We start from the raw sequence: 115,343 nt of genomic DNA, 5'->3' as shown, positions 1-115,343 counted from the left end.
TTGCGATTTTTCTCGAACACAACCGATTAAGCGGTTGTTTCGTGGGGTCGGACCGAGGTATATTCAATTTTAGTTGAGACTATCGATCCTGAATTTATGGTGTGACTTTGGAATGCAACTGGTAATAATTTGGCCGCTATCCGAAGCAATCACGTAAGTAATCGAATCCAACTAGAGTATACCTCGCAATAATGATTATCACCTTAACGAGGGCTTTCCTCGGGTATGGTACGACTAACCGATGGAGACGACGACGAATCTGCGGCGGATTCGGACTCCATCCTCGAATCGCAACTCAACAGGCGGAACTACCTCAAACTCGGTGCGATGGCCGCATCGACTGCCCTCTCTGCCGGCGTCGCGTCGGCTGCGTCTGGACCAGAGGAGCGCTTCGGTATCCAATGGGACCGCGTCGTCAACGCGGTGGACGACCTTGGAATGGACCCCAACGGAAACGAACCGATAGACAGCCAACTCGATTCCGCGTACGAAAGCGGGACGCTCATCGAATTCCCTCCGGGTGAGTACCTCGCCACCGAGACGCAGTACTGGAACGACGACGTGTCCCGCTTCGGGATGGTCGGCACCGGAAGCTCTCACAAGGACGTGCAGTTCGTCTTCCCGTCGGGCAACAACGGCGAGAAGTACCGGTTCCTCGAAATCACCAGCGGGGACCACCACGTCCTGAAGAACTTCTCCATCCAGCAGACCGACGACGCCACCACCACGGCGGACATCTGGATGATAAACGACGACGGCGGCCTCATCGAGGACGTCGAGTGGCTCGGTCGCACCCCCACCGACAACGACGCTCGCCGCCAGCTCCTCGCGTACGACTGTTCGTCCGTCGACGGCGTCAACGTCGCCCGTCGCGTCTACATGCGCGAGGGTGCCGAGCTTCCGGGCTACCCCGACGGCGTCGCGGGCATCCGCGTGCAGGGCGGCTCCGTCGGCGAGATTCGCCTCGTCGACTGCCACATCGAACAGCGCGGTTCGTCGTCGTTCCGCGCGACCCACACCCGCGGCGTCCTCCGCGTCGAGGGCGGGCTGTTCAAGAACAACGACAACACGAACATGCGCATCTCCGCGGGCGACCACCCCGAAAAGACCTCGTGGATCAAGGGCGCGACCGTCATCATGGACGCGGACAACCTCAACGAGCACGCCCACGACGGCGACAGCCTCGACAGCCCCGAGGGCCTCCGCATCGACTCCACCGGCAACGGGTACGCGGGCGTCCTCATCGAGGACTGTGACTTCATCTTCAAGTCCTGTCCCACCTCGCGCGGCGTCGTCTCGTCGCCGACGTGGGGCGGCCACGGCGGCTTCACCCTGCGCAACTGCCGCATCCAGAACGACACGTCGGTCCAGACGATTCACGCCGACTCCGTCGACACCGACACCGCGGACAAGCCGTGGGGCGTGAACCTCGAAAACGTCTCCATCACGGGCAGCGCGCGGTCCCAGCCGTCCGGCGCGGCGGTCTGCATCGACAACGACCGCAACGGCTCGACCGTCCAGAACAGCTGTATCCACTTCCCGAACGGCGACGTGGACGGCGTCCTCGTCAACGACGCCACGAGCTGTGAGATTGTGGACTCGAACATCAACGTCTCCGGGCAGGCGACGGTGTTCAGCGGGGCCGACGTGGACACGAGCAACGTCACGAGCGGCGACTCCTGTCCGCTCCCGAGCGCCGACAGCAGTACCGGCGGCGACTCGTCGAGCACGGACTCGACGACCGACTCCACGACGGATTCGACGACGGATTCGACGACCGACTCCACGACAGACTCGACGACGGACTCGACGACCGAACCCCTCCCGAACGAGATTCGCCTCGTCGGTTCGGGCACGACGACGCAGTACGAGTTCACGGTGACGGACTCGCTGCAGGCGTCGGACGGAACCATCGAGGAGTGGGACGACATCGAAAGCGGCACCGCGACCGGCTGGATTACGACCGAGGGCGTCGAGGACGCGTACACGTTCTCCGGCGACGTCGACTCGTTCTCGTTCCTCGAAGGCGAGTCCGAGGTTTACGTCAACGGCGAGCAGGTATCCGAGAGCACGGTCACGGACGCGACGACCGATTCGAGCACGGACGGCTCGACGGACTCGACGACCGACTCTCCCGACCTCTCGCACGAGCTGCGCCTCGTCGGCACGGGTACCCAGACGCAGTACGAGTTCACCGTCAGCGACGCGCTCGAAGCCTCGGGTGACACCATCGAGTCGTGGGACACCATCGACGGCACCTCCGCGGCGGGCTGGATCACGACCGAGGGCGTCGAGGACGTGTTCAACTTCGCGGGGAGCGTCACCTCCTTCGGCTTCGTCGAGGGCGAGGCCGAGATCTACGTCGACGGCGAGCAGGTGACCGAGAACACGGTCACCGATGCCGCGACGGACTCGACGACCGATTCGACCGACGACGCCACCGACAGCCAGAACGAACTGCGCCTCGTCGGCACCGGCGTCGAGACGCAGTACGAAGTCGCCGTCAGCGGTACGCTCGAAGCCTCGGGCGACACCATCGAGGAGTGGGACGACGTGTCCGAAAGCTCCGCGGCGGGCTGGGTGACCACCGAGGGCGTCGAGGACGTGTACGCCTTCACGGGCACGATCACGTCGCTGTCGTTCCTCCAGGGCGAGGCCGAGGTCTACGTCAACGGCACGCGGGTCGACCCCGCCGTGTTCTCCCTGCCGAACACCCTCGTCGTCGAGGGCGACGGCTCGGAGACGACGTACGACTTCATGGTCTCCGGCGACATCCTGAACGACCCGCTCGTCGGGCCGACCGAGAGCGCCGACAGCGTCACCAGCGGCAAGGCGAAGGGTTCGGTCACCGACGACGTCGACGCCTTCCGGTTCTCGGGCGACATCACGAAGATGAACCTGACCGGCGACGCGGCGCTGACGTTCGAGGACAACGACGGCTGAGGCGACGGCGGGAAAACGACACGACAGCACAGCACGCGGCGCGCCGCCCGCGCGGTGACGCCGCAGACGACAGAGGCACCCACGTTCGCATTTCGACGCGGCTTTTTCGTTCTCCACCCGACAGCCGAGCGACCGCCACACTTCGTGACGGAGCACTCAGCGACGAAGCGACGCCCGCGTGCCCCCGAGTTACGCCGCGTCGTCGCCGGCGTCCGCGCCGTCGGTCGACTCCTCGGTCACGGTGACCCAGACGTACGCCGAGCGGTACGCCGTGTCGGTGCTCGGCTCCGACGGCGCGTCGCCCTCGTACAGGTAGTACGTGAGTCGGAGGTCCTCGCCGGTCAGCGTCGGGGCGAAGCCGTGGCGGGTCCGCCACGTCTCGCCGTCTTCGACGGTCTCCGTCCGCGAGCCGAGCGCCTGTCGCTCGACGACCGTCGTCTCGCCGTTCGCCCGCTCGACGCGCTGGAGTTCGGCCACGAGCGTGTAGCTCGTCGCCTCCCCCTCGACGTTTTCGACGGAGACGAACAGGGCGGTCTGTTCGCCGACCGTCAGCGCCTCGGGGTAGTCGGCGGCGACGAACTCGCCGCCGGCGTCCTGCGTGAGAAGCGACAGGCTCGAATACGACTCGCCCGTTCCCGGCGCGACGAGCGCGTAACTCAGGCTCGCGACGGCCAAGAGGACGGCGGCGGCGAGCGCGACGTTCAGGAGCGAATCGACCCGCGAGGGCCGGTCGAACGACCGGACCACGTCGGCCCACCAGCGTCGAATCGGAACGTGGAACCGCTCCGTCTCGGGGAGTCGCCGCCGCCGGACTTCGCCGACGGCGAGGCCGACGACGACGACCGCCGACAGCGCGGCGATGACGGGCGCGGCGTCCAGACCGACGCCGGTCCAGAGGAGCGCCAGTCCGACGATCGGCAGCAGCGCGACGCTCATCCCGAAGGCGAGCGCGAAACGCTCTCCGAGGCCGAGGTCGGGTTGCCACTCGAACCGACCGAACGACGGGCCCTCGGCGGTCGCGCCCGCCGACCCTGCGGGGAACAGCGCGAGCAACAGCGCGTAGCCGGGCAGAAACAGCAGTACGGGGAGTCCGACGAGGGCTTGGGCGATCGGAACCACGTCGAGAATCGCGACGAGACTACTCGAAACGACGACGGCCAGCGCGAGGGGCACGTCGAGCGAGAGTTCGCCGAGTGCCCGATTCAACCGCCCGTTGCTGTGTGATGTTGACCCCATTACTGGATAGATGACGCGTCTAGGGTGTTGTTATTGAGCGCCTCACACCTCCGTTTTCGCGGGTACAAGGTGACTAACTCCCGGGTATCTCGCGCTCTGTGACCTCGTCGGACGCATGTTCGTCTCTCTCGTCGTTCTCGTCGGCACCGCCGCCGCCGCGAGCCGGCCGCGGGTCGGTCCGTGCGCCCCGCTCGAACGACGCCGACGGCTCCGCCGCGACCCGTAACCGTTCGTTTTCGCGGCTGTCGAGGAGCATCGCACCCCCGAGCGACCCCAGACCGCCGAGGATTCCGGCGAGGGACCGCCGGTTCGCGCGGTTCCTCGACGCGACCCCGGTCGCCAGCCGGAACGCACCGGCGAGGAGGCTCACGACGCCGAGCGCGTAGAGGGCGGCCACCGGATGGACGCCGCCGCCGAGGTACCGCACGCGGAGCCGCCAGAGGAAGTCCCTGAGCAGGAGGAACGACAGCCCGGGGACGAACGTCGAGTACCTGATGCCGCTTTCCTCGTCGCCGTAGCGCGCGCGCATCGGCACGGTCGCCACCCGCTTTTCGGCGACGTTCAGGTTCACGAGCAGGTCGTTCAGGAACCCGTACTGGTCGTACAGCCGGTCGAACTCCAGCTCCGCGAGCGCGTCCGCCGAGACGGCCGTGTAGCCGTTCTGCGGGTCGCGGATGTGCCAGTAGCCGCTGGCGATGCGCGTCAGCCCTGACAACAGGAGGTTGCCGAACAGCCGCCACGGCGGCATCCCCCGGCGGGTGTCCCGCGCGGCGAGTCGGTCGCCGACGGCGTAGTCGGCGTCGCCGTCGACGACGGGGTCGATGATGGCGGGCATGATGTCCGGGTCCATCTGGCCGTCGCCGTCCATCACGACGACCACGTCCATTCCGTCGGCGAGCGCGCGCTCGTAGCCGGTCTTGACGGCCGCGCCGCGCCCGCGGTTGACCGGGTGTCGAATCGGAACGACGCGCCTGTCGAGCGACGCGCCGCCGTCGGCCGCGGCGACGACGGGCGCGGCCACTCGCTCGTTCGCGCGGGCGGCGTGCCGTCGAATCACCTCCCACGTCCCGTCTGTCGAGCAGTCGTCGACGACGTACGCGCGGTCGACGAACGCGGGGAGCGTGTCGATGACGCCGCCGACGAACCGCGCCTCGTCGTACGCGGGCACGACGACGCCCACGGCGTTACCGCGATACATCGCCCCTCGCGTGCGACCCCTGTGTTGCCCGCCGAGCGCCGGCCGGTCCGCCGCCGTGAGACGGCGCTCCCGGCGGCGACGAATCGAGTCGGAGAGTGCGTAGGAACATTGATACTTCGACCCGCTGATTGGGCCGTTCGGGTCTTTGTTAGTCGTCAGCAACACGTACGAAAACACGAATTTCAGGCGTTTCGGACGGTTGGAACGGGTGTCTAACGTTCTCGGACACGTGACTGACAGTCTCCGAATCACGTTCGGAACGACTGTCCGGAAAATCAGTATATCGGCGCGCTCGGGTCGGCGTGCCGACCGCGTTTCTGTGCGACCGCGTTTCTGTGCGACCGCGTTTCTGTGCGACCGCGTTTCTGTGCGACCGCGTTTCTGTGCGACCGCGTTTCCGTTCCGAGCGAGTCGCCGCCTCAGACGGAATCTCGAATCGAGTCCCAGTAGCTCGACGCCGTGACCACGTCCAACCCGAGTTCGTCTACGTAGTCCATCGTCTCGGCGAACGCCGCCGGGCTGATGGAGCGTCCCTTCCCGGTCACGTCGTGGTACATGAGCACCGCGAGCTGGTTGTACTGCGCGGCGAAATCGAGCGCCCGCTTCGCCTTCTGCACGTCGTCGCCGTCGGTTCGGCCGACGATTTGCGGGTCGGACACCGGGCCCGTCGGCCCCCCGACCGTCACGAATCCGAGGTAGTGGTAGTCGCTCGCGGCGTCGAGCGCCGATTCGTCGTACCGGCCGTACGGCCAGATGATGAAGTCGGCCCCGCGTTCGAACCCGTTTTCGACGAGCCACGCCTTCGACTCCCTGATACTCGCGCGTTGGTCGGCCGGCGAGAGGTCGCGGAACGAGTCCGACCGCTGGGGGTGGCTCACCATGTCCCAGCCGGCGTCGACCATCTCGTCCATCCCCGACCGCGGGATGCGGTGGCTCGACCCCACGGTCCACGGGATGACGCCGACGACGCCGGGGAAGCCGTGCGACTCCAGTATCGGATACGCCGTGTCGTACTGGCTCCGGGTGTTGTCGTCGAACGTAATCATCACCTCGCCCGCGTCGGCGCGCGGTTTGGCCCGGAGGGAGTCGACGTAGAACCGCGCCGTCGTGCCGCCGCCGGTGTACAGTTGGATGCTTATCTCGGTGACGTTGGACAGGTCCGGCGACCCGGTGACGCGCCGCGGCCCGAGGTCGAGGCGCTGCCAGCCGGCCGCCCAGACGTGGCGGCCGAGAAGCAGCGTGTTGTCGTAGTCGGGCGCGGCGAGGCGAACGGTGATGCCCTCGGTGTCGGGCGTTACGAGATTGACGGCCAGCGAGAGGTCCGCATCGGAGAGGTCGATGCCGCCGTCGAACGTCCGGTAAATCCACACCCGTTCGTCGGCGGGCGTCGCGTCGAGGCGGAGCGACTGCGACCCGCAGTAGACGACGTCTTCTTCGACGGCGTACCGCCCCGCGAACGTCCCCCAGAGGCGCTCGTCTTCGAAGTCGTCGACGAGCCACCCCACGTCTCTGAACCGCTCTCGGCTGTTGAACGCGACCGCCAGCGGGTCGCCCGCCGCGTCGACGCTGGGGTCGTCGTAGCTGAATCGCGGGGTCGGAGTCGGCGTCGGCGTCGGCGGCTCGGTCGTCGCGGTCGGCTCGGTCGCGCCGGCCGGTTCCCCGCCCCTCGCGACGCACCCGCTGAGCACGGCGGCGCTCAGTCCAAGATATGAACGCCGTGACAGATTCATACGGATAACTGTCGTCACGAGTGGATAGTAATGCGACTCGTAATTTCAGTAGTCTCGGACTGAAACGTCGAGAACGGCGGATACGCCGATTTTGACCGGCCTTTTCGAACGTCTCCTCCCTCTCGTTTCGCCGCCGCCAGCGAGCCTCGATTCCGCGTCCCTCGCGCCGTCAGCCGCGGTTACACACCGTTTACCAATCACCTTCCCCGTCCAACTGACTGGAAACATGTTCAACCGACGTTGGTCCCTCTCTCTCCCGCTTTCATCTCGCCCTTTGCGGCGACTCGATGCCGCCGCGCGACGGACGCTGGACAGCCACCCGGAACGCCCCGAGCGCGCGGAGGTCTCCCGCCGGTGAAGCGCAGAACCTACCTGAAGACGCTCGGCGCGGTCGGCGTCGGTACCGCGCTCGCCGGGTGCAACACGCCGGACGAGGAATCGCCGACCGAGACGGCGACCGGGACGCCGCCAACCGAGTCGACGCCCACGCCCGAACCGGACCTCACCGTCCTCGACGCGGTCGAAGACCTCGGGATGGACCCGACGGGACAAGAGCCGGTCGACGACATCCTCGACGGGACGTACGGCGACGACACGGCCATCGAGTTCCCGCCGGGCGACTACCTCATCACCCGCGAGCACGACTGGGACCGCGGCGTCTCGAACTTCCGGCTCGTCGGCCTCGGGGACTCGCACACGGACGTACAGTTCGTCTTCCCCCCGGCGGACCCCGGCGAGCGGTTCCGGATGCTCCGCATCACGAGCGGGACAGACCACGTCCTGCGGAACTTCTCTATCCAGCAGACCGACGACGACACCACGAGCGCCGACATCTGGCTCGCCAACGACGACGGCGCGCTCATCGAGGACGTCGAGTGGCTCGGTCGCACCCCCACCGACAGCCACGCGCGCGACCAACTGCTGTTGTTCGACTGTACCTCGGTCGAGGGGGTCAACGTCATCCGCCGCGTCTACATGCGCGAGGGCGCGGCGCTCCCCGGCTATCCGAACGGCGTCGCCGGGATTCGCATCACCGAGCGGTCCGTCGGCGAGGTCAGGATGATAGACTGCCACATCGAACAGCTCGGGTCGTCGTCGTTCCGCGCGACCCACACCCGCGGCGTCCTCCGCGTCGAGGGCGGGCTGTTCAAGAACAACGACAACACGAACATGCGCATCTCCGCGGGCGACCACCCCACGAAGACCTCGTGGATCAAGGGTGCGACCGTCATCGTCGACGCGGACAACCTCAACGAGCACGCGCGCGAGGGGGACCGACTCGACAGCCCCGAGGGCCTCCGCATCGACTCGACGGGCCACGGGTACACGGGCGTCCTCATCGAGAACTGCGACTTCATCTTCCGGTCGAGTCCCTCCTCGCCGGGCATCATCACCGTTCCGACCTACGGGAGCCACGGCGGCTTCACGATGCGTAACTGCCGCATCGTCAACGACACCGGCGTCCAGACCATCCACGCGGGGCCGGTCGACACCGACATCGCGCGCGAGCCGTGGGGGATGGTCCTCGAAAACGTCACCATCTCGGGGGCGTGCGAGAGTCAGCCCTACGGCTCTGCGGTCGTCGTCGACAAGAACCGAAACGGCTCCCGCATCGTCGATAGCTGCATCTACCTGCCGAACGGTCGAGTCGGCGGCGTGCTCGTCGACCGCGCGTCGGGCTGCTCCATCGAAAACACCAGCATCAACGTCAGCGGCCCGCCGACCCGGACCCGCGGCGTCGAACTCGCCCTCGACGACGTGTCCTACACCGCGACCTGTGCGTTCCGCGACGTGAGCCCGCGCGTCGGCGAAGGGCCTCTCGGAACTCCCACTCGTCGGTAGTTCGCCGCGGCCGGGTGTCCCAGCTCTCGCCGAGGGTGCGTGCAAGACGTAGCGGACGCGTTCAGCAACTCCCCGTCTCACCGGTCAGAACAGTAGCAAACCTTACCCAGTAGTATGTTCTACCAGCGAACATGGCCACGTCGGTAAAGATGGACGACGACACGAAATCCCGTCTCGAACGGTTACAGGCCGAGATTCGGCTCAAGACCGGGACGCGAGTGACGCAGCAGGAAGTCTTGGCACGGCTCGTCGAGAACGCCGTCGAGTCCAAGGCTGACCTCATCGACTCGTTCCGCGAGAAGCGCGTCCCGCTTTCGGAATCCGAGCGCGAGCGGTTCCACGACGGGATGGTCTCGTCCGGCGTCACGACGACGGAAGAGGACATCGACGACGTGCTGTACGGATGAGCGTCTTCGTCGACACCGGCGTGTTCTTTGCGCACCACGATACGGATGCCGACCGGCACGACCAGGCGGTTAGCGCATTCGACGAACTGTTCGACGGGGAGTTCGGACAACCGTACACGAACGACTACGTCCTCGACGAGACGGTGACGCTCACGCGCGCTCGAACGGGTTCGTTCGAGGCAGCGGATACCGTCGCCGGTCGTATTCTCGGCGAGGAACCGTTTCCGAACGTGTTCGAGATGGTTCACGTCGAACCGGACGACGTCCGGGCGTCGCTGGAGACGCTCCGTCGATACGAGGACCACGACCTCAGCTTCACCGATGCGACCATCGTCTCTCTGTGTGAGTCGCGTGGCATCGACGCCGTGTTGAGTTTCGACACGGATTTCGATGGGCTCGTCGACCGCATCGAACCGGGGTACCGGTAGGTTTCAACAGCGCCACGACGAGCGCCGACCGAAAAAAGAGCGGTCCGCTCAGCGACCCCTGAAGTTGAGTCCCGGCGTCAGCGTGATACCGGTCCTCGGCTCTTCCGATTCGTCGCCGCCGCGGTCGTGGTCGTCGGTCGATTCCTCGGCCTCGTCGCCGCGGTTGAACAGCGCGTGGTGCACGTAGCGGGCGAAGGGGACCGGGTCGTCGAGGCGCGCGAGGTCGAATCTCGGCTCGCGGTAGATGGACGACGCGACCTCCCAGACGGTCTTGACGAGCGACGGGCGCTCGACGAGCGGCGAGTCGTCGCGGCGGACGCTCATCACGTAACCGAGTTCGCCCCAGAGGTAGTGGGTGCCGACGCCGAGTTCGTACCCCGGTTCGATGCGGTGTTTCTGCCCGGTCGCCTGCAGCCAGTAGTAGTACGGGAAGTCGGCCCCGGCGCGGACGGTCGAGGGCAGCGACTGCCACATCCGGGGGTTGATTTCGATGAGTTTGAACTCGCCCGTCTCGGCGTCCTTGAGGTACTCGATGCACGCGAGGCCGTGCCACTCGATGTGGCCGAGGAGCGTCCGCGCGACGGATTCGAGTTCCGGGTCGTACACCGAGGTCCGGTAGACGCCGCCGCCGCCGGTGTAGGAGTTCCCGCGAATCTGGAGGTGCTGGAACGTCGCGAGGGGTTCGCCGTGGTCGTACAGCGCCGCGAACATGAACTTGTCCTCGGTCGGGACGTAGTCCTGGACGATGGGGTCGTGTTTCATCTCGGCGAATATCTCGTCTCTGTCCGGGCGGTCGCCGGGCCGGACGTGGTGGACGCTCTTGACGATGTCGTACTCGTGGGGGTCGTAGCCGTCGACGTACTCGCCGGCGACGACGTTGTACCGCGGCTTGATAATCGAGGGCTCGTCGAACGACTCGACCTCGCTGAACAGACGGGTCCGCGGCATGGGGACGCCGGCCTCGACGGCGGCCTCGTAGAGGAGCTTTCGGTCGTGGACCCGGCGGAGCGTCTCGAAGTCGGGGACGACGAGGTCGACGTACCGCTCGAACTCGTCGCGGTACTTCGAGAAGACGTAGCCGTCTTCGGGCCGCGTCGGGATGACGGTCTTCACGTCCGGTCGGGCGGCGATGCCGACGAGGGCGTCCTTGTAGGCCACGAGGTCGTCTTTCGGGGCGGGGATGCGGACGAGTTCGTCGCAGAATCGGGACGAGGCCGCCGGCGTGTCGTCGTGTTCGGAGGCCATGACCGTGTGGATGCCCCGTTCGCCGAGCGACCGGACGCAGGTGTAGTTGCCCGACGGAACGAGTACCGAACCCCGGGCGTGCGCGCGCTTGGACATGCTTGAACCGTCGCGCGATGACCGAATTAGTATGGGTCCGCTAACGGATTCGGGGTCGAAGACGGGGACGGGTTCGTCACGCTCGACTCGGTGGCCGGCGCGCCGGCGTCCGCCCGAGACGGGGCCGGACCGCGCCGCCGCGTGAACGTCGCGCCGGTGACCGACCTGTGGGTTCGAACGCGACGGACCGGATTCGATTCCTGATAGTCGAGGAATTCGACGGTTTCGAGTCGGTTATCCACAGCATACCGGGGTGTTGGCGAGACCGCCGCTCCGGTCGACGGACCTGCCGAGTCGGCGAGGCGGACGCTCTCGACAGAAGAACAGTTCGGCGCGGTGCCGAGCGAGGCGACGCCTCAGGCGGCGGGCGGCCTCAGAGCACGTCGTCGTCGAGGCCGCCGGGGTCGCCCGCGGTGTCGAAGAGGTTGTTCTGGGCGCTCTGGACGAAGTCCGACTGGACGCCGCCCTCGTCGTCGACGGGGGCACCGTAGGCGTCCATTCCCATCGAGAGGAGCTCCTCGACGGCCTGTTCTTCGCTGATGAACTCTTCGTCGACGAGCTGTTCGAACTCGACGAGCAGTTCGTCCGGGAGATTGACTTCTACGACGGGCATAGAATCGCGTTCGTGCTCGACATACTTGAGCAACCGGGTGTGAGTAATCGCGTGTTGTGGCCGCAATCGGTCGCCGCGGCTGACACTCCGGGTCGAACGGCAGTCGCAACCGCGTGAATTATCAGCGCCCGCTCGGACCCTCCACGCGACGACCGGCGTCGATTCCGCGACGCCGGTGACCGAGAACATCGACGTGACCCGCGACACAGACCCGGCGACCGACGACGACGCCCCCTCAGAGAGCGACGAGCTCGGCTGGCTTCCGGAGCGCGTCGAGCTGCCGAGCGACGAGTGGGTCATCTACCCGCCCGGCGAGCCGCGGCCGGCGAACTTCGCGCTCCGCTTCGAGAAGGCCGTCCCCGCGGTGCTCGTCGGCATCGACCCCGGCGACTCGCTGGGCGTGCACGTCCTCCCGCATCCGGGTGGCCTCTCCGTCTCCGCCCGGTTCGGCGGCCTCGTCGACGACTCGCTCCGCGAGTTCGAGCCGCCGGCGTCGGACGACGAGCGCGAGGCGGTCGCCGCGTGGGCCCAGACGTGGGTCGAGCGCGTGGACGACCGGGCCGAGCGGGCGCGCATCCGGGCGGCCTGCGCGCCGGTCCCGAACGCCGGCGACCGCGTCTCGCGGGCGCTGTTCGACCACTTCGGGAGCGCGGACGCCGTCGCGGCCGCGGTGCTCGAACGCGACACCGCCGCGCTCAGGCGCGCGTCGGGCGTCGCCGAGCAGACGGCGACCGACTTGGTCGTCCACTACGGCACCGACGCGGAGTGGGAGCACTACCGCCGCCACCGCGACGCCGCCCCGTGACTCAAATCGCGATTTGACTCTCGCGTAGGGTTATTCCCGTCCGCGACGATTACCGAGTATGTCCCTGACACGACGCACCGTCCTCGGTTCGACCGCCCTCCTCTCGTTCGGCCTCCTCGCAGGCTGTGTCGGCGACGGTGGGTCGGACGACGGAACGACGACCGACGACGAGACGACGACTGACGACGAGACGACGACCGACGACGAGACGACGACCGACGAGCCGACGGACACGACGGACGACCTCCCGGACGGAAACGGCACCGACGACGGGACCGGCGGCACCCGCCCGTCCGGCGGCCCCGGAATCTCGCTGGTCGGCGTCGACGACGCGCCCGACGTGCCCGTCGAACACGACGTCGAGATAACGGAGGACCTCGCGACCGACGAGCACCCGCCGCAGGTCCGCATCACGCTGACGAACACCGGCGACGAGACGGTCGAGGTCGGCGAGGGGAGAACCGTCTTCTTCCAGTACGTCTCGGACACGACGAACGACCTCATCTTCCTCCCCGCGGACGGCGAGTACCCCGCCGAGGCGGGCTGTTGGCGGCTCGAAGACCACATCGCCGTGACCGATGAGTACCGGGTTCTCTCGCTCGAACCCGGCGAGTCCCGGTCGGAACTGGTGGACCTCTACGGCGTCGCCCAATCCGAAGACGAAGAAGCGAGCTGTCTCCCGGTCGGCGAGTTCCGCTTCGAGGCGGACTTCGCCACCGGCGGGCTCTCGGGGTCTGACGACGAGCGGCAAGAAGCGACGTGGGGGTTCTCGCTCGCGCTGGAGTGAGGACCGCGGGTACCGAACACGCCCCAACGCCGTCGAATCGGGGGCTACTCGGCTCCCTTTGCGGCGGCCGAGTCCGAGACGACCGACCAGTCCGAGGGGTCGATGTCGCGGCCCTCGACGGCGCTGTGTTCGGGATACGCCGTCATGACGAGATACGTCGCTCTCCCGGAGAGGTAGTCGGTCAGTCGCCCGAGGTTCTCGTCGGCGATGCCGCCGAGGCGGTCCACGAGCATGACCGGCACGCGCTCCCCCACGTCGAACGCCTCGTAGCCCGCGAGCGCCGTCGCCAGTCCGAGGAGTTCGACCTCGCCCTCGCTGAGCGCACCGAGCGACGCCTCACGGCCGTCGCGGGCGACGACCAGTTCGAACTCGCTCGTCAGTCGCGCGCTCTCGAACCCCGTCTCGAACAGCGGGACGATATCCCGAATCGCGGCGTCGAACGCGTCTCGTGTCTCTTTCTTTACCTCTTGTTTCCGCCGCCGGAGACGGGTTATCTCCTCGGTCAGCGACTGTCGCTGCGAACGCAGTGATTCGAGCTTTTCGGCCTCTGATTCGGAAGATTCGAGTTCAGACCTCGCGTCGTCGAGCCGCGCTTTCGCGTACTTCAGGTCGCTTTCGATATCGGTCACCTGTCCGACGTCTGATTCGATTCGCTCGCGGAGGTCGTCGATGCGCTCGGCGAGTTCGGCGTCGCGTTCGCGCGCGTCGTCGAGGCGGCGTTCGAGGTCCGACCGGCGCTCGCGTAGCTCCCGAACTTCGGTCCGAAGCTCCCGTTCGCGCCGGCGTCGCTTCTCGCGCGTCTCGACGCGCTCGGTGAGTTCCTCGACGCGCTCTCGGCTGGCTTCGGCCGCCGTGGTTCGGCGTTCGATACGCTCGGCGAGTTCGTCGAGCCGCTCGGTCACCGACGAGGCGTCCGTCTCGGCACCGCAGACCCAACACGCGAGTTCGTCGTCGACGAGGCCGTGTGTCACGTCGGTCAGCAGTTCGGTCCGGTCTTCGGCCACGACGCGGCGGTTCGCGTCGTAGACGCCACGCAGGAGTTCGATATCGCGTTCCTGCCGGTGGAGTTCCCGCTTCGCCGCGTCGAGTTCGCGCGCCAGTTCCTCGTCGTCTTCCACGTCGAGTCCGTCGAGTTCCTCGCGGCTCGATTCGAGTTGTTCTCGCACCCGCTCGGCGGTCGATTCGAGCCGGTCGATGCGGCTCTGGACGCGGGAGCGCTCCGCGCGGGCGTCGCTGAGCGCCTCGCGCGTCTCGTCCCCGCCGGCGGCGTCCGCGGACGCCGCGCGCTTCGCCTCCAACTCCTCGACCTCGGCTTCGAGTTCCGACACCCGAGCGGCCAGCGTCGGCAGGCGGTCGGCGGCGTCTTCGGCCTCGGCGAGCGCCTCGTCGACCCGGTCGCGCTCGCGGCGCGCCGCGGCGATGTTCGCGTCGATGTCCTCGAAGTCGAGCGGTCGCGTCAGGAGGGGTTCGAGGTCGTCGCCCTCGCGGACGGCCCGCCGAATCTCGTTTTCCTCGCCGAGGAACGCGAACAGATCGGCGCAGACGCGGTCGGCCTCGTCTGACAGATACGGCTTCCCGGTCGTCCGGACGCGCCCCCCGTCTCGGGTCAACTCGACCGCGTACTCCCGTTCGTCGGTCGAAAGCGAGACGCGCCCCTCGGTCGCGCCCTCGGTCAGCGGCGAGGCCGTCCCGAGGGCGGTCGCTACCGCGGCGAGGAAGCTCGATTTCCCCTGCCAGTTGCTCGCGCGGACGGCGTTCAACCCCGGTTCGAGCGTCGCGCTCCCGCGCCGAATCCCGGCGACGTTCTCCACGTCGAGCCGCCAGCTCATGCCATTCCGACAGCCGCGACGAGTTCGAGCGCCGCCCCGGAGAACTCGCCGAGCGCGAGGCCGGCGCTGGAGAGCGCGCCGATGGGGAGCACCGCCCGGAGCCGCCCGCCCGAGTCGGCCCCGCCGTCGGGCGCGACGCCGGTCTCGCGGACGGCCTCCTCGGCCATCTCGTCGGCACCGACGTGGTGCTCCTGACAGACGAACCCGCGGTCGAGCGCGTCTTCGAGCGGGACCCGCGTCGGGCACTCCGCGCAGGACACCTTCACCTGCACGTCGACGCCGGCGTCTCCGGCTCCGGCGAGTCGCCCTTTCTTTCCCAGGGACGCGAGCGCCGACTCGGCCTTCTGTCTGACCGTCTCGCGCGCGATGTCGACGCTGTTTCGCTCCCAGTCCGAGGACGCCTCGACGGTCGGCTTCTCGCCGTCGAGACAGTCGTTGAGGTGGCGTCGCATCGTGCTCCACGACGCCATCGCGCCCGTCAGCTCGTCGGCGTCGATGCCGTCGGTGGCGAGGTCGGCGGCCACGTCGCCGTAGTCGAGGTCGTCGTCGCCGACGAGGGCCTCGTACTCCGCGTCGAGGCGCACGTCGGTCACGTCGCGACCGTTCCGCTCGTAGACGCGCGCGAGCAGTCGCTTGTTGAACCACGTCGTGAGCGACTTGTACCCCTCGCTTTCGCCGCCGTCAGCCCCGGTCCACCGCGCCAGCAGATAGTCGTCGATGGAGTCGTACCTGCCGGTCGGCGCGGCGAGCCCGTACCGTTCGATTGCCACGTCGACTTTGCACATTGTCTCGTTGCACGAAACTGGTGGCGCGACGGTAATAAGACTACGCTTGGCGGACGGATGGCCCCGTTTCAGTCATCGCGGCCGCGTTCGTCTCGTCGTCGCGTCTCCGGTCCTCGCTCGTCTCCCTGCCGCTCCGCCTCTCGCCGTTCTGCTTCCCGTCGCTCGTTGCGCCGTTTGGTCCGGAACTGTCGGAAGCGCTCTTCCTGTTCGCGCTCGTCGAGATACTGCCGGATGTACTTCCGTTCGGCCTCCAACTCCGGGATGAGCCGCTGGGTGAGGTAGTTGACGCGGAGCCGAAGCCGCCGAATCTCCGCGAGGAGCCGCAGGAGGACCGCCCGCATCTCGGCCAGTCTGACGACGTCCTCCACGACCGACTCGTAGGACCCGACGAGTTCGTCGTCGAGCGCGCTCGTGCCGAGGACGCCGTACCCCCGCCCGTCGAGCGACCGCCGCGCCGACGTGCTCATGAAAAACGGGACGGTCAGCCCGACGAGCTTCGTCTCGGAGACGATGAGCTCCGTGTGGGAGTCCCGCGCCTCCGACAGCGCGCGAAGCGCGATTTCGCCCTCCCGCTCAGCGCCCTGCACGTGGAGTTCCGCCGCGTCCCGGAACGCCTCGTCGGTCTCGCGGCGCAGTTCGGTCCACCGGTCCAAGAGGTCGAGGAGGACGAAGACGAGACTGTCGCGTCGGCGTTCGAGGATGTGTTCCCCCTTCCGCGCGAGCGCTAACTCGTCGGTCACCGAGAGTAACTCCCGGCGCGTCGGGGCCGTCCGTCGGTGTCGCCGATTTGGCATTGTCTACGCTATGGTCGTTCTGACGGTTGATATACTTGTGTCACCGACACGTACCCGGCCGATTTGGCAAGGACTAAGCCTTTGTCACGACCGACTCGAACACGAGTATGTCCAGACACGCGGCCGCCGAGTCGACGCGCCCGGCGGTCACGGCGACGGCCGTGAGGAAACAGTACGGCGACACCGTCGCGGTTCGGGACGTGTCGCTCGACGTTCGCAAGGGGGAGGTGTTCGGTCTCATCGGCCCGAACGGGGCCGGGAAATCGACGCTTATCGGCCTGCTGACGGGGACGCGAGTCCCGACCGAGGGCTCGGTTCGGGTGTTCGGCGAGTCGCCGACCGCGGTCGACCGTTCGCGGATGAGCGTGCTCCCCCAGGAGTTCTCGCCCCACCGGCGACTCACGGGCCGCGAACTCGTCTCCTACTACGCCGGGCTCTACCCGGACCCGCGACCGGTCGACGAGGTGCTCGACCGCGTCGGCCTCGACGCCGGGGACGCGGCGACCGCCTACACCGACCTCTCGGGGGGCCAACAGCGTCGCGTCTGCGTCGGCGCGGCGCTCGTCAACGACCCCGAACTCCTGTTTCTCGACGAGCCGACCACCGGCATCGACCCCGCGGGCCGCCGCGACGTGTGGGACCTCGTCGACTCGCTGGCCGACGGCGGGACCGCCGTCGTGCTCACCACGCACTACATGGCCGAAGCCGAACACCTCGCCGACCGCGTCGGACTCCTCACGGACGGCGAACTCGTCCGCGTCGGTTCGCCCCGGGACCTCGTCCAGCGCTTCGGCGGCGAGACCCGACTCGCGGTCCGGACCGAGCGCCCGCGAGCGCTCGACCTCGACGCGACGCCCCTCGACGGCCGCCGGTACGGCGACTACGAGTACCGCTTTTTCGACGCCGGTCCCGACGACCTGACCGCGATGCTCGACCACCTCGACGCGGCCGACATCGCCTACGAGGAGGTGAGTCTCGTCCGCCCGACGCTGGAGGACGTGTACCTCAACCTCGCCAGCGAGCGCGGCCACGACTGCATCGCCAGCGCCGGTCCGGCGGGCCTCGCCGGGAACGCCGAGGTGACGCGATGACGGCGACCGAGACGGGCGGAACGGACGAGACGGCCGCGGCGGCCGAGACGAGAGAGGCGGCCGACGGCAGTCAGGCTCGCGGGTTCGCCGAGGCGACCCGCCGGGTCCGCGCGGAGGCCGTCGCCGAGACGCGCGCGTTCCTCCGGCGGCGGACGGCCGTCTTCTTCACGTTCTTCTTTCCCGTCTTCATCGTCCTCATCTTCGGCGTCCTCGTCAAGACCGGCGCGACCGGCGGCCTGTTCTCCCGCCCGGACGCGTACTACCTGCCCGCGTACCTCGGTGTCGTCGTCGTGTTGACGCCCCTGTCGCGGGTCGGGAGCACCGTCGCGCGAAACCGGGCGTCCCGCCGCTTCGAGAAGTTGGCGACGACGCCGCTGTCGCGTCTGGAGTGGCTCACCGCCCACGCGGCCGTGAACGTCGCGCTCATCGGGCTCGCGGGCGTCCTGCTCGTCGGCGTCCTCGCCGCCGTCGGCGACCTCGGCGCGGCCCCCTCGCTCGGCGGCGACGCGCTGGTCGTCGCCTTCCTCGTCGTCGGCATCGCCCTGTTCTGCGGGCTCGGCTCGCTCATCGGCTCGCTCGCGGACTCCGAGGACGGCGTCATCGCCGCCAGCAACGCCGTCGGCATCCCGATGGTCCTCCTCGCGGACACGTTCGTCCCCGCGTCCAGACTCCCGGCGGCGCTCCGCCCCGTAGTCGACGCGCTCCCGCTCACCTACTTCGCACGCGGCGTGCGCGCCGCCGTCGCCGGCGGCGAGCTCCCGACCGCGCTCTCCGACCTCGCTATCCTCTGCGGCTTCGCCGTCGCGCTGTTCGCGCTCTCGGCGCGACTGCTCCCGTGGCGCGAGTGAGACCGCTCACTCGCCGTCACCGTTCCGGACGTGGTAGTCGTCGCGGCGGCGCTTGAACCACCGCGTCGCCCACGAGATGACGCCGAGGTCGCGCTTCGCCATGATGACCGTGCTCGCGGCGTCGCGGCCGACCGTCTCCGGAATCGCGCCGAAGACGAGCTGCTGGAGCAGTCCCTCTCTCGTCGCCCCGATGACAGTCAGGTCGAACTCCTCGGTCGCGGCGACGATGGTCGCCGCCACGTCGTCGCCCTCGCGGACCGAGGTCGTCACCCTGACCTCGTCGTCGCCGACCGCCGCGGCCGTCGAGTCCACCCGGCGCTGGGCGTCCTCGCGGTCGCTCTCGTCGGCGTCGGGTGCGACGACGTTCATGACGTGTATCTCGGCGTCGTTGGTCCGCGCGATAGCGCGGCACACCTCCGCGGCGAGTTCGGCGTGCGGGCCGCCCGCGGTCGGCAGGAGAATCGAGTCCACCTCGCCGTCCGTCGGACCGATGCGCTCGACGAGCACGTCGCAGGGGGCCTTGGTCACGACCTCGTCGACGTTGCTCCCGAGGATGTAGTCGCGGCGGCGACCCCGGCCGCGCCAGCCCATCAACACCGCGTCGCTGTCGTGTTCCTCGATGGTGTTGAGAATGGCCGTCCCGGCGTCGTGGCCCAGTCTGACCGTCCCGCTGACGGGCACGTCGGCGTCGGTCGCTAGCTCCATGACCGACGAGATGGTCTCGCGCTTCTCGTCGACGAACCGCCGCCCCTCAGAAATCGGCGTCTGCGACGGCACCTCGACGGCGCTCATCACGAGAATCTCTGCGTCGCGGTCGCGGGCCACGTCGATGGCGGTCCGCATCAACTGCGCCGCGTTGTCGGGGTTGGCAATCGGGACGAGCACCTGCGACTCGCGCCGCTCGGGGGCGCGTTCGGTCACGACGGTCGGGGTCTCTTCTTCGAGCTTCTCGGCCTCCTTGCCCTCGGAGTAGCCGTAGTACACGACGAGCCCGAGCGCCATCCAGACGGCCGTGGTCACGAGCGCGACGAAGCCCTCAGACCCCGCGCCGAGCCCCGGCGTCAGCCCGAGTTCGAGGAGCAAAAACGGCGTCAGGATGAACTGGAGGACGATGCCGATGAGCGGGGGCCACGGCATGTACGGAATCTCGTACGTCCGCGGGAGGTCGGGGTGGGTCGCCCGCATCTTGACGACGGTCCAGTTCACCTGAATGAACAGGAAGATGAACATGATGTCGGCGGCGGCCGCGACGCTCTCGATGGGGAGCAACACGGCCATGAGACCGATGAGGACCGCCGAGAGACCGATTGCCCAGTGGGGCGTCCGCTTGTCGCCGTGGATGCGCCCGAAGAAGCCCGGGAGGACGCGGTCGCGGCCCATGGCGAACGACACCCGCGACGAGGAGTAGATGGTCGCGTTGAGCGCGCTCATCGTCGCCGCGAGCCCGGCGAACAGGAGCAGCGGGACGCCGTACGGGACGAACTGCCCGGCGGCCTCGATGATGCCGAGTTCGCCGAGGTTCCCGAGGACCTGCCACGTCGGCGCGGCGGTCGTGAGTCCCGCGCGACTCGCCAGTTCGGCGGTCACGTCGATGCCGCCGATGGCCGCGAAGGCGACGAGGACGTAGATGGGGACCACGATTGCCATCGAGTAGAACACCGCCTTCGGGACGTTGGTGCCGGGGTCGACGACCTCCTCGCCCGACTGGACGATAATCTCGTAGCCCTCGAAGGCGATGTACGTGAAGCCCATCGCGCCGATGACGCCGACGAGGCCGTTCGGCGCGAACGACGGACTGTCGAGGAACGTCGCCGTCCAGTTCGGCTCGCGTACCGTCGCCAGGATGCCGAACGCCACGAAGACGCCGAGGATGAGAATCTTGATAGTCGTGACGACGACGCCCGCCTTGCCCGTCTCCTCGGCCCCGCGGTAGTTGATGTACGCGAACGCGAGCACCATCACGACCGCGAGCAGTTTTTCGACGAGCAGGCGGTCGAGCAATCCGAACAGGGCGAACCCGTCGGGCAGGCCGGCGAACACCACGAAGAACTCGGTCAGGAAGACGCCGAAGGTGACCGCGTAGAGCGCACAGGCGACGGCGTGGGCGAACCAGCTCATCCACCCGGCGTAGAAGCCGTTGGGGTCGGCCAGCGCCTCTTTCACCCAGAGGTAGCCGCCGCCCGCCTCGGGGAACGCCGCCCCGAGCTCGGCGTAGGAGACGGCGGTGAACATCGCCACCAGCCCGTTGAGTATGAACGCCACCGTGAGCGCCGGGCCGGCCAGCCCCGCCGCGAATCCGGTCAGCGCGAAGACGCCCGCGCCGATCATCGCGCCGACGCCGATGAACGTGATGTCGGCGAGGCTCATGTCGCGCGAGAGTTCCGTTTCCACCGACTCCTCTCCGGGGGCGTCGCCGCCCCCTGCGGTCGATTGCGTGTCGGCCATCAGGTGGACTCTCGAAGGGCGGACAGAAAAACCCCGATGGGTGACGGCTCGGATTCGAGCCGTCGTCGCCGGGTTCTCACCTGCAGAATACGGGTCTCTTTCGACCGGGTGCGACTCGGCGCGCTAGCCGCCGAACATCGTCCGCATCATCGGGTGCATCTCCATGAGCTGTTCCTCGGCGATTTCCTCGTACAGCTTGTACGTGATAGAGACCGTGAGGAGGAGCGAGGTCCCCGAGACGCCGCCGATGGTGCCGAGCATGTTCGCCATGACGGCGAGCAGGCCGACGAGGACGCCGCCGACGACCGTCACCTGCGGGATGTACCGCTCCATGACCCGCTCTATCACCTGCGGGTTGCGGCGGAAGCCGGGAATCTGCATCCCGGAGTTCTGAATCTGCCGCGCGGTCGCCTCCGGCCCCATGTCGGCGGTCTCGACCCAGAAGATGGAGAAGATGGCCCCGCCGACGAGCATCAGCGTCAGGTCGATGGCGACGCGGACGAGAATCTGCCACGGCTCTTGGGACGCCGACCCGAGCCACCACATCCACTGGCTGGGCGCGTGAATCGGGTTCAGGTAGTAGAACAGGCCGCCGGTGACCTGCCCGCTCGTGTACTGGCCGAGCCACGCCGGCATGCCGGCCCACTGGCTGTTGAGGATGCGCCCGAGGAACTGGACGTTCGCCTGCAGCGCGCGGACGAAAATCATCGGCAGGACGCTCGCGTAGATGAGCTTCACGGGGAAGCGGCCGCGAGCGCCCTTCACGCGGGCGTGAGAGAGGGGAATCTCGACGCGGACGCTCTCGGCGTAGACGACGATGCCGAAGATGAGAAGCGTCGTGAGGAGCGGGACGATGCCCCCCACGCCGAACAAGAGCGCCTGTATCCCGCCCGCCGTCGCGAGCGACGGGACCGTCTCGGTCCCGGCGAGCACGTGGACCCACTCGGAGACGATGCCGGTCGTCGACGCGCCGATGGCGGGGTCGGCGAAGAGGCCGCCGACGAGACGCTGGCTGACGCCGGCGATGATAAAGAGGCCGACGCCGGAGCCGACGCCCCACTTGCTGACGACCTCGTCCATGAACAACACGAGCGCGCCGCCGGCGAATATCTGCGCGAAGATGAGCCACTTCACGCCGACCGCTCCGACGCCGAGGGCGCTCGCGACCGCCGGGTCGGCCGGGAGGTAGCCCCCGGCGAAGACGATGGGGAGGCCTTGGAGGGCGATCATCCCGAAGACGAGCAGTTTCTGGAGGCCCTGATAGAGGATCTGGTCGCCCGGGTCGTCCGTGTCGAGGCCGAGCAAGTCCCCGCCCTGTAGCAGTTGGAGGACGATGCTCGCGGTGACGATGGGACCGATACCCAACTGGAGGATGGTCCCCTGTCCCCCGCCGAGGATGGAGCGGAACTGCCCGAAGATGTCCTGACTCCCCGTCCCGACGCCGAAGAGCGTGACGTTCGTCAGGAAGAAGTACAGGACGAGAATGCCGGCGGTCCAGCCGAGCTTTCGGCGGAACGGGACGTGGCCGTCCGGGCGGGCCACGGCGGGCATCCGACTCAGAACCGGTGCTGCGGTGTCTTTCCAACTCATGGTCGAGTGCGAGTGGCTGTTGGCGATTGCATGGTCTGTCGCGCCGACCGGCGTCGTCACTACGCGAGCGGCGTCCGCACGGGACGCCGTCGCTGTGCTCGCGAATCGGCGGTTCAATCAGTCGTGGCCAGTCGTCGCGTATAATTGTATCGATGCGGTGACTATCCGTCCGCCGACGTCGGTGTCGACGGGGACGCCGCGGAACCGGCCGTCGGAACCGACTCGTCGAACGACTCCCGCGGTTCGGCGTCGACGACGCGGAGGGGACGCCGCCGCCCCGCCCGGTCGAACGCGGCCACGCAGTCGTCGTCCCACGGCGGGACCGCGACGAGGACGACCTCGCGGAGCGTGTCGCGCTTCGTCGCCGCCAGCGGCCCCCACGGGTGCGAGACGAACTGCCCCGGCGTCCGCCCCGGCGCGGTCGCGAGGTCGACGCCGAAGACCCCCCGGACCGCCGCGCCGGCGCTCGGGTGGACGAAGTGGCTGAACACCGGTCGGGTCGCGTCGAGCGACTCCGCCCCGTCTAACTCGCCCGCGGCGGTCGTGCCGAGCGAGAGCGATTCGCGGCTCGGTTCGGCGCGCGCCGCGCGGTCCAACAGCGCGTCGAGCAGTCCGCGAGTGACGTAGACCGCGCGGCGCGTCGGGTCGCGTTCCGGGCCGACGCGTCGCCGAGCGCGACGCGGCCCGACGAGTCGGGTGGCGACGGCGACCCACCAGAGGCCGACGCCCAGCACCTCGGCGTCGCTCGCGGCCTGTAGCTCCCACGGGGGATGCGGCAGTCCGAGTCGAAGCGTCGTGACCTGCACGGCGAGTCCGAGGAGGACGAGGACGGCTCCGAGCGCGGTGACGAGGCGAGTGAGGCGGGCGACGGAATCGCGGTTCATCGGTGTGCTGTGGTCGGGCAGTCGCGGTGTCGTTTTCGGTTTGGCAATCGCTTAGTGGTTGTCGGCTGTTTCAGAGTGTCACTCCTTGAAAAAGACTATAAGCGTCCACGCGAAACCCCCGATTGCCGTGTTCCACGGCCACGAAGCGGCCAACCGCTACCCATCGTCTTCGATCCGATAGCACCCCTCGGTGGTTTAGCCTGCCCGGTGTCGCCACCGTTGACCGCTTCGACACGCGACACCCCATCCGACGCAGTCCCCTTGTTTCGGCATCGCGTCGGCGGGTGCGCGCTCGACACCCATGACGAGTACACAGCCCCGATTGCCGGTCGAACGCTCGCTCGCGCGAACGACGCTCGGCGTCGACCTCGCGTCGGCGGCGGCGCTCGCCGCCGCGGCCGTCGTGTTCCGCGGCCCCCCGGCGGAGGTCGGCGACGACGCCGTCGTCAGCGTCCTCCTGTTGGGCGTCGCCTGTACCGGCCTGCTGCAGCTCGCGGCGCGTGGCGGCCTCTCCTACCCCACCAACTCCGCGGGCGTCCTCATCGGTCTGTGGCTCGTCGGCGTGTCGTTCGACCTCGGCGCGGGTCATCTCCTGATGTGGGTCGGCGTCGCCGCGGGCGGCTGCGTCGTCGCGACGCACGCCGCGCTCGCGCGTGCCACCCCCTGACCCGCTTCGCGGCCGCTCGCCAGTCGGTGTTCGAAACGAAACTGACAAACACCCTATCGCGCAAGATTGACTCGGATGCCCCAAGACGTGAGCGACGAGTCTACCCTGCGCGCGCGGGCTCGCAGGGCGATACAGACGGCGGAGGTCGAACCGCGGTACGAAGATATCGCGATGAACGTGCTAGCGGTCGCCATCGGCGTCGTCGCCGGGCTCGGAGCCGTCGTCTTCCGGGTCGGCATCTGGGTCGTTCAGGAACTGCTCTACGGAACCTCGCTCAACCCGGGGAACGTCTCGTTCGCGCTCGTGCCCGTGACCAACGCCTTCGACCTCCTGTCCCCGCTCGGGCCGCTCCGCTACGCGGTCATCCCCGCGCTGGGCGGCCTCCTCGTCGGCGTCGTCGTCCTGCTCACGACCGACGCGGTCAAGGGCCACGGCGTGCCGAGCGTCCTTGACGCGATGCTGAACCGCGGCGGCCGCATCAGCCCGAAAATCGCCCTCTACAAGACGCTCGCGTCGAGCGTCGCCATCGGGAGCGGGGCGTCGCTCGGCCGCGAGGGACCAATCATCCAGATCGGGAGCGCCGCCGGGTCGTTCTTCGGCCGGTTCGTCCGGTCGCGGCACACGCGGACGCTCGTCGCCGCGGGGGCGGCCGCCGGCATCGCGGGCACGTTCAACACGCCCATCGGGGGCATCATGTTCGCGCTCGAAATCCTCCTCGCGGAGTACTACCTCGGCCACGTCATCACGGTCGTTCTCGCCGCGCTGACGGCGACGGCGGTCGCCCGCCCGATTCTGGAGTTCTCGCCGACCCCCGGCATCCGCGAGTTCCTCGTGCCCGCGTCGTACCAGCTGGTGACGCCGGCGGTCGAACTCCCCATCTACCTGCTTTTGGGCGTCGTCGTCGGCCTCGTCGGCGCGGGCCTCGTGAAACTGCTCTACGGCGTCGAGCACTTCTTCGAGCGCCTCGACGCGCCGGGCTATCTCAAGCCCGCGCTGGGCGGACTCCTGCTCGGCGTGAGCGTCCTCGTCGGGACCGTCGTCCTCGGCGTCGCGCCGGGGGAGGCCGCCGGACTCCTCCTCGGGGTCGGCTACGGCGTCGTCCACCGGAGCATCGACGGCGGCTTCCTCTTCGGCGCGCTCGTCGCGCTGGCGGTGCTCAAGGCGGTCGGCTTCTCGCTGTCGGTCGGCAGCGGGAGTTCGGGCGGCGTGTTCTCGCCGTCGCTGTTCGTGGGTGCCACCGTCGGCGGCGCGTTCGGCCTCGCGGTCCACGCGCTCGTCCCCGGGACGGCCCCCTCGGGCGCGTACGCGCTGGTCGGGATGGGCGGCATCTTCGCCGCCACCGCGGGCGCGCCGCTCACCGCCATCATCATCATCTTCGAACTCACCGGCCAGTACACCATCATCCTCCCGCTTCTCATGGTCAGCGTCGTCGGGAGCGAAATCGCGAGCTACCTCCTCAACGGCAGTACCATCTACACGCAGAAGCTCCGCGACCTCGGCTACACGGTCCAAGAGCGCCGCATCGGGAGCATCGAAGACGTGCACGTCGCCGACGTGATGACGACCGCCGTCGACACCGTCCAAGTCGGAACGCCGCTTTCGGAGGCCGTCAACCGGCTCCGCGACACCGACCACGGCGGGCTTCCCATCGTCGAGGCGGACGAGTCGCTCGCCGGTATCGTCGTCCAGAGCGACGCACAGGAGTTCCTGACCGAGAACATCGAGGCCCTCGACGGCGACGACGACCCGGCGGCGGACCCGCCGGTCGAGGACGTCGGCACGCGGACCGTCGTCACGACGACGCCGAACAGCAACCTCCTCCACGTCGTGGACGCGATGGAGGCCGCCGACGTGGGTCGCGTCCCGGTCGTCGACGGCGCGACGGTCGTCGGCATCGTCACCCGGAGCGACGTGCTCGACGCCTACGACGACATCCCCATCGAGTCGGCGGTCGAACCGACGCGCTGTCGCCGAGGCGACGAGGGGACGCAGTCGGAGTCGCGGGCGGCTCCCCCCACCGCGGCGGGCGACCGCTGAGCCGACGGAAAATCAGTTCGCGCCGACCTCGGGACCGATGAGGACCCAGTGGAGCCGGTCCTCTCCACCGGGGTGGCGCTCCCACCGGACGTGGTAGACGGCGGGTCCGTGCGGGCACGACGCGCAGCCCTCGGCGCACGGCGTCCGCTTGTGGATTTCGAGGTAGCCCGCGTGCGGCACGACTCGCGTGAGCACCTCGTCCGGACCGCGGAAGCGCTCTACCGCCGCTTTGCGACCGTCACGGCCGTCGCGCCCGCCCCGCCCGTTTCGGTCCTCGCCGCCGTGTTCCACTCGCTGTCCGCGCGCCCTTCCGCTTTCGACGTACTCGACGAGCGCTTCGATCTCGCTTTCGTCGAGTTCGGGCGTCGCCGCGGGCGAGTCGCTGGGCTCTCGCCGCTCGGGTTCGTCGCGGTCCATGCCGAACTCTCGTCGCGGCGTCGGTTTATACGAACCGGTTTGAAAATCACTAAGGGGTTGTCACAGCCCCCGCGACGCACGCTTCGAGGGGCAGTTCGCGTCGCTCAAGAAGAGGTCGTGGACTCCGAGTCCGACCGAGAGGTCCCGGAGGGGTCGATTCCGAGGAACTTCTGACAGAGCTGTCTGGCGGCGAACGAACAGAGGAAGTACCAGACGATCCACGCCGGCATGGGGCCGAAGACGGCGTCCTGCCAGCCGACCCGACCGACGAGGGGGAGAATCACGTGCGCGGAACCGGCGGCGACGTGGCCGCCGCGGACCTTCCAGCGCATCCAGAGGAACGCCGGGATGGTGACGAGCATTATCCAGACCATCGGCTTGAACTGGGCTTTCATGACGCTCCACTGGTCGCCCATCGCCTCCATCTGCTCCGCCTCGATGCGTTCGAGCGCGTCGTCGTCGCCGCGCTCTTTCGCCGCCTCCCGGCGCGACTTCAGGTCGTCCATCCGGGCTTGGTGGCGTTCGAGGAGTTCCGCGTCCTTCAGCCGGTCCTGCATCACGGTCGAGTAGAGGCCGGTCGCCGCGGCGAGGACGATGACCACGGCGTAGAACGGTATCGAGTGCGCCAGCGCCCCGAGCACGACGTTGTCGATGCCGGCGACCGCGTTCCGGACGCCGGCGTTCCAGTAGCCGGCGAACAGGACGACGACGCCGAGCGCGCCGAACTTGTCCCACCGAGACCACGACGAGTCGGCGTCGTCGCTCCCGTCCTCGGCGCCGGGGTCGCGCGACTGCAGTTTCGAGGCGATTCGGTCCGGGTCGGACAGGACGAAGCCGCCGGCCGCGGCGTCGCTCAGGACGCCCTGTTCGATGAGGCGACCCCACTGACCGCTCGACAGCGCGTCGTTCACGTCGCGCCAGCGGAGTTCTTCGGTTCCCTCCTTCGACCGTTCGACGACGACCGAGAGCGCCTCCCGCATCGCCGGATTGTCCAGTAACGTCTCTAGGGAGTCTGCGGGCATTCACTCGTCCCTATTCGAGCGGTCGTTATCAACGCTTCCCTCCGCCGGAACCCGCCGCGGTGACAGTCGCCGACTCGGCGTCGATTTAGCGGGCCGTGGTCGCGTCAATCAGTCTGTTCTCGGATTTGATACGCGATTTTCCCCCGAAACCGCCGGGCAACCGGGGACTTCTGTCGACGGCGCGGCCTCCCATGGTCGGTTGGATATATACGGAACGGGGTGGTAAGCGTCTCGTATGTCGAACGTTACCGCACCGACTTGCGAACTCACGGGTCCGACCAGACTCACGCTCAAACTCCGGCATCCAGACTGCTGGACGCTGGAGGTGACAGAGAGCGTCGACGCCGGTCTCACCGCTCACACCGTGTACAACACGCCCGAAGACACCGTGAAGGGGCATTTCACGGTCTACGCGGACCGGGTCGAAGATATCGACGACTTCGTCCGCGCGACCGAGCAGTCGCGGCTCACCGACTCCGTCTCCGAGTTGAGCCCCCGACACGAGTTCGACAACGACGCGTCGAACGTCGGCAACGCGACACGGGAGATGATGGTCGAGTACGACCCCGAAAACAGCATGACCGACTCGCTTCTGTCACACGGCTTCGTCCACGACGCCCCCGTCCGCGTCGACGACGGGTGGGAGTACTGGCCGGTCATCGACACCGACGACAGGGCTGACCTCCGCGAACGCCTCGACTCGCTAGAGGAGACGAAGGAGGCCGAAATCATCGTCACCAAGGTCACGTCCGTCGCCGGCGCGAAAAACCACGTCTCGCACCAATTGGACAAGCTCTCGAACCGCCAGCGCGAGGTGTTCGAACTGGCCTGCCGGCGCGACTACTACACGTGGCCGCGGAGGACGACCACGCGGGAACTGGCCGACGAACTCGACATCTCGAAGACGACGCTCCTCGAACACCTTCGGAAGGCGGAGGCGAAACTCCTCAACCAGTACGCGGACGCCAATTCACAGCTGTAGTCATCGCCGCTCGTTATTCGGTTCGATAATCGACGCCCCGATTTACTCCGGACATGGTGGTGTTCGTTCACCGGGCGGCGGCCGTGGCCGCGGCCGTTCGCCTCGCGCGCTAGTCGGCCCCCTGCGGAGCGCGCCAGTCGCAGTCCGAACAGCGTTCGATTCCGTGTCTCATCTGCGTCGCTGAATCGCACTTCGGACACCGTCGGGTCGATAGTCGTTCCGCGGTCGTGTTCGCCATGTCGTGGTTTTCGGCAGCGGGTGAGTTAGACTAGTATCTGTCTATGGGAGGGGGGTCCTCGTCAGGGGGCGGTCCTCCACGCGAATCGTCACTGGCGGTGCTCACCCCGGTCGTGCCCGTCTCGTGCGTATATTCACATCATCGACGATGACGCGGTTTCACCGGGGATTCAGCCCAGAACTATCTCTCTTGGTGATAGTTTCCACCGACCGTTCGGGGTCGCCGAGACCGCTTGAAGCGGGCCGTTTTTCAGTATCCGTCAGCAAATTCGGGCCATCGAACCAGTATCCATACACATCTGGCGTTGACGACACCCGACCATAGTAGCACATCCGTATAACTACCTTCTATTCAAGGAACTGAGTAAGATTATCATGACAGACTCTGAGGCGAGAACGGCGAGAGAAGAGTGGGGAAGCCGGTTCGGCTTCCTCATGGCGATGCTCGGCGCGATGGTGGGCGCGGGCAACATCTGGCGGATGCCGTTTACGACGGGCGAAAACGGCGGCGGTGCCTTCCTCGTGGCGTACATCTTTCTGTTGTATCTCATTGCGGTCCCCGGTCTGATGGCGGAGACGATGATCGGCCGCTACACGAACAACGGGGTCATCGGGGCGTTCAAGCAGGTCCTCGGGAGCAAGCGGGCGCGGGGTCTCGGCCTCGTGGTTCTCATCGTCAACGTGGCGCTGATGTCGTACTACGCGCCCATCATCGGCTGGGCGCTCTACTACGCCGGCCACTCGGTGCTCATGACGTTCACCCAGCCGGGGTTCCAGCCGCAGGCGTTCTGGGAGGGTTTCATCAACAACCCGGCGCTCGTCGTCGGGATGCACACGGTGACGATGGCCGGGTTGGCCGGCGTCCTCGTGTTCGGTATCCGCCGTGGCATCGAGCGCGTCGTGAAGTGGATGATTCCGCTGCTCGTCGTCGCGCTCGTGGCGGTCTCGATTCGCGGCATCACGCTCCCCGGCGGCATGGAGGGCGTCGCGTTCGTCTTCACGCCCGATTGGGGGTACCTCACCCGCGGCAGTACGTGGGTCGCGGCGCTCAGTCAGGCGCTGTTCTCGACGGGCCTCGGGTGGGGCATCGCGCTGACCTACGGGAGCTACCTCAGCCGGTACGACGACGTGCCGCTCGGCGGCGGCCTGTTCACCGCCATCGGGAACACGAGCATCGGCCTGCTCGCGGTGTTCGCCACGTTCCCCGTCGTCTTCGCGTTCGGACTCGAACCGAGCGCCGGGTCGAACCTGCTTTTCATCTCGATGGCGCAGGTGTTCCCCGAACTCCCCGGCGGGAGTCTGTGGGCCATCGTGTTCTTCGTCTCGTTCTTCTTCGCGACGTTCACCTCCGGACTCGGCATCACTGAGGTCGCCGTCACCACCGTCTCGGAGGAGACGCGGCTCTCTCGGACGGGTGCCGTGCTCGCGTCCTGCGGTGCCATTTGGCTGTTCGGTCTCCCGAGCGCCTACTCGTCGGCGTTCCTCGGGCGGATGGACTTCATGTTCGGGAGCTTCGGCCTCCCGCTCGCGACGCTTTCCATCATCGCGCTCGTCGCGTGGAAGTTCGGTCCCGAGCGCGCCCGCGTCCTCGACCTCAACCGTAACGCCGGCATCTACGTCGGCGCGTGGTGGAATCCGGTCGTGAAGTACGTCATCCCCGTCGTGATGGTGTTCATCCTCGGGTACGGCGTCTACTCCAGCATCGGTACGTCGAACCAGCGGTTGATGTTGCTCGGCGTCGCGTTCATGGCCGGACTCGTCGTCGTGAGCACGCTCGTGATGAGCGTCATCGGCGACGAGCCGCCGTCCGGTTCCGCGGCCGTTCCGGGAGGTGACGACTGAGATGGCCCTCTCGACGCTCACGTGGGTCTCGATGCTCGTCTCGCTCCTCCTGTTGCCCGGCGTCGCGGCCGCGGTCCTCGTCAAGTCGCTCCGAACCGAGGAGCGCAAACTCGCGCTCTTACGGGAACAGGACGACGTCGACAGCTACTCGTCGCGGGCGCTTTCCGACCTGCGTGAGTGGATTCGCGCGAACCCCGACGACCCCTACGCGCCGATTGCCCGCCGCCGCTACAACGAGTGCGTGCGGTCGCTCCGAGCGATTGACGAGCCGCACTACGACTGGTCCGACGAGCAAATCGAACGGCTCGAACTGGTGGACGAATGAACCGGGACGCCGCCGACGTCGACGCCGCCGAACTCGCTGACCAGAGTGGGTTCGAGTTCGAGGAACTGACCACGGACGCGTCGTTCACGACCATCGACACGCACACCGAGGGCGAGCCGACCCGCATCGTCGTCGACGGCATCGACCGCACCGCGCTCGCGGGCGACTCGGTCCGGGGGCGCCGCGACTCGTTCGCCGAGACCCACGACTGGGTGCGCGACCTGCTGATGCGGGAGCCCCGCGGCCACGACGGCATGTTCGGGGCCGTCGTCGTCGAGTCTACCCGTTCCGACGCGGACGTGGGCGTTTTCTTCATGGACAGTCGGGGCTATCTCGACATGTGCGGCCACGGGACCATCGGCGTCGTCTCCGCGCTCCTCGAACTGGGTCGACTCGACCGGCGCGAGACCGTCCGCGTCGAGACGCCGGCCGGGCTCGTCGAGGCGACGCCCGAGTACGCGTCCGACGGCGGCGTCGAGCGCGTCACGATAGAGAACGTCCGGTCGTTCGTCTACGACGAGACGACCATCTCGGTCTCGTTTCTCGACTCGCCGCTCCGCGTCGACGTCGTCTACGCGGGCAACTTCTTCGCGCTGGTCGACAGCGACCAACTCGTCCTGCCCGTCGAACCGCGGCACGCATCGACCTTCGTCGATTGGGGCCTCGAAGTCCGCGACGCCGTCAACGAGCGCCTCGACATCGTCCACCCGCTCACCGGCGAGGAGGGAGCGGTCTCGATTACCGAGATATACGGGAGGCCCGACGACGTCGACCGGAGCATCGTCGTCTTCGGCGAGGGACAGGTCGACCGCTCGCCGTGCGGGACCGGGACGTGCGCGAAGATGGCGCTCCTCCACGACGCCGGCGCGCTCGACATCGGCGAGTCGTACCTCCACGAGAGCATCGTCGGCACGCGCTTCGAAGGCAGACTCGTCGCGGCCGACGAACGCGACGGCGTGACGCTGACGACGCCGCTCATCACCGGGTCGGCCCGCATCACGGGAAAACACACGTTCGTCAAGGACGCGAAGGACTCGCTTTCGGGGTTCAGTATCTCGGCGGAGTAGCGGGTTCGGACCGCTCTTTTTCCGGGTCAGTCCAGCCCGCTCGATAGCTCCACGTCGTCGTTCTCCAACTCGCCGCCGGCCGGCGTCCCGCGGACGTCGCCCTCGCGCCAGGTTCCCCGGCGGAACCAGAGCCACGCGATGGCCGCGCCCACGATGTTCGAGACGAAAAAGGCGATCCAGATGCCCCGAACGTCGGTGCTCCCGAGGAACCAGAAGTCGGTCGGGAGGAGCCCCTGCGACGCGACGAAGGCGACCGGAAGCCGGATGCCGGCGAGCGTGACGACCGATATCACCGCGGCGATGAGGGTCTTACCAGCGCCCCGGAAGCCGCCGGTGAACGCCCGCATGATACCGATGAAGCCGAACGACAGCGAGACGTACCGCAGGAACTCCGCGCCCACGTCGAGCACCTCGGCGTCGGTGGTGAACACCGAGACGATTGGCTCCGGAACGAGGAAGATGGCGAGTCCGAGCAGGCCGAGGACGAAGAACAGCCCCTTGGCGGCGACGTAGTTCGCCTGCTCCGCGCGGTCGTACTTCCCCGCGCCGATGTTCTGTCCGGACATCGTCTCGACGCCGCGGGCGACGGCGATGGCCGGGAGGAAGATGACCGAGAACACGCGGGTCCCGATACCGAACGCCGCGACGACGGAGGTCGAAAACAGCCCGACGACGATGAGAAGCGCGTTGATGGAGAGCGCGCGGCCCGTCCCCTCGATGCTGGCGGGAATGCCGATGCGGAGAATCTTCCGCAGGTACCGGAAGTCCGGGCGCATGTCCGTGAGGTGAATCTGGATGCCCCTGCTCCCCGACACCATGATGGCGATGCCGACGACCATCGCGAGGACCCGTGAGATGACGGTTGCGATGGCCGCGCCCTGAATCCCGAGCTGGGGGAACTGAATCGGCCCGAGCGCCCACCCGTTGATGAAAAACGGGTCGAGGACGACGTTGAGGACGACGGTCCCGAACATCACGAGCATCGGCGTGATGGTGTCGCCCGCCCCGCGCATCAGCGAGATGAACACGAAGAAGCCGAACATGAACGGCAGACCGAGCGCGATGACCTGCATGTAGGCCGTCGCGCCCGGCAGCACGTCCGGCGAAGCACCGAGGAAGTCGAGGAACGGCCGGACGAGCGGATAGCCGAGCGCGCCGAGTATCGCGGACCCGAGGAACGCGAACGTGACGGTCTGCGAGGCCGCGTACTCGGCTTCGTCCGTCTCGTCGGCCCCGGTGTGTTGGGCGACGAGGACGCTCCCGGCGACGGACAGTCCCATCCCGAGCGAGATGAGGAGAAACACCATCGGGAAGGCGAACGAGATGGCGGCCAGCGCCTCCGTCGAGTACTGGCCGAGCCAGAACGTGTCCGCGAGGTTGTAGGCGGTCTGCAGGAGGTTCGTGACGACGATGGGAAGCGACAGGTAGAGAAGCGGCTTGACGATGCCGCCCTCGGTGAGGTTGAGTTCCTCTTGTCCCTTGAACAGGCTCATCCGTCCACCTCCTCACCCGGCGTCCAACCGAGGTGGAGTTCCAGCGCGTCCTCGACGACTCGCCGGGTCTCCGCGGGGTGCTCGTCGAGCGCGACGACGCGGGCGTGCGCGCCGTTGCTCATGGTCGTGATTAGCCGCGCAATCTCTTCGGGGTCGCCCTCGTCGAAGTGCCCGGCCTCAACGCCGTCGCGGACGATGTCGGCGACGACTCCGCGCATCACGCCGTCGAAGTCGAGGAAGCGCTCGCGGAACAGTTCGTGGTAGGGCGCTTGCGCCTTCAGTTCCATGATAGCCACGGGAAAGCCGTCCGATTCGGGGTCCTTCGGACTGAACACGGCGTCGAGAACCGCGTCGAGGCGCTTTCGCGGGTCGGCCGCGTCGAACGACAGCTTCGACTCGAACCGCTCGATGAGGTCGTCGAGAAACGCGTTCAGGAGTTCCTCTTTCGTGTCGAAGTGGTAGTGAATCGCGGCGCTCGTCACCGACGACTCGTCCGCGATTCGCTGCACCGTGAGGCCGGCGTATCCGTGTTCGCAGAGCGCCCGATTGGTCGCGTCGAGTATCTCGGCTCTGGTCTCTGCGTCCATTCTGCCCCGACTTACTAACTGGTCAGTTAAGAGGCTTTGGACCGAGGACCGCTCTGTGGGGGCGTCTCACGGCGCTCGACTGCCGGAGTTTCTAAGTGCCCGAATCGGGTACCCGAGTACACGTGTCTCTCTCGCCGTCACCGTACGTGGGTGCGCTCGTCCTCGCCGTCACCGTACGTGGGTGCGCTCGTCCTCGCGACCGTGATATCCGCCGGCGTCGCGAGCTACGGGTGGCGGTACCGAGACGAGTCGAGCGGACGCTGGTTCATCGCTCTCACCGTGAGCGGCGGCTGTTGGTCGCTGTTCGAGGCGTTCTACCTCCTCGCCGGCTCGACGCCCGTCCGCCTCCTGTGGTACGTCCTCGTCTCGGTACCCGCCGAGGCGACGGTCATCTTCACCCTGCTTTTCGCCCTCGAAATCGCGGGCTACGAGCGGTGGGTCTCGTGGCGGACCGCGGCGCTGCTCGCCGCGTGGCCCGCATTGGCCGTCGTGGGAACGACGACGAACGCCCTCGGGGTCCACGCGCTTCTGTGGGAGTCGCTGTCGTTTTCGACCGTCGGGGGAATCACGACGGCCGCAATCGTCTACGGGCCGTTGTTCTTGGTGAACGTGGGCTACAGCTACGTCGTGGTCGGAGCCGCGCTCGTCGTTCTCGGCATCCACTCCCTTCGGAGCCACCAGATATACCGGAAGCAGGCGCTCGTCCTGTTCGTCGCGGTCCTCGTTCCCGCCGTCGTCGGCGCGGTCGACCTCCTGATGCCGTTTTCACCCGTGAACCCCGTCGCCGTCTCGTTCGCCGCCACGTCGTCGCTGTTCGCCGTCGGTCTCTCCCGATACCGCATCCTCGACATCAGCCCCATCGCGCGCGACCTCGTCATCGAGCGGATGGCAGACCCGGTCATCGTCGTCGACCGGAAGGGCAGACTGGCCGACACCAACCCGGCGGCGCGGGCGCTGTTCGACGTCGCACCCTCGTCGCTGGGGACGCCTCTCGCCGACGCGTTCGACGCGGAGACCGCCGAGTCGCTCGAAACCGGTGGGGAGCTTCGCATCGTCGACAACAACGGCGAGGCGCGGCACTTCGAGGTCGACCGGTCGGCCGTGACCGACGGCCGAGACGCGGTCCGCGGCCACCTGCACATCCTCCACGACGTCACCGAGCGCCGCGTCCGCGAGCGGTGGTTCCACGCGCTCACCGAGAACGCCTCGGACCTCATCTTCGTCCTCGACGCCCACGGCTCGGTCACCTACCTGAGCGATTCGGCCGCCCAGACGCTCGGAGCCGACGAGGACCCGAGCGAGTCGCAGACGCTGGCGCGGTTCATCCACCCAGACGACGAGGAAGCCGGCATCGAGACGTTCCGAGAGGCGCTGGAACGTCCCGACGAGGACGCTATCGCCGAACTCCGGTTCCGCAGTTCGACTCGCGGGTGGCGCGTCTTCAGCGTCCGGTGTCGGAACCTCCTCGACGACCCCGTCGTCGGCGGCGTCGTCGTCAACGCTCAGGACGTGACCGACCGCCGGAAGCACGAACAACAGCTCGAAACGTTCGCCAACGTCGTCTCTCACGACCTGCGTAACCCGCTGAACGTGGCGGAGGGCTACCTCGAACTGGTGAAGGAGGCCGACCGACCGGACCCGGACCACGTCGAGCGAATCGAGGCGGCCCACGAGCGCATGGGCGAAATCATCGCCGACGTGCTCGCGCTCGCCCGCGGCGGGACGGTCGACGAGCGCGAGACGGTCTCGCTCGACGCCGTCGCGGCCGAAGCGTGGACGAACGTCGAAACCGGCACCGCCACGCTCGATATCGAAGCGAGCGCGTCGTTCGACGCGGACCGGACCCGGCTCCTCCAACTCTTCGAAAACCTGTTTCGGAACGCCGTCGAGCACGGCTCGACGGGCAGTCGGGATTCTCCCGACGACGCCGTGGAACACGGTTCCGCGGGCAACCAGACTGCGTCTGGTGACGCTGTAGAACATGGTTCTACAGGCCGCCGGGGTTCCCCCGGCGACGGCGTGACCGTCACGGTCGGCGCGACTCACGACGGCTTTTTCGTCGAGGACGACGGCCCCGGCGTGCCGCCGGCGGACCGCCCGAAGCTCTTCGAGTCCGGCTTCACCACGGCCGACGACGGCACCGGCTTCGGCCTCGCCATCGTCCAGACCATCGCCGACGCTCACGGCTGGTCGATCGGCTACGAGGACGACCCGGACGCCGGCGCGCGGTTCGTGATTCGCGGCGTCGACCGCGCCGCGGACTCGGCGCAGGAGGCTGGCGTGGCGTCGTCGGACGACGCCTGACCACCATCCTGCGGGTCGCTGAACCGTCGCCGAGTCACTGGCCGGGCGGCCGGGCTACCAAAAGCGGTTCTCGCCGAGTCGTCGCAGCGCCTCCTCGATGGTCGCCTCGTTGCGGGAGAACGTAAAGCGGACCCAGTCGGCGCTCCCCTCGGTGTAGAAACTGCTTCCGGGGACGACCGCGACGCCGGCCTCGCGGACGAGCCTGTGGGCGAACTCGGCGTCGTCTGCGTCGCCCGGATAGCGCGTCAGCATGTAGTACGCGCCGTCCGGCTTCACGGGGTCGAGACCGACCGCTCGGAGCCCGTCGTACAGCAGTTCGCCGCGGCGCTCGTAGGACTTCGAGAGGTCGTCGTAGTAGTCCGCCGGGAGCGACAGCGCCTCGACGCCCGCCCGCTGGAACGGCGTCGGCGCGCAGATGCTCGTGTAGTCGTGGACCTTCCGTAACTCGGCCGAGAGTGGCTCGGGCGCGAGCGCGAATCCGACGCGCCACCCCGTCACGGAGTACGTCTTCGACAGCCCCGTGCAGACGACGGTCCGCCCGGCGAGTCCGTCGATTTCGACCGGGCTGACGTAGTCGTCCGCGTAGACGATGTGCTCGTATATCTCGTCGGTGACGACGACGAGGTCCTCCGCCTCGGCGACTTCTGCGACCAGTTCGAGTTCGGCGGGCGAAAAGACGTTGCCCGTCGGGTTGTGCGGGTGGTTGAGAATCAGCATCGACGCGTCCTCGGCGGCGTTCCACAGCGCGTCGGCGTCGAGTTCGAGGCCGTCGGTGATGTCGAGCGGTATCGGCTCGCCGCCGGCGAACTGGACGGCGGGAATGTAGCTCTCGTAGGTCGGCTCGAAGTAGATGACGCCGTCGCCGGGGTCGCAGAGCGCGAGGAGCGTCGAGACGACGGCCTCGCTCGTTCCCGTGGTGACGGTGACCTCCGTTTCGGGGTCGTAGCGGACGCCCTTCCACTCGGCGTAGCGCTCCGACACCGCCTCGCGGAGCTCCGGCAGCCCCCACGTGATGGTGTACTGGCTCGACGTGTCGATTGCCTCTTTGGCGGCCGCCTTCACGCTCGCCGGCGTCTCGTCCTCGTCGGGAATCCCCTGCGAGAGGTTGATGGCGTCGTGTTCGTGCGCCTCGCGGGTCATCTCCCGGATGACGGACTCGCGGGTTCCCGCGACGCGCTCGCTCCCGATGCGTCGTGAAAAGGGGGACGGTGTCGGCATACGTGGGCTGGGACTGGCTGGCACATGAATCTTGGCGGACGCTCTCGCCGCGCGCTTCACGCTCGCCCCGACGAACGTTTTAATGCGATGAGGCCGACGTACCACCTGTATGTCGAACCGTCGCGGGCCGGACTTCGAAACGAGGATGGCCGAAGACGAGGAGATCGACCCCCCGTCGCCGTTCGTCGAGCAGGCCACCGTTACCGACGACTCGGTCTACGACGAGTTCGAGGCCGACTGGCCCGACTGCTGGGACCGAGCGGCGGCGACGCTCGACTGGTTCGACCCGTACGAGTCGGTCCTTCCGGCCGACGACCCCCCGTTCGAGTGGTTCGCCGGCGGAACGCTGAACGCCTGTTACAACTGCGTGGACCGCCACGTCGAGAACGGCCATAAGAACCGCGTCGCCATCAAGTGGGAGAGTCACCTCGGCGAGACGCGGACGTACACGTATCAGGACCTCTACCGCGAGGTCAACGAGTTCGCCGCCGCGCTCCGCGCGCAAGGCGTCGAGGAGGACGACGTAGTCACGCTCTACATGCCGATGATTCCGGAACTCCCCGTCGCCATGCTCGCGTGCGCCCGCATCGGCGCGCCCCACAACGTCGTCTTCGCGGGGCTGTCGGCGGACGCGCTGGCGACGCGACTGGAGAGCGCGGACTCCCGATTCCTCGTCACCTGCGACGGCTACTACCGGCGAGGGAGCGCCATCTTCCTGAAGAGCAAGGCCGACGACGCCCGCCTGAAGGCCGCCCACGACCTCGAAGAGATGGTCGTCGTCGAGCACCTCGGCGAGACCGAACACCTCGGCGCGGGACAGCACACCTACGACGAACTGGTGGCGGCTCACGCCGGCGCGGAGGTCGACCCGGTCGAACGGGCGGCCGACGACGTGCTGTTTCTCATCCACACGTCGGGGACCACGGGCGAGCCGAAGCGCGTCGAACACGTCACCGGCGGCTACCTCGCCCACGTCACGTGGACGTCGCAGGCGGTGTTGGACCTCAAGCCCGAGGACACGTATCTCTGTACGGCGAACATCGGCTGGATTAGCGGCCACTCGTACGTGGTCTACGGCCCGCTGGCGCTCGGAACGACGGCGGTGATGTACGAGGGGACGCCGAACTACCCGGAGCGAGACCGCATCTGGGACCTCATCGAGGAGAACGCCGTCGACGTGTTCTACACGGCCCCGACCGCGATTCGGTCGTTCATGAAGTGGGACACGTCGCTCCCCGGGTCGCGGGACCTGTCGAGCCTCCGCCTGCTCGGCACCGTCGGCGAACCGATCGACCCGCGCGCGTGGAAGTGGTACTACGAACACATCGGAAACGGGAACTGCCCCGTCGTGGACACGTGGTGGCAGACCGAGACCGGCGGCATGATGATAACGACCTTACCGGGCGTCAAGAAGATGAAACCCGGCTCCGCCGGCCCGCCGCTCCCCGGCGTCGGCGCTCGGGTCGTCGACGGCCGCGGCGAGGAGGTCCCCGTGAACGAGGCCGGCTATCTCGTTCTCACCCGCCCGTGGCCCGGCATGCCGCTCGCCCTGCGACGCGGCCGCCGCTGGGGCGAGGAGGCTGCGAAGCTCGACGTGGACGGCTGGCACTACTTCACCGGCGACGGCGCGAAAGTGGACGATGACGGCTACGTCACCGTGCTCGGACGCGTCGACGACGTCATCAACGTCTCGGGCCACCGACTCGGCACGATGGAGATCGAGTCGGCCGTCGTCGGCGTCGAGGGCGTCGTCGAGGCCGCCGTCGTCAGCGTCGCCGACGCCGACACGGGCGGTATCCACGCTTACGTCACGCTGGAGACGGGCGTCTCCGGGGACGACGACCTCCGCGAGCGCATCGCCGCACACGTCCGCGAGCGCATCGGCCCGATTGCCACGCCGGACGCCGTCGTGTTCACACCGGACCTCCCGAAGACGCGCTCCGGGAAGATTATGCGACGGTTCCTCGAAAACATCACCAACGGCGAGGAGTTCGGCGACACGTCCGCGCTCCAGAACCCGGAAATCGTCGGCGAACTCGAATCCATCGTCCGAGAGGGCTGACGACCGTTTCGGGAAACTCTGTCTATGCGAAACGGGGTTAGTGCCGTTCGAGATCGGAGGATACCGCTAATTGCTGTTTCCATCCTGTCGATACTGTACTTCTATCGGAAGATTTAGTTCGCTTATCGAATGTATTCCGAAACGAATGCGGGACGGAAACTCCGAACCGACGCCGCTGTCGGCGGGTGGGTACGAGCGACTGCGCCGGTCGACCGAGACGTACCGCGAGGACCTCGTGCTTCGTCTCGGCGCGGAAGTCGGCCTCACGCCGGCCGAGATGAGTCAGTTCGAACCCGCACACGTGACCCGGCGACGACGCGGAGGAACGGAACTCTACTTCCTGTCCGTCCCGACCGACGGGCGGGCGGCGTACCTGCCGAACGAGGTCGAACACGACCTGCGGAAGTACGTCACGACGACCGGCATCGACGGGACGGAGCGAGTGCTTCCGGTCACGCCGCGTCGCCTGCAGATGCTCGTGGCGTCGGTCGGAGCGCGGGCCGCCGAAACGACCGAGCGCGAGGAGTTGGCCGAGGTTTCGACCCGCGACCTGCGCCGGCACTTCGCCCGAACGATGCTCGCCGACGGCGTCCCTCCGAGCGTCGTCATGCGAATCGGTGGATGGGACCGCATCGAGAGCCTCGCGCCGCTCCTCGACGAACCGACCGACGACGAGGTCCTCGATGCGCTCTCGCCGGACGTCGTCGACGGCGGCGGGCGTGCCGGGGCAGGGGAACCCGACCGACTGCATCGGGTCGTCGAGACTGCGCGAAGCGTCGGGTCGACACTCTCGGCAGTGAACACCCGAAACGAGGTCGAGCAGGCCGTCTGCGACGGACTCGCCGAGTCTGACCAGTACCGTTTCGCTTGGACCGACTCGGGCGAAACCGACGCGCGGGCGTCGCTCATCGCCGCCGGCATCGACGAGGAGTCGCTCGAAGCGGTCCGTCGGTCGCTCGCCAGTCGAGGCACGGATTTCACCCGGCGTGCGTGCGAGGCCGGGGCCGTCCAGACGGTGCGTCTCGGCTCGTCATCGACCTCGGAGAACGGCCCGTTTGCCGTCGTTCCGCTGGGACACGGCGAAACCGCCTACGGCGCGCTCTACGTCGCCCTCGACGGCGAGGAGGTCACCGATCCCGAGGCGGACGTGCTGGTGACGCTGGGTCGCCACGTCGGACAGGCAATCGCCGCCGCCGAGCGCCGGAAGCTACTGCTGGCCGACACGGTCGTCCAACTGGAGTTCGAGTCTTCGGACGAGCGGGACGTGCTCGTTCGGCTCTCCGCGGACCTCGGCTGTTCGATTCGACTCCGCGGCGTCGTCCCCATCGAGGAGCGGGCGTTGCTGTGTTTCCTCACCGTTCGGGAGGCGGCGACGGACGCGGTGTTCGACGAGTTGCAGTCGTCGGCCGACGTCGAGCACATCCGCCTGATACGGGACCGAGGGACGGAGTCGCTCCTCGAAGTCGCGCTCTCCGCGGGGTCGACGATTACGGCGCTCACCTCCTACGACGGCACCGTCTCGCGGTTCGTCGCGGAGGACGGCGTCGCCCGTTTCGTCGGCGAGTTCTCGAACGAAACGCCGCTGCGAGACGTGATGGCCGACCTAACCGACGCCTATCCCGACACCGAACTCGTCGCGAAACAGGAGGTCGAACGGCCCGCGCGGAACACCGCCGACTTCCGGGCGTCGCTCGTGGCGCGACTCACCGACAAGCAACAGTCCGTCCTGCGAGCGGCCTATCTCGCCGGGTATTTCGAGTGGCCTCGCGGCAGTACCGCCGAAGACCTCGCCGATTCGATAGATGTCTCGTCGCCGACGCTTCACCAACATCTTCGAACCGCACAGCAGAAACTCATGACCGCGTTCTTCGACGACGACGCCGACGGGGAGGCTTCGACCCTAGATCCTTAGGCGTGCGACGCCTTGGCACACAATCGTTCATTATTGAATGATAGTTTACTAAAGAATATATACAATAATTCAGACCGAACATATCCGGCTCTGAAGCCTGTGAAAGTCCTCTAAAGACTATTGTGTATAATCGTGGTGTTAATTTTCGATAATTAGTTACCCTACTTATGCCCCTTGTCGAGACTCGTTACCACGTACTATGGCACAGGGTGACGCTGAACTGGAGGCACGGCTGGCAGAACAAGAGGAGTTCGAACCCTCCGAGGAGTTCGTCGCGCAAGCGAACGTCTCGGACCCCGACATCTACGACGAGTTCGAGGAGAACTGGCCGGACTGCTGGGAGCGGGCCGCCGAGATGCTCGACTGGGACGAAGACTACGACGAGGTGCTGGACGACTCGAACCCGCCGTTCTACGAGTGGTTCACCGGCGGCGAACTGAACGCCTGTTACAACTGCGTGGACCGCCACGTCGAAAACGGGGACAAGAATCGCGTCGCCATCAAGTGGGAGGGCGAGCACGGCGAGACGCGGACGTACACCTATCAGGACCTGTATCGCGAGGTCAACGAGTTCGCCGCCGCGCTCCGCGCGCAAGGCGTCGAGGAAGACGACGTGGTGACGCTCTACATGCCGATGATTCCCGAGCTGCCAATCGCCATGCTCGCGTGCGCCCGCATCGGCGCGCCGCACTCGGTCGTCTTCGGCGGCTTCTCGGCCGACGCGCTGGCGACGCGGATGAACGCCGCGGACTCCCGATTCCTCGTCACCTGCGACGGCTACTACCGCCGCGGCGACGCCCTCGACCATCTCGACAAGGCCAACGAGGGTCTCGACGGCGTCGACCACGGCGTCGACGCGACGGTCGTCGTCGACCGCCTCGGCGACGACGGCTTCGGTCACGACCTGAAGGGCAACCAGCACGACTGGGACGACCTCCTCGACGAACAGAGCGGCGAGCGAGTCGCGCCGGTCGAACGCGACGCCGAGGACATGCTGTTCCTCATGTACACGTCGGGCACGATGGGCCAGCCGAAGGGGGTCAAACACACCACCGGCGGGTATCTCTCCTACGCGACGTGGACTTCGCACGCCGTCCTCGATATCGAGAGGGAAGATACCTACTGGTGTTCGGCCGACATCGGCTGGATTACCGGCCACTCGTACATCGTCTACGGGCCGCTCGCACTCGGTTCCACGACGGTGATGTACGAGGGCACGCCCGACTTCCCAAATCGCGACCGGATGTGGGATATCGTCGAGAAGTACGCGGTCGATATCTTCTACACCGCGCCGACGGCGATTCGCGCGTTCATGAAGTGGGGTAGTCGGTTCCCCGAGTCGCGGGACCTGTCGAGCCTCCGCCTGCTCGGGACCGTGGGTGAGCCGATCAATCCGCGCGCGTGGAAGTGGTACTACGAACACATCGGCAACGAGGAGTGTCCGGTCGTGGACACGTGGTGGCAGACCGAGACCGGCGGCATGATGATAACCACGCTACCGGGCGTCAAGAACATGAAGCCCGGGTCCGCCGGGCCGCCGCTGCCGGGTATCGACGCCCAAATCGTCGACACCGACGGCGACGAAGTCGAACCCGGCCGGGCGGGCTACCTCACGGTAAACAAGCCGTGGCCGGGGATGCTCCGGACGCTCTACGACAACGACGAGCGCTACGTCTCCGAGTACTGGGCGGAGTACTCCGACACCGACAGCGACGACCCCGACGACTGGGTCTACTTCCCCGAGGACGGCGCGAAAGTGGACGACGACGGCTACATCACTGTCCTCGGTCGCGTGGACGACGTTATCAACGTCTCGGGCCACCGACTCGGCACGATGGAGATCGAGTCGGCCATCGTCGGCGTCGAAGGCGTGGCTGAGGCCGCCGTCGTCGGCGGCGACCACGAGGTGAAAGGCGAGGCCGTCTACGCCTACGTCATCACCGAAGACGGGTACGAGGAGGGCCCAGACCTTCGCGCGCGTATCATCGAGGGCGTCGAGGACGCTATCGGCCCCATCGCCAGACCCGAACGGGTCGTGTTCACGCCCGAACTGCCGAAGACGCGGTCTGGCAAGATTATGCGCCGCCTGCTCGAAGACGTGGCGAACGGCGCGGAACTGGGCGACACCTCGACGCTCCGAAATCCCGAGGTCGTCGAGGAAATCGCGGCGAAGGTCCGCACTCAGGCCGACTGAACGGCCGCAATCGACCGAGCGAATCGAGAGCAACTGCGAGACGCCGAACCTATGTCAAGCGAAACCACCGAGTCAGATATTGACTCACACGCTACGAACGCCGACCGGAGCACAGCTTCCGACCACGACGAGATAGACTACCTGTCGCGGGAGGTGAACCTGTTGAAACCGAGCACCCCGTTCATGCGAGACCACCTGAAAGTAATCTGGGTCGGTTTCATCGCGTGGGCGCTCCTCACGTTCGGCCCGCCGGTGCTCACCTACTTCGCACCGGCGACGATGACCGCGCGGCTTCCGGTCGTCGGCTTCCCGGCGCACTACTTCCTCGTCGCCGTGTTGTCGCCGACGAGTTCGCTCGTCCTCGCGTTCGTCTACTCGCGCAAGCGCGACCAACTCGACAAGCGCTACGGCATCGACCACACGGCGTCGACGTCGCGCTCGAAGAGTGAGAGCGAGGCCGCCGTCGCCGACGGAGGGAGGGTCGAATGACGCCGAGCGTGTTCCTCCAGTCGGGAGACCTGCTCCCCGAGGCGCTCAACATCTCGTTCAAACTCGTGCCGGCCGTCATGGTCGTCGGGATGTTGGCCCTGTTTCTCGCCATCGGCTACGTGTTCAAAGTCGCCGACACCGAGGGGATGTGGGTCGCCGGCCGGTCCATCGGAAACATCGAGAACGGAATGGCAATCGGCGCGAACTGGATGTCGGCGGCCTCGTACCTCGGATTGGCGGGGCTCGTCGCCCTCGCGGGCTTCTACGGCCTCGCGTTCATCATCGGCTGGACGGCCGGCTACTTCGTCCTGCTCATTTTCCTGGCCGCGCAGATGCGTCGGTTCGGGAAGTACACGGCACCCGACTTCGTCGGCGACCGGTTCAACTCCGATACGGCGCGGGCGATCGGCGCGCTGACGACCATCCTCATCGGGTTCGTCTACTCGGTCGGACAGGCCCGCGGGATGGGCCTCGTCGGGCTGTACGTCTTCGGGACCGACTACGTCACGATGGTCGTCGTCATGATGGCGATTACGGTCGGCTATCTGACCATCTCCGGCATGATGGGCGCGACCAAGAACATGGCCGTCCAGTACGTCATCCTCATCGTCGCGTTCCTGACGGCCGTCTACGTCGTCGGCTTCACCGGCGGCTACTCGACCGTCCTCCCGCAAATCGAGTACGGCCAGCTCATCGGCGAGCTGTCCGCGGAGTTCTCCGAACCGTTCGCCAACGCGGGGTTCTACCTCTGGATCGCCACGGCGTTCTCGCTCATCTTCGGCACCTGCGGGCTCCCGCACGTGTTGGTCCGGTTCTACACCGTCGAAAACGAGAAGACGGCGCGGCAGTCGACCGTCTGGGGGCTGTTTTTCATCCTGCTCCTGTACTGGAGCGCCCCGGCGCTGGCGGCGTTCGGCGTCGACCTCTACGACGCCTCCCAGTACGGCCCGACGTTCGCGGCCAACGGCGGCATGAGCGGCGGCGAGGGCGACCTCATCGTCGTGCTCGCGGCGCAGCTTTCGAACCTGCCGACGTGGTTCGTGGGCCTCGTGGCGGCCGGCGGCATCGCCGCCGCCATCGCGACGACGGCGGGGCTTTTCATCACCGCCTCGTCCGCCGTCTCCCACGACATCTACACCAACATCATCAACCCCGACGCGACCCAGCGCCAGCAGGTGTTCGTCGGCCGGGCGACCATCGTCGCGCTCGGCGTCATCGTGACGATAACCGCGTTCGACCCGCCCGCGCTCGTCGGCGAACTGGTCGCGCTCGCGTTCTCCCTCGCGGCCATCGTGCTGTTCCCGATGTTCTTCCTCGGCCTCTGGTGGGAGAACACGAACCGTCAGGGCGCGCTCGCGGGCATGAGCGTCGGCCTCGCGCTCTGGGTCGCCGCGGTGGTCAACGACCTCATCTTCCACTTCAGCGACGCCTTCGCCGAGTTCGTGCCGGCCATCGGCGCGGCGCTCGTCGGCACGCCGCTGGTGTTCGTCATCACCATCGCCGTCTCGATGGCGACGGACGAGCCGCCCGAGCGAATCAAGAAGATGGTCCGGCAGTGTCACAGCCCCGAACCGATGGGCCAGCAGCAGTCCGCAGAAGACGTCGTCATGAGCGCCGACGGGGGCCAGTCCCCCGCGGACGACTAACCAATGTACGAACACATCCTCGTTCCGACTGACGGAAGCGACGCGGCGGAGTACGCCGTCGAACAGGCGGTCGACATCGCGTCGAAGTACGGCGCGACGGTCCACGCGCTGTACGTCGTCGACGTCGACGCCACCAGCTACTCACTTGGGACAGAGCAGGTCGACCGCATCCGACAGGGCCGCCTCGACGACATGCCCGAAGTGAAGGAGGCGGCCGACAAGGCGACGGGCTACGTCGCCGACGCCGCCGCAGAACACGGGCTGGCCGTCCGCGAGCACGTCGTCCCGGGCGAACCGGCGCGAGCCATCAGGAAGTTCGTCGAGGACAACGACATCGACCTCGTCGTGATGGGCTCCCACGGCCGCTCCGGGCTCTCCCGGGTCGTCCTCGGGAGCGTGACCGAACGCGTCCTGCGGCGGACCCGACTTCCGGTGCTCGTCGTCGACGTCCACGAAAAGAAAGCGGAAGCGGAAGCAGAAGCCGAAGCGGAACCGTAACCCATGCACGACACGACCCGCGCGAGGACGAACGCGCCGTCCGCGGCTCCCGACGGGGTGACCCGCCGATGAGCCTCGCGGAGACGATTCGCACCCACGTGCGCGAGCACCGCTCGGGCATGCTGACCGACCTGCTGTTCGCCCTGGCGTGGGTGACGGTCGTTTCGCTCCTGTTCGACGTCGTCGACGGGCCGCAGTGGGCGTTCTACCTCTGTCTGGGTGCGGGCGTCGTCGCGTACTTCGGCTTCTTCGCGTCGGTCGAAGCCGCGCGCGAACAGCGCTGACGCCAAGTTCTTCTTTAGGTCGACGCCCGCCGACGCGCTCACTCGTTCGTCGCCGTCGCCGACGGCGGACCTGACGTCGTCAGCGCCGCGCCGACCCTCGCGCCCGCTTCGCCGAGGAGCGCCGACAGGCCGAATCCGAGCAGGCCGACGGTGGCGACCCCGCCGAGCATCATCAGCCACCCCCCGACGACGAACCACGTCGGGCCGGACAGCGCGGTGGCGGCCCCGAACACGGTGGCCAGTATCCAGAGGACGGGGAGCCCGCCGACGAGTCCCGTCCGGACGCCGACGCCGGTCGCCGTCCCGTGCCGTCGCTTCGCCAGCGCGCCGACGACGAGCCCGGCGAAGAACACCGCGCTCAGCGACATCGCCGACCGGCCGTCGAGATAGCTCCACGAGACGAACGCCGCCGCGACGAGCCCGCCGGCGAGGCTGTACCGCCGTCGCCACGGGAGTTCGGACGGCGCGCGAAATCTGGTCATACTCCCATTCATGTCTCCCATCTAATAGTTCTGTTCACGAATCGCCGAAAAATCGGGTCGCTTCGGGGCTACTCGTCGCGCTCTCGCCGCCGGTAGGCGATGCCCAGCCCGGCGGCGAGTAGCACGGCGACGACGGCGAGCGTCCATCCGGTGGCGTCGCCGCCGTCGTCGCCGGCGGTCTCATCGCCGTCGGCCTCACCGCTGACGGCCTCGCCGCCGGTAGCCTCGGCGGTCGAGTCGTCGACCGACGCCGCCGTCTCGGTCTCGCCTGCGTCCTCGACGGTGACGCTGCCGACGACCCGGTCGCCGACCGCGAGTTCGTACGTTCCGGGCTCGGCGAACGCGTAGCTGAGCGTTGCCGTCCCGTTCTCGAACGCGCCGAGCTCCACGGTCTGGCCGGCGACGCGCTCGCCGTCGACCAGTACGTCGAGTTCGTGGGACCCTCCCGCGCCGCCGAGGTTCGACACGTCGACCGAGAGTTCGACTTCCTCTCCGACCGACACGCTCGTCTCTGTGACCTCCGCGGCGGTCGTCTCGAAGACGGGGACGGTCGAGCCGATGGTGAACCGCGACAGGCCGGGCGAGGTCGCCTCGAAGACGTAGCGCGACTCGGAGTCCTCGACGAGGCTCGCGTCGAGCCTGCGCCACTGCGTCTGTTCGTCGCGGTAGAGCGCGACCGACTCCGGGCCGACGCCCGTCGTCTCGAAGTAGTCCTTCCGAACGCTGAACGTGAACGTCACGTCGTCGATGTCGTCGTCGTGTATCGAGTGGTCGACGACGACGTAGCCCGCCGAGGTCGCGCCCGTCTCGCGCCGGAAGCGCTCGCTCGTGGCCTCGTCCTCGGACGCCTCGTACGTCGTGACGCTCAGCGTGAAGTCGTCCTCGTTTTTCACGTTCATCGAGAGCCGTGCGACCGAGATGTTCTCGGCGGCGGTCGACGCCGATTCGTCGGCGCTCGCGGCGTCCCCTGCGCCCCCGGCGGACTCGTTGGTCTCGGTCCCGCCGGCCTCGGCGTCGGTCGCGGGCGGTTCGAGCGCGATGACGACGGGGCGGCTCGTGTCGACGTTCGTCACCGACACGTCCGACCGCTTCGTCGTCCCTTCGCTCGCCGTGTCGACGACGACGTCCGCGTCGTCGTCCGTCTCTTCGGTCGTCTCCGCGGTTCCCCCCGACGACGAGGAGGAGGATGACGACGACGACGACGATGACGACGATTCTTCGTTCACGGTGACGGTCACCGTGTCCGAATCGACGTTGCCGGCGGCGTCGGTCACGTTCAGGGTGACGGTGTAGGTGCCGGTCGAGCCGTAGCTGTGGGTCTCGGTCGCGTTCGTCGCGTTCGCGCCGTCGCCGAAGTCCCACTCGTAGGCGTCGATTGCGCCGTTGTCGGTCGACCCGCTGGCGTTGAACTCGACCGCGGTCCCCTCCGTGACCGACACGTTGTCGCCGGCGTCGGCGGTGGGTGCGGTCGTGTCGTTGACGGTCACGACCAGCGAGTCGGAATCGGCGTTGCCGGCGGCGTCGGTCACCGTCAGCACCACGTCGTACGTGCCGGGGTCGGCGAACGTGCGGTTCGGAGTCGCTCCGGTCGCGTTCGTGCCGTCACCGAAGCCCCACTCGTAGCTGTCGAGGACGCCGTTGTCGGTCGACCCGCTGGCGTCGAACTTGACGGCGGTGTCCTCGTCGACGGTCTGGTTGCTCCCGGCGTCGGCGGTCGGCGCGGTCGTGTCGTTGACGGTCGCGACGAGCGTGTCGAACGCGCTGTTGCCGGCGGTGTCGGTCGCGTTCAGAGTGACGGTGTAGGTGCCGGGGTCTGCGAACGCGTGGGTCGCGTTTTCGCCCGTCGCGTTGGCGGAACCGTCGCCGAAGTCCCACTCGTAGGACGCGATTCCGGAGGCGTCGGTCGCCGTCGCGTTGAACTTGACGGCGGTGTCCTCGTCTACGGTCTGGTTCGCGCCCGCGTCGGCGGTCGGCGCGGTCGCGTCGGTGACGGTGACGACCAGCGAGTCGGAATCGGCGTTACCGCCGGTGTCGGTCACGTTCAGCGTGACGGTGTAGGTACCGGGGTCGGCGAACGTGTGACTCGGGGTCGCTCCGGTCGCGTTCGGGGAGCCGTCGGCGAAGTCCCATTCGTAGCTGTCGATGGCGCCGTTGTCGGCGGACTCGCTGGCGTCGAATTTGACGGCGGTGTCCTCGTCGGCCGTCTGGTTGGCACCCGCGTCCGCAGTCGGCGCGGTCGTGTCGTTGACGGTCACGACCAGCGTGTCGGTTCCCTCGTTCCCCGCGGCGTCGCTGGCGGTGAACGTCGCCGTGTAGGTACCGGGGTCGACGAAGGTGTGAGTGGCGTTTTTGCCGGTCGCGTTCGCGCTGTCGCCGAAGTCCCACGAGGTGCTCGTGACGCCGACGGCGTCGGTCGCCGTCGCGTTGAAGTCGAGCGCGACGTCCTCGTCAACGCTCGCGTTCGCCCCCGCGTCGACGGCGGGCGCGACCGTGTCGATAGTGACGCTGTCGGACTCGCTCGCGGCCCCATCCTGCCCGTCGGCGTTCTCCGCGGTGTCGACCGTGACGGTGTAGGTGCCGTCGCTTCCGGTCTCGTACGGCGACGCGAGCGCGTACGTGTACGGCTCGCTCCCCGATTCCGCGAAGTCGGCCTCGGTGAACGTCGTCGAACTCGGGCCGGCGACCGAGACGGAGATGTTCGTCAGGGCCTGCGACGAGTCGAACGACACGGAAAGGTTCTGTCCCGTGGGATTGGTCGCGTTGACCGCGGAGACGGCGGGTGCCGGTTCCGCGAGCGCGTGGAACTGACTGCCGCTCCCGTAGTAGAGGTAGCCGTTCCACGCGAGCGGCGTCGCGTAGAGGCTGCTCGCTGGCGAGTTGTACTGCCACAGTTCCGTCCCGTCGGTCGCGTTGAACGCGCGGACGGTCGAATCACCGAAATCCGAGATGTAGAGCACGTCGCCCGCGACGACCGGCGCGCCGCGGAAGTCGCTCCCCGACGCGTTCCAGCGTCTGCTTCCGTCTGCGGCGTCGAGCGCGACGAGTTCGCCGCCGCGGCTCGCAGCGTAGACGACGCCGTCCGCGTACACCTGACTCGAATCCACGTCGCCCGTCAGCGAGTAGTTCCAGCGCTTGGTGCCGTCGGTCGCGTTGATGGCGTACACGCTTCCGTTCCCGCTTGTTTCGCCCGCCGCGCTGTCGCTCCCGACGAACACCGTGTCGTTCGCGACCGTCGGGTCCGACTGGCTCTCGTCGAGGAGCGTGTAGTTCCAGAGTTTCGCCCCGGTGGTGGCGTTCAGCGCGGTCAGGTTCCTGTCGCCACCCGACACGTAGACGACGCCGTCGACGACCGCGGGGTTCGACTCCACCAGCACCGGCTGGTACATCGTGTAGTACCAGAGCTCTTCGCCGGTGTCGGCGTCGACCGCGGTCAGGTTCCCGTCGTTGCTCCCGAAGTAGACGACGCCGTCGACGACCGCGGGGGCCGACCGGACGTTCGTCTGCGTCTCGTAGTTCCAGATTTCGGTGCCGTCGGTCGCGTTTATCGCGTGTAGCTTGTGGTCGTTGCTCCCGATGTAGAGGACGCCGTTGGCGTAGGCGGGCGTGGTCCACGTCGAACCCCAAGTCCCTCCGGGCGTCGCGTTCCACTTCACCTCGCCCGTTTCGGGATCTAACGCGTAGAGTTCGCCGCCGTCGTGGAAGGCGGTGTAGAGGGTGTCGCCCACGATGGTCGGTTGCATCACCTGCGGGGCGGTGTCGGAGACGTTCCAGACTTCCACGGGTTCCGTGAGCGGCCCCTCCTGGTTCGGGTAGTTCCCGAGGTTTTCCGGCCCACCGTGGAACTTCGCGTTGGCCGCCTCGACGGTCACGGTCTGTGCGGCGAGCCCCCCGGCGGCGACGTCGTAGGTGCCCGCCCCCCAAAGCGTCTCCGTGAACGTGAGCTGTCGGCTTTCGCTCGCGTTGAGCGTCCCAGTTCGGTACGCCACGACTGCGCCGTCGACGGTGAGCGTCGTGTTGTACGGTTGCTGTGACGCCCCGGTGTTTTCGACGGTGACGTTCACGGTAACGGCGCTTCCCTCGTAGAGCGTCGTCGGCGTCACCGAGAGGTTCGAATGCGTGATATCCGCGCCGTTCGTGACCGCCGCCGCGCCGACAGGCATCCACGCGACGAGCGAAATCACCGTCACCAGCGTCAGCACGAGTGTGCTCACCTGCTGTCGCGTTATCCCGACCCCCCTCGTCATCGGCTGTTCGCCTCCCCGTCCGTCCTGCCGTGGCCCCTGAGTCCCTTAAATACCATATTACTGCCAAATACGGATTCACGTCCGATAATTGGTCGATACAGACTAACGGGGATATTGTATAACGATGCCGAATAAAATCGGACTTTTGAATATAAATATTTTAAACTACGATTCCGAATATAATTTTGTTATGTTGGATACTCACACGATTATATTAGAAACATTTTACAAATTCTAGAATTCGTGACTTCAGAGGGTTGATCAGGGGTATTTAGATAAATATTCTCAGTCGTCTCTAACTTTAATATTGCTATTTTTATTCAATACTTTCTGATGGGGAAGTTATCAAAACAAATATTTTGAATGGCGGTCTCACGCCAGTCTGCTCACTCAACGCATTGTTCGTTGAGACGACGACAGCGATGAGAGCGACGACAGCGAACGACGCTGTGCTCACGGCTCACGGGCCGCCGCCGGTCCCTTCGTCCGGTAGGAGCGTCGAAACGAGGAGCACGAGCAACACGAAAAGCGCGAGGAGAAACAGCGTCTCCCGCTGTGCCTGCACTATCGAGGCGTCGAACACGTCGGTCAGTAGCTCCCGTTGCGCCGATGTGAGACCGGCGAGAAACGCTCGTTGGGTCTCTTCGGTCGCCGTCTCGGCGGCGGTTTCCAGCGCGACGACGAGCGCCCCTCGCTCGCTCGCCGACACGCTCGCGTTAATGGCGGTCAGCACGCCGTCGACGACGCCGTCGTAAAAGCGCCCGAGCAGGTACGCGCCCACGATGGCGGTCCCGAACGAGTAGCCGAGCATCATCGTCGCGTTCAGCAGGCCGGACGCCGCCGCCGAGTCCCGCTTTTCGACCGCCGAGAGCGTCATATCGATGAGCTGTGCCATCACGAGCCCGAGACCGAGCCCCACGAGCCCCATCGGTACGGCGAGTTGCGTCACCGTCGCGTCGAGCGTCGTCTGCGACACGAGCGCGAGCACGCCGACTCCCATGAGCACGACGCCGCCCTGAATCAGCAGTTTCGGCGCGACGATCCGCCGCCAGTCGGTCGTGAAGATGGACGCGACGAACGTCGCAATCGAGAACGGGAGCATCGCGACGCCGGTCTCGAACGCGGTGTAGCCGGCCCCGGACTGGAGGAAGACCGGGACGACGAAGATGAACCCCGCGAGGACCAACGACCGCGCGGCGTTCGTGACGACGCCGGCGGTGAACTGCCCGTTCGATAGGAGCCGGACCGGGACGAGCGGCGACCCGCCCTCGCGCTCGACGCGGCGCTCGTACTGGACGAAGCCCGCGAAGACGACGGCCCCGAAGCCGACGAGCCAGAGGGTCGGAGACGCGCCGAGCAGGTCCAGTCGCACGCCGCCGACGACGAACGGCCGGCGGGCCAATAGCCAGCCGTACCGCCCGGCCAAGAGGACACCGGCGACGAGGGCGGTCGTCCCCACCACCGAGAGGACCGTGCCGCCGACGTCCAGTTTCGTCGGCGTCTCGCTCAGAGACTCCTCGGGGAGATACCTGACGAACGCGAGCGCGACGAGGACGATTAGCACCTCGATGCCGAACCCCCATCGCCAACTCGCGAACGTCGTGACCGCGCCGCCGAGTAGCGGTCCGAACGCGGCACCCGCGGCGTTCACTCCGGCGAGGATACCGAGGGCTTTCGCCCGGTCTGCGCCCTCGTAGCTGACGAGGAGGACGGTGAACGTCAGCGGGAGCAACACGGCGGCGGCGGCCCCCTCGACGACCGACCAGCCGACGTAGAGCACGACGACGTTCCAACTCAGCGCCGCCAGCGTCGTCCCGACCCCGTACACGAGGAGCGTCGCGGTCATCAGCCGCCGAACCCCGTACATTGACGACAGCTTGCCGCCGGGGAGAATCAGCGCCGCCATGACCATCGCGTAGAACGAAATCGCGCCCTGAACGACCGTGACGGTCGTGTCGAGGTCGGCGACGATAGACGGAATCGCGACGTTCATCAGCGTCGAGTCGATGACCCCGATGAACATCGCGAGACTCACCGCCACGGCCGGCCCCCAGTACGCCAACCCGCTCTCCGGGTCCGTCGCCACCGCGCCCTCTCCGAGGGCGTGAGCGTTCGCGTCTGCGTCCATTATCCATGTTACTACTTCCCATCCGATAAACCCCGCTGACAGTGGGGTGTGACCCGTCTTCCGGTCGGTTCGGCTCAGCCGTGCGACGACCCGATGTCGAGCGACTCGCCGCAGTACGGGCACCGTTCGACCCGCTTTCCTCCGGGCCGTCCTCGGTCGGGCGTCCGTGTCGCTTCGGCCACCTGCGCCCGTTCTCCCGCCCGCTCCGCGAAAAAGCCCGCGGCCAAGATGCTCGACGGGAGCGCGAAGAAGGCGACGCCGCCGAGCATGGTCGCAGCGCCGAGCAGACGCCCGAGCGGCGTCACGGGAACCACGTCGCCGTAGCCGACCGTGGTGAGCGTCACGACGCCCCACCAGAGCGTCTTCGGAATCGACGAGAACGCGTCCGGCTGGACGCTCCCCTCGACGAAGTACATGAGCGTCGACGAGACGAGGACCAACATCCCGGCCCCGCTGAACGCGACCGCGAGGTCGGAGCGCTGCGCGTCGAGGACTCGCTTGAACCGCCGCCGGGAGCGTCTGAACCACGAGAGGTTCAGCACGCGAACCAGCCAGAAGACGCGGAACAGTCCCGACTCGAACAGGCGTATCTCGAAGAGGAGTCCGGTCCAGAACGTCGCGATGACGAAACAGTCGACGACCGAGATGGGGTCGCGGACGAACGCGAACCGACTCCGTCCGGCGTCGGGAGCGGCCGAGCCGGCGGCCCAGAGCCGGACGGCGTACAGGCACGTGAACAGCGCGATGGACGTGACGAGCAGGCCGTCGAAGTAGGCCCCGAACCGTGCGTACAGCGACTCGACGGTCGAGAGGACGACGGCGACGACGTTCGCCGACGCGAGGACGAACACGAGGCGCTCGAACCGTTCGCCCCAGCGGTTCTCGGAATCCGGGTCGACCACCGTCCACACCTGGTCTCTGGACGTCTGTGTCATGTCCGACTATCGCCGCCGAGCCATATGTCGTTACCCCCGCCATCGCGGTTCGGACCGTCAGCGGTCGGCCGTGTCGGCTTCCGCCGCAGTCGCCTCGTCCGACCGGGCCGCCGACCGGACGACCGTCCGCGACGGAATCGCGGCCTCCCGCCTCGGTGCCGGCGTGACGAGCCGTTGGAACCACGTCTCCTCGTTCGGCGCGGACTTCTCGACGCGTTCGTAGTCGACGGCGACCCCGCCGTCTTCCGTCGCCGACACGCGCACGTAGTTGAGTTGGTACCACGAGTAGAACACGGGCGGGAGGACGCCGAACGCGGACTCGACGCGTCGCAGTCGCTTCAGCCACGTCCCCGTGTTGACGACGACCCCGCCTTCGATTTCGGTGACTGCGGGTCGGTGGGTGTGCCCGTAGACGAACACCGCGATTGCCGGGTCGGACGCGAACAGTTCGCTGGCGGCTCTCAGATAGGTGTCCGTCGACGAGGTCCGGTCTTCGGGCCGGTCGATGCCGAACCGCCGGAGCGTCTTTCGGACGTCTCTCGCGAAGACGAAAAGCGGTATCGCGACCAGTATCAACAACAGCGTGACGGCGAGGTTCGCGGTCAAAAGCAGGTCGACCAGCGTCCCGACCGGGCCGAACAGCCCGAGGAACCGCTCGATGAGGTCCATCGGGAGCGACCAGAGACCGGCGGCGTCGAGCGCGAACGCGAGCACGTAGAGAAAGCCGACGTTGAAAAGGAGGAGAAACGGGGCGGAGACGTATCTGAGCCACGGGCTCATCTCCCGATAGAAGTAGTTCGACAGCATCCACGCCGGAATCTGCGTCATCGGCGTCACCGCCTGCACGTCTTTGAGCCAGTTGAACTTCCCGCGCTCGGAGAGCCGGCCGGCGCGGCTCGTGACCTGCCTGTTGACGAAGTATCCCGGGGGGTTCGCGTGGGGGTTTCCGAAGTCCGGAATTCGGTTGTTCGGGTCCCGTTGCATCCCGTGTTCGACGTGGACGACGTAGTCGCCGACGGGCCGGGTTATCGAGACCGCCTGCCGGAGCGTGAGGTTGAACTCGGCCAGTCGGTCGACGTACTCCGGGTAGGCGGCGAGTTCGTAGTCGTGGTTGCCGGGGATGAGCGTGATGGGGATTCGCTCGCCCGTCGCTTCGAACTGGTCGAACAGCTCCGGATAGCGGTCGACGAGCGCGTCGAACTTGTCGAGCCCGTCGACGTCGGTGAACTCCCACAGCCCGAACGCGTCGCCGTTGATGAGTAACTCGGCGTCCTCGTCGCCCGTTTCGAGCGTCCGAAGGAACGACAGCAGTTCGTCCAGAAAGTCGACCTGCCCCAGTTGCTCGTCGCCGCCGATGTGGAGGTCGCTGATGAAGTAGTACGCGTCGGTCACGGCCATGCCCCCGGGGAGCTAACGAGCGACGTACCGGTGAGAGTGCGGTTACTGGATGTGTGACCGGTGAGTGGGCGACTGGTGGCTGCGAACGCGCCGGCCGAAGCTCTCGTCGCCGCGTCGTCGGAGACCTGCGCCTCGACGAAGCCGACTCTGACGACCACGTCTCGGTCCAACCCCTCGGTCAGTTGGTCGTCGAACCGCTGTGCGAGGTCGGGCGGCGCTTGCAGGTCGCGCGGAATCCCCACGAGCACGTCGACCCGCGGTTGATTCCCGAGGAGGTAGTCGACGGGTCTGTAGTCGACCGTGACGCTGACGAGTTCGACGCCCTCGATGTCCGCCTCGTCGAACTGTTGCTGGAGTTCGGTCTGCGTCTGCTGTTCGAACGACGCGGTCTGGAACGACGCGTACGTCACGCCGGCGAGGACGAGCGAGAGGACCGCGATAGCCACGCCGATGACGGCGATTCGAGAGGCGATGGACGCTCTGACTCCCTCCCGCTCGCCGGCGTCCAGCGGCTTGAACCCCGACAGGTAGAACAGAATCAGCGCCGAGAGGTTGATGGCGAGGAGGTTGACGACGACGAGCACCGCGCCCGCGACGGCGACAACGGGAAGCCCGAACGCGATGCCGAGCCCCGACGTCGCCGCCGGCGGGACGAGCGCGACGGCGATGGCGACGCCGACGAGGGTCGAACCGGACCCGCGCATGATGCTTATCGCCCCCGCGATACCCGACCCCAACGCGAGGAACAGCGACAGGACGTTCGGACTGGTGCGCTCTGCGATCTGCGGTATCGCCTGTATGTCGACGCCCGGCGGAATGAGAATCGTCTGCTGGAGTATCACTCCGAGGACGGCCGCCGTCGCGATGGCCGCCGCGAGCCCCGTCACCTGAAGCACGACGCCGCGGGTCGCCATCTCCCGGTCGGCCAGAATCGCCCCGACGGACGCCGAAACCGCCGGCCCCATCAGCGGGGCGACGACCATCGCCCCGATGATCGTCGCCGCGGAGTCGAGAAGCAGGCCCGTCGCGGCGATGACCGTGCTGAGTATCAGGAAGCTGAAGAACGTCGAGTTCGCCGGCGCGAGGTCCTCGGCCCTCGCGTGGAGTTCCTCGCGGGAGATGCGGAGTCCGGGAAAGCGCTCTTTCAGCGCCGAGAGGCGCTGTGAGACGACCGTCTCCGTCGGAAGTACGATGGTGTAGCTGTCGTCTCTGACGCCCGCGGCCCGCAGTTCTTCTATCACCGTTTCGACGCCGCTGGGCGGGACCGGAAACTGCACCATCGCCTCGAAGTCGCCGCGGCCGACCTCCTCGAAGACGGCGTAGTCGATGGCCTGCCGGTCGAGCGACTCAAGCACGCTCTCTCGGCTCCCCCGGGGTATCAACACCTGAACGAGTCGCATACGGAGTACAACGTCCCGCGGGACCAAAAAATATGAGTGCTCTGATAGGATGGCTTACTCGATTGTCTCGCGTTCCCCGTCGACGGTTCCGAGCGTCTCCCCGATGGCGTCGACGAACGCCCGCTCGGCCGGGCTGATTCGCCGGCCTCCCAACCCCAGTAGCCCGCCCTCGACGCCGGCGTCTGCGACTCGCTCGGCACACCAGCGCACGAACTGTGCGTACTCGGCTCGCTCCGCCGCGGTCGCTCGCGCTCGGACGATTGTCGCCGCCTCCCGACAGTAGTCGTGCGCGCGAGCAACGGTCACCGCGCGGTTGAAATCGTGCGTCTCCGCGTCGCGTCGCACTCGGCCGGCGTTCGCCCGGACGAACCCGGCGAGGTGCGTGACGAGCTCCGTCTCCGGCTCGAACTCGTCGGCGTGTCGGAGGGTTCGACGAATGGTTTTGAGCTCTCGCCACAAGCCGCCGTTCGAGGCGACGACGACGCCGTACATCACCTCGACCGGCGTCTGCGCGAGCGTCCGCCACTCTTCGTGCGTGAACGACTCCCGATCGGTCATACCGAACGATTGGCGGGCGACGAATATAGAGACGCAGGTCGCCGCGGGCCGAACGGGCGACCGCTCTCGAACGTCGCCGGGCGAAACTCGTTCGAGGGGCCGTTCCCTGACTTTTCGGTATTCCACGAATTACTGGCTCTGAGACAGTCAGCGACTCGGTAAACGCAGTTTATTATGGTTTCCTGCTTACGTGTGGGTGAGTTGATGAGATGAGTTCACTAGTCGTACTCGCGTTCGATACGATGGACGGTGCGGAGAACATGCGGGAGAAACTGTACCACCTCCAGCGGCGCGAACTGATTACGATAGAGGACGCCGCCATCGCCGTCCGAAAAGAAAACGGGCAGGTGAAAGTCAAACAGGCCCAGAGCCTCGTCGGCGTCGGCGCGCTGGGGGGTTCGTTCTGGGGCCTCCTCATCGGCGTCATCTTCTGGATGCCGTGGCTCGGGATGGCGGTCGGGGCGGTGACGGGCGCGCTCAGCGGGAAGTTCACCGACATCGGCATCGATGACGCGTTCATCAAAGAGGTCGCGAACACGGTCGAACCCGGTAACTCCGCGCTGTTTCTGTTGTCCCACGACGCACAGGTCGACCGAATCAAAGCCGAACTGTCGGACGTCGAGTTCGAGATCATCGAGACGAACCTCTCGCCCGAGGACGAAGACCGACTCCGTGAGGCGTTCGCCGCCGAGGAGATCGCGGGATAAGCCTCGCCCGGCCGGACCCAGCCAGCCGTCTATCCGGGCGCGAGAGCGCGCTCGCCGAGTCGAGTAGTGGTGACGGTGTGTGACGGGTGGCCGTCTCCCCGAAGGGTGCGGGTCGCTCGCCGATGAGGCGCTCGGTCCATCGTTAGTGTATCCCGCGAGACCAATCGAACCCGATGCCCCGATTCTTCTGTGCGGCTCTCGCCTTCCGGCCCGAATGTCGAAAGACAGATACAGTGGGGCATTAAATCAGTATAATTGTCATCTACTATGACTGATCTCCTCTCCGACAACCCTGACTCGGATGCTCACAGCGGTGTTCGAGACCCGAACCGACTACCCGCTCAGAGCTCCACTACTTCGTTGGTCCGGGCCGCCTCGTGGATCGCGGAGATGATACGCATGTCTTCGAGCCCGTGTCTCCCGTCTGCGTACACCGGGGTATCGCTGAGGATACGGTCTGAGAAGTAGTCGAACTCCTCTCTCATCTCGCGTTCGTCGTCGAACGTCTCGTGTTCGACGGTGACTTTGGTGTCGTTACGCGAGAGGTGGAGCGAGCACTTCCCGTGGAAGGCCGGGTGCAGGTCTATCTGCCCCTCGGTTCCCGTAATCTTGAGCTGGGTGTCTTCGTGGGCGTTTTGGCTGTCGGTGGTGACCATCTTCACGTCGTCTTCGAGGACTAACAGCGCCCCCGACCGTTCGTCGGGGACGTCCTCGAACGCGTCGTGGTGAGAACTCATCTGCGATTGCACCGCGACCGGGTCACGGTCGAGGAGGAATCTCGCCGTGTTGATGGAGTAGATTCCGAGGTCCATCACGGACGTTCCGTAGCCCGACAGCTCCGGGTCGAGCCGCCATTGGTCCTCGTCGGGAATCATCTTTAGCAGCGGTTGGGTGTTGTTCCCGTACACCGACACGGGTTCGCCGATGAACCCCGATTCGATGAGGTCACGGGCCCGACGGACTGCGGGGTCGGTGTGCATTCGATAGGCGACCATCAGGGGTACGTCGGCGTCGTCGCACGTTTCGACGACCCGTTTCGCCCGCTCGACGGTCGATTCCATCGGCTTTTCGCAGAGGATCGCTTTGCCGAGCGATGCCGCGGTTTCGACGTATTCGAGGTGGAATGCGTTCGGCGTTCCGACGTACACGGCGTCGTACGCCGATTCCGCCTTCCCCTCGTGGAACTCGTCGTAGCTGATGCCGTGGTCGACGCCGTTGGCATCAGCGAGTCGCTGCGCTTTCTCGGTCGTACTGCTCACAAGAGTCGTTACCTCCCCGAGTTCGGACGATTCGATGGCGGGGAGTGCAACGTCGACGGTCCACCACCCGAGGCCGATTAACGCGTATCGAACGCTTCCATCGGTGGTCGTCTGCCAGTCGCGCTCCTCGTATGAATCGAGCCATTCTTTCATGAGTATCCAAACTGAGTAGCCTGTAGTAAACTCTTGGGGTAGTTGCGTGCCGCCCGTGTTTCGATAGCCGGGGGGCGCGAACTCAGACGCTTCGAACGCTGCTCACATGCCTCACCACGCATGAACGCTCCGCTTTCGGGCACTCTGATACGAGCCGATGCACAATGGACGTCCGATCGCCACGGCCGACGGGACACGGCGGCCGCTCGAAGCCGACGGCCATCGACGGAATTCTTTGTCTGAGAACAGCGAATCCCGGTGTGTACTGTTCCCCCTCCGAATCGTTCGTTTACGAGGCCGATAGCCGCCATCACTGACGCTACTCGCGTACTGATCGCCCTCACGTCGGACGTTAGTTCTGAATTAGAGAACGATATCTGGCTGACTATTGCACGGCGAACGTCCCTTGTCTGGTGGCGTTTACGAAGGATGTGCGAGGATTTACAAGCTTATATTTGTAATTCTGACCGGATTATTTTAACCTGCTCTTCCGGACAGATTCCGTAGTAAAGGCCCTCTGAGTTCGGTTTCGGCGACGAAATCGCTGGACTCGTCCCACCCCTGGACTCTGGGGTGGGAGTGCAGACAGTGAGTCTTGGGACGGGTCTCGCATATATTCGTCATTTCAGAACGGCCCCGCGGATTCGAATACCGGTTGCCGGCCGATATCTGGCCACACGAACTGCACCGAGAGCAGTTGGCGGGTGGACGCCTCACTCCTCCTCGCCGATAGTGGGTCTTCCCACGACGACTCGCCGAAGAACGACTGAAGCACTATCAGGGCATCCACGTACTCAGCGGAGATGCCAGTTTCGTACTGATCCTCCTGTAGCAATGAACCGCCTCGGGGTCAAGCCCCGAGGCACTCGCGTTGATTCGTCTGTAGAGTTTGAGGAAGCCTGCCCTACTTTGAGGTATCGTCGAGGAGCTGCCGAGCGTACCGGTAGATCGGCGCCCCAAGCCAATCGCGTCCTTCTGCCATGGTCTCGAAAGCGACTCTTGCTTCCTCTTCGCTGAGAGCAGCGCGTTTGACCAGTGCCCGGAGAACGATCGGAGATAACGCAACTTCTGCACTCACTAGTTTTCGAAGCTCAGGAAGGGCTCTGTAGTCGTCGGTGATCAAGAACGCTGCATCCATCTCACGGACTGCAGCTACGCAGCTGGCTTCACCATCGTCGATTCGACTCGTCACAAACTCACCACTAGCGACAGCAACAACGGTGAACTCGTCGGCCATATCGAGGGCGGTATTGGCGGCTTTGCCATGGTGGTCGTTGTACTCAGCAGCTCTGTGTAGTTCCTCAAGAACTGTCTCTGTAGTGGCGACGTCAAACTCGGTGACGAAGACGTCAAGCACTTCGCCGACTGAAAGAGAGATGAATGCGCTCGTGTCTACGACGAGCATTTAGAGGTCTGCGAGTTTGTCTGCGAGCTCTTCGCCACGATCAAGCACCTCTTTCGACGCACGGACAGCTTCGGCATCTTGCCGCCCGATAATCTCGACAAGTTTCTCGAACTCGATGTGGTTGTCCAGATACAGTTCGACGACGGCCTCACGAAAACTCTCATCAGACTCCTTCTCTTCGAGATACTGTCGGAGTGCTTCGATGAGAATCTCCGTTCTGTTTTTGTGAGTAACTTCGGCAGCGATGTCGGCGTGTGTTACCAACTCTTCGGGGAGCCGGAAATTGACCCGTTTCGTGCTCATGTACATACGTTGTATGCACAGAATCAAAACTGTGTCGGCTCCTCGTCGCTTGACTCCCCTCGCAAAGCCACCTCAGATATCGTCAGAAGTTCTGGAGTTCAGATCTATAGGGAGCGAAACGAGTTGTCAGTTCTCAGCATAACCGTTGGTATTTGGACTACACACCCCACCGTTTCCGGAGAAACGGAGTCGGAATGCAGGTACTCGTCACCAGGTTTGATTCAAGCCCGACAGCCTTGTTGAGAAGGCACGCGACACATTCATCCTCCGAAACTCTGGTGGGCGTACCGTGTGTTCTTGTGTATCGCTCTATGTGGTTTATCGAACCCGACCTCAACTGGAGTCAGACGCGTACTCCGATCGCTCGCCGGTGAGCGGTCGGGTACGGGAATAGCGATGGCGAGGATACCGACGATACCGACTTGGAAGAGCTCCTCTCCGACTTCGTTCGGAAGTCGATGGTTGGTCGTCGAGACGGTGTTCGGACCCGTGCGATCGAGACCAGCGCTCCCGATCTGAATCGGCATCGTTCGAGCCGCTTCCGGGACTGACTCGCACTCTCGGGACCCGCTGCACCTGCGTTACCGTCGTCCGGATATGCATCGCATTACTTATCGAGACGATTGCTTCACTATCAGCCGATATACGTGATTTCGATGGGTTCATCTGTCTCGTGGCTCGGTTTTCAGTCAAATGAGAATCTGTCGTCGTCGCCGACCGTTCTGGATACCACACCACCAGAGACCGCGTCGGGTGGTGTGAGGTATGGCATCCGTACTGCTCGTTCTCTCGATTGCGCTCCTCGCGGCCCTGTTCATGTCGTTCACCGTCGGGGCGAACAGTAACTCTGCGCCCGTTGCGCCCGCCGTCGGAGCGAACGCGCTCTCGGTTCTTCGGGCCGCCCTGCTCGTCGGCATCGTCGCCGGACTGGGGGCGGTCCTTCAGGGAGGCAGCATCTCCGAGACCATCGGCAAAGACCTCGTGACCGGCGTGTCGATTACGCCGCTCGCGGCGGCGGCGGCCCTGCTGACCGCCGCGACCCTCATCACGATCGGGAACACCTACGGGTATCCGATACCGTCCGCGTTCACCGTCACGGGGGCGATGGTCGGGTCCGGCATCGCCCTCGGCGGCGGATTCGCCGTCGACGAGTACGCCGTCATCCTCGGGTTCTGGTTCGCCATTCCCATCGTGGAGGCCGTGCTCGCGTACGTCATCGCGCGCGGGCTCCGGAGCGACGCCGTCCCCGAAACCGTCGGAATTCCCGTCCTCGGTGGCGCAGTCGGCTACGCGTTAGCCAACATCCAACTCACGGTCATCCCGACTGCGAGCGGCGCACAGGGGTCGGTCGCTCGATACCTCGCTACGACGTCCCAGCTCCTTCCGACGGTCGTCGGCGGCTCGTACACCCTCGGGATGGTCGCCGTGAGCGTACTCTGCGGGCTCGTTGCCCTCGTCGGGACGCTCGGGTTGCTCCGACGCGACGAGACTGCCGGCATCAATCAGTTTCTGGTCGCGCTGGGACTTATCGTCGTGTTCACGAGCGGCGGCACGCAGGTCGGACTGGCGACCGGCCCACTGGAGGCGGTGTTCGAGACGGACCTCCGGCTCCCGTCTCTCTACCTGCTTGCACTCGGCGGCGGCGGGATTCTCCTCGGCGCGTGGATTCGTGGGCCGCGACTCGTGCAAGCCGTCTCGAACGAGTACGCCGCGCTCGGCCCCCGGCGGTCGATAGCCGCCCTGATTCCCGCCTTTCTCATCGCCCAACTCGCGATCGTACTGGGTATCCCGATCTCGTTCAACAAAGTGATGATCGCGAGCATCGTCGGCAGCGGACTCGCGGCGAGTTCGTCCGGCGGGAGCGGCGTCTCGCCGCGGAAGGTCGGCATTACGCTCGGCTCGTGGGTCGGCTCGATGTTCGGCGCGGGCCTCATCAGCTACGGCCTGTATCGCGTCCTGACCGCGGTTCAAACCGTCGGCTAGTCAGGAGACGATCTGGTCGATGATCTCCTCCTCCGCGGCCCGGGTTTTCATTCCCTCCCACGTCTCGAAGTCGGTCGTCGAAGCGATGTATCCGTTGAGTCGGTCACGAGGGACGTCCTGGACGTCGCCGACGTCGTCGAGGGGCCACGGGCTCTGCTCGCAGAACGCGGCGAACGAGTCGAACTCGGTGTGGTCGCTCATGAACGGCTGTGAGAAGAACGCGTCCGACTGCACTCGCGTGCCCGCTTGCAGTTCGCCGATTCGGTCCAGCGCGCTCTCGACTCGTTCTTCGAGACCGTTCAGGCCGGCAACTCGAAGGTCCATATCCGACGGTCGCTCCTCGACACGGGTAAAAGCCACGACCACCGAACGCTCCGGAGATGCGCTCGCCTCCCGAGAACGCGCCGGGGTGACGCCGGCAGTCACACTCACCGCGGCATCTGCGTCTCGACGGTCGCGGACTCGCCGTCAGGCTCGAACACCTCGGCCAGCGTCTCGCGCATCGCCTGCCGGCGGAAGGACCGGCGGCGCTCCTCGGAGAGGTAGTTCGACATGACGACGTCGGCGCTTTTCGACCCCTGGTCCGCGGCGACGCCCTCTAACTGGGCGAGCATCTCGTCGACCGCCGCCTGATAGGCCGTGTACCAGAAGCGCCGACAGAGCTTCGCCGTCGGCACGTCGCCGTCGACGGTCACGCCCGCCTCGTCGGCGAGGCGCTTGAACCGCCGGTTGACCGTCTCGCGGGCGATGTGGCCCGAGGCGGCCCGCGAGGAGGGAAACAGCGCGCCGTTCCAGTCGTCGTGCTCGGCGAGCGCGTCGATGCGGGCGGCGACGGCGTCGACGCCGTAGAGAAGCGCGACGGTTCCCGGCCCGTTCTTCCGCGCTTCGAACTCGATGTGAGGGTCGTCGCCGGAGAGGACGAGTTGCGACGCGCGGAGCGACGCGAGTTCGTTCGGGCGGAGCCCCCAGCCGGCGAGTCCGAGGACGAGAAGCCGGTCTTCGAGGTCGTCGGCGACGGCGTACACGTCGCTTACCTGTTCTGCGGTCATCGTGCGGTTGTCGGGTTGGCCCTGCTCCCAGCGGAACTGCTTCGCGGCGTTCTCGACGGGGTTGTACCGCGCGCGCCGGAAGTCGACGAGGTACTCGTAGAACGACCGGACCGTCTGGAGGTATTTGAGCTTCGTCCCGTCGGTGGCGAGTTCGGCGTCGAACTCGTCGAGGACCGCGAGACAGCGGTCTATCTCGTCGGGTTCGGCGTCGCGGTCGTCGAGTCGAGAGAGCAGGTCTGACGACCCGTGTCGGTCGCGGTAGACGCGGGCGAACCGCGCGAGGTGGGTTCGGCGGGTCGGCAGCGTCGAGTCGGCGAGGCCGCGCCGCGATTCGAGCATGTCGAGGTAGGACTCGAACGCCTCGACGGTGCGGTCGTCGTCGATGCCCCAGTCGTAGCCCTCGTCGGCCTCGTCGTCGCCGAGGCCGACGACCTCGACGAAGAACTCCCGCGGCGTGAGGTCGTGTTTCTCGCGGAGCGCGTAGGCGATACCCGACCACCCGCGCTCCGTCAGCCACGCGTACGTCGGCACGTCTCGCGTCGGGTCCATCCCGTCGCGGTCCATCGCGGGGGCTATCGTCTCCCAGTAGAACGCTTCGAGTTCGTCGAGCGACTTCCGCGACCAGTTCACCGCTGGTCACCCCGTGCGAACCGGCCGCCGCGCCGCGTTCCGTGCGCCATCGTTCTGCATGTTGGGCGTGTCGCGGACGAATTAACACTTTCTCTCGTCGCCGGTGGTCGGTCTCGGGCCGCCGGAGACGCATTCACCGGCCGCCCCGACACCCTCTATATGATGGGTGCTAGATATATTTGTGAGACGCAATAACAAGACGGTACGATGTCAGATGGAAACGACGGCGGTTCGGTGCTCGGGGTCGACCCGCCCGGCGACGGGGCGGGTGTCGGTTCGTCGGACCCGGCGGTCGACGTCGGGGACGCGGCCGACGAGGTGACGGTCCTCGAAAGCGGGACCGAGTTAGAGCGGACAATCGGCCTCCGCGGCGGCCTCGCAATCGGTATCGGAACGATGGTCGGCGCGGGTATCTTCGTCTTTCCCGGCCTCGCCGCCGGGCAGGCGGGCCCCGCGGCCGCGCTCTCGTTCGCGCTCGGTGCGGTCATCGCCCTGTTGGTCGCGCTTCCGACCTCCGAGTTGGCGACGGCGATGCCGAAAAGCGGCGGCGCGTACTACTTCATCTCCCGCGGCATGGGGTCGGTCTTCGGCGCGGTCGTCGGTATCGGGCTCTGGCTGGGACTGGTGTTCGCGTCGGCGTTCTACCTCGTCGGCTTCGCGCAGTACGCCCTCGCCGTGTTGGCGGAGTTGGGCGCGGCGTCGATGGTTTCTGACCTGCCGCTCGTGGCGGTGCTCGGCGTCGGCTTCGGCATCGTCCTGACGGCGCTCAGCATGTTCGGGACCGAGAACGCGACGAAGCTCCAGAACGGCATCGTGAGCCTGCTTCTAGGCATCCTCCTCGTGTTCCTCGTCTACGGCTCGCTCGACACGCTCGGGCTGTTCGGCCGCCAGACGGTCCCCGAGGAGTTCATGCCGTTCGGCACGCTCAGTATCTTCACCACGGCGGCGCTCGTGTTCACCTCGTACCTCGGGTTCGCGCAGGTGGCGACGGTCGCGGGCGAGATAACGAAGCCCGGGCGGAACCTCCCGCTGGCGATGGTCGGCTCCGTGGTCGTCGTCGGGGTGCTGTACGTCGTGACGATTCTCGTCTCGACCGGCGCGTTCGGGAGCGCCCGCCTCGCCTCCTTCGGCGAGACGGCCATCGTCGAGGTCGCCCGCTCGTACCTCGGCTTTCCCGGCGCGGTCGCCATCCTCGTCGCCGGGCTCTTCGCGACGGTGTCGAGCGCGAACGCCTCGATTCTCAGTTCGTCGCGCGCCCTCTACGCGCTCAGCCGCGACGCGCTGGTCCCGCCGCAGCTCGCGCGAATCAACCTCCGGTACGGGACGCCCCACGTCGCGCTCGCGCTGGTCGGCGGGCCGACGGTCGTCCTCGTCGCCGTCGGCCGGACGGAGGTGCTCGCCGAGGTCGCGTCGTTCCTGCACCTCGTCACCTACGGGCTCATCTGCGTGGCGCTCGTCGCGCTCCGCCGGTCGAACCCCGCGTGGTACGACCCGTCGTTCCGCGTCCCCGGCTACCCGGTCGTCCCGGTGCTCGGGGCGCTCGCGAGTTTCAGCCTCGTCGCGTTCATGCAACCGCTCTCGCAGGCGGTCGGTGTCGTCGTCGCGCTCGCCGCGCTGGCGTGGTACTTCGTCTACGCCCGCGACGTGCGCCTCAAGGGGGTGAGCACCGATGCGTGACCCCGACGACGTTCGCGTGCTCGTCCCCGTCGCGGTGCTCGAAGGACAGGTGATACCCGACCAACTGACCCGCCTGCTCTCGGAGACGACGGTCGTCCTCCTCGCGTACCACGAGATACCCGAGCAGACGGCTCCCGAACAGGCCGGAGAACAGTTCGAACCGAAGGTCCGCGACGAACTCGACGAGCTCGTCTCGGCGTTCGAAGCCGCGGGGGCGACCGTCGAGACGCGCCTCGTGTTCACCCACGACGCCGACCAGACGACGGAGCGCATCGCCACCGAGGCGGACTGCGACGCGGTGTTGCTCTCGAACCCCGCCCCGACCATCGACCGCGTCATCGTCCCGATAAAAGAGGACATCAACCTCGAAACGATTACCAAGGTCGCCGCGGCCGTCGGGAGACGCGAGGACATCGACCTCACGCTGTTCCACGCCGCCGAAGACGACGACGCGGTCGCCGAGGGCGAACGCCTCCTCGACGAGGTCGCCCACGAACTGGCTCTTCTCGGCGTCTGCAGCAAGCACATCTCGCGCGTCGTCGTCGTCGCACAGAACCAGCTACAGGCGCTCATCGAGGCCGCGGACGGCCACGACGTGGTCGTGATGGGCGAGGAGAAACCCACGCTCCGCGGCCGACTGTTCGGCGAAACCTCCGATCGCGTCGCCGAACAGACCGTCGCCCCGGTGCTCGTGGTCCGGCGACCCCTTGAGCCCGAGCCCGAACCCGAACCCGAGCCTGACGTCCACGACGCCACCGACGGCCCGGAATGAGGGCGACTCACCTCGAACCGCGCTGACTCCACTAGTTGATATTGTGTCTATAATACACCGCTACTGGGGTGACATCGGACGCTCGAAACGCGGCTGTAGATCACGAACACTATACAATGTTTACAATTTCTACAAATTGTGGATTGTTTGGTTGTATAACCGGTATTAGGCCCACATCTAGTTGAGACGATGGCGCTCTCTGATTGTCTCGTGAACTGCGGATATATCTGGAGACCTGTTTGACGCCCAGAGCTATTGTCTAATAACGACATTATTGTCTGGTCGGAAGACCGTGTTCGGTCCGTTCGGTCGTTCGCGCACGACAGTCGACCCGGGCCGGACGTGCGCGTCTGCATGACACTCCTACTTGTGTAATGAGATCTGGCCCCATCGTCCGACGGGTGGTGGTCGTCGCCCCCCTATCGGTGAGGCGTCTCGATTGCGACAGAATCATTTGGAGACTAGCTGGAATGTGGCTCATTATTGAACATTCTCTCACCAGTTCCTGATTTGTGTTCTTATATGGTCAATACGACCGGATATTCGTTTTTGTGTGTCGCTTCTTCGATGTTCCGTTTTCGCAACTTCTCGGGGCGTGTTGACCGTCCGACGTTCGAAACCGTCAATCCCGGCTGACAGACGACACCGACGGCCCGAGCGCGGCGTTGCCGGCGGCGACGCCGAGATTCGGGGGCAAGGAAGCCGTTCAGCCCGTCGCGTCGGCATCGCCGGTAGCCGCTGACTCGGCCGCGAAGCGCGTCGACCGCGGGTTCTCCGTTTGTGAACCGTGCCGAGCGGTCGGCGGCGGGGGGACCATACCGACCCGGCGGCGTCGCGGTGACGCGCCCCGATTAGCTGAACGTCGGGAAGTCGTCGTCGGACTCCTCCATGTTGACGTTCACTTCGATGACGTTGGCGGTGTTAACGACGCTCTCGATGAGCCGCTCGTGGTACTCCGGCTGCTTCATCCGGCGGACGGGTCCGGAGACGCTGATGGAGCCGAGGACGCGCCCGTGGCGGTTCGTCACCGGCGCGCCGATGGCCTGCAGGCCCTTTATCTCCTCTTCGTCGTTGAGCGAGTAGCCCCGGTCGCGAATCGTCTCCAACTCCTCGAAGAGCTCGTCGCGGGTCGTGATGGTCGCCTCGGTCTTGCGCGGGAGTCCGTACTGGTCGACGATCCACTCGACGCGTTCTCTCGGGAGGTGCGCGAGAATCGCCTTTCCAGTCGCCGAGAAGTGGAGGTAGTCGGCTCGCTGGAGTTTGTTCACCTGATAGTCGCTCCCGACGGCCTTCTCGCCGCTCACCTTGTAGAGGTTGACGCCCAGCCCGTGCTGTTCGGTCGCTAAGTGGGCGTATTCGCCCGTCTTCTCCGCGAGTTCCTCGATTTCGGGCTTGCCGATGCGGTAGAGGATGTTCTGGTACCGGACGTACTCGCCCACGAGGAGGAACTGGAGCGACAGCCGGTAGGTGTCTTCTTCCTTCACGACGAACTTCTCGGCCCGCAGCGTGCTGAGGTAGTTGTAGACGACGCTCTTCGAGAGGTCGAGGTGGTTCGCCAGCTCCGTCACTCGCGCGCCGTCTAACTCTTCGAGCGCACGAACGACGTCGAACGCGCGAGACACCGTTTTCAGGGTCCGCGGTGAGCCGGTCGTGTGTTCGTCTGCCATAGTGCAGTTCGAATCCCCGTCGCCATAGGTGTTTGTATTTGACAAACGTCCACTTCCGAGGTGCCCCGATAATCGCACTAATTGCCGCAAAATCCCGTGGTCAGAGACACGCAACCGCCGAATTACGTCTAACGAAGTGCTGAAAATGGCGAATTCGACTTCTCGAAGCCACGTTCTCATTGTACGAACGATTCGCCGTTCCGAGGGTGTCGATACGAATCGACCCGAGAGAAAACACGCGTTTCAGTGGCTCTACACGAGGATTCGAGAGCGGGTGTGGCGAGCGGTTCGACCGCGCTCGACTGCGCAGTCTCGCAGAGACGCGGGCGGCGGTCGTTCGACCTCACCGAGAAACAGCAGAGCGGCGGACGAACACGAGAACGGCGGTCGTCAGTCGGGCGGTTTCGTCACTCGGTCGCGAGGTCGGCGAGCGCGCCGGCGAGCACGCGGGTCGCGTCGGCGCAGTCCGCCCAGTCGGTCCACTCGCGGGGGTTGTGGGAGATACCGTCGCGGGAGGGGGCAAAGAGCAGCGCGGCGTCGGTGACGGCCGCGACGTGCATAGTGTCGTGGCCGGCCCCGGAGTGGAGGTCGAGGGTTTCGAGGCCGGCGTCGGTCCCGGCGTCGTGGAGCGCGGCGCGGCACCGCTCGCTCATCTCGACGGGCTTGCGGTCCCACGGGTGCGAGAGCGCGGTCTCGACCGGGCGCTCGGCCTCGATGCGGGCGAGGCTCGCCTCCGCCTCACCGATGACGTACTCGATGGAGTCGTACGCCACGTCGCGGACGTCGACGGTCAGGTCGACCTTTCCGGCGATGACGTTGGGCGCGTTCGGCGAGACTTCGAGTTTGCCGACGGTTCCGACCGCGGTCTCCGAGACCTCGCCGCGTTCGTTCGTCGCGCGCTCCACGTCGAGGACGAACTCGCTGGCGGCGGCGAGCGCGTCCGAGCGGTCGTCCATGAGCGTCGACCCCGCGTGGTCGGCCTCGCCCGTGATTTCGACGGCACAGCGCGAGAGGCCGACGATGCTCGTGACGACGCCGGCCGGGACCGCCGCGTCTTCGAGGCGCTCGGACTGCTCGATGTGGAGCTCTATCCACGCGTCCCAGTCCGCGGCGTCGATGCGCCCGTCACCCCGGTAGCCGATGTCCGCGAGGGCGTCGCCGAGCGGAATCCCGTCGGCGTCCTCGATATCGAGCGCCTCCGCGACGCTCAGCTCGCCGACAGCGACCGCCGACCCGATGAGGCCGCCGCCGAACCGCTGGCCCTCCTCCTCGGTGAAGTTGACGACCTCGACGGGGCGGACGGGTTCGACGCCGGCGTCCTGCATCGCGCGGACGCTCTCCAGCCCCGCGTAGACGCCGAGCGGGCCGTCGAAGATGCCGCCCTCGGGGACCGAATCGAGGTGGCTCCCGGTCGCGACCGGGGCCGCGTCGGGGTCCGCGCTCTCGGGCTCCCACCGGCCGACGATGTTGCCGACCTCGTCGATGGTGATGGAGAGACCGGCGTCCCGGAGGCGCTCGCAGAAAAACTCTCTCGCCCGCCGGTCCGCCTCGCTGCCGGCAAGGACCGTCCGTCCCCGACCCTCGTCTGTCGGGACGGCCCCGAACTCCGCGTTCGACTCGATGTCACTGCGGAGTCGCTGCTGGTTGACTCGCATGGTTCCCGGATTCGTGACTAACCCTATTTTATTGTTTGGAATTCGGTCACATGCGTGACAGTACCGGGCGGCCACGGACTCCCCGAAATCAGTAGGTACAGCGCGCTGGATGTGGGTTCCGGGACTCTGCCCACCGTCCGTGTCGTTCGAGGGCGGACGTCAGCGACGTTCGAGGACGCGCGTCGGCGACGGTTCGGTCGCCCGCGAGCGACCTGCGGGTCGTCGATGTGGACCGTCGCCTGCGACGAAGTGGGTTGACATTCGTGGAGTAATTCCGGACGTGGCAGGTTAGAATTGGCCATTCAGCAGTTCCGTCGCGTTCGGCGCTCGAAATGGTATCCGGTATTACATTTCACCCGTCTCGATATGGTGATTGTACTCACACAACCACAATTTTTATCACACAGTAACGGATTTGAGCGACTGTATGCAAGAGAATGGCAAGGGGAGCGACTCCTCCGACAGCACCGGCGACGGCACGCGTCGCAGTCGTTTCGACCGCCGTACCTTCCTCGGGGCGGCGGCGACGACCGGCGCGGTGGCGCTCGCCGGCTGTACGGGCGGCGGTTCCGACGACGGCACGACCGAAGACTCGGGCTCCACGGACGAAGGCGGCGACACGGAGAGTACCGACACGACCGCGGCAAGTGGTGGGAAGCAGGGCGGGACGCTCCAGTGGGGCGGCGCGGTGCCGGTGCAGGGTCTCGACCCGCACATCGACACCTCGGCGGCCTCCAAGCGCGTTCTGGAGAACATCTACGAGGAAGTCGTCGCGCTGCAGGACGACTACTCCATCCAGCCGCATCTCGCGGAGTCGATGGAGCAGTCCGACGACAACACGCTCCTGACGTTCAACCTCCGGGAGGGCGTCACCTTCCACAACGGCGAGGAGATGACCTCCGAAGACGTGCTTGCGAGCTACGAGCGCGTCCAGAACGGCGACTTCCTCGCCACCGGTTTCTTCGATTACGTCGAGGAGCTTCGCGCCCCCGACGACTACACCTTCGAAGTCCAACTCACCGAGCCGTTCGCGCCGTTCCTCGCCAAGATGGCGACGGCGGAACTGTCGGTCATGCCCGCCGAGAACGCCGAGAAGGACATGGTCGAAGACCCCATCGGGACCGGCCCGTACAAGTTCGAGAGCCGGGAGATCGAGACCTCGTTCACGATGACGCGCAACGAGGACTACTGGGGCGCGTCCGACGAGGACGGCCCGTTCATCGACACCATCGTCAAGAGCGAGGTGCCGGACCCGAGCGTCCGTCTCCAGTCGTTCCTCGCCGGCGAGTACGACTTCATCAACGGCATCGCGCCGAAGGACGTCTCCCGCGTCGAGCAGGCCCCCGACGTTCGATTCGAGAAGCAGTTCCCGAAATCGCTCGTCTACCTCGGCCTGAACTGCGACGTGGCTCCCTTCGACAACCGGGACGCCCGCCTCGCGCTCGACTACACCATCGACAAGGAGAAGGTCGCCGAGGCGGCCCTCTACGGCACCGGTCAGACCACCGCGTCCCCGGCGACGCCCGGCAGCCCGTGGGTCAACCCGGACATCGAACCGCGCCCACGCGACCTCGACAAGGCGCAGGAACACCTCGACGCCGCCGGCATGTCCGACGGCTTCACGGCGACGTTCAAGATTCCGCAGTCCTACCCGACGCAGGTGCAGGCCGCGGAGGTCATCGCCGCCGACGCCGCGGAGGTCGGCATCAACCTCGAAATCCAGCAGATCACGTGGAGCACGTGGCTCTCGGACGTCTACTCCAACCGCGACTTCCAGGCGACGACGAGCTCCTACCTCGCGCTCTGGTACCCCGACGTGTCGTTCTACAAGTTCCTGCACCCCAACGGGGCGTTCTTCTTCACCAACTGGGAGAACGACGAGTACAACGCGCTCGTCGAGGAGGCGCGCACCATCTACGACGAACAGGAGCGCGCCGAACTCTACCACCAGGCGACGGAGATTCTCCACGAGGACCGCGCAGGTCACCTCTTCCTGTGGTGGCAGCCGAGCCTCTACGGAGCCGCCTCGCAGTACAAAGGCGACATCGGCGCGCCCGACGGATCGACGCTGCAGTTCGGCGACAACTGGCTCGACCGCTAACAGGGATTCCACACAATGTCGATGTACAACTACGTCGTTCGGCGCGTCGGGTTCATGGCGGTGACGCTGTTTTTCGTCACGCTCATCGCCTTCGCCGTCACCAACATCCTGCCCGGTGACGTGGCCCTGCTCATCTTGGGCCCCAACGCGACCGAACAATCGCTCGAAGCGCTCCAAACCCAACTGGGACTCAACCGCCCGCTGTACGTGCAGTACATCGACTGGGTCGTCGGGCTCCTCCAGGGGAACATGGGCGAATCGCTCCGGTTCGGCGAGCCCGTGGCACAGCTCATCGCCGAGCGCCTGCCGCGGTCGATGATGCTCGCGGTCGCCGCGACGCTCGTCGCCGTCGTGCTGTCGGTCCCGCTCGGCGTCTACGCCGCCGTCAACCAGAACGAAGCGCCCGACGTGAGCGCCTCGATGTTCGCCTTCGTCGGCATCTCGATGCCCATCTTCCTGTGGGGGCTGGTGTTCATCCTGGTGTTCGCCGTCTGGCTGAACCTCTTTCCGACCGGGGGGTACGTCTCCCCGAGCGAGGACCTCGTCGGGTCGCTCACGCGACTCGTCCTCCCCGCGGGGGCGATGGGCTTCGCGCTCACCGCCTACATCATGCGGATGACCCGGTCGTCGATGCTGGAGGTGCTCAGCGAGGAGTACATCAATCTCGCGCGTGCGAAGGGGATGAGCCAGCGGGTCATCGTCCTCAGGCACGCGCTCAAGAACGCAATCATCCCCGTCATCACGGTCATCGCGTTCCAGTTCAGCTACGCGTTCGGCGGGGTCGTCGTGCTCGAAGAGGTGTTCTTCTGGCCCGGCATCGGTCGGCTGACGCTGACCGCGATTCAGAGCCGCGACATCCCCCTGATTCAGGGGTGCATCCTCGTGGTCGCACTCATCTACATGTTCTCGAACTTCGCCGCAGACCTGCTGTACGCGTACTTCGACCCCCGTATCCGCTACGGAGGTGACGACTGATGGCGACCGAACGGGAGACCGACCGCGGTCGCTTCACCATCACGCAGTCGCAGCGCGACCGTATCGCCCGGTTCGTCCGGAAGTTCCGCAGTAACACGAAGGCGATGCTGGGCTTTTCCATCGTGGTGATGCTCGTGTTGGTCGCCATCTTCGCGCCGCTCATCGCGCCGTACCCCATCGAGCAGACGAACATCGAAGACCGCTCGCAGGCCCCGTCGGTCGAACACCCGTTCGGCACCGACGACCTCGGCCGCGACATCTTCAGCCGCGTCGTCATGGGGAGTCGCATCTCGCTGTACGTCGGCTTCGGTGCCATCTCCGGCGCGCTCGCCGTCGGGGCGGTCATCGGCGTCGTCGCCGGTTACGCCGGCGGCCTGACCGACGAGATACTGATGCGCGTCATGGACGCCGCGATGGCGTTCCCGCCGGTGTTGCTCGCGCTCACGCTCCTCGTCGTCCTCGGCCCGGACTTGAGTAACGTCATCATCGCGCTGGCGTTCGTCTACACGCCGTACATCGCCCGCGTCTCGCGGAGCGCGGCGCTGGCCGAGCGCAACGAGGCGTACGTCGAGGCCGCCGTCGCCCGCGGCGAGAGCGACTCGCGCATCGTCTTCAGCGAGGTGTTCCCGAACTGCATGGCTCCCATGCTGGTGCAGGGGTCGCTGAACGTCTCCTTTGCCATCCTCGCGGAGGCGAGCCTGTCGTTCCTCGGTCTCGGCGCGCAACCGCCGCGGCCGTCGTGGGGGCTGATGATTAACACCGGTCGCGGCTTCATGGAGACCGCGCCGTGGATGCTCTTGTTCCCCGCGCTGGCTATCGGCATCGCCGTCGTCGGGTTCAACATGCTCGGTGACGGACTGCGTGACGTGCTCGACCCCAAAGTGGAGGCGATAGAATGAGCGCCCCGACCACCGCGACCGACGGCGAGGCCGACGACGGCCCGCTGCTCGACGTTCGCGGACTCAGAACCGAGTTCCGCACCGAGGGCGGCCCCATCGTCGCCTCCAACGAGGTGTCGTTCTCGCTCGACCGCGGCGAGACGATGGGTCTCGTCGGCGAGTCGGGCGCGGGCAAGTCCGTGACGGCTCGCTCCCTCATGCGCCTCATCGACTCGCCCGGCGAAATCACGGGCGGGCAGGTCATCTTCAACGGGGAGGACCTCCTCCAGAAGACTGACGCCGAGATGCGCGACATCCGCGGCAACCGCATCGCCATGATTCCGCAGGACCCGATGTCGTCGCTCAACCCGGTGATGACCGTCGGCGAGCAGATCACGGAGACGATTCGCCGCCACCAGGACGTCTCGAAGTCGGAGGCCCGTCGGCTCGCCGTCGAATCGATGGACGAGGTCGGCATCCCGGACGCGGAAGAACGCATCGACGACTACCCTCACGAGTTCTCCGGGGGGATGCGCCAGCGCGTCCTCGTCGCCATCGGCTTTTCCTGCGAGCCGGACCTCATCATCGCCGACGAGCCGACCACCGCGCTCGACGTGACGACGCAGGCGAAGATTCTCGACCTGCTCAACGAGATGCAGGAGCGCGAGGGGACGGCCGTGCTGATGATCACCCACAACCTCGGCGTCGTCGCCCAGACGTGTGACCACGTCGGCGTGATGTACGCCGGGAACCTCGTGGAGACGGCCGAACTCGGCGACCTGTTCGACCGCCCACGACACCCCTACACCCGCGCGCTCATCGACTCCATCCCCGAGGTCGACACCGACTACGACGAACTGCCGACGCTCGACGGCGCGATGCCCGACCTCGGGAACCTCCCGAGCGGGTGCAACTTCGCGCCGCGGTGTCCCCACGCCACCGAGGCGTGTCGGACCGGCGGCGACCCGTCGCTCGACGCCGTCGGCGACGACTCCTCGCGCGCGGCGTGTCTGCACGCCGACGACCTCGACCTCTCGGAGAGCACGGTCCCCGAAGCCGGAACCGGCCGCCGCGACATCGACCGTACCGGCGAGCCGCTGTTCGAGGTGCGGAACCTGAAGAAGTACTTCGATGCCGGCGAGGGCGTCTTCGGCAACGTCCACCTCTCGTGGGAGGGCGGCGGCCTGCCGACCGTCGAACGGCGGCACGTCAAGGCCGTCGACGACGTGAGCTTCGACGTCTACCCCGGCGAGACCGTCGGGCTCGTCGGCGAATCCGGCTGTGGCAAGTCCACGGTCGCTCGCACCGCGCTCCGCCTTCTCGAACCGACCGACGGCGAGGTGTACTTCGAGGGCCAGCCGCTCCACGAGCTCGGAACCTCGGAGATTCGGAGTCTGCGCCGCGAGATGCAGATGATCTTCCAGGACCCCCAGAGCTCGCTCAACCCGCGGAAGACCGTCGGCCAGATCGTCGGGCGCGCGATGGAGAAACACGGCATCGCCACCGGCGAGGAAAAGCGCGAACGCGTGGGCGACCTGCTCGAACGCGTCGGCCTCTCGCGGGCCGCCGCGAGCAAGTACCCTCACGAGTTCTCCGGGGGCCAACAACAGCGCGTCGCCATCGCGCACGCGCTCGCGGTCGAACCGAAGCTCATCGTCTGCGACGAGCCCGTGTCGGCGCTCGACGTGAGTGTGCAGGCGCAGATTCTCAACCTCCTGAACGAGATTCAGGAAGACGAGAACATCTCGTTCCTGTTCATCTCGCACAACATCGGCGTCATCCGGCACATCTGCGACCGCGTGGCCGTGATGTACCTCGGGAAAATCGCGGAGTTCGGGAGCATCGAGCAGGTGTTCTCGGCACCGTTCCACCCCTACACGGAGAGCCTGCTGTCCGCGGTCCCCCACGCGAACCCGGACCGCGAGACGGACCGCATTCTCCTCGAAGGGAGCGTTCCGAGTCCCATCAACCCGCCGTCGGGCTGTCCGTTCCAGACGCGCTGTCCGAAGAAAATCGGCGACGTCTGCGAGCAGGACCTCCCGGAACTCGAAGCCGTCGACGGCGGCGACCACTACATCTCCTGTCACCTCTCCGAAGAGGAGATGAGCCAGCGTGACTCCTTTATCACGCCGTCGAAGCGCGCGGAGACCAGTCCGGCCGACTCGGACTGAATCCGCCCGCGCGGTCTCTTCTCAGTATTTGACGCGAAGCCGGGTCAGTACTTGACGCCGAAGTCGAGAATCTCGTCCGGGTAGTCGCCGAACTGCGCGTCCGTCTCTCGCCGAATCTGTGCTTTGGCCTGCCGCGCCTCCGAGAGCAGGTCGCGCAGGTCGGCCACCGGTTCGTCGGAGAGGTCCACGCGGAGGTTGTGGTAGAACTCCGGCGTCGGCGCGTGGACGAGCACCGCGGCGCTCAGCTCGCCGCGGTCGTCGCCGCCCGCCGCCTCGCCGGCTTCGAGCGCCGAGACGAGCCGGTCGGCCATGTCGCCGTCGGCGGACTCGTAGGCGTCGGCGGTCGCTTCGACGACCGTCTCGCCGGCGAGCATGTTGCCCGCGACGGTGTAGTCGTCGCCGACGCGGTGGCCGGCCCACGAGACGCACTCGCCGCCGGTGAAGGCGAACTCGCCGCTCGCGCCGACGCCGTGGACCTGCCGGTAGGCGGCGTGGTCGTCGGCGGCGAGGAGCGCCTCGAAGGCGTCGTCGATGCGCTCGCCGCCTTCGGCGCGGGCGACCGCGTCGCGGCCGTGTTCGGGCTTCGTGTACGACTGCGTGACCGCCGCGCCGCCGGCGCTCACGTAGGGACAGGTCGCGCCGACGGCGACGGTGCCGGTCGTCACCGCCGCGCCGTAGACGTTCGCCTCGGGGTCGCGCGCCGCTATCGAGAAGGTTCCTGGGACGTGTCGCATGGGTTCGATACTGGGTTTGGGTCGCGCTCGCGTGATAAATACTCCCCTCTCGGGGGGCGTGGCGTGAACGTGGCGCGGTGTCTCGACGCGCGTGTTTCGCGTCCGATTCCCACTCCAAATATCCCAATAGTAGTGCAAAAAATAGACATTATTGTCTGCCCATCTCTCTTATTTGACGGAGTATCTTCTTCGGATCTTTTCGAATCGGGCGTGAATGATTTCATTCTCATCTCTGAGGAAGTACGAGACCACAATCTAACTCGGTCGGCGGTCTCTGTCGGTGTAGTATTCGTGGTAGCGAGCAATACCGACGCGTCTCACGCGACGACAGCCGCCTCCAACGCTTATGTCGTCGCGGCGGTAAAATCGGGGTATGAGACTCGGTATCGGTCGAACCGGCGTGGCGATTCTCGTCGGACTGTTCGTCATCCTCGGCGCGGAGGACGCGTACGTCTGGGCCGTCTCCGGGACCGTTCCCGGCATCGAGTTCTTCTTGGCGCTCGTGTTCGTCCTCGTCATCGCTTTCGTGGCGATTCGGGAGGCGCGGGCGCACCCGCCGAGTCGGTAGTCGCTCCGGGCGGCGGGCGCTCGCGTTCGCCCGCTATCCCTCTCGTTTTCGACAGTCCAGCGGCGCATCGCAGCAGGCGGAGCGATAGGCCGACGACTCGCGAACCAGTTTGCACTCGCGGTAGCGGTAGGCCACGTCCGCGCCGCAGGCCTCGCAGGTGAGCGTGTACTTCGGCTCCGCGAACCGGCGGACGCGAACCGGCGCGTCGACCGCCTCGGCGCGGCGCTTGAACGCCGGCCCGTGGTCGGTCGCGCCGAACGCCTGAAACTGCTCGACGTGGACGAGTTCGTGTCGGAGCGTCGCCGACCACTCCGCGCGGTCGAACGACTCGAACGCCCGCCACGACAGCGACATGGTACACGTCGGTGGATCGCCGAGTCGGTCCGCGCGCGACGACGTGCTGTCCCACCGCCTCGGTTCGCCGACCGCGGCGTCGTCGACGGTCGGGGTTTTCACCGCGGCCGCTCGGCGCTTCGCGCGGGTGGACACTTCCCACTCGACGCGGTGTAGGTCCACGCTGAAGCCGTAGTCGCTCGCCGCGCGGCGGCAGTACGCCCGCGACCAGCTCACCAGCTCGTCGCCGGTCTCGACGGCGTCGTACGCGCTTTGGCTCCCGCCTTCGTGTCCCACGGTTCCGAGCCGCGGTTCGGAGCGCGCCGCTATGTGTGTTTTGCTCGCCCGCGGCGCGCGCCGATGCGCCGGCCGGGCGCGGTCAGGCGACGAGCGTCGCTCGCTCGTCGGCCACGAGCGCCCACACCGCTTCGAACAACTGTTTCGCACTGTTTCGGGACGTTCCTTCGACGGTCACGCGAAGGACGCGCTCGGTTCGGCTCGCCCTGACGACGAACCACGCGTCGTCTCGTTCGACGAAGATGCCGTCGTCGGTTCGAACGTCGTCGAACCGCGCTTGGCTCTCGGTCGCGAGCCGCGTCATCTCGCGGGCGCAGTTGTCGACCGCGACCGAGTCGAAAAACAGCGGGTACGCCGCGACGTCGCCCGCCTGTTCGGAGAGCGGCGCTCCCTCGTCGACGAGGCGCGCGAGCCGAATCGCCGACAGCGCCGCGTCCGGACAGGGCGACTCGTCCGGCCACTGATAGACGCCGCTCGGCTCGCCGCCGAAGACGACGTCCGCGCTCGACGCCGGTCCGGACCCCGGGATTCCGTCCATCTCGACTCGCACGATGCTCCCGCCCGCGTCGGAGACGACCTCCTCGATGCGTCGACTCGCCTCCAGCGGGACGGCGACGCGCGCGTCGCCGTCGGCATCGCGGACCGCTTCCCGCGCGAACAGCCCCAAGAGCGTGTCCCCGCCGACGACCTCGCCGGTCTCGTCGACGGCGACGAGGCGGTCCGCGTCGGCGTCGTGGGCGAGACCGATATCGGCGTCCGTGGTCGCAACAGCCCGGCGGAGCGTCCGGCAGACGTCGTCGCCGTCGGCCACCCGGCGTCGCGGGAACGAGTCGTCAGCGGTGTCAGCGAGGCGCTCGACGTCGCAGCCGAGGCGTTCGAGCGCCTCGGCCACGATGCCGTCGCCCCGCTCGCCGACGGCGACCACGGCGCGCGTGTCGGAAAGCGGCGGCCGGGAGTCGCAGAGATGATCGAGATGACGTGCCGTGGCGTCGTCCCAGCGACGCTCCGCCCCGATTTCGTCCCACGAGGCGACTTCGGCGGACGAGCCGTTGACCCGGCGGACGACCCTGCTCTGTCGCTCCCACGAGAGGCGCGAGCCGTCGTCGTCGAACAGTTTCAGCGCGGTGTCGTCGTCGGGGTCGCTGACGGTCGTCACCGCCACGCCGGCGTCGCCGCCGAGTCGCCTCACGCCGTGGGAGACGGTCGGACTCGCCACCGGGCCGAGTCGATGGACGGTGCCACCGCACTCACAGACCCCGAGTGCGACGGCGTCCGCGAGGAGGCGAGCGCTGTCGCTCGGGTCGTGGCCCACGACGATTTCGTCGCCCGTCCCCGCGAGGGCGCGACCGGCCTTGAGGGCGAGTTTCGCGGTCACGTGGGTCCCGTACGAGCCGCGGATTCGTGATGGTGCGAACATACCTCACGCTCTCCCCGAGGGGTGTTTACTATCGGCCGGATAATCCCGGTCGACGGCGCTTAGCGTCTGACAAACCGGCCGTTTCGGCGGTCGGGCTGTCGGTGTCGTTCGGCTCGACCGCGTACACCACGACCCCGTCGTTTCCGTAGACTCGCTCGTAGCGGCGACTGTCGGCGAGCGACCTGCGGAGCCGTTCGGTCCCGTCTTCTTGGAGCCCCCGGACGGTGTACGTCCCCCGGGGGACGTAGAGGTAGTCGGGGGAGGCGTCGACGGACTCCATCGACGCGGTCACGCAGGTCGCGTTCTGACAGGTGCTCGCCGTTTTGAACGCCGAAATCTGGTCGTAGTACCTGTCCGGGCTCTTCCATTCGACGCCCCACGGTCCCACGAGGATGCTCCGCTCGGCGTAGTGGGGGAACAGTTCGGCGGCGTCCGAGAGTACGACGAACGACGCGTCCTCGTCGGTGTTGTTGCCCGCCCACTCCATCGCCTCCCGGTCGTCGCCGTCGATGAACGGGGGGAGGCTCGGACTGCCGTGGTGCGCTGCACCGAGGCCGCTCGCGGCGTAGAACCCGCCGAGGCTCGTCCCGACGACGAGGACCACGACCAGCGTCGAGGCCATCACCTGCCGGTTATCGAACGACCCCCGAACCCCGTCCGTCAGCCGCGGTACGACGACGCCGAACAGCACCGTCGATATCATCATCGCCCCGGCGACGAACTGGAAGCGCTCCTTCCCGATGGCGTACGCGCAGACGAAGAGCCACAGCGGGAGCGTGAACTTCCGCTGGGAGACCAGCACGCCCGCGGCGGCGAAACTCGCGAGGAAGAACACCGTGACGACGGTCGGTTCCAGCGGGTAGACGAACTGGTCGAGGAGTCGACCGACGCCGCCGGCGATGCCGCTGTGACTGCCCGCCGCCCCCGCAAACGCCCCCACGCCGTGGACGGAGACGACGTTGACCCACCACGGCGCGGCGAGGACGAGGCCGCCCAGCGCCACGAGACCTCCGCTGACGAGGCCGGGGAGCGTCCGGTCGAGCATCGCGTAGAGGACGAGCCAACTGACCCCGAAGAAGATGGTGTACGTCGGATGCGAGAGGACGGTCAGCCCGAAAAAGATGATACCGGACCCGACCCACAGCGGACGGCGAGTGCCGCGGCGGAACAGCCTCGCCCCGACGTAGACCCCGCAGAGCGACAGGAAGAACGCGGACGCGCGGACGATGCCGCCGGCCGAGAGGTGCCACTGCAGGACCGGGGGGCTGACCGCGAGAACCGCCGTCGCGACCCCCGCCTGTCGCCGCGTCGGGAGGAGTTCGAGGGCGGTTCCGTAGTACGGCACGAGGTAGAGGACCGTCACGATAGCCGGGAGGACGAGACTGAGCGTCATCCCCGAGACGCCGAGGTCGGTCAGGAACGCGACCACGTAGAACTGGAGCGGCGGATACGCGAACGGAATCCCGCCGTCGTAGTACGGAATCGAAGTCGGGAGCGCGTAGCCGCCGCCCCGGATCTGCGCCGCGATTTCGAGGTACAGCCCGGATCCGTAGGCCGGGTAGCCGTGGGTCGTCACGTACGCCGCCGAGACGAGGAGTCCGGCGACGACGGCGATAGCGAACCACGCGTGGCTCTCGCGGCCGAGGCCGGGAACGCCGTCGGTGAACGCGTTCTCTCGGTTCGGGGCCGCGGGGTCGAGACCGTTCGACGTGTCGTCGGTCGTTGAACTCATGGCGTTGACTCTCAGTTCCGCTTTCGGAGGGAGACCGGGTTCGTAAGCGAGACGCGGTACGGTAACCACCGCAGTTCGGCGACGGCCCACGCGAGTCCGATTCCGAGCGCGAGGCCGGCGACCAGCAGTTCGGACACCCCCATCCACCGCGGGAGGACGTAGTAGACGGCGTTCACCACGGGATTCGGGAGAACCGACCGGGGCGTGCCGCCGGCCCCGGCGCTTTGACCTCCGGCCGTCTGATTCCGGAGGTCGAGTTCGTGCGCGGGCGGGCCGCCGGCGCTCTCGTCGCCGGTTCCGAGCCGTTCGGCCTCGTAGGGGAACGCGACGGGGACGCTCCAGACGACGTCGCCGGTCTCGTCCAGTTCGAACACGCGGTTCCCGTTCGAGTCCGTCACGAGCGTGTGCCCGTTCGGGAGCCTGTCGGCGTCCCGCGGCCACTGGAGCTGTTCGTCCTGCCAGTCCCACGACCGGACCCACTCGCCGTCGTCGTCGCGGTATTCGACGAGACGGTTGTTCTCGGAGTCGGCGACGAGCACGGCGTCGTCGCCGTCCGGGTTCGCGATGTAATCGGGGTTGTGCTGCTCGTAGAGGACGTCGTGGGAGCCGTCCCCGAGCGTCCGATTCTCGACGAGGCCGGTGTCGCGGTCGAGATACACCACCCTGTCGTGGTTGCGGAGGCTGACCTGAATCAGCCCGTTTTCGAGCACCTCGACGTCGTTGAGATGCGTCCAGTCGGACGGGTACGGGCCGCCGGTCGTCGCGGGGTCGAACGCCGCCTGCGCGTCCCACGACCACTCGACCAGTTCCGTCGTCGTGTTCACGACGAACACGCGGTCGGCGGCGATGTCGGCGACGACGTACGTCGAATCGTTCAGCCGGTCACCGTCGTGCCACCGCGTCGAGTGCTTCCCGGCGGTCACTCTGCTGTAAATCCCTTCGACCTCGCCGGTAGTGAGGTTCACGCGCTCGATGCCGTTGCGCGTACACACGCTCTCGCCGCCGCACTCGTCGGCGGTGAGGTGGTCCGCATAGAGGTACTCGACCGTCGCGTTCGTCCCCTCGACGGGGTCGACGTCCCAGTAACGGGTGTGTGAGTCGTCGTAGTAGCGCCGCTCTCCGTCGGCACCGAAGGCGACGAGTTCGGCGTTCGCTCGCGGCCCGTCGCTCTCTCGACCGAGCCACGTGTTCGAATCGGTCGCGATGACCGTCGTCCCGTTCGCGGGCGCGACCCGTGCGCTCTCGCCGGTCGCGTCCGCCACCGCCGAGGTCGGCCGGCTCAGGTACGCGGCCCCGACGATGCCCGCGCAGACGAGGAGGGCGACTGCCGCGGCGACTCGCAGATGCGTCCGCTTGACCATTGCATACCCCTCGGTCGGTGGACGGTCTTACTATCGGGGCGCTAAACTGCCGGCGAGTCGGGCCCTGCCGCCGCGACCTGTTCCCGAACGGACCTTACGCACGGAATAATTAGGGTTCCGAGGCCGGGAACACGACGCAATGGCGTCTCGTCTCGGAGCGGTCGAGGGCCTCGTCGTCCTCGGCGTCGTCCTCCTTGTGGCGACGACAGCGGTGCCGACTGCGAGCGTCGTCGACTTCGACGCCCGCGGGGGCGGGTCGACGGTCGCGGCGGCGTCGGCACCGGACAGTCAGAAATCCGTCGACGACGTTCGACTGGTCGCCGTCGGCGACCGGGGCGACAGGCTCTGGCCGTTCACCAGCCGCGACCGCTCGTTCGACTCGCTGACGCTCCCGGTGAACCTCGTCGTCGAGGGGAACCCCGCGCGGGTCCGCTCGCTCCTCCTCTACTCGCGCGACGCGACGTGGGACGAGACGAACGAATCGTGGCAACAGGCGTCCGCCGAACAGGCACCGACCGACGAGGTTGACGCCCCGTGGGGGGCCGCCACGGGCGCGGACCGATTCACCTTCGTCGACACCGCCGACTCGGGCGGGCTGTGGATCGCGGAGTCGATGCAGCTCCACGACGGGACGTACTTCGGGAGCCGAATCCACCTCCGCCTGTACGGCGGCGGGTCGCCGGACGACTCGTGGACGGCGATTCAGGCCCACCGTGACTACTGGGACTGGTTTCGGCTCCGACACACGGTGACGAGTCTGGCCGGCCCGCAGCACGTCGTCGAGCGCGACCTGCTGCGGCAGCCGACCGTCGTCGACGTTCGCCGCGAGCGGTTCGCCAACGGCGGCATCATCGACGCCGACGGCTGGGTGTCGGTCGTCGAACTCGGCCCGCCCCAGCTCTCGACGCTCCCGAAGGAGGACCTGCGTCGTCCAGCGACCGCCGAGTCGGCGACTGACCGGGGCGATGCCGCGGCGCGCGCCGACCCCGAACGCGCCGCCGCCGCCTCCGCGCTCGGTGCCCCGACGACGACGGCGGCGGGCGTCGGAAACGCCCTTTCGATACTCGCCGTCGTCTTCGTCGGTGTCGGGGGTCTCGCCGCCCTGTTCACCCGACGCGACGAGATGGAGATGGGTGCGGTCGTCGAGCGCCTCCGCTGGTCCCGCCTCGCCGACTACCGATTCCAGCGCGGCGTCGTGCTCTTCGTCGCGCTCGCCGCCCTCCCGCTTTTGATTCGGGCCGCCGCCCTCGGTCTGGAGGGGTACATCCCGAACCACCCGAAAGTCGTCGCCGGACTGCTCTACCCGGTGTTCGCCGTGGCTCCGGTCGTCCTCGCAGTTCGGCTCCCACGGGGTTACCGGCCGGAACTGTGGTTCGGCGTCGCGTTCGTCGGCTACGGGGTCGGGCTGGTCGCCGACTTCGCGTCGATACGGGTCGCGGTCGTCCCGGTCGAAATCGTCCTCCATCGGTTCGCCGTGCTCGTCGCGCTCGGGGCGCTCGCCGTCGTCGGACAGCGTCGCTTCGAGTCGTCTTCCCCCCGTCGAACCGCGCTTTCGGCGGCCGTCTGCCTGTGGGTTCTCCTGCTCGCGTGGCCGCTCTTTCTGGGAATTTGACCGCTTAGTCCCCGGATAATAACGGCGACACGCGCCAAGACAGTTACCTGCCCTCCCCCTACATGTCATCAACACGGCTAACCAGACGGTCGGTTTTGGCGCTCGCAGGCGCGGGCCTGACCGGCGGGTGTGTCCGACAGCTCGAATCGACGGTCGCGCGCGACGAACGGACGCCGCTTTCGCTCTCTCTCAAAACGGTCCCGGCGGACACCGACGCGATGGCGACGAGGCTCGCCCGCTATCTCGCCACGCGCCTCCAGACGGTCGGCATCGCGGCGACCGTGGTTCCGATGAGCCGGGAGGAGCTCCTCCGCGACGTGCTCTCGAACCACGACTTCGACATCTACGTCTCCCGCCTGCTGCTCCGACGCGACCCGGACTTCCTCCGCCCCCTGCTCCACTCTCGCTACGGTCCGGGCCGCGGGTGGCAAAACCCGTTCGGATACGGCGACCTGTCGTTGGACTCGCTTCTGGAGCGACAGCGGACGGAGACCGGTTCCGTCCGCGCCGCGACGCTCGGGGAGATTCAGCGGCGCGTCGCGGAGGCCCAACCGTTCACGCCCGTCGCGGCCCCGCGGCCGGCGCAGGCGACTCGGCCGGAGCGAGCCAACTGGCCCGACGGCGTCGGAATCCACAGCCTCACGGGGTATCTCGGTGCGAGGACGGTCCCCACGGCGGCGACCGCCTCGCCGACCGAGTCGACGGCCGTGCCGTCCGCGACCCCGACACCGACCGAGCGGCCGACGTCCGCGACGACGACCGACGGGCCGACCCCCGCTAACGAGCTCCGCATGACGCTTGACGACTCGCGCCCGACGGAGAACCTCAACCCGCTTTCGACGCCGTTTCGCTCGGACGGGACGCTCCTCGACCTCGTCTACGACTCGTTGGGCCGTCCGATTTACGACCGGATGCGACCGTGGCTGGCGGCGTCGTGGGAGTGGTCCGACGGGGACGCGACGGCGCTTTCGCTCCGGCTCCGCGACGACCTCGTGTGGCACGACGGCGAGCCGATAACGGCGTCGGACGTGGCGTTCACCTTCCGGTTCATCTCCGACACGGCGCTCGGGTCGCTCGACCAGTCGGTGCCGTCGCCGCGGTACCGGGGCCGCGCCTCGCTCGTCGACTCGGTCGACGCCGCGTCCGACCGCGAGGCGACGATTCGGTTCGGCGACGTGAGCCGGTCGGTCGCGGCGCGCGCGCTGACGATTCCGGTGCTCCCCGAGCACGTCTGGGAGCCGTTCGCCCGCCCGACGAGCGCGTCGTGGCTCGACGGGGGCAACGTCACCGAGGCGCTCGTCCGGAACAACCTCTCTCCGGTCGGGAGCGGCCCGCTCCGCGTGACGGGAACGACGGCCAGAGAGTCGATTTCGATGGAGCCGTTCGCGGACCACTTCCTCGCCGCCGACGACGCGCTCGACGGCTGGCTGTCCCGGTTCGACGGCGGCCTCTCGTTCGACTCGCTGCGGTTCGACGTCGTTCCGTCCGACGGTGCCGCCGTCGAGCTTCTCGCGGCCGACGCGGCGGACGCGACGGCGAACTCGCTGTCGGCCGACGCGAGGGAAGCCGCGGCGAAGGAACCCGGCATCTCCGTCCGCTCCAGCCGACCCGAGTGGTGTTACCACATCGGCTACAACCACCGGCGGCCGCCGTTTATGAACCCCCGGTTCCGCCGGGCGGTCGCCCGACTCGTCGACCGCGAGTTCCTCGTGGAGTCGCTGTTCGGCAGCGAGGCCCGGCCCGCGTCCTCGCCGCTCGAAACCACCCAGTACGTCCCGGACGACGACGCGTGGCGCGAGACCGTCTCCGAACTCGATTTCGTCGGCGACGCGGGGACCGGCGCGCTCGACGCGGAGCGAGCGCGGTCGGTGTTCGAAGACGCCGGGTACACCTACTCGACCGACGGCACCCTCCTCATTCAAGAATGAACCCCACACAGTCTCTGGTTACCGTCTCGCCGCTCGTCGCGGTTCTCCTCCGCGTCGTCGGCGGTGCCGCCATCGCGTTGGCGGTCGCGACGCTCACTATCGTCGGCCCGTCGCGCCTCGCGGGGGCGTACGGTTCGGGAAGGGGTCGATTCCGCGAGGCGGCCCCGTACCTCGGCCTGCTGACGGTCGTCCTCCTCGTGAACAAGGTCGCCCGCGGCGTGGGTCCGGAGCTCTCGTGGGCGCTGGGCTGGAACGCCACCGGCGTCATCTACGCCGTCGAGGGGAACTTCGTCGGGTCCGTTCAGTCGCTCGCCACGCCGGCGCTCACCGCCGTCCTCTCGACGGTGTATCTCTCGGGCTACGTCTTCTTGCTCGTGTTCCCGTTCATCGCGTACTTCGTGGCGGCCGACGACCGCCCGCTGAAACTCACCGCTGTCACGTACGCGGCGAACTACGCCATCGGTCTGACCTGCTATATCCTGTTTATCTCCTACGGCCCGCGTAACCTCCTGCCGGGGCAGGTCGAGTCGCTCCTCTACAGCAGCTATCCGCAGACGCAGATTCTCACCGGCGAGGTGAACGTGAACACGAACGTGTTCCCGTCGCTTCACACGTCGCTTTCGGTGTCGGCGGCGGCGATCGCGATTCGGACGCGAGAGACGTACCCCGCGTGGGCCGTCGTCGCGTCGCTCCTCGCGTCCGCGATCGCGTTCTCGACGATGTACCTCGGGATTCACTGGGGGACCGACGTGGTCGCCGGGGTCGCCCTCGGCCTCGGAAGCGTCGCGCTCGGCGATTGGTTCGTCGAACGCCGGTCGGCGGATTCGTGACGGCGGTTTACCGCCCGGATAATAAGGGTCGGCCGGTTCCATCGGCCGGTCGTGAGCACCATCATTACACTTCGCGTTCCAGCGTCCGCGTTCGCGCTCGACGATGTCCTCTCGCGCAACCCCATCGTCGAGGCGCAACCGGTTCGCTCTGTGCAACTCGATGGGGCCACGCTCTCTCCGTTGCTGTGGCTTCGAAGCGACGACTCGACTCCGGTCGAACCGCCGCTCCGCGACGACCCGAGCGTCAGCGAAATCTCTCCCGTCGCTCCGTCGACTGACGGCGGTATCTACCGTCTCGGTCTCGACCCGCTCACCGACGAGTTCATGCGACTGTTCGCCGACGACAGCCTCACCGTCCTCGGCGCGTACGGTCGCGACGGCGAGTGGGTCGTCCGCGTCCTCGCCTCCGACCGCAACGCGCTCAGTTCGCTCGTCGACCAGTGGCGACGCGCCGGCCAGCGGTTCGACGTCGAACGAATCGTCTCGCCCGAGAACCTGGCGAACCCGATGCGGTTCGGACTCACCGACTCGCAGTACCACACGCTCGTCACCGCCTTCCGGCACGGCTACTACAGCGTCCCCCGCGATTCGAATATCACGGAGCTATCAAACATATTTGGTATCTCCCACCAGGCGACCTCCCAGCGGCTTCGACGCGGACACGAACAGCTGATTCGGCGGGCGCTCATCCAGCGACCCTCGCTGAGCCTCCAGTATTAGCTCCTTGCACTTGCAACCAACAACACGACGAACGTCACGACCGTACCGACTAGCAGAATGACTGCTCGGGACGGGCGACGAACCCGAACGCCGCGGTTCCCTCGCTGAGGGCTTTCAGCCCGTCGAATAGGCTCTGCGCTCCGGCCGGGTCCGCAGTCGTGGCGGACGCCTTTCGCTTGCGCCCCGTCGGCTCCGACCCCGTTCGGACTCGCTGCGCCCCGAGCGTTCGTTCTCGTCCCCCGTCTCACCGCCGGTCGGTCGTCGGTTCTCCGGTGAACAGGGGGGACGAACTCACCGCCTCCCCGACAATGATAGCACGAACCACTCCAAAACACGTTGGTAAAACGTACAATATGATGAGGGAGAGATAATCCTCCCATGGCGGACTGTAGTAACGACGACACCCACTTGACAGGTACCGGCGAGGACGCGATCGGTGCGGACGGTGGGTCGACCAACTATCGACGAGTGGTCGCCTCGCGCGTCGCATCCTGGTGGGCCGTGTTCATCGGCCTCACCGTCGCTCTCTCGAATCAACTCGGTTTCAGCAGCGCCGGGGAACCGGCCGGAGCGGCGACGCACTCCGGAATCCGTCGGTCGCCCGAAGACGTTGCGTCCTCGATTCGGCGCGAGACCGACACGCCCGGCCACGCCGCGCACGCGCCCGACCTCGACGCTGGTCACCCGCTTCTCGGCGTCGACCCCGAACTGCTCAACTCCGAGCGTCGAATCCTGCAACTGCTCATCGTTGAGGGCGGACGGCTTCCGCAGTCGCAGGTGGCCGAGCGAACGCGCTGGTCCGATTCGACTATCAGCCGAACGCTGTGTCGGATGGAGACGCAGGGGCGAATCAGGCGCTTCCAACTCGGTTCCGGGAAGTGCGTCGTCCTCCCGCAGGACGACGAGTAACCGCTCGCGTCCGTCTGTCGGTCGCCTCGCCGGACTGCCGCTCGTCTCGTTTCCTGACTCCCGGTTCGTAACGGCCACAAAGTAGACATACTCCTTCGAGAGTGTATGGGCAACCACAGCGTCACTCGGTGACTCGACGGCGCTTCGGCCGCCCCGCGGGCGGCGGGACGCCTCGGTCTTCGGGTTCGACGATTTCGCAACGATGACAACCCAGACGACCGCACCCCAAGATTCGAAAGAGTCCGTGCTGGGGAGGATGACAGACGCGGTGTTCGCACTCGACAACGACTGGCGGTTCACCTATCTGAACGTCCGCGCGGAGGACGTTCTCGGTGCCGACGCGTCGGAACTCGTCGGCGAACGGGTGTGGGACGCCTTTCCCGAGGCCCGCGACTCGACGTTCTACCGGGAGTACCACCGCGCCGTCTCGGAGCAGGAACCGGTCTCGTTCGAGGAGTACTACGAGCCGCTAGAGACGTGGTTCTCGGTGCGGGCGTTCCCGTCTGAGACGGGTCTCACCGTCTACTTCCGGGACGTGACCGAAGAGCGCGACCGCCGCGTCGAACTCGAACGCGAGCGCGAACGGCTCGGCGTCCGGGAACGCTTCGACGCGGTGTTCACAGCGGTGCCGGCCCTCGGTTCGAAGGCGTCGAACGTCGGCGACTTCGAGGCTCGACTCGTCGACCGAGCCCAGCGGGTCGACGGGATTCACTCGGCTCGGTTCGACAGGTTCGCCGCCGGCGACGGGACCGAACGCGCGACCCGGTGCGCCGGGACGCTGGCGTTCGACTCCGGGACGCCCGCCGCGTTCGACGAGGCCGCCGAACAGCAGACGGTGACGCGCGTCCCCATCGCCGAGACGGGCGTCGAGCGGTACGACGCGCTGAGCGCGACGCTCGTGTTCGTTCCCGTCGCCCTCGCCGACCGGTTCCACGGCGTGCTCACGCTCGCCGTCGACGAGTCCGTTCACGAGCACGCCGCCGCGACCCTCTTCGAACGCCTCGGAGCGGCGGTCGGCAGCGTCGTCGAGAACGTCGCCCGGCGAGAGCGGTGTCGCTCTATCGCGGACGCGTTCGACCGGGCGGACGTGGGTATGTACCTCGTCGACGAGACCGACGACCTCGCGTGGGCGAACCAGACGTTCGCCGAGTACGTCGGCATCGACCGGGCGGACGCGGTCGGGCGCGACCACGAGCGGTTCGTCGACGAGCAGCTCGACGCGGTCCTCGAAGACACGGACCGGTTGGCGGACGCGCTGTTGGCCTCCGACCGGGGGGCTACGGACGGTTCGGAGGCGCGCTTAGCGCGCGTCAGCGAGAGCTACGACCGCGACGAGCGCGTCCTCGAACACACCGCCCACTCGGTCGAGATGGGTCGGTTCGACGGCGGGACCGCCCACGCCTTCGAGGACGTCTCGGACCGGGTCGACGCCGAGGAGTCGCTCGCCGAAATCGAGTGGGTTCGAGACTCGCTTCTCGACGACTTCCCCGGGATGATATACCGGCGGCGGGACGCCGAGACGTGGGCCTTCGACCACGTCTCGGGACGGGTCGCGTCGCTCACCGGCTACGACGCGGACGAACTCAAGTCGAACGTGGCGTGGGAGACGACCGTCGTCCACCCGAACGACAGACAGGAGGTTCGGGAGTCCAGCCGGGCACAGCTCGCGGACGGCGAGTCGTTCGAACTGACGTATCGACTCGTCCACCGCGACGGCGGGATTCGCTGGGTCTGGGAGTACGGCCGGCGGCTCGAAACGGCCGACGGCGAACGAATCGCGGGGTTCGTCAGCGACATCACGGAGCGCCGCGAGGTCAAAGACCAACTCCAGTGGATAGAAGACCGCTTTCACTCGCTCGTCGAACACGTCTCGGAGTACGCCATCTTCTCTATCGACCGCGACGGCTGCATCGAAAACTGGAACGACGGCGCGAGGTGCATCACCGGTTACGATGCGGACGAGGCCGTCGGCATGCGCCTCTCCGCGTTCGCCCCGGACGACGGCGACGAGCGGTATCGCCCGGACTCGGGGATGGCCGAAGCGATGCTGGACGGCGAGTCCTCGGAGGAGGGCTGGATGCGCTCCAAAGACGGAAGCGAGTTCTGGGCCCGCGTCGCTCTGCGGTCGCTCACCGACGCCGACGGCGACGTGTACGGGTTCGTCGCGGTCGTCCGCGACATGACGGAGCAGCGACGCCGGCGGCGCGAACTCGAACATCAGCGCGACGAACTCGTCACCCTGAACCGAATCAACGGGGTCATCCGTGACATCGACCGCGAACTCGTCCGCGCGAACACGCGACAGGAGATCTGTACCGCCATCTGCGAGCGACTCACGAGCGACGACCGGTACGAACTGGCTTGGATCGGCGAGAGCGACCCCGCGCGAAACGCCGTCACGCCGATCGAATGGGCGGGTGAGCACGGTTCCTACGTGGAAGACCTCGACGTGACGCTCGACGGCGAGTTGGGCGACGGCCCGGTCGGGCGGTCGGTTCGCAACCAGTCGGTCGCGGTCACCCAGCGGATCGATTCCGACCCCCAGTTCGAACCGTGGCGAGAGGCCGCGCTCGACCGCGGGTTCTACTCGTCGGCGTCCGTTCCCATCGAGTACGACGGGATTCCCTACGGCGTTTTGTGCCTCTACAGCGGCGAATCGGAGGCGTTCGACGAGCGCGAACGGACGGTCCTCGCCGAACTCGCCGAGATGATCGGCTACGCGTTCAACGCCGTCGACCGAAAGCAGGCGCTCGTCGAGGACTCGATGACCGAACTTGAGGTGACGCTCTCTGATACGCTTCCCCGCCTCACCGAACTCACCGAGGGAACGGACGAGCGAATCTTCGTCACGAGCACGGCCGAGACCGCCTCCGGAACGTTCCTGCAGTACGTTCGCACCGAGTCGGTCGACCCCCACGAAGTCGGGGCGGTTCTCGACGACGTCGACCGGGTCCGGTCGTACGACGTGCTCTGGAACCGAGAGACGAGCGGGTCGCTTTCGGTCTCCCTCGACGAAGCGCCGCTCACACAGGTCGTGAGCGCCTACGGCGGACGTGTCGAATCGCTCGTCGCCGAGGACGGGGAGGCCACCGCCACGATTCGATTCCCCAAGCGGGCGAACGTCCGCGCCGTCACCGAGCGACTCGGCGACGCCTTCCCCGACCTCGAAGTGGTTGCCAAACGGACGGTCTCGCCCGAAGACGAGTCCCAACGCCTCTCCTCGATGGTCGACGAGGAACTGACGGACCGACAGACCGAGGTGCTTCGAACCGCGTTCCACGCCGGCTACTACGAGTGGCCCCGCGACACCGACGGGACGAACCTCTCCGAGCAGTTGGACCTCTCGCCGGCGACGGTCTCACAGCATCTCCGGGCGGCCCACAGAAAGGTCGTCGGAACCGTCGTGGAGCGCGGCGGGCAGTGACTCCCCGGCGGTCGGTCTCAGAGCGCGAGCGTAATCGTCCCGAACAGCATGAACAGGAACACGAGTTGGCGCGCTCGAACGTACGACGGCCCGACACGGTTGACGTGCCCGAGGCCCGACGTGACGACCGCAGCGCCAACGAACACCGCGCTCACCACGGCGAATTCTCCCGTGAGCATCACTGATCCTCCTCGGGCGAAGCGGTCGTCGTCTCTGTCCTCCTTGTCACGTTTCCACGAGGCATGACTGTGGATTGCGCGCGTCGACATATCCTTATTCAGGGTGTAACTGAAACGGGACCGTCGCGCTATCTCGCGGTTCGTCCCTGACGCGATTCCGTCTTTTCCGCGGTCGATTCAGCGCCGGCCGGCGTTACAGTGGCCGTAAGCGGAGCGAAATAGTGCCGCGAGTCGAACCGTTCGATATCTCCACATATCGGTCGCGTCACTTCCCAGCGAGGGCGCGATAGACGAAAAAGAGAACGACGACCGCGGCGGGGACGAGCGCGTACGCAGTCCCCAGCGGACTCACGCTCGACGCGGTGACGGCGACGCCGGCGACGCCGAGTAACACGACGGCGATGTTCACTACCTGCGTCCGAGAGACCGTCACTCGGTCGCGCGTTGACTCAGACGCCGACCCGACCGCCGACTCTCCCGCGTCACCGACCGTCGAATCCGAGCCTCCCCTCGCAGACCTGTGAACCGTGTGGGCACCGTCGTTGCTCGGCGAGAACACGCGTCCGGTCTCGCGTTCGAAGACGACACGACCGTCGTCGTCGAGTTGCGGGAGGTCGAAGTCGTAGAGTACGCTGTGTATCTCCTCGTCGGTCGGAACCATTCCGTCCGTCTCGTCTTGGAACCACGCCGAGAGCGCGACGGTTAGTTCGCCGACGGTGTACGGCGTCTCGGAACGTTCGTTCACGAGCGAGACCACGGTGTTCCGTCGCCGGGTTTCGGAGACGCCTCCGAGTCCGGGTCTATCGTCGAGCGTCGGGCCGGTATCTTCACCGGCATCGTCGGGGCCGGTCGGTGCCCACGATGGTGCCATTGACGTCAGGTGCTACGGAATCTATAAAAATAAAACCACGGTGTTTTCGCCTACGGAATCGGCAGAATCGACGTTTCAGTGGCCCTGTCGGCTTATCTAAACCATAATAATGGGCTACTGGTGTCTGGCACTCGACAGCGGTAGCAGGACCGCAGGACATGCTATGAGACACACACATCCGATTGACTATCGACGCGACTGTTCGGCGCTTCGCGGCGCGCTGAGTCCGACGGACGGGGGGCCACGCCGATGACCGGAGACATCAACATCGCCGACCCGGTTCTCGGAGACGAAGAACTCGAACGCATCGAGTCCGTCGTCGAGTCGGGAATGATCGCCGACGGCCCCGAGGTACGCACGTTCGAATCCGAATTCGCGGACTACTGCGACGCCGACTACGGCGTGGCCACGTCGAACGGGACCACCGCGCTGCACACCGCGCTCGAAGCGGTCGGCGTCGGTCCCGGCGACCGCGTGCTGACGACGCCGTTTTCGTTCGTCGCGACGGCGAACGCGATTCGCTTCGCCGGTGCCGAGCCGGTGTTCGCCGACATCGACCCCGAGACGTTCAACCTCGACCCGGCGAACGTCGAAGCGACGCTCGAATCGCTCGAAGAGGACGTGAAGGCCATGGTCGTCGTCCACCTCTACGGCCTCCCCGCGCCGATGGCGGAACTCCGGGACATCGCCGACGAGCACGGCGTGGCCATCGTCGAAGACGCGGCGCAGGCGCACGGTGCCGAGTACTTCGACACGCCGGTCGGGTCGCTCGGCGACGCCGCGAGCTTCTCGTTTTACCCGACCAAGAACATGACGACGGGCGAGGGCGGGATGGTCGTCACCGACGACGAGACCGTCGCCCAGAACGCCGAGAGCTTCGTCAACCACGGTCGGGAGGCCGACGGCTACCGTCACGTCTCGCTCGGTCACAACTTCCGGATGACGAGCATCGCCGCCGCGATGGGTCGGGTCCAGCTCGAACGCCTCCCCGGATTCGTCGCGGACCGCCGCTCGAACGCGGCGCGACTCGACGAACTGCTGGCCGACACGGACGCGGTGACGCCGACGGTCCCCGAGGGGTTCGACCACTCGTACCACCAGTACACGATTCGGGTCGGCAACCGCGACTCGGTCATCGACCAACTGGACGAACGCGGCATCGGAAGCGGGGTGTACTACCCGCGTTGCATCCACGACCAACCCGCCTACGAGTTCTTCCGCGTGAGCGTCCCCGCCGCCGAACAGGTCGCCGAGCAGGCCCTCTCCATCCCGGTCCACCCCAACCTCACCGACGCGGAGGTCGAACGCGTCGGGACCGTCCTTCGGGACGAGGTGACCATCGACCCGCCGTCCGGCACTCGGCCGTCCGCCATGGGGGTCTCCGATGACTGACGAGCCCGTGCGCGCCGGCGTCATCGGCGTCGGGAGCATGGGACAGAACCACGTCCGGGTGTACGACGAACTGGGCGACACGGAACTCGTCGGCGTCTACGACGTCGACGACGACCGAGCCGCGTCCGTCGCGGACGACTACGGGACGACCGCGCGGTCGATGGACGACCTCCTCGACGAGGCCGACGTCGTCTCCGTCGTCGTGCCGACGCAGTTCCACTACGAGAACGCGAAGCGCGCCCTCGAATCGGACGTTCACGTCCTCGTCGAGAAACCGTTCGTCGAGGACCCGGCGAACGGACAGGAACTCATCGACATCGCCGACGAGCGGGACCTCGCCTTGCAGGTCGGTCACATCGAGCGGTTCAATCCGGCGGTTCGCACCCTCCGCGACCTCGTCGACGACCTCGATATCCACGCGGTTTCGACCGAGCGACTCGGGCCGCCCATCGACCGCGCCATCGACGACACGGTCGTGATGGACCTGATGATTCACGACCTCGACATCGTCCTCGACATCGTCGACGGCGCGGTCGACTCGTACGACGCCGCGGGGACGCCGGACTGTCGCTACGCGAACGCGAACCTCACGTTCGACTCCGGCGTGGCCGCGTCGCTCACGACGAGTCGCGTCACGCAGGAGAAAGTCCGCGGCCTCACCATCTCGGCGGCCGACTGTCGCGTGAAAGTCGACTACATCGACCAGAGCATCGAGATACACCGCTCGTCGGTCCCCACGTACATCGACGACGAGTCGCTGGTCCGTCACCGCCACGAGAACTTCGTGGAGACGCTCGCGGTCGAGCAGGTCGAACCGCTGAAAAGCGAACTCCGCTCGTTCGCGAACGCCGCTCGAACCGGGTCGGACCCCGTGGTCGACGGCGAGCAGGGTCTCCGGGTATTGAAGCTGACGAAGGCGCTCGACGAGGCGGCACAGGCGGAAGGCGGCAAAGATGGCTCATTAACCCCCAACGCGGACTGACATCGCGGTCAAATCGAGCTTAGCACCTCTCTTGAACGGTGCAACAATCACGTTTTCGCCGAATTTCGATCCGGCCGCGAGACCCGAATGTCAATCGAAAAACAAGGCCGCTGTCGTGCGATTAGCGGCCTCTGAAACGGTCTGCAACGGTCACTAAACTGCTGCAATACGCGTTGATCACGGTCCGGTTTTCACAACAGTTCGGAAAATTCGGGACGGTGTCGACTCTTTATTGGGGGTCACAATAACGGTTGGAGCGAGCATGACCACTCAAGTAAACGGCACCGAAAACGCGCTCATCGACCAGCACACGGACGCGGGCGAGCAGAAAACGGAACTTGGGAAAGACGAGATATATCACCTACTCCAGAACGAACGCCGTCGGAAGGTCCTCGAATACCTGCGTGACTGCGAGGGACCGGTCCAGATGCGAGACATCGCGGAGCAGGTCGCCGCGTGGGAGCACGACACGACCGTGCAGGCGTTGATGTCCGATCAGCGTCAGCGCGTCTACATCGCCCTCTATCAGGCACATCTCCCCAAGCTCGACGAAGAGGGCGTCATCGACTACAACCAGAGCAGGGGTATCGTCGAGAAAAAGCCCCTCGCAAACGAACTCATCGCCCACCTCGAACTCCCCGAGGACGGCGACGACGACGAGGCGGACGCCGAATCCGAACGACCGTGGGGCGCGTACTACCTCAGCGTCTCGGGTCTGAGCACGCTCTTCGTCGGTGCGTCCGGGCTCGGTCTCGCCGGCTTCAACTCGATTCCCCACCTCGTCGTCGCGCTCGCGGTCATGAGTATCTACACGGTACTCACGTTCTGGCAGGTCCTCGACAATTTCGAGGCGGCCGACGAAGAATAACGCTCTTGGAGTTCTGTCGCGTGAGGCACACCGTTCGTCTGGTCCCGGCGTGAATACCCGATATATTACGGGGAATTTATACGCCGTCCGGTGCGGATTCTCCAGACACAAAAAAGTAATCCAATTGTCATGTTGGGCCGTAGGATTCATATTGCTGAACTAGAATCCTCGATATAACGTAAATCGGAGCTAATGATTTCAGACGCGTGTCTCCCTCGGTCGCGAGCGCTTGGTGGTGCCTCCCATCGGCCTACCGCGAGCCGAGCGACCGTCTCGGCACCGTCGAATCGGGACACCCGTATCGAGGTGGTGCTTCGATAATGTCGTACGCTCGTGCGACGTTCGTTCTGATCGTGCTCGTTCTCTCCGGCGCAGTCGTCCCCGCCCCGGTGCTGGCGACGGCCGATTTGGCGGCCGACGAGACGTCCGTCGAGGGAACGTTCACGAACACGATTTCCACCGACCGGACGAGTGGCTCGACGTATCTCTGGGCCTCGGAGCGGAATACGCTCGCCGTCGAGTTCGACTCCCCGAGCGAGTCCAACACGTACGAGGTGTGCGTGAGAGACGGCGGCGGCGAGCAGGTCGGCTGCACGGAGGCCAGTGGCACGTCCGGCAACCAGACCGTCGAGTTCGAGTACGAGTCCCTCTCCGAGTTCGAGGGGTCGAGCAACGTCTCTGTCGTCCTCTGGAAGAGCTTCCCGGGACAGGCAGAGCGAATCGCCAGCGACAGGATCAACGTCACGATACTTGAGAAACAAGGCGACGTCGACGGCGACAATCTCAGCAACGTGAACGAGCAGACCAACAACACCTCTATGTTTCTCAAGGACACCGACAGGGACAGCCTCGAAGACGGGGCCGAGGTGAAGAAGTACGGGACGTCTCCGACGGCACCCGACACCGACGGCGACGGACTGAACGACGCGGTCGAACTGTCGAACTCGTTGAACCCGACGAACCCCGACACCGACGGCGACGGCATTCCGGACGGCGTCGAGATGCGGCTGGGAACGCCGCCGAACAACGCCAGCGCCGACACCGACGGAGACGGACTGGACGACGGGTACGAGTACGAACACGGCACCAACCCCGTCGACCCCGACACCGACGGCGACGGACTGAACGACGGGTTAGAGCAGCGGCTCGGGACTGACGCCACCGACGGCAGCACGACCCCGATGCTCTTGTTCACGGCCGGGACGCTGCTCGGGGTCGTCGCCGTCGGCGGTCGCTGGTTCCTCGCCTCGTCGAGGTATCAGCTCGGCTCGTCGCTGTCCGCGTCTCGGCTGTTCGACCCCCTCGGAACCGAGACGGACGAGGGAGGCGAGACACCGGACTCGCAGTCGGAGCCGCCGGAGTTCGACCGAGACGAACTCCAGCAGTCGTCCCAGCCCGTCCTGACCGACGAGGACAAGGTCATCCAACTGCTCCGCGACAACGGCGGCTGGGTCTACCAGAGCAAAATCGTCGACCAGACGGGGTGGTCGAAGTCGAAGGTCAGCCGACTGCTGTCGAGCATGGACGAAAACGAGGACATCGAGAAGATATCGGTGGGCCGGCAGAACATCGTCGCCGAAGAGGGGTCGATGCCGAAGGGCGCGGAGTCGCCGTTCGACGAGTGACGCGCGGTCGCTCCCTCGCGTCGATTCGGTTCCGACCCCCGCGTTAGGTACTGACCCGGCTCTGTACGCCCCTGACGACGCTGTACACGAGTCCGGGGAGCTGCGCCGGCGCGGGCGTCGCCCCCGCCCGAAGGTACGACAGCCCCGTGTCGAACCGCCCCTCGCGGAGGTACTGCGCGGCGAGCGCGTACTGGTGGGTGCCCGTGACGTCGTACCCGCGCGTCTCTAACTCGACTACCTCCTCGGCGAAGGTCTTGAGGAAGTGCGCGTTGGCCCGCCGAACGGCGTCCGCGCTCGGGCCGCCGGATGGGTACCGTCGCAACAGGGGTTCGTCGACGTAGGCGAGTTTCCCCTCCTTCAGGACGCGGATGAGAAACTCCGTGTCCTGATAGCGCTCGAACGACTCGTCGAACCCGTCGATTCGGTCGACGACCTCTGACTCGACGACGAGCGTCGACCCCGCGCTGGTGTGGAGGTTCTCCATGAGAATCTCCTTGATGAGTTCCTCGCCGCCCTCCGCGCCCTCTCGGGAGCCGTGGTCCCCGAGAAGGGTCTTGGCGCGCTCCACGAGCGGGTTGGCGTCCCCGTCGTCGAGAATCTCCGTCCCGCAGTAGGCGGCGACCCACTCGTCGGACCGCCGTTCGAGCGTCTCGACCTGTCGTTCGAGCTTCGTCTGCGCCCACTCGTCGTCGGAGTCGAGGAGCGCGATGTAGTCGCCGCTCGCGTCCGCGATTCCGGTGTTTCGGGCGGCGCTTCCCCCCCGATTCGTCTCGTGGACGAGGTAGTTCACTCTCGGGTCGTCGTAGGCGGTGACGACCGACGCGGTGTCGTCCGTGGAGGCGTCGTCGACGACGATAACCTCGACGTCGGACAGCGTCTGGTCGAGCGCGCTGTCGATGGCGCGGGGGAGCGCGTCCGCGCGGTTGTACGTGGGAATGATAACGCTCACTGTCGGCATCGGGTATCGACTGTTACTCTCCGTCGGGGGCGCATTATTATCGAGCCGGTAACGGGCGGGGCGGCGGCGTGCTTACCTATCGGATAATAATGGCTGGCTATGCCGACTCGGGTGTATGGACATCAACGACCTCCACGGCCACAGCACGCGCGTTCTCGACGAAATCGCTCGCTCGGTCGTCGTGGACCGCACCGTTCTCCGGCGCGTCCTCACCGGAGCGCTCTCGCAGGGACACGTCCTCCTCGAAGACGTTCCCGGCACCGGAAAGACCCTGACCGCACAGAGCTTCGCCACGGCGCTCGGCCTCTCGTTCAGTCGAATCCAGTTCACGCCCGACCTCCTTCCCGCGGACGTGACCGGGACGTACGTGTTCGACGAGCGAGACCGGTCGTTCGAGTTCAGCGAGGGCCCGCTGTTCGCGAACGTCGTCCTCGCGGACGAGATCAACCGCGCGTCGCCGAAGACGCAGGCCGCGCTCCTCGAAGCGATGGCCGAAGAGCAGGTGACGGTCGACGGCGAGACGCACCCGCTTCCCGACCCGTTTTTCGTCATCGCCACGCAGAACCCCGTCGAGCAGGGCGATGGGACGTTCCCCCTGCCCGAAGCGCAGAAAGACCGGTTTCTCATCAAAGACAGTCTCGGCTACCCCGACGAAGCGGGCGAACTGGAACTGCTCGACCGCCGCGACGCGCGCGACGAACCCACGCCGACGGTGTCGCGGGTCCTCTCGACGGACCTCGTCCGGGAGATGCAGCGCGTCCCCGAGACGGTCCGCGTCGACGACGAGATAAAACAGTACATCGTCGACATCGTTCGCGCGAGCAGGGAGGACCCGCGCGTCGCGGTCGGCGTCTCGCCGCGCGGCTGTCAACGGCTGTTCGAGGTCGTCCGCGCGACGGCCGCCGTCCACGGTCGGGGGTTCGTCATCCCGGACGACGTGAAGGCCGTCGTCCACGCGACGGTCGCCCACCGAATCGTCCCGACCGCCGAGGCGACCGTCGACAACGTCGAGCGGAGCCAACTCGTCGACGACGTGCTCGCCGAAGTCTCCGTCCCCACGGTCAATCGTGGAGGGCGAGCGTGAGGAAGACGAGGGCGACGAGCATGAACGCGACCGCGTGAAGCGGGAGTCCGGGCGTCCCGAGGTCGCGGAGGACGAGTCCGGCCCCGACCGCGACGCCCCCGACGAGCGCGCTTCCGCCGAAGTGGGCCGCCTCGATGGTCCACGTCCTCGACTCGCGGCCCAACTGTTCGCCCACCGAGATGGAGTTCTCCGCGGCGTCCCACGACACGACGAGCGCCGCACACGAGACGAGCAGGGCGAGCCAGCCGGCCGTCTGGAACAGACCGCCGGCGACGACCGTCAGGAGAACCGACGCGCACCCGAGTTTACACAGTCCGCGCGACCCGGCCCCGCGGAGCGGAAGCACCCCGAGTCCGAGGCAGAACACGCCGAGGATTCCGAGCCCGGTCTCGATGAGTTGCGGTCGGCCGGCGGCGCTCGCCGCGGCCGCGCCGGCACCGCCGACGGCGACGAGGACACCGACGAGCAGGCCGAACACGCCGAGCAGTCGCCGTCCCGTTCTGAAGCGGTGTGCGCCCTCGCTCGTGATGACGAGTCCGGCCACGGCCGCGAACGTCCCCGCGGACGCGCCGGAGACCACGACGGATACAGAGAGCGCGGCGGCGAACAGCGACAGCGCCGCGCTGAGTCGCGCCGGCCGTCTGGTGACCGCCCCCGCTCCGCTCATATTCGAACCCCCCGTTGCGCGTCGATTGCGAGCGCGAGCGGGTCGTCGAGCGACCATTCGATGGCGGGGATACCGACCTGACGGAGCGACCGCAGTCGGTTGCGTCGCTCGGCGACCGCCAGTCGCTCGCCGGGCGTCTCGTCCGCCGTCACGTCCGGCGAGACGACCGTGACCGGGTGGCCGTGGCTGTCGAACCGGCGCGCGACCTCGACGGCGAGGTCGTCGCAGACGGGCGAGACGAAGAGCAACTGCGTCTGCTCGCCGAGCCGACCGAGGTACGACTCGACCTGCGCGTCGACCGACTGGTCGGTATCGGTCGGCTTCGCGGAGAACGCCGAGTGCCTCGAAAGCAGCTTCCGCAACCGGAGTCGGTGTTCCCGACCCGCGCCCGGCAGTTGGAAGCAGTCTTCGGCCGCGAGCGCGGCGAGACCGACGCGGTTCCGGCCTTTCAGCAGGGAGGCCGTCAACTGCGCCGCGGCGGACACCCCTGCGTCGACGGCGTGGGTCTCCCCGGGCGGCCCCCTGTAGGCGACCGCTCGCGCGTCGACGAGGACGAGGATCGACGCCGCCTGCTCTTCCCTGAAGTCGATGGTCGTCAACTCGCCGGAGGAGGCGTACCGCTTCCAGTCGATCTGACTGACCGGGTCGCCCCGGCGGTACGACCGCGTCTGCTGGAACTCGATGCCCGACCCCATCCCGTTCGCGGTGACGCCGCCGACGGTGTCGAGGGTCTGCGACCGGAGCGGCGGTTCCGTAATCTCCGCCGTGCAGTCGAGTTCCGTCTCGTCCGCGGCCCGAACGTCGACTTCGACCTCCCTGTCGCCGCTGGCGTCCCGAACGACCGCGGTGGCGTCGTCGAACGCGTGCCGCCCGTGTTCGGCTTCGACGGCGTACGAGAACGTCCGCGTGTCGCCGGGTCGAAGCACCATCCCGCTCCTCGCCGGGCCGTCAGTGACGGAGAGCGCCGGGGGGACGCCGTCGACGACTCGGCAGTCGTACAGCGTCGCGTCGCCCTCGTTCGTCACCGCGACCTCGATTTCGACCTCGTCGCCCTCCGCCGGTGAACTGGTGTCGACGCGGCGTTCGAGAGTCAGGTCCGGCGTGGGCGTCGGAACGACCCGGTGATACGCCGCGAAGACGATGCCGACCGTCGACAGAAAGAGGAGCTCCTGTCGCTGCGCCAGGAGCCCGCCGGCCGCGACGACGAGCGAGACGGCGACGACGCCGCGCCAGCGGTTCGTCTCCTGCGGCGTCGTCATCGGTCCGCACCTCCATCGACCGCGTAGACGGCCTCGGCGGCCCGCCGGGCGCGGAACTCAGCGGGCGTCCGCCGTCGCGGAAGCGCGCTGAGCGCGGTGACGAGCGTCGACCGGTTCGGACTCCCGAGGAACGACGCCGCCTCGGCGTCGTCGGTCCACTCGCCGCGTCGAACGAGTCGCCGCGCGCGGCTTCGACCGCAGTTCCGCTCGCGCATCACCGCCTCGACGGCCGCCGTTCGGAGCCGCGTTTTCACGCGCTTTCGGGTGCTGTCTCCGACGACGGGCGTTCGATACTCCCATCCCCGAACCGTCTCGTCGAAGTCGCGACCCGCCGGCGGGGCCCGAACGGGGACTTCCGGGTCCGGCGTTTCGACCTGTTGCAGTTCGCTCTCGCGGCCGGAGACGACGACCGGGAGCGCCGCGAGCAGCGCGATGCCGGAGAGCGCGGCCACGAGGACGTAGTCACCGCCCAGTTCGGAGACGAGCGCCGTCGTTCGGGGGCCGATTCCCCGCGCGACCGTTCCGACGGCGAGACACCCGAGTCCGAGGAGACCGAACAGTATCCGTCGGCGGTTCACGACTGGTCCCTCCCCCCGGACGAGTCGAGGCGTTCGAGGTACTCCCGCGCCCGACGGCGTCGGTCCTCGGTCACCGGCGCGCCGCCGTATCTGACCTCCTCGAACAGTTCCGTGAGCGACCACACCGTGTTCGCGTCGGCCCCGTTTTCGCGGGCGACCGCCGCTCGCTCTCGGGGCGTGAGCAACTGACGGTCGTCGAGTCGAAGGCGTTCGACCATCTCGTACCACGCCTCGGTGACCTCGTTTTCCGGGGCGGGCGGCAGGTCGGCGGCACGGTTGTCGTCGCCGGCGGTCGGCCCCGCTCCGGAACCGTCGCTCCCGAACCGGGCGACGAGCGGGCGCAGGCGTTCGGCGAGGCGTCGCCGGTATCGGACGACGACTGCGAGGGCGACGACGCCGGCCAGCGCGACGAGCAGTTCGACGAGGCGCGAGAGGAGCGCGAGCAGGGCGTCGATGAGGCGCTCCAGCGGGTTCGTCTCGTCCGCGGTCTCTCCCGGCCCGTCCGACTGGTCGCGCTGCGCGTTCGAACGCTCCGACGCGGAGTCGCTGTCGCTGTCGTCGGGACCGCTGGAACTGGACTGGTCCGACTGTGACGACCGCTGACCGCTGTGTTCCTGCTGACTCGGGCCGTCCCTCAGCGTCTGGTATTCGCGTTTGATGTCGCTGGCGTCGCCTCTGTCGAGCGGGAGCGATGCGTAGTCGAGGTCAATCGCCTCGCTCGGCGAGGAGTCGACCGCCGATTCGAGGGACCCGGCCGCCGAAGCGACGACGAACAGACACACGAGAGCCAGTCCGAGCGTGACGAGCACGTCACTGTCCATCCGACCAACCTCCGCGGGTGTCTAGGCGTATCACGATACGTGTAGGGCCGCTCCCGGCCATACTAATTATCGGGCCGATAAGCCGCCGCTACGTAGTCGATAATAACGGTGGGTGACTGTGATGTCTCGTTCGAGTTCGAGATGGAGATTCCATCCAAGACACTGAAACGTGCGAGTATCGCTCTCCTCGTCGCGCTCTTGATGACGACGGCCGGCTGTTCGTCGTTCGCGGGCGGCGACGCGGGAGGCACGACAGCGGCGACTGACACCGCGGACACGACGGAGATGACCGCGTCCGACGTCGAGGACACCGCGGACGACACGGTGGCTTCGGACGACACGACGGCCGCGGAGACGACGGCCGCGAACGAGACGAACGAGTCGTCGGATTCCGCCTCCGACGCGGACTCCGACTCACACAGCCACGACTCGCCGACGAACGCCAGCGACGAGTCGACCGTCGACGCGGCGTACACCGGGGAGATGGCCGTCGTGGTCGGCAGCGAGCGCGTGAGTCTCACAGAGGACCTCGACGAGGGCGCGCCGATTCACATGAGCGACGTCGACTCGTGGCACACGAACGAGAGCACGACGCTCGCGGAGGCGCTCGACGCGGCGGACGTCGACGCCACCGAGTCGTCGCTGTCCTACGACGGCGAGACCTACGAGGAGTCCGAAGACGGGATGAAACTCATCTACCGCGTCGATAGCCACGAGGTCGACCCCGAGGAGTACACGCTCGAATCGGACGACAAGGTGTGGGTGCTGGTCGTGACCGACGACTCGAACGTCACCGCTCCCGGCGAGTACATCCCGCCGGAACAGCTCCACGTCCACGGCACTATCGACTTCTCCGTCGACGGCGAGGAACTCGACTTCAGCCGCGACAAGTACCAGCAGGCGGGTCACAACGACCACTTCCACTTCGAGGGCGGTCACTCGAACCCGTGGCACGCGCACTCCGCGCACGTCACGCTCGCCTACGGCATGTCGACGCTCGACGGCATCAACGTGACCGACGAGAGCGTCACCTACAACGGAACGACCTACCCGTACGACGGTGACAACGGGACCGTGACCGTCACCGTGAACGGCGAGTCCGTCGACCCGACCGACTACTACCTCAAGAACGGCGACTCGGTCTCTATCGAGATAGAGTCCGCCGACTAAGCTTCCGCGTTCGTTTATTTATGTGCACGAATCACCGAACAGCAAGCGGTCAGCGACCGATACGACGTTCGTCTCCGCGCGTCGCCCCCGCGGGCGGACTCCGCGAGAGCGACGCGGGCGGGTGGTGTGAATGAAACGGAACATGGTCACCGCGTTCCTCTCCATCTTCGGGGGGCGCATCTTCATCGTGCTGTCCTCGGTGGTCCTCACGCCGCTTCTCATCACGACGCTCGGGTTCGAACTGTACGGTCGCTACGGCACGCTCACCGCCGTCTTCGGCATCTCGACGATTTTGATGAGTTCCGGTATCAACAGCGGTGCCCGGAAGTTCCTCGCCGAAGACCGCTCGATTTCGGACTGGCAGACCCACGTGTTCGGCTACTACTTCCGTCTCGGGACGATTCTCGCGGTGCTGACCGCGCTTGCGTTCGCCGCCGTCGCGCGGTTCGGTATCGTCACGCGGTTCCTCGGTCCCGAGTACGTCGTCGGCTTCTACGGCCTCGCCGGCCTCACCATCGCCACGCAGTTCCGCGAGTACGCCCGCCGGTCCCTGATGGGCCTCAAACAGGAGCACCTCTCGGAACCGCTTCGCGTGCTCAACAAGGTCGGAACCCGACTCGCGCTCATCGGCATCGCCTATCTCGGCTACGAAATCGGGGGGCTGATGGTCGGTCTCATCGTCGTCAACAGCCTCGTCGCGCTGCTCGCGCTGTGGTGGGTCCGCAAGAACATCTCGCTTCGCGGCGTCTTCAGCACGACGCCGCGGGGCTTTCCGACCAAAGAGCTGTTCAGCTTCAACCATCTCTCGGTGGTCTACATGCTGTTTCTCACGTCGATGTACCACGTCGACGTGCTGATGCTCGCGTCGTTCGTCACCGAGACGCGCGTCGGCTACTACAAGTCCGCGCTGGTCATCAGCCAGTTCCTCTGGGTCATCCCCCGCTCGATTCAGTCGATGCTCGTGCAGTCCGTCTCGGACCTCTGGGCGGACGAGCGAATCGACCAGATAAACGAGATCGCCTCCCGCGTCACCCGATACGGGATGCTCGTCATCGTCCTCCTGTCGCTCGGATTGGCGGCGCTCGCGAGGGACTTCGTCCCGCTCTACCTCGGTTCCGGGTCGATGCCGGTCGTCACGCCGCTTCTCATCCTCCTCCCGGGAACAATCGGCTTCGCGGTCGTCCGACCCATCCTCGCCATCAGCCACGCGAAGGCCGACATGAAGCCGCTCATCGCGGCGACCGGGGCCGCGGCGATTCTGAATATCGTCCTGAACGTCGTCCTCATCCCGCGGTACGGTATCCTCGGGGCCGCCGCGGCGACGACGACGGGGTACGCCTCGCTCCCGGTGTTCAACCTCGCGAGCGCGCGCTACCTCGGATTCAAGCCGTTCTCCGACGCCCGGCTCGTTCGCGTGCTCGCGACGGGGTTCATCTCCGGGGTGCCCATCTTCCTGCTCTCGATGACCATCGAGAGCAGCCTCCTCGCGTTGGTGGTCGTCCCGGTCGTCGGCCTCCTCGTCTTCGTGACCGTGGCGTTCATGGTCGGGGCCGTGGACGCCGACGAGGCGCTGGACCTGCTGAGTTCGCTCCCCGCCCCCGTCGGTCCCCGCGCCACCGCGATACAGGGCCGCCGCGGCGGCATCAACGCCGGCGGCCCCTCGTGGGGCAACGAATCGTGGACCGACCGGCACAAGAACACGCTTCAGCGCGTCCTTCTCGTCGCCGGAATCCTGCTTTCGGTCTCCGGCGTCGCCCTCGCCGTCGGCGTCCCCAGCGTCGGCATCGCGCCCTCGGTCGACGGCGACTCGCCGGTGCCGCAAGTGAACAACACGACTCCCGTGACCGACACGCCGATGCCGACGACCGATGCGCCGGTCACAACGACTGACACGCCCGACCCAACGACTTCGTCGACCGAGACGGACACGCCGACAAACGGCACGCCGACGGCGACGAACACGACCAGCCCGCCGTCGGAGACAACGACGACGACGACCGAGTCGGACGACGACGGCGGGTGGTTCTGGGGCGGCGGCGGTGACGACGACCAGACGACCACCGCGACGTCGACGGACACGCCGTCGGACAACACCACGACCACGACGACGGATACGCCATCGGACAACACGACGACGACAACGACGACGGACACGCCATCGGACAACACGACGACGACAGACACGCCATCGAACAACACGACGTCCACCGCGACGACTGATACGCCGACGGACAACACCACAACCACGACGACTGACACGCCGACGGATACCGCGACGACGACTACCGAGACACCGACAGACACGACGACGACATCGACGGACACCACGACCGCGGAGACGACAACGACCGAAACAACGACCACGGCGACTGACACCACGACCACAGAGACGACAACGACCGAAACGACGACATCCACAGAGACGACGACAACCTCCACGGACACCGCGACCGCGGATTCGACGACCGACACGACGACTTCGACAGACACCTCGACGGAGACGACGACGTCGAATACGACCGACGGCGGGTCGACGCTCCTGATGGCTCAACCGATTCCGGTGACTCAGTGGTTCGCTTCGGCTCCGTCGCCGCTCGGCGGGTCGGCGTGGTTCCACTCGGTCCTGTTCGTGGGAATCGCGGCGCTCGTCGGTCGAAGCGCGCTCTGACGAGTCGTCTCGCTTTTTTGACGCCGACTGTCGGGACCGCGTGCTATGTGGACCGTCTGCCGATCAGAACCGAGATAGCGCGGCGCTCGTGTCGCGCCGGAGAACTCACTACGCGGTCGTGGCGGGCTGTCGCTCGGATTCCGTCGTTTCGTCGAGGATCTCGACGTAGAGGTCGGCGATTTCCTCGCAGACGTTCTCCCACGTGAACTCGTTCGCGTACGCCTGAATCGCGTCCGCGTCCCACCGCTCGTGGAGCGCGTCGACGACGGCGTCGGCGAGTTCGTCGTGCGACTCCGGTCCCTCGACGAGGAGGCCGTAGTCGTCGCTCGTGACGACCTCTTCGCTCCCGCCGTTTTTGGTGGCGACGACGGGCGTCCCGCAGGCCATCGCCTCCAGTTGGACGACGCCGAAACTCTCGCTGTAACTCGGCAGGACGAACACGTCGGCCGCGTTCATCCAGTCGTTGAGCGTCTCCGATTCCACGTAGCCGAGCAGGTCGGTCCGGTCGTCGATGCCGAGTTCCCCGGCGAGCGATTCGAGTTCGTCGCGCATGCCGCCCTGTCCGCCGATGACGAGCCGCGCGTCGGGGTCGGTCTCGTGGACCCGCGTCATCGCCCGCAGCAGGTGCTGGAAGCCCTTCCGGGGTTTCAGCGTCCCGAGCGCGAACACGACGGGCGTGTCGTCGTCGATGCCGAGTCGCTCGCGGGCCGCGGCGGTGGACAGACGCTCGAACACGTCCGTGTTGTAACCGTTCGGCACGTGGACCACGTCGTCGTTGTACGGGTCCAGTTTCGAGCGGTCGCGGCGGTTGACGCGGACGAGTCGGTCGGCGTCGGTCCACGCCCGCTTCAGGCGGTCGTTGTCGGAGTCGAGCTGTGTTTCGAACCAGTTGCGGTTGGCGTGGACGGTGAGGACGTACGGAATTCCGAGGTCCTCTTTCAGGCGCGCGCCCACGTAGCCCGAGGTCCACGTCATGTGGCAGTGAATCAGGTCGAACGAGACGGGGTGGTCGGCCAGTTTCTTCTTGACCTTCCGGACGTGCTGCTGTCCGAGGAGGTGTTCGCGCTGGACGTCGACCGGGAGATAGAAAAGCGGTGTCTCGACGACGCGAACGTTCTCGGGGACGTTCGTCTGGGCGATTTTCGCGTCTTTTCCGAACCCTTCGCCGCCGCTCACGGGGAGGCGAGACGCCGCGTCGGCGAACCAGTTGTACCTGACGCAGACGGTGACGGAGTTGAAGTACGCCGCGAGGACGTCAACCTGCGACTTGACGAAGTGTTTGTAGCCGTGTGAGACGACGAGGAGGTCCTTGTCGGCCAGTCGGTCGTGGTCCATGCGTTACCCTCCGTTTCGTACCGACCCCCATGATTATCGGGTCGGTAAGCCCCCGCTCGTCTCAGACGGGCGGCAGCTCGGTGTTGTCGACGACGAAGCCCTCCGCGCCGCCGTCGATGTAGCCGCCGTGGAGCACCGAGTCCGTCACGACCACGTCGGTCCCCTGCGAGTACAGCTTCAGGGCCTGTCGGCCGCCGAGGGACCGCGCGGTGATCTCGTCGAAGCGCGTCCGGTTGCCCTTGTTGATGAAGGGGTGGTGCGTCGACTCGTAGGTCCCGCCGACGAACAGGGCGTCGTCCGCGAGGATTTCGGCGCAGCGCCGGTAGCTCTCGCCGGGTTGGTGGACGGTCAGGTTCTCGAACCGGGCGTTCGCGCGCTCGACGCGAATCGCCTCGCGCTGGCCGTCGCCCGGTGCCGAACCGGTGATGGTGACGTTCTTGACGAGCGTCATCGGGTCCTCCGGGGCGTTTTCGCCCTGCAGGTAGATCGCGAAGTTCGACCCCTGGATGTCGATTGTCGTGTCGAGGACCTCGACGCGGCCCGCGCCGGGAGTCACCTGAATGCCGCGCGCACAGCCCTCGTCGTCGTAGAGGACGATGCGACAGTTCTCGATGACCGCGGTCTGTGCGTTGTCGAGGACGCGAATCGCGTTCTCCGCGGAGCCGGTGACTTCGATCCTCGTGTTCTCGATGCGGAGGTCGGCCCCGTCGTCGAGGCGGATTCCGCGCTGGCTGATGCCGGGAACGAGGTCGTCGATGATGACCGTCGCGTCGCGGACGCTGCTGCCGTACCCCTTGAGCCGAATCGAGGAGACGGTGCTGTTCTTGTACGTCCCGCCCTCGACGTGGACGACGCCCTTCGCGCCCGAGACGTACAGGCCGTTGTCCGGGAATCGACCGAGTTCACAGTCGACGATGCGGAGCGTCCCCGCGCTGTTCGGGTCGATGAGCATCCCGGTGGGTCCGAGGTTGATGTCGCCGATGGTGTCTTCGGTGAAGGCCGCGCCGTCGGGCGCGCTGAACCGCTCGACGGTGCCGGTTCCGTTGGCCGTCGTCACGCTGAACAGCGCCGGCCCGAAGGTGCCGGTGTCGTGTTCGCCCGCGACGGTGATGTCGCGGACTTCGAGGCCGTCGGTGACGTAGGCCTCTATCGCCCGAATCCCGGTCTGCCGGGCGGTGAAGTCGAACGTGAACCCCTCGAAGAGCAGGTCCGTCCCGGGGGCGTAGATGACGCCGAGACGGAAGAACCGGGCCGCGCCGGTGAACTCCCCTTCGGTGACGACGTTGTTGTCGATGGCGTCGATTCGGCCGTGGGTGAGCGTCGCGTCCGGCCCGTAGAACCCGAGGTTGTCGAACGACGTCTTCCGGAGTTGCCTGTTCATCAGGTACCGCCCCGGCGGGAAGACGAGGAGCGTGTCGTCCGCCACGTTCCGCGAGAGCACGTCGTCGATGGGTTCTGTGCCCTTCGGGTCGGCCCCCGCGTCGACGACGTTGACGACGTTCGAGAACCGGTCGAGATACGCCTGCGGGACGTCGACGCTCATCGCGTTCGCCTTGACGCTGTTGACGGGGTGTGACAGGTAGCTTCCGGCCGCGAGGGTTCCGACGGCTCCGAGGAGATACGAGCGCCGCGTGAACTTCGGACCACGGGAGTCATTCGCGTCGGTATCGTCAGATTTCGTGAATCTCATACAACCGAGAACGTTGTATCTCACCGAACGTCCTCGGCTTCACATGTTCAGCCTTTAAGTTTGTCCCGGGAATCTCGTCGGCCTCCGGTTCCCGCGTCGACCCGCTTATTCGCTCGGAATCTCGGTGTCGTAGGTGTCGTCGTCGACCCGAATTTCGAGCGCTTCGTTGTCGTTGTGGTCGAGGACCGTGCCGAACAGCAGAAACGTGATGCCGAAGAGGAGACCGATCGCCCAACTCCCGAGGCCGGGCGCGTCGCCGTCGTCGTCGCCGTCGCCGTTGCGCGCCAGCCCCGAGCCGATGAGACCGATGGCCGCGACGCCCGCGATAGCGGTTCCGAGGTAGTAGAACGCCGCGAGCGGGTGGAAGTCGCGGAGCATGTACTTGTTTTTCAGCCGCCAGAAGTAGTTCCGGAGGAGCATGCCCGAGACGCGCGGGACGTACTCGCCGTAGTCGATGTGGCTCTTCCAGTCGTCGTCGTAGAGGTACTCCGCGGAGCAGGCGATGTCCGCGACGCGGAGGTTCTCGGCGTTGAGTTTGACGAGCAGGTCGTTGCAGTAGCCGTAGTACTCGTACATGTTCTCGATGTCGGCCTGCTTCAACGCCTCGCGGGAAATCGCGGTGTAGCCGTTCTGCGGGTCCATCGTCTTCCAGTAGCCGCTGGCGAACTTCGTCAGGTACGACAGGATGGAGTTACCGACGAGGCGATACCCCGGCATGGCGTCGAGGTCCGCCTGCTCCATGAATCGGTTGCCCTTCGCGTAGTCCGCGTCGCCCTCCGCGATGGGGTCGAGATACTTCGCCAGCTCGTTGGGGTTCATCTGCCCGTCGCCGCCGAGGACGGCCGTGATGTCGACTTCGTCTTCGAGCGCGCGGAGGTAGCCGGTCTTGAGCGCGCCGCCGACCCCGCGGTTCTCGTCGTGTTGAATCGGGACGACCACGTCGTCGTACGCCGACGCTTCGGGGGTGTGGTCCTCGTTGAACGCGTCGGCGTGCGTCACGATTTCGTCCCACGTCCCGTCCGTCGACCCGTCGTCGACGACGTAGGCCACGTCGACGAACGAGGGGAGCGTGTCGATTACCTCCCCGACGTAGCCCGCTTCGTTGTAGGCCGGCACGACGACGGCGATTGAGTTGTCTTTGTACATTGGAGTCCTATCGAACCGTGGGCGTCTCGGCGTCGTTATTATGGGCATCGTAGTTGTTCACAGCCCGCCGACAGGTACGGGAGCGGAGCCGCCGAGACGCGGCCACGGGCGCTTACCACCTGCATAATAACCCGTACCGATTGCCGAACAACAGGCGATGCACGAGGACCGTAGTGGAGACGACGCTCGACCGATCTATCTGGAGATTACTCTCGACGACCCGAGACTGATTCTCTCGTCGTTCGTCGCGGGACATCAGGGGCCGGTCGAACTCGAATTCCAACCGACCGAGGGGCTCGGCTGGGACTGCGCGTTCGTCGTCGTCGAACAGGGTGCCGTCGATTCGGTCGCGGCGTCTCTCGTCGTCGACCCGACCGTGATAGAGGCGGACTTCCTCGGTTCCGTCGGCTCCGACCGCCGGTTTCGCGTCCTCTTCGGCAGCGGCGTCCAACTGATACCCCCGTCCTCGACGGAGATGGGCGTCCGGGTCATCTCCGTCCGTCACGAAAACAGCAAGTGGTACATCCAGATGCACCTCCCCGCTCACTCGACGCTTCACCGGGTGCAAGAACACTACCACGACAACGATATCTCGTTTCGCGTCAAGCGCCTCCACGTCGCCCGCGACACCGACGTCGGCTCCGAGACGGCACTCCTCCCCGGACAGCGCAAGGCGCTCCTCGTCGCCCACGAGAACGGCTATTTCGAGGTTCCGCGGCGGTCCTCGCAGGGCGAGTTGGCGACCATCCTCGGCATCTCCAAGTCGGGCGTCTCACAGCGGATTCGCCGAGCCATCTCCCGACTCATCGAAGCGACGCTGTCGCAGTAACCCCGGCCGGGTGCGGAGCGTCGCGGAGTCGACGCGGGTGCCGACCGGCGCGGCTCAGAACCAGTTCCCGTCGTACGTGACGTCGACGTCGCCGTACTCCCAGACGCCGTTGTGAATCGCCGAGTCGGTGACTTCGACGCCACTCGACCCGTCGATGACCTTCATCCCCTCGTAGCCGTCGTGTGACTGCGAGGTGACGCCGTGGAACGTCGTTCCGTCGGCGTCGTTGACGAGCGGGATGTGACCCGTGTCGTAGTCGCCCCAGATGAACGTGCTACCGTCGCCGAGCACCTTGACCGCGCGGCGGTAGTCGCCGCCGGTCTGTTCGACGTCGAAGCGGTCGAGCGTGCAGTTCCCCCGTTCGAGTCGAACCGCGTGTCGGCCGGTCGAGCCGTCGCCGGAGCCCCCGACGTTCGACTTGAGGACGTACACCGGGTCGGCGTCGGCGCCGCTCGGCCCGTTGACGACGAGCGCGTGGCCGCTGGTGTTGAACTCGATGTCGGTGTTGAGAATGTCGACTTTCCCCGCGCCCGACGAGACGGTGACGGCCTTCGTCGGCACGCTCCCGTTGACGATGACGCTGGCGTTCTGAATCCGCGCCCATTCGACGTCGTTCTGGACGCTGATGGCCCGTCCGTTCGGCTCGTCGATTCGGACGACGGTGTCGTCTATCCAGTTGTACGCGCCGCCGTCGAGTCGGATGCCCCGCTGGTTCGTGTCGTTGTCCCGGCGCTCGTCGACGATGACGGTCGCGCCGTGAATCGAGCTGTAATCGCCCGAGAGCCGAATGTTGGCGATGTTGCTGTTCTTGAACACGCCGCCGTCGACGACGACGCGGCCGCCCTCGGTCGAACAGTAGAGACCGTTGTCTGGCCACGCACAGACCTCGCAGTCGCGCACCCAGAGCTTCCCGTTGTGGTACGGCGAGACGATGATGCCCGTCGGCCCCACGTCGATGTCGCCCGGGGTGTTGTCCGAGAACTCGCCGCCGTCGGGGATCCTGATGTTCTGGATGGTCCCGATACCCGACGAGTCGGTGACGTCGAACGCGAACGGACCGTACTTCCCGCTGTCGTGCTGCCCGACGACGGAGAGGTCCCGCGCGAGAAGGTCGTCTCTGACCTGCGCTTGGACGACGCGAAGTCCGGTGTTGTCGGCCGTGAAGTCGAACTCGAAGCCCTCGACGACGAGGTCCTCCCCCGGTTGGTCGAACGTTCCTAACTTGAACAGCCACTTGCCGTCGTAGTCGGCGGCCGGGACGATAGTCGCGTTATCCCCTCGCAGTTCGAACCCCCGAAAATCGACGTGCCGGAAGACGTCGTCCATGAGATACTCGCCCTCCGGAAAATACAGCACCGTCCCGTCGTCGCACCGAATATCGTCCAATATCGGATTGATAGACTCCTGCCCCGTCGGGTCCGCGCCCTCGTCGACGACGTTGTACCAATCGTCGTCGGCCGACGCCGTCCCGGCGAACGAGACGGCCGCGGCCGCTCCGCCGATTCCCTTCAATACGTTCCTTCGAGATACCGTCCTTTTGCGCTCTTCTGCGCTTTGATTCCGCATCGCGAGAGTGTCTCTGCTTCTGTCTATTGAGTATTTTCAACGTTTTTCGTATTATTCAAACTGAATGTCTTCTCTGTGGGTGAATGTCAGACAATCAATTAAATTATGGTGTTGTTTCTAAAATTATCTGCGCCCCGGACCAGTGACGGAGCGGCCCGCTCAGAGTCCGCGGTCGGCGGCGCGGCGAACCCACCGAACCCCCGGCGTCCCGTCGAGCACCCACAGCAGGACGACCGCTCCGAAGACGGCCACGTAGCCGACGACGAGCTCCGTGTTCTCGGGGCGCATCGCCTGATAGAGGAACGTCTGGAAGTACTCAGAGAACCGCTGGACGAAGCCGAGGTCGTTCGAGTAGGGTTCCCGCGGCGCGAGCGGCCAGAG

The 115,343-nt window shown here is 66.6% G+C and carries 93 protein-coding genes (1 of these 93 cut by a window edge); 45 read left to right on the top strand and 48 right to left on the bottom strand.

The features are described 5' to 3' along the window. Positions 1-225 precede the first annotated feature (225 nt). Positions 226-2,943 (top strand): hypothetical protein, encoded by a 2,718-nt coding sequence (locus tag FY251_RS07550; RefSeq protein ID WP_148414160.1) that lies wholly within the window; start codon positions 226-228, stop codon positions 2,941-2,943. Between the two features lie 189 nt (positions 2,944-3,132). On the opposite strand, the gene FY251_RS07545 is transcribed toward FY251_RS07550, so the two are convergent. From FY251_RS07545 to FY251_RS07530, 3 genes are all read right to left on the bottom strand, one after another. Further along, positions 3,133-4,179 (bottom strand): DUF1616 domain-containing protein, encoded by a 1,047-nt coding sequence (locus tag FY251_RS07545; RefSeq protein WP_148414159.1) that lies wholly within the window; start codon positions 4,177-4,179, stop codon positions 3,133-3,135. Positions 4,180-4,252: 73 nt separating this feature from the next. Further along, complete coding sequence (locus FY251_RS07540) at positions 4,253-5,377, bottom strand: glycosyltransferase family 2 protein (protein WP_148414158.1); 1,125 nt, start codon at positions 5,375-5,377, stop codon at positions 4,253-4,255. A 419-nt stretch (positions 5,378-5,796) separates the two neighbouring features. Continuing rightward, positions 5,797-7,065: a polysaccharide deacetylase family protein gene (locus tag FY251_RS07530; RefSeq protein ID WP_148414252.1), complete on the bottom strand. Its 1,269-nt coding sequence runs from the start codon at positions 7,063-7,065 to the stop codon at positions 5,797-5,799. Between the two features lie 576 nt (positions 7,066-7,641). On the opposite strand from FY251_RS07530, the gene FY251_RS07525 reads away from it, so the two are divergent. The 3 genes from FY251_RS07525 to FY251_RS07515 all read left to right on the top strand — a co-directional run bounded on the left by FY251_RS07525 (position 7,642) and on the right by FY251_RS07515 (position 9,784). Then, complete coding sequence (locus tag FY251_RS07525) at positions 7,642-8,949, top strand: hypothetical protein (protein WP_255516640.1); 1,308 nt, start codon at positions 7,642-7,644, stop codon at positions 8,947-8,949. Positions 8,950-9,080: 131 nt separating this feature from the next. Beyond that, positions 9,081-9,356 (top strand): hypothetical protein, encoded by a 276-nt coding sequence (locus tag FY251_RS07520; protein ID WP_167344169.1) that lies wholly within the window; start codon positions 9,081-9,083, stop codon positions 9,354-9,356. Next, entirely contained in the window at positions 9,353-9,784 is a 432-nt protein-coding gene (locus tag FY251_RS07515) for a type II toxin-antitoxin system VapC family toxin (protein WP_089781100.1), read from the top strand. The genes FY251_RS07520 and FY251_RS07515 overlap by 4 nt, the downstream gene beginning before the upstream one ends. Before the next feature lie 48 nt (positions 9,785-9,832). Here FY251_RS07515 and FY251_RS07510 read toward each other — a convergent pair whose 3' ends face one another. Next, positions 9,833-11,125 carry a carboxylate--amine ligase gene (locus tag FY251_RS07510; protein WP_148414155.1) on the bottom strand — a complete coding sequence of 431 codons (1,293 nt, stop codon included), beginning with the start codon at positions 11,123-11,125 and terminating at the stop codon, positions 9,833-9,835. A 373-nt stretch (positions 11,126-11,498) separates the two neighbouring features. Next, positions 11,499-11,738 carry a hypothetical protein gene (locus tag FY251_RS07500; protein ID WP_058572429.1) on the bottom strand — a complete coding sequence of 80 codons (240 nt, stop codon included), beginning with the start codon at positions 11,736-11,738 and terminating at the stop codon, positions 11,499-11,501. A gap of 193 nt (positions 11,739-11,931) precedes the next feature. Here FY251_RS07500 and FY251_RS07495 point away from each other — a divergent pair, with 193 nt between their 5' ends. Together FY251_RS07495 and FY251_RS07490 are read left to right on the top strand one after the other, a co-directional pair. Next, positions 11,932-12,543: a hypothetical protein gene (locus tag FY251_RS07495; RefSeq protein ID WP_148414251.1), complete on the top strand. Its 612-nt coding sequence runs from the start codon at positions 11,932-11,934 to the stop codon at positions 12,541-12,543. 58 nt (positions 12,544-12,601) lie between these two features. Next, the gene (locus FY251_RS07490) at positions 12,602-13,330 is read left to right on the top strand and encodes a hypothetical protein (protein ID WP_148414153.1); all 729 of its coding nucleotides are present in this window, start codon (positions 12,602-12,604) and stop codon (positions 13,328-13,330) included. A 44-nt stretch (positions 13,331-13,374) separates the two neighbouring features. Here FY251_RS07490 and FY251_RS07485 read toward each other — a convergent pair whose 3' ends face one another. From FY251_RS07485 to FY251_RS07475, 3 genes are all read right to left on the bottom strand, one after another. Beyond that, positions 13,375-15,159, bottom strand: a complete 1,785-nt coding sequence (locus FY251_RS07485) for an archaea-specific SMC-related protein (protein WP_148414152.1) — start codon at positions 15,157-15,159, stop codon at positions 13,375-13,377. Further along, complete coding sequence (gene rdfA / locus FY251_RS07480) at positions 15,156-15,929, bottom strand: rod-determining factor RdfA (protein ID WP_255516632.1); 774 nt, start codon at positions 15,927-15,929, stop codon at positions 15,156-15,158. Before rdfA ends, FY251_RS07485 begins: the two co-directional genes overlap by 4 nt. 83 nt (positions 15,930-16,012) lie before the next feature. Further along, the gene (locus tag FY251_RS07475) at positions 16,013-16,738 is read right to left on the bottom strand and encodes a V-type ATP synthase subunit D (protein ID WP_148414151.1); all 726 of its coding nucleotides are present in this window, start codon (positions 16,736-16,738) and stop codon (positions 16,013-16,015) included. A gap of 107 nt (positions 16,739-16,845) precedes the next feature. On the opposite strand from FY251_RS07475, the gene FY251_RS07470 reads away from it, so the two are divergent. Together FY251_RS07470 and FY251_RS07465 are read left to right on the top strand one after the other, a co-directional pair. Next, the gene (locus tag FY251_RS07470; RefSeq protein ID WP_148414150.1) at positions 16,846-17,829 is read left to right on the top strand and encodes an ABC transporter ATP-binding protein; all 984 of its coding nucleotides are present in this window, start codon (positions 16,846-16,848) and stop codon (positions 17,827-17,829) included. Then, the gene (locus FY251_RS07465; protein WP_148414149.1) at positions 17,826-18,677 is read left to right on the top strand and encodes an ABC transporter permease; all 852 of its coding nucleotides are present in this window, start codon (positions 17,826-17,828) and stop codon (positions 18,675-18,677) included. Before FY251_RS07470 ends, FY251_RS07465 begins: the two co-directional genes overlap by 4 nt. 6 nt (positions 18,678-18,683) lie before the next feature. Here FY251_RS07465 and FY251_RS07460 read toward each other — a convergent pair whose 3' ends face one another. From FY251_RS07460 to FY251_RS07450, 3 genes are all read right to left on the bottom strand, one after another. After that, entirely contained in the window at positions 18,684-21,122 is a 2,439-nt protein-coding gene (locus FY251_RS07460) for an amino acid permease (RefSeq protein ID WP_148414148.1), read from the bottom strand. Positions 21,123-21,245: 123 nt separating this feature from the next. After that, on the bottom strand, positions 21,246-22,712 hold the full coding sequence (secY, locus tag FY251_RS07455) for a preprotein translocase subunit SecY (RefSeq protein ID WP_148414250.1): 1,467 nt from the start codon (positions 22,710-22,712) through the stop codon (positions 21,246-21,248). Between the two features lie 161 nt (positions 22,713-22,873). After that, entirely contained in the window at positions 22,874-23,596 is a 723-nt protein-coding gene (locus tag FY251_RS07450; protein WP_148414147.1) for a hypothetical protein, read from the bottom strand. Positions 23,597-23,897: 301 nt separating this feature from the next. On the opposite strand from FY251_RS07450, the gene FY251_RS07445 reads away from it, so the two are divergent. Then, positions 23,898-24,263 (top strand): hypothetical protein, encoded by a 366-nt coding sequence (locus FY251_RS07445; protein WP_255516629.1) that lies wholly within the window; start codon positions 23,898-23,900, stop codon positions 24,261-24,263. Positions 24,264-24,434: 171 nt separating this feature from the next. Next, positions 24,435-26,300 (top strand): chloride channel protein, encoded by a 1,866-nt coding sequence (locus FY251_RS07440; protein WP_255516628.1) that lies wholly within the window; start codon positions 24,435-24,437, stop codon positions 26,298-26,300. A gap of 12 nt (positions 26,301-26,312) precedes the next feature. On the opposite strand, the gene FY251_RS07435 is transcribed toward FY251_RS07440, so the two are convergent. Together FY251_RS07435 and FY251_RS07430 are read right to left on the bottom strand one after the other, a co-directional pair. Next, complete coding sequence (locus tag FY251_RS07435) at positions 26,313-26,717, bottom strand: hypothetical protein (protein WP_148414145.1); 405 nt, start codon at positions 26,715-26,717, stop codon at positions 26,313-26,315. 104 nt (positions 26,718-26,821) lie between these two features. Beyond that, positions 26,822-27,739, bottom strand: a complete 918-nt coding sequence (locus FY251_RS07430; protein ID WP_187367368.1) for a DUF106 domain-containing protein — start codon at positions 27,737-27,739, stop codon at positions 26,822-26,824. A gap of 235 nt (positions 27,740-27,974) precedes the next feature. Here FY251_RS07430 and FY251_RS07425 point away from each other — a divergent pair, with 235 nt between their 5' ends. From FY251_RS07425 to FY251_RS07410, 4 genes are all read left to right on the top strand, one after another. Continuing rightward, positions 27,975-28,721: a helix-turn-helix domain-containing protein gene (locus FY251_RS07425; RefSeq protein WP_148414144.1), complete on the top strand. Its 747-nt coding sequence runs from the start codon at positions 27,975-27,977 to the stop codon at positions 28,719-28,721. 612 nt (positions 28,722-29,333) lie between these two features. Next, entirely contained in the window at positions 29,334-30,800 is a 1,467-nt protein-coding gene (locus FY251_RS07420) for a sodium-dependent transporter (RefSeq protein WP_148414143.1), read from the top strand. A gap of 1 nt (position 30,801) precedes the next feature. After that, positions 30,802-31,125 carry a hypothetical protein gene (locus tag FY251_RS07415; RefSeq protein WP_148414142.1) on the top strand — a complete coding sequence of 108 codons (324 nt, stop codon included), beginning with the start codon at positions 30,802-30,804 and terminating at the stop codon, positions 31,123-31,125. Then, positions 31,122-32,192 (top strand): proline racemase family protein, encoded by a 1,071-nt coding sequence (locus tag FY251_RS07410; RefSeq protein WP_148414141.1) that lies wholly within the window; start codon positions 31,122-31,124, stop codon positions 32,190-32,192. Before FY251_RS07415 ends, FY251_RS07410 begins: the two co-directional genes overlap by 4 nt. 26 nt (positions 32,193-32,218) lie before the next feature. On the opposite strand, the gene FY251_RS07405 is transcribed toward FY251_RS07410, so the two are convergent. Further along, entirely contained in the window at positions 32,219-33,685 is a 1,467-nt protein-coding gene (locus FY251_RS07405) for an MATE family efflux transporter (RefSeq protein WP_148414140.1), read from the bottom strand. Then, the gene (locus FY251_RS07400; RefSeq protein ID WP_148414139.1) at positions 33,682-34,272 is read right to left on the bottom strand and encodes a TetR/AcrR family transcriptional regulator; all 591 of its coding nucleotides are present in this window, start codon (positions 34,270-34,272) and stop codon (positions 33,682-33,684) included. The genes FY251_RS07405 and FY251_RS07400 overlap by 4 nt, the downstream gene beginning before the upstream one ends. A gap of 177 nt (positions 34,273-34,449) precedes the next feature. Here FY251_RS07400 and FY251_RS07395 point away from each other — a divergent pair, with 177 nt between their 5' ends. Further along, positions 34,450-36,576, top strand: a complete 2,127-nt coding sequence (locus tag FY251_RS07395; protein ID WP_148414138.1) for a histidine kinase N-terminal 7TM domain-containing protein — start codon at positions 34,450-34,452, stop codon at positions 36,574-36,576. A gap of 54 nt (positions 36,577-36,630) precedes the next feature. Here the strand turns inward: FY251_RS07395 and FY251_RS07390 are convergent, their stop codons facing one another. After that, positions 36,631-37,794, bottom strand: a complete 1,164-nt coding sequence (locus FY251_RS07390) for a pyridoxal phosphate-dependent aminotransferase (RefSeq protein ID WP_148414137.1) — start codon at positions 37,792-37,794, stop codon at positions 36,631-36,633. A 145-nt stretch (positions 37,795-37,939) separates the two neighbouring features. On the opposite strand from FY251_RS07390, the gene acs (FY251_RS07385) reads away from it, so the two are divergent. The 7 genes from acs (FY251_RS07385) to FY251_RS07355 all read left to right on the top strand — a co-directional run bounded on the left by acs (FY251_RS07385) (position 37,940) and on the right by FY251_RS07355 (position 46,879). Then, entirely contained in the window at positions 37,940-39,856 is a 1,917-nt protein-coding gene (gene acs, locus FY251_RS07385) for an acetate--CoA ligase (RefSeq protein WP_148414247.1), read from the top strand. A gap of 145 nt (positions 39,857-40,001) precedes the next feature. Continuing rightward, positions 40,002-41,768, top strand: coding sequence for a bacterio-opsin activator domain-containing protein (locus FY251_RS07380; protein WP_148414136.1), 1,767 nt, complete (start codon positions 40,002-40,004; stop codon positions 41,766-41,768). Between the two features lie 199 nt (positions 41,769-41,967). Beyond that, the gene (acs, locus tag FY251_RS07375) at positions 41,968-43,962 is read left to right on the top strand and encodes an acetate--CoA ligase (protein ID WP_148414135.1); all 1,995 of its coding nucleotides are present in this window, start codon (positions 41,968-41,970) and stop codon (positions 43,960-43,962) included. Positions 43,963-44,013: 51 nt separating this feature from the next. After that, positions 44,014-44,451, top strand: a complete 438-nt coding sequence (locus tag FY251_RS07370) for a DUF4212 domain-containing protein (RefSeq protein WP_148414134.1) — start codon at positions 44,014-44,016, stop codon at positions 44,449-44,451. Next, positions 44,448-46,097 carry a VC_2705 family sodium/solute symporter gene (locus FY251_RS07365; protein ID WP_148414133.1) on the top strand — a complete coding sequence of 550 codons (1,650 nt, stop codon included), beginning with the start codon at positions 44,448-44,450 and terminating at the stop codon, positions 46,095-46,097. Before FY251_RS07370 ends, FY251_RS07365 begins: the two co-directional genes overlap by 4 nt. A gap of 3 nt (positions 46,098-46,100) precedes the next feature. Further along, the gene (locus tag FY251_RS07360) at positions 46,101-46,595 is read left to right on the top strand and encodes a universal stress protein (protein WP_148414132.1); all 495 of its coding nucleotides are present in this window, start codon (positions 46,101-46,103) and stop codon (positions 46,593-46,595) included. 68 nt (positions 46,596-46,663) lie between these two features. Further along, entirely contained in the window at positions 46,664-46,879 is a 216-nt protein-coding gene (locus FY251_RS07355) for a hypothetical protein (protein ID WP_042661938.1), read from the top strand. A gap of 38 nt (positions 46,880-46,917) precedes the next feature. Here FY251_RS07355 and FY251_RS07350 read toward each other — a convergent pair whose 3' ends face one another. The 7 genes from FY251_RS07350 to FY251_RS07320 all read right to left on the bottom strand — a co-directional run bounded on the left by FY251_RS07350 (position 46,918) and on the right by FY251_RS07320 (position 58,024). Beyond that, complete coding sequence (locus tag FY251_RS07350) at positions 46,918-47,361, bottom strand: DUF5518 domain-containing protein (RefSeq protein WP_148414131.1); 444 nt, start codon at positions 47,359-47,361, stop codon at positions 46,918-46,920. A gap of 68 nt (positions 47,362-47,429) precedes the next feature. Next, complete coding sequence (locus tag FY251_RS07345) at positions 47,430-51,605, bottom strand: PKD domain-containing protein (protein WP_148414130.1); 4,176 nt, start codon at positions 51,603-51,605, stop codon at positions 47,430-47,432. Positions 51,606-52,065: 460 nt separating this feature from the next. Continuing rightward, entirely contained in the window at positions 52,066-53,733 is a 1,668-nt protein-coding gene (locus FY251_RS07340) for an MFS transporter (protein WP_148414129.1), read from the bottom strand. Between the two features lie 74 nt (positions 53,734-53,807). After that, positions 53,808-54,668 (bottom strand): ion transporter, encoded by an 861-nt coding sequence (locus FY251_RS07335; protein ID WP_148414128.1) that lies wholly within the window; start codon positions 54,666-54,668, stop codon positions 53,808-53,810. 57 nt (positions 54,669-54,725) lie between these two features. Further along, the gene (locus FY251_RS07330; RefSeq protein ID WP_148414246.1) at positions 54,726-56,060 is read right to left on the bottom strand and encodes a metallophosphoesterase; all 1,335 of its coding nucleotides are present in this window, start codon (positions 56,058-56,060) and stop codon (positions 54,726-54,728) included. Next, positions 56,057-57,466, bottom strand: coding sequence for a TIGR00341 family protein (locus FY251_RS07325; RefSeq protein ID WP_255516624.1), 1,410 nt, complete (start codon positions 57,464-57,466; stop codon positions 56,057-56,059). The genes FY251_RS07330 and FY251_RS07325 overlap by 4 nt, the downstream gene beginning before the upstream one ends. Positions 57,467-57,520: 54 nt before the next feature. After that, a complete protein-coding gene (locus tag FY251_RS07320; protein ID WP_148414127.1) occupies positions 57,521-58,024 on the bottom strand; it encodes a hypothetical protein in 504 nt (167 codons plus the stop codon). A gap of 242 nt (positions 58,025-58,266) precedes the next feature. On the opposite strand from FY251_RS07320, the gene FY251_RS07315 reads away from it, so the two are divergent. Continuing rightward, entirely contained in the window at positions 58,267-58,731 is a 465-nt protein-coding gene (locus FY251_RS07315) for a DUF1269 domain-containing protein (protein ID WP_082256226.1), read from the top strand. A 341-nt stretch (positions 58,732-59,072) separates the two neighbouring features. Here FY251_RS07315 and gfo6 read toward each other — a convergent pair whose 3' ends face one another. The 4 genes from gfo6 to FY251_RS07295 all read right to left on the bottom strand — a co-directional run bounded on the left by gfo6 (position 59,073) and on the right by FY251_RS07295 (position 61,857). Next, a complete protein-coding gene (gene gfo6, locus FY251_RS07310; protein ID WP_148414126.1) occupies positions 59,073-60,143 on the bottom strand; it encodes a D-xylose 1-dehydrogenase Gfo6 in 1,071 nt (356 codons plus the stop codon). A gap of 625 nt (positions 60,144-60,768) precedes the next feature. Continuing rightward, the gene (locus FY251_RS07305) at positions 60,769-60,978 is read right to left on the bottom strand and encodes a hypothetical protein (protein ID WP_148414125.1); all 210 of its coding nucleotides are present in this window, start codon (positions 60,976-60,978) and stop codon (positions 60,769-60,771) included. Positions 60,979-61,047: 69 nt separating this feature from the next. After that, positions 61,048-61,548, bottom strand: a complete 501-nt coding sequence (locus tag FY251_RS07300) for a hypothetical protein (protein ID WP_148414124.1) — start codon at positions 61,546-61,548, stop codon at positions 61,048-61,050. Continuing rightward, on the bottom strand, positions 61,549-61,857 hold the full coding sequence (locus FY251_RS07295; RefSeq protein ID WP_148414123.1) for a CopG family transcriptional regulator: 309 nt from the start codon (positions 61,855-61,857) through the stop codon (positions 61,549-61,551). Positions 61,858-62,616: 759 nt separating this feature from the next. Between FY251_RS07295 and FY251_RS07290 the strand changes: the two genes are divergently transcribed. Then, positions 62,617-63,834, top strand: coding sequence for an inorganic phosphate transporter (locus FY251_RS07290; protein WP_148414122.1), 1,218 nt, complete (start codon positions 62,617-62,619; stop codon positions 63,832-63,834). Here the strand turns inward: FY251_RS07290 and FY251_RS07285 are convergent, their stop codons facing one another. Together FY251_RS07285 and FY251_RS07280 are read right to left on the bottom strand one after the other, a co-directional pair. Then, positions 63,835-64,158, bottom strand: coding sequence for a hypothetical protein (locus FY251_RS07285; RefSeq protein ID WP_148414121.1), 324 nt, complete (start codon positions 64,156-64,158; stop codon positions 63,835-63,837). Positions 64,159-64,262: 104 nt separating this feature from the next. Further along, the gene (locus tag FY251_RS07280; RefSeq protein WP_148414120.1) at positions 64,263-65,513 is read right to left on the bottom strand and encodes a tyrosine-type recombinase/integrase; all 1,251 of its coding nucleotides are present in this window, start codon (positions 65,511-65,513) and stop codon (positions 64,263-64,265) included. Positions 65,514-65,720: 207 nt separating this feature from the next. Here FY251_RS07280 and FY251_RS07275 point away from each other — a divergent pair, with 207 nt between their 5' ends. Beyond that, positions 65,721-67,190 (top strand): APC family permease, encoded by a 1,470-nt coding sequence (locus FY251_RS07275; protein ID WP_148414119.1) that lies wholly within the window; start codon positions 65,721-65,723, stop codon positions 67,188-67,190. Beyond that, complete coding sequence (locus FY251_RS07270; RefSeq protein ID WP_148414118.1) at positions 67,183-67,962, top strand: universal stress protein; 780 nt, start codon at positions 67,183-67,185, stop codon at positions 67,960-67,962. The genes FY251_RS07275 and FY251_RS07270 overlap by 8 nt, the downstream gene beginning before the upstream one ends. An 851-nt stretch (positions 67,963-68,813) precedes the next feature. Here FY251_RS07270 and FY251_RS07260 read toward each other — a convergent pair. After that, positions 68,814-69,629, bottom strand: a complete 816-nt coding sequence (locus FY251_RS07260; RefSeq protein WP_148414116.1) for an IclR family transcriptional regulator — start codon at positions 69,627-69,629, stop codon at positions 68,814-68,816. Positions 69,630-70,036: 407 nt separating this feature from the next. Next, positions 70,037-71,284 carry a Zn-dependent hydrolase gene (locus tag FY251_RS07255; RefSeq protein ID WP_148414115.1) on the bottom strand — a complete coding sequence of 416 codons (1,248 nt, stop codon included), beginning with the start codon at positions 71,282-71,284 and terminating at the stop codon, positions 70,037-70,039. A gap of 427 nt (positions 71,285-71,711) precedes the next feature. On the opposite strand from FY251_RS07255, the gene FY251_RS07250 reads away from it, so the two are divergent. Genes FY251_RS07250 through FY251_RS07235 form a run of 4 tightly spaced genes read left to right on the top strand, consistent with a single transcriptional unit; the run spans position 71,712 to position 77,409 of the window. Next, complete coding sequence (locus FY251_RS07250; RefSeq protein ID WP_148414114.1) at positions 71,712-73,385, top strand: ABC transporter substrate-binding protein; 1,674 nt, start codon at positions 71,712-71,714, stop codon at positions 73,383-73,385. 15 nt (positions 73,386-73,400) lie between these two features. After that, a complete protein-coding gene (locus tag FY251_RS07245; protein WP_004064568.1) occupies positions 73,401-74,360 on the top strand; it encodes an ABC transporter permease in 960 nt (319 codons plus the stop codon). After that, a complete protein-coding gene (locus FY251_RS07240) occupies positions 74,360-75,259 on the top strand; it encodes an ABC transporter permease (RefSeq protein WP_148414113.1) in 900 nt (299 codons plus the stop codon). The genes FY251_RS07245 and FY251_RS07240 overlap by 1 nt, the downstream gene beginning before the upstream one ends. Next, entirely contained in the window at positions 75,256-77,409 is a 2,154-nt protein-coding gene (locus FY251_RS07235) for an ABC transporter ATP-binding protein (protein ID WP_148414112.1), read from the top strand. The genes FY251_RS07240 and FY251_RS07235 overlap by 4 nt, the downstream gene beginning before the upstream one ends. Before the next feature lie 44 nt (positions 77,410-77,453). Here the strand turns inward: FY251_RS07235 and FY251_RS07230 are convergent, their stop codons facing one another. Further along, positions 77,454-78,143: a DUF1028 domain-containing protein gene (locus FY251_RS07230; protein ID WP_148414111.1), complete on the bottom strand. Its 690-nt coding sequence runs from the start codon at positions 78,141-78,143 to the stop codon at positions 77,454-77,456. A 373-nt stretch (positions 78,144-78,516) separates the two neighbouring features. Between FY251_RS07230 and FY251_RS07225 the strand changes: the two genes are divergently transcribed. Further along, complete coding sequence (locus FY251_RS07225; RefSeq protein ID WP_089781004.1) at positions 78,517-78,711, top strand: hypothetical protein; 195 nt, start codon at positions 78,517-78,519, stop codon at positions 78,709-78,711. A 33-nt stretch (positions 78,712-78,744) separates the two neighbouring features. On the opposite strand, the gene FY251_RS07220 is transcribed toward FY251_RS07225, so the two are convergent. The 4 genes from FY251_RS07220 to FY251_RS07205 form a co-directional block, all read right to left on the bottom strand. Beyond that, complete coding sequence (locus FY251_RS07220) at positions 78,745-79,341, bottom strand: SprT-like domain-containing protein (RefSeq protein ID WP_148414110.1); 597 nt, start codon at positions 79,339-79,341, stop codon at positions 78,745-78,747. Positions 79,342-79,423: 82 nt separating this feature from the next. Beyond that, complete coding sequence (locus FY251_RS07215) at positions 79,424-80,758, bottom strand: phosphoglucosamine mutase (RefSeq protein WP_148414109.1); 1,335 nt, start codon at positions 80,756-80,758, stop codon at positions 79,424-79,426. 28 nt (positions 80,759-80,786) lie between these two features. Then, positions 80,787-82,490: a glycosyltransferase family 39 protein gene (locus tag FY251_RS07210; protein ID WP_148414108.1), complete on the bottom strand. Its 1,704-nt coding sequence runs from the start codon at positions 82,488-82,490 to the stop codon at positions 80,787-80,789. Positions 82,491-82,501: 11 nt separating this feature from the next. Then, the gene (locus FY251_RS07205) at positions 82,502-83,851 is read right to left on the bottom strand and encodes an aryl-sulfate sulfotransferase (RefSeq protein ID WP_148414107.1); all 1,350 of its coding nucleotides are present in this window, start codon (positions 83,849-83,851) and stop codon (positions 82,502-82,504) included. Positions 83,852-83,990: 139 nt separating this feature from the next. Between FY251_RS07205 and FY251_RS07200 the strand changes: the two genes are divergently transcribed. The 6 genes from FY251_RS07200 (at position 83,991) to FY251_RS07175 (ending at position 93,274) form a co-directional block, all read left to right on the top strand. Then, positions 83,991-85,463, top strand: a complete 1,473-nt coding sequence (locus tag FY251_RS07200; protein ID WP_148414106.1) for a hypothetical protein — start codon at positions 83,991-83,993, stop codon at positions 85,461-85,463. A 62-nt stretch (positions 85,464-85,525) separates the two neighbouring features. Beyond that, positions 85,526-87,391 (top strand): ABC transporter substrate-binding protein, encoded by a 1,866-nt coding sequence (locus FY251_RS07195; RefSeq protein WP_255516618.1) that lies wholly within the window; start codon positions 85,526-85,528, stop codon positions 87,389-87,391. Further along, positions 87,388-88,221 carry a phosphatase PAP2 family protein gene (locus FY251_RS07190; RefSeq protein WP_148414104.1) on the top strand — a complete coding sequence of 278 codons (834 nt, stop codon included), beginning with the start codon at positions 87,388-87,390 and terminating at the stop codon, positions 88,219-88,221. The genes FY251_RS07195 and FY251_RS07190 overlap by 4 nt, the downstream gene beginning before the upstream one ends. Positions 88,222-88,272: 51 nt before the next feature. Then, the gene (locus FY251_RS07185) at positions 88,273-88,941 is read left to right on the top strand and encodes a helix-turn-helix domain-containing protein (protein ID WP_187367367.1); all 669 of its coding nucleotides are present in this window, start codon (positions 88,273-88,275) and stop codon (positions 88,939-88,941) included. Positions 88,942-89,319: 378 nt separating this feature from the next. Continuing rightward, a complete protein-coding gene (locus FY251_RS23060) occupies positions 89,320-89,850 on the top strand; it encodes a winged helix-turn-helix transcriptional regulator (RefSeq protein ID WP_255516616.1) in 531 nt (176 codons plus the stop codon). A 202-nt stretch (positions 89,851-90,052) separates the two neighbouring features. After that, positions 90,053-93,274 carry a PAS domain S-box protein gene (locus FY251_RS07175; RefSeq protein WP_148414103.1) on the top strand — a complete coding sequence of 1,074 codons (3,222 nt, stop codon included), beginning with the start codon at positions 90,053-90,055 and terminating at the stop codon, positions 93,272-93,274. A 17-nt stretch (positions 93,275-93,291) separates the two neighbouring features. Here the strand turns inward: FY251_RS07175 and FY251_RS22515 are convergent, their stop codons facing one another. Further along, the gene (locus FY251_RS22515) at positions 93,292-93,453 is read right to left on the bottom strand and encodes a hypothetical protein (protein ID WP_167344164.1); all 162 of its coding nucleotides are present in this window, start codon (positions 93,451-93,453) and stop codon (positions 93,292-93,294) included. Positions 93,454-93,718: 265 nt separating this feature from the next. After that, entirely contained in the window at positions 93,719-94,324 is a 606-nt protein-coding gene (locus tag FY251_RS07170) for a hypothetical protein (RefSeq protein ID WP_255516615.1), read from the bottom strand. A gap of 249 nt (positions 94,325-94,573) precedes the next feature. On the opposite strand from FY251_RS07170, the gene FY251_RS07165 reads away from it, so the two are divergent. The 4 genes from FY251_RS07165 (at position 94,574) to FY251_RS07150 (ending at position 99,191) form a co-directional block, all read left to right on the top strand. Next, positions 94,574-95,716 (top strand): DegT/DnrJ/EryC1/StrS aminotransferase family protein, encoded by a 1,143-nt coding sequence (locus FY251_RS07165; protein ID WP_148414102.1) that lies wholly within the window; start codon positions 94,574-94,576, stop codon positions 95,714-95,716. After that, on the top strand, positions 95,709-96,698 hold the full coding sequence (locus tag FY251_RS07160; protein WP_148414101.1) for a Gfo/Idh/MocA family protein: 990 nt from the start codon (positions 95,709-95,711) through the stop codon (positions 96,696-96,698). The genes FY251_RS07165 and FY251_RS07160 overlap by 8 nt, the downstream gene beginning before the upstream one ends. Before the next feature lie 262 nt (positions 96,699-96,960). Then, positions 96,961-97,566: a hypothetical protein gene (locus FY251_RS07155; protein WP_148414100.1), complete on the top strand. Its 606-nt coding sequence runs from the start codon at positions 96,961-96,963 to the stop codon at positions 97,564-97,566. 320 nt (positions 97,567-97,886) lie between these two features. Further along, a complete protein-coding gene (locus FY251_RS07150; protein WP_148414099.1) occupies positions 97,887-99,191 on the top strand; it encodes a MarR family transcriptional regulator in 1,305 nt (434 codons plus the stop codon). 43 nt (positions 99,192-99,234) lie between these two features. On the opposite strand, the gene FY251_RS07145 is transcribed toward FY251_RS07150, so the two are convergent. Beyond that, on the bottom strand, positions 99,235-100,149 hold the full coding sequence (locus tag FY251_RS07145; protein WP_148414098.1) for a glycosyltransferase family 2 protein: 915 nt from the start codon (positions 100,147-100,149) through the stop codon (positions 99,235-99,237). Positions 100,150-100,264: 115 nt separating this feature from the next. On the opposite strand from FY251_RS07145, the gene FY251_RS07140 reads away from it, so the two are divergent. Next, positions 100,265-101,233 (top strand): MoxR family ATPase, encoded by a 969-nt coding sequence (locus FY251_RS07140; RefSeq protein ID WP_148414097.1) that lies wholly within the window; start codon positions 100,265-100,267, stop codon positions 101,231-101,233. On the opposite strand, the gene FY251_RS07135 is transcribed toward FY251_RS07140, so the two are convergent. The 4 genes from FY251_RS07135 to FY251_RS07120 are packed head-to-tail and all read right to left on the bottom strand — an operon-like array spanning position 101,211 to position 104,558. After that, on the bottom strand, positions 101,211-101,900 hold the full coding sequence (locus FY251_RS07135; protein ID WP_148414096.1) for an FHIPEP family type III secretion protein: 690 nt from the start codon (positions 101,898-101,900) through the stop codon (positions 101,211-101,213). The two genes, FY251_RS07140 and FY251_RS07135, sit on opposite strands and share 23 nt — an antisense overlap. Next, the gene (locus tag FY251_RS07130) at positions 101,897-103,159 is read right to left on the bottom strand and encodes a DUF58 domain-containing protein (RefSeq protein ID WP_148414095.1); all 1,263 of its coding nucleotides are present in this window, start codon (positions 103,157-103,159) and stop codon (positions 101,897-101,899) included. Before FY251_RS07130 ends, FY251_RS07135 begins: the two co-directional genes overlap by 4 nt. Continuing rightward, on the bottom strand, positions 103,156-103,737 hold the full coding sequence (locus tag FY251_RS07125) for a hypothetical protein (protein ID WP_148414094.1): 582 nt from the start codon (positions 103,735-103,737) through the stop codon (positions 103,156-103,158). Before FY251_RS07125 ends, FY251_RS07130 begins: the two co-directional genes overlap by 4 nt. After that, positions 103,734-104,558 (bottom strand): DUF4129 domain-containing protein, encoded by an 825-nt coding sequence (locus FY251_RS07120; protein ID WP_148414093.1) that lies wholly within the window; start codon positions 104,556-104,558, stop codon positions 103,734-103,736. Before FY251_RS07120 ends, FY251_RS07125 begins: the two co-directional genes overlap by 4 nt. A 108-nt stretch (positions 104,559-104,666) precedes the next feature. Between FY251_RS07120 and FY251_RS07115 the strand changes: the two genes are divergently transcribed. Both FY251_RS07115 and FY251_RS07110 read left to right on the top strand, forming a co-directional pair. Next, positions 104,667-105,728, top strand: a complete 1,062-nt coding sequence (locus FY251_RS07115) for a hypothetical protein (RefSeq protein WP_255516613.1) — start codon at positions 104,667-104,669, stop codon at positions 105,726-105,728. 130 nt (positions 105,729-105,858) lie between these two features. Then, complete coding sequence (locus FY251_RS07110; RefSeq protein WP_187367366.1) at positions 105,859-108,396, top strand: lipopolysaccharide biosynthesis protein; 2,538 nt, start codon at positions 105,859-105,861, stop codon at positions 108,394-108,396. A 108-nt stretch (positions 108,397-108,504) separates the two neighbouring features. Here FY251_RS07110 and FY251_RS07105 read toward each other — a convergent pair whose 3' ends face one another. From FY251_RS07105 to FY251_RS07095, 3 genes are all read right to left on the bottom strand, one after another. After that, a complete protein-coding gene (locus tag FY251_RS07105) occupies positions 108,505-109,731 on the bottom strand; it encodes a glycosyltransferase (RefSeq protein WP_148414092.1) in 1,227 nt (408 codons plus the stop codon). Between the two features lie 61 nt (positions 109,732-109,792). After that, on the bottom strand, positions 109,793-111,421 hold the full coding sequence (locus FY251_RS07100; protein ID WP_148414091.1) for a right-handed parallel beta-helix repeat-containing protein: 1,629 nt from the start codon (positions 111,419-111,421) through the stop codon (positions 109,793-109,795). Positions 111,422-111,526: 105 nt separating this feature from the next. Next, positions 111,527-112,567 (bottom strand): glycosyltransferase family 2 protein, encoded by a 1,041-nt coding sequence (locus FY251_RS07095; protein ID WP_148414090.1) that lies wholly within the window; start codon positions 112,565-112,567, stop codon positions 111,527-111,529. Between the two features lie 157 nt (positions 112,568-112,724). Between FY251_RS07095 and FY251_RS07090 the strand changes: the two genes are divergently transcribed. Then, entirely contained in the window at positions 112,725-113,396 is a 672-nt protein-coding gene (locus FY251_RS07090; RefSeq protein ID WP_148414089.1) for a helix-turn-helix domain-containing protein, read from the top strand. Between the two features lie 54 nt (positions 113,397-113,450). On the opposite strand, the gene FY251_RS07085 is transcribed toward FY251_RS07090, so the two are convergent. Both FY251_RS07085 and FY251_RS07080 read right to left on the bottom strand, forming a co-directional pair. Then, a complete protein-coding gene (locus tag FY251_RS07085; RefSeq protein ID WP_255516611.1) occupies positions 113,451-114,908 on the bottom strand; it encodes a hypothetical protein in 1,458 nt (485 codons plus the stop codon). Between the two features lie 213 nt (positions 114,909-115,121). Beyond that, positions 115,122-115,343 carry the 3' portion of a metal-dependent hydrolase gene (locus tag FY251_RS07080; protein WP_148414087.1) on the bottom strand. It continues 348 nt past the right edge of the window, so only the last 222 of its 570 coding nucleotides appear in the window; its start codon lies off the right edge, out of view — the gene reads right to left on this strand; it ends in the stop codon at positions 115,122-115,124.

The sequence above is a fragment of the Haloferax sp. KTX1 genome, from assembly GCF_902410085.1.
In the GTDB taxonomy this organism is placed as follows: domain Archaea; phylum Halobacteriota; class Halobacteria; order Halobacteriales; family Haloferacaceae; genus Haloferax; species Haloferax massiliensis.
Note: the sequence above shows the minus strand (reverse complement) of the source record. Positions and strands in the feature narration are given on the sequence as shown.

Coding starts and splice junctions, on each gene's coding strand:
- FY251_RS07550 (WP_148414160.1), top strand. CDS start 226: ATGGTACGACTAACCGATGGAGACGACGACGAATCTGCGGCGGATTCG.
- FY251_RS07545 (WP_148414159.1), bottom strand. CDS start 4,179: ATGGGGTCAACATCACACAGCAACGGGCGGTTGAATCGGGCACTCGGC.
- FY251_RS07540 (WP_148414158.1), bottom strand. CDS start 5,377: ATGTATCGCGGTAACGCCGTGGGCGTCGTCGTGCCCGCGTACGACGAG.
- FY251_RS07525 (WP_255516640.1), top strand. CDS start 7,642: ATGGACCCGACGGGACAAGAGCCGGTCGACGACATCCTCGACGGGACG.
- FY251_RS07520 (WP_167344169.1), top strand. CDS start 9,081: ATGGCCACGTCGGTAAAGATGGACGACGACACGAAATCCCGTCTCGAA.
- FY251_RS07515 (WP_089781100.1), top strand. CDS start 9,353: ATGAGCGTCTTCGTCGACACCGGCGTGTTCTTTGCGCACCACGATACG.
- FY251_RS07510 (WP_148414155.1), bottom strand. CDS start 11,125: ATGTCCAAGCGCGCGCACGCCCGGGGTTCGGTACTCGTTCCGTCGGGC.
- FY251_RS07500 (WP_058572429.1), bottom strand. CDS start 11,738: ATGCCCGTCGTAGAAGTCAATCTCCCGGACGAACTGCTCGTCGAGTTC.
- FY251_RS07490 (WP_148414153.1), top strand. CDS start 12,602: ATGTCCCTGACACGACGCACCGTCCTCGGTTCGACCGCCCTCCTCTCG.
- FY251_RS07485 (WP_148414152.1), bottom strand. CDS start 15,159: ATGAGCTGGCGGCTCGACGTGGAGAACGTCGCCGGGATTCGGCGCGGG.
- FY251_RS07475 (WP_148414151.1), bottom strand. CDS start 16,738: ATGCCAAATCGGCGACACCGACGGACGGCCCCGACGCGCCGGGAGTTA.
- FY251_RS07470 (WP_148414150.1), top strand. CDS start 16,846: ATGTCCAGACACGCGGCCGCCGAGTCGACGCGCCCGGCGGTCACGGCG.
- FY251_RS07465 (WP_148414149.1), top strand. CDS start 17,826: ATGACGGCGACCGAGACGGGCGGAACGGACGAGACGGCCGCGGCGGCC.
- FY251_RS07460 (WP_148414148.1), bottom strand. CDS start 21,122: ATGGCCGACACGCAATCGACCGCAGGGGGCGGCGACGCCCCCGGAGAG.
- secY (WP_148414250.1), bottom strand. CDS start 22,712: ATGAGTTGGAAAGACACCGCAGCACCGGTTCTGAGTCGGATGCCCGCC.
- FY251_RS07450 (WP_148414147.1), bottom strand. CDS start 23,596: ATGAACCGCGATTCCGTCGCCCGCCTCACTCGCCTCGTCACCGCGCTC.
- FY251_RS07445 (WP_255516629.1), top strand. CDS start 23,898: ATGACGAGTACACAGCCCCGATTGCCGGTCGAACGCTCGCTCGCGCGA.
- FY251_RS07440 (WP_255516628.1), top strand. CDS start 24,435: ATGAACGTGCTAGCGGTCGCCATCGGCGTCGTCGCCGGGCTCGGAGCC.
- FY251_RS07435 (WP_148414145.1), bottom strand. CDS start 26,717: ATGGACCGCGACGAACCCGAGCGGCGAGAGCCCAGCGACTCGCCCGCG.
- FY251_RS07430 (WP_187367368.1), bottom strand. CDS start 27,739: ATGCCCGCAGACTCCCTAGAGACGTTACTGGACAATCCGGCGATGCGG.
- FY251_RS07425 (WP_148414144.1), top strand. CDS start 27,975: ATGTCGAACGTTACCGCACCGACTTGCGAACTCACGGGTCCGACCAGA.
- FY251_RS07420 (WP_148414143.1), top strand. CDS start 29,334: ATGACAGACTCTGAGGCGAGAACGGCGAGAGAAGAGTGGGGAAGCCGG.
- FY251_RS07415 (WP_148414142.1), top strand. CDS start 30,802: ATGGCCCTCTCGACGCTCACGTGGGTCTCGATGCTCGTCTCGCTCCTC.
- FY251_RS07410 (WP_148414141.1), top strand. CDS start 31,122: ATGAACCGGGACGCCGCCGACGTCGACGCCGCCGAACTCGCTGACCAG.
- FY251_RS07405 (WP_148414140.1), bottom strand. CDS start 33,685: ATGAGCCTGTTCAAGGGACAAGAGGAACTCAACCTCACCGAGGGCGGC.
- FY251_RS07400 (WP_148414139.1), bottom strand. CDS start 34,272: ATGGACGCAGAGACCAGAGCCGAGATACTCGACGCGACCAATCGGGCG.
- FY251_RS07390 (WP_148414137.1), bottom strand. CDS start 37,794: ATGCCGACACCGTCCCCCTTTTCACGACGCATCGGGAGCGAGCGCGTC.
- acs (WP_148414247.1), top strand. CDS start 37,940: ATGGCCGAAGACGAGGAGATCGACCCCCCGTCGCCGTTCGTCGAGCAG.
- FY251_RS07380 (WP_148414136.1), top strand. CDS start 40,002: ATGCGGGACGGAAACTCCGAACCGACGCCGCTGTCGGCGGGTGGGTAC.
- acs (WP_148414135.1), top strand. CDS start 41,968: ATGGCACAGGGTGACGCTGAACTGGAGGCACGGCTGGCAGAACAAGAG.
- FY251_RS07370 (WP_148414134.1), top strand. CDS start 44,014: ATGTCAAGCGAAACCACCGAGTCAGATATTGACTCACACGCTACGAAC.
- FY251_RS07365 (WP_148414133.1), top strand. CDS start 44,448: ATGACGCCGAGCGTGTTCCTCCAGTCGGGAGACCTGCTCCCCGAGGCG.
- FY251_RS07360 (WP_148414132.1), top strand. CDS start 46,101: ATGTACGAACACATCCTCGTTCCGACTGACGGAAGCGACGCGGCGGAG.
- FY251_RS07355 (WP_042661938.1), top strand. CDS start 46,664: ATGAGCCTCGCGGAGACGATTCGCACCCACGTGCGCGAGCACCGCTCG.
- FY251_RS07350 (WP_148414131.1), bottom strand. CDS start 47,361: ATGACCAGATTTCGCGCGCCGTCCGAACTCCCGTGGCGACGGCGGTAC.
- FY251_RS07345 (WP_148414130.1), bottom strand. CDS start 51,605: ATGACGAGGGGGGTCGGGATAACGCGACAGCAGGTGAGCACACTCGTG.
- FY251_RS07340 (WP_148414129.1), bottom strand. CDS start 53,733: ATGGACGCAGACGCGAACGCTCACGCCCTCGGAGAGGGCGCGGTGGCG.
- FY251_RS07335 (WP_148414128.1), bottom strand. CDS start 54,668: ATGACACAGACGTCCAGAGACCAGGTGTGGACGGTGGTCGACCCGGAT.
- FY251_RS07325 (WP_255516624.1), bottom strand. CDS start 57,466: ATGCGACTCGTTCAGGTGTTGATACCCCGGGGGAGCCGAGAGAGCGTG.
- FY251_RS07320 (WP_148414127.1), bottom strand. CDS start 58,024: ATGACCGATCGGGAGTCGTTCACGCACGAAGAGTGGCGGACGCTCGCG.
- FY251_RS07315 (WP_082256226.1), top strand. CDS start 58,267: ATGGACGGTGCGGAGAACATGCGGGAGAAACTGTACCACCTCCAGCGG.
- gfo6 (WP_148414126.1), bottom strand. CDS start 60,143: ATGAAAGAATGGCTCGATTCATACGAGGAGCGCGACTGGCAGACGACC.
- FY251_RS07300 (WP_148414124.1), bottom strand. CDS start 61,548: ATGCTCGTCGTAGACACGAGCGCATTCATCTCTCTTTCAGTCGGCGAA.
- FY251_RS07295 (WP_148414123.1), bottom strand. CDS start 61,857: ATGTACATGAGCACGAAACGGGTCAATTTCCGGCTCCCCGAAGAGTTG.
- FY251_RS07290 (WP_148414122.1), top strand. CDS start 62,617: ATGGCATCCGTACTGCTCGTTCTCTCGATTGCGCTCCTCGCGGCCCTG.
- FY251_RS07285 (WP_148414121.1), bottom strand. CDS start 64,158: ATGGACCTTCGAGTTGCCGGCCTGAACGGTCTCGAAGAACGAGTCGAG.
- FY251_RS07275 (WP_148414119.1), top strand. CDS start 65,721: ATGTCAGATGGAAACGACGGCGGTTCGGTGCTCGGGGTCGACCCGCCC.
- FY251_RS07270 (WP_148414118.1), top strand. CDS start 67,183: ATGCGTGACCCCGACGACGTTCGCGTGCTCGTCCCCGTCGCGGTGCTC.
- FY251_RS07260 (WP_148414116.1), bottom strand. CDS start 69,629: ATGGCAGACGAACACACGACCGGCTCACCGCGGACCCTGAAAACGGTG.
- FY251_RS07255 (WP_148414115.1), bottom strand. CDS start 71,284: ATGCGAGTCAACCAGCAGCGACTCCGCAGTGACATCGAGTCGAACGCG.
- FY251_RS07250 (WP_148414114.1), top strand. CDS start 71,712: ATGCAAGAGAATGGCAAGGGGAGCGACTCCTCCGACAGCACCGGCGAC.
- FY251_RS07245 (WP_004064568.1), top strand. CDS start 73,401: ATGTCGATGTACAACTACGTCGTTCGGCGCGTCGGGTTCATGGCGGTG.
- FY251_RS07240 (WP_148414113.1), top strand. CDS start 74,360: ATGGCGACCGAACGGGAGACCGACCGCGGTCGCTTCACCATCACGCAG.
- FY251_RS07235 (WP_148414112.1), top strand. CDS start 75,256: ATGAGCGCCCCGACCACCGCGACCGACGGCGAGGCCGACGACGGCCCG.
- FY251_RS07230 (WP_148414111.1), bottom strand. CDS start 78,143: ATGCGACACGTCCCAGGAACCTTCTCGATAGCGGCGCGCGACCCCGAG.
- FY251_RS07225 (WP_089781004.1), top strand. CDS start 78,517: ATGAGACTCGGTATCGGTCGAACCGGCGTGGCGATTCTCGTCGGACTG.
- FY251_RS07215 (WP_148414109.1), bottom strand. CDS start 80,758: ATGTTCGCACCATCACGAATCCGCGGCTCGTACGGGACCCACGTGACC.
- FY251_RS07210 (WP_148414108.1), bottom strand. CDS start 82,490: ATGAGTTCAACGACCGACGACACGTCGAACGGTCTCGACCCCGCGGCC.
- FY251_RS07205 (WP_148414107.1), bottom strand. CDS start 83,851: ATGGTCAAGCGGACGCATCTGCGAGTCGCCGCGGCAGTCGCCCTCCTC.
- FY251_RS07200 (WP_148414106.1), top strand. CDS start 83,991: ATGGCGTCTCGTCTCGGAGCGGTCGAGGGCCTCGTCGTCCTCGGCGTC.
- FY251_RS07195 (WP_255516618.1), top strand. CDS start 85,526: ATGTCATCAACACGGCTAACCAGACGGTCGGTTTTGGCGCTCGCAGGC.
- FY251_RS07190 (WP_148414104.1), top strand. CDS start 87,388: ATGAACCCCACACAGTCTCTGGTTACCGTCTCGCCGCTCGTCGCGGTT.
- FY251_RS23060 (WP_255516616.1), top strand. CDS start 89,320: ATGGCGGACTGTAGTAACGACGACACCCACTTGACAGGTACCGGCGAG.
- FY251_RS07175 (WP_148414103.1), top strand. CDS start 90,053: ATGACAACCCAGACGACCGCACCCCAAGATTCGAAAGAGTCCGTGCTG.
- FY251_RS22515 (WP_167344164.1), bottom strand. CDS start 93,453: ATGCTCACGGGAGAATTCGCCGTGGTGAGCGCGGTGTTCGTTGGCGCT.
- FY251_RS07170 (WP_255516615.1), bottom strand. CDS start 94,324: ATGGCACCATCGTGGGCACCGACCGGCCCCGACGATGCCGGTGAAGAT.
- FY251_RS07165 (WP_148414102.1), top strand. CDS start 94,574: ATGACCGGAGACATCAACATCGCCGACCCGGTTCTCGGAGACGAAGAA.
- FY251_RS07160 (WP_148414101.1), top strand. CDS start 95,709: ATGACTGACGAGCCCGTGCGCGCCGGCGTCATCGGCGTCGGGAGCATG.
- FY251_RS07155 (WP_148414100.1), top strand. CDS start 96,961: ATGACCACTCAAGTAAACGGCACCGAAAACGCGCTCATCGACCAGCAC.
- FY251_RS07150 (WP_148414099.1), top strand. CDS start 97,887: ATGTCGTACGCTCGTGCGACGTTCGTTCTGATCGTGCTCGTTCTCTCC.
- FY251_RS07145 (WP_148414098.1), bottom strand. CDS start 100,149: ATGCCGACAGTGAGCGTTATCATTCCCACGTACAACCGCGCGGACGCG.
- FY251_RS07140 (WP_148414097.1), top strand. CDS start 100,265: ATGGACATCAACGACCTCCACGGCCACAGCACGCGCGTTCTCGACGAA.
- FY251_RS07135 (WP_148414096.1), bottom strand. CDS start 101,900: ATGAGCGGAGCGGGGGCGGTCACCAGACGGCCGGCGCGACTCAGCGCG.
- FY251_RS07130 (WP_148414095.1), bottom strand. CDS start 103,159: ATGACGACGCCGCAGGAGACGAACCGCTGGCGCGGCGTCGTCGCCGTC.
- FY251_RS07120 (WP_148414093.1), bottom strand. CDS start 104,558: ATGGACAGTGACGTGCTCGTCACGCTCGGACTGGCTCTCGTGTGTCTG.
- FY251_RS07110 (WP_187367366.1), top strand. CDS start 105,859: ATGAAACGGAACATGGTCACCGCGTTCCTCTCCATCTTCGGGGGGCGC.
- FY251_RS07105 (WP_148414092.1), bottom strand. CDS start 109,731: ATGGACCACGACCGACTGGCCGACAAGGACCTCCTCGTCGTCTCACAC.
- FY251_RS07100 (WP_148414091.1), bottom strand. CDS start 111,421: ATGAGATTCACGAAATCTGACGATACCGACGCGAATGACTCCCGTGGT.
- FY251_RS07095 (WP_148414090.1), bottom strand. CDS start 112,567: ATGTACAAAGACAACTCAATCGCCGTCGTCGTGCCGGCCTACAACGAA.
- FY251_RS07090 (WP_148414089.1), top strand. CDS start 112,725: ATGCACGAGGACCGTAGTGGAGACGACGCTCGACCGATCTATCTGGAG.